Origin of the sequence: Plantibacter sp. T3, assembly GCF_902506515.1 — a bacterium.
GTDB lineage: Bacteria > Actinomycetota > Actinomycetes > Actinomycetales > Microbacteriaceae > Plantibacter > Plantibacter auratus.
The window spans coordinates 1,921,422-2,034,378 of the sequence record NZ_LR733286.1 but is presented as its reverse complement, the minus strand read 5'-3'; the positions used below and the strand labels follow the sequence as shown (position 1 = coordinate 2,034,378).

General features: G+C 69.1%; 108 protein-coding genes and 4 tRNA genes (2 of these 112 only partly in view). 46 read left to right on the top strand and 66 right to left on the bottom strand.

From position 1 onward, the window contains the following. The 8 genes from GV015_RS09790 to GV015_RS09755 all read right to left on the bottom strand — a co-directional run. Nucleotides 1–203, bottom strand: the 5' end (the start) of a protein-coding gene (locus GV015_RS09790) for an ABC transporter permease (RefSeq protein WP_079705429.1). It extends 508 nt beyond the left edge of the window; the window shows 203 of its 711 coding nt (coding positions 1–203); its start codon is at nt 201–203; its stop codon lies off the left edge, out of view. Next, a complete protein-coding gene (locus tag GV015_RS09785) occupies nt 200–1,069 on the bottom strand; it encodes an ABC transporter ATP-binding protein (RefSeq protein ID WP_137242033.1) in 870 nt (289 codons plus the stop codon). The genes GV015_RS09790 and GV015_RS09785 overlap by 4 nt, the downstream gene beginning before the upstream one ends. Nucleotides 1,070–1,286: 217 nt before the next feature. Next, nucleotides 1,287–2,786: an aromatic amino acid lyase gene (locus tag GV015_RS09780; RefSeq protein ID WP_159878117.1), complete on the bottom strand. Its 1,500-nt coding sequence runs from the start codon at nt 2,784–2,786 to the stop codon at nt 1,287–1,289. Nucleotides 2,787–2,985: 199 nt separating this feature from the next. Then, nucleotides 2,986–3,741 carry an ABC transporter permease gene (locus GV015_RS09775; RefSeq protein ID WP_137242035.1) on the bottom strand — a complete coding sequence of 252 codons (756 nt, stop codon included), beginning with the start codon at nt 3,739–3,741 and terminating at the stop codon, nt 2,986–2,988. Continuing rightward, nucleotides 3,741–4,652, bottom strand: a complete 912-nt coding sequence (locus GV015_RS09770; protein ID WP_159878116.1) for an ABC transporter ATP-binding protein — start codon at nt 4,650–4,652, stop codon at nt 3,741–3,743. The genes GV015_RS09775 and GV015_RS09770 overlap by 1 nt, the downstream gene beginning before the upstream one ends. Next, complete coding sequence (locus GV015_RS09765) at nt 4,649–4,960, bottom strand: transcriptional regulator (RefSeq protein WP_079705424.1); 312 nt, start codon at nt 4,958–4,960, stop codon at nt 4,649–4,651. The genes GV015_RS09770 and GV015_RS09765 overlap by 4 nt, the downstream gene beginning before the upstream one ends. 3 nt (nt 4,961–4,963) lie before the next feature. Continuing rightward, nucleotides 4,964–5,626, bottom strand: coding sequence for a hypothetical protein (locus GV015_RS09760; RefSeq protein ID WP_124768930.1), 663 nt, complete (start codon nt 5,624–5,626; stop codon nt 4,964–4,966). Between the two features lie 329 nt (nt 5,627–5,955). Then, the gene (locus GV015_RS09755; RefSeq protein ID WP_159878115.1) at nt 5,956–7,227 is read right to left on the bottom strand and encodes an HNH endonuclease signature motif containing protein; all 1,272 of its coding nucleotides are present in this window, start codon (nt 7,225–7,227) and stop codon (nt 5,956–5,958) included. 248 nt (nt 7,228–7,475) lie between these two features. Here GV015_RS09755 and hrpA point away from each other — a divergent pair, with 248 nt between their 5' ends. After that, nucleotides 7,476–11,351 (top strand): ATP-dependent RNA helicase HrpA, encoded by a 3,876-nt coding sequence (hrpA, locus tag GV015_RS09750; RefSeq protein ID WP_159878114.1) that lies wholly within the window; start codon nt 7,476–7,478, stop codon nt 11,349–11,351. Nucleotides 11,352–11,417: 66 nt separating this feature from the next. On the opposite strand, the gene GV015_RS09745 is transcribed toward hrpA, so the two are convergent. Beyond that, on the bottom strand, nt 11,418–12,269 hold the full coding sequence (locus tag GV015_RS09745) for a sulfurtransferase (RefSeq protein WP_159878113.1): 852 nt from the start codon (nt 12,267–12,269) through the stop codon (nt 11,418–11,420). 208 nt (nt 12,270–12,477) lie between these two features. Between GV015_RS09745 and GV015_RS09740 the strand changes: the two genes are divergently transcribed. From GV015_RS09740 to GV015_RS09730, 3 genes are all read left to right on the top strand, one after another. After that, complete coding sequence (locus GV015_RS09740; RefSeq protein WP_371416583.1) at nt 12,478–13,101, top strand: flavin reductase; 624 nt, start codon at nt 12,478–12,480, stop codon at nt 13,099–13,101. Nucleotides 13,102–13,196: 95 nt separating this feature from the next. Next, nucleotides 13,197–13,577: a DoxX family membrane protein gene (locus tag GV015_RS09735; protein ID WP_079705419.1), complete on the top strand. Its 381-nt coding sequence runs from the start codon at nt 13,197–13,199 to the stop codon at nt 13,575–13,577. 128 nt (nt 13,578–13,705) lie between these two features. Continuing rightward, nucleotides 13,706–13,921: a hypothetical protein gene (locus tag GV015_RS09730; RefSeq protein WP_079705418.1), complete on the top strand. Its 216-nt coding sequence runs from the start codon at nt 13,706–13,708 to the stop codon at nt 13,919–13,921. Nucleotides 13,922–14,009: 88 nt separating this feature from the next. On the opposite strand, the gene nrdF is transcribed toward GV015_RS09730, so the two are convergent. From nrdF to nrdH, 4 genes are all read right to left on the bottom strand, one after another. After that, nucleotides 14,010–14,984 carry a class 1b ribonucleoside-diphosphate reductase subunit beta gene (gene nrdF, locus GV015_RS09725; protein ID WP_056007612.1) on the bottom strand — a complete coding sequence of 325 codons (975 nt, stop codon included), beginning with the start codon at nt 14,982–14,984 and terminating at the stop codon, nt 14,010–14,012. A 222-nt stretch (nt 14,985–15,206) separates the two neighbouring features. Then, nucleotides 15,207–17,312: a class 1b ribonucleoside-diphosphate reductase subunit alpha gene (nrdE, locus tag GV015_RS09720; protein ID WP_079706251.1), complete on the bottom strand. Its 2,106-nt coding sequence runs from the start codon at nt 17,310–17,312 to the stop codon at nt 15,207–15,209. 23 nt (nt 17,313–17,335) lie between these two features. Next, nucleotides 17,336–17,749, bottom strand: a complete 414-nt coding sequence (gene nrdI / locus GV015_RS09715; RefSeq protein ID WP_064296523.1) for a class Ib ribonucleoside-diphosphate reductase assembly flavoprotein NrdI — start codon at nt 17,747–17,749, stop codon at nt 17,336–17,338. 84 nt (nt 17,750–17,833) lie between these two features. After that, entirely contained in the window at nt 17,834–18,067 is a 234-nt protein-coding gene (nrdH, locus tag GV015_RS09710) for a glutaredoxin-like protein NrdH (RefSeq protein ID WP_056007615.1), read from the bottom strand. Between the two features lie 353 nt (nt 18,068–18,420). On the opposite strand from nrdH, the gene GV015_RS09705 reads away from it, so the two are divergent. Beyond that, nucleotides 18,421–19,629 (top strand): MFS transporter, encoded by a 1,209-nt coding sequence (locus GV015_RS09705; protein ID WP_086474343.1) that lies wholly within the window; start codon nt 18,421–18,423, stop codon nt 19,627–19,629. Nucleotides 19,630–19,640: 11 nt separating this feature from the next. On the opposite strand, the gene GV015_RS09700 is transcribed toward GV015_RS09705, so the two are convergent. Then, on the bottom strand, nt 19,641–20,207 hold the full coding sequence (locus GV015_RS09700; RefSeq protein WP_159878112.1) for an NADPH-dependent FMN reductase: 567 nt from the start codon (nt 20,205–20,207) through the stop codon (nt 19,641–19,643). 48 nt (nt 20,208–20,255) lie between these two features. Here GV015_RS09700 and GV015_RS09695 point away from each other — a divergent pair, with 48 nt between their 5' ends. The 4 genes from GV015_RS09695 (at nt 20,256) to GV015_RS09680 (ending at nt 24,219) form a co-directional block, all read left to right on the top strand. Further along, nucleotides 20,256–21,107 (top strand): aldo/keto reductase, encoded by an 852-nt coding sequence (locus tag GV015_RS09695; RefSeq protein WP_159878111.1) that lies wholly within the window; start codon nt 20,256–20,258, stop codon nt 21,105–21,107. Nucleotides 21,108–21,129: 22 nt separating this feature from the next. Beyond that, on the top strand, nt 21,130–21,978 hold the full coding sequence (locus tag GV015_RS09690; RefSeq protein WP_159878110.1) for an alpha/beta fold hydrolase: 849 nt from the start codon (nt 21,130–21,132) through the stop codon (nt 21,976–21,978). 139 nt (nt 21,979–22,117) lie between these two features. Next, nucleotides 22,118–23,032 (top strand): DUF4349 domain-containing protein, encoded by a 915-nt coding sequence (locus tag GV015_RS09685; RefSeq protein ID WP_159878109.1) that lies wholly within the window; start codon nt 22,118–22,120, stop codon nt 23,030–23,032. Further along, complete coding sequence (locus GV015_RS09680) at nt 23,029–24,219, top strand: acyl-CoA dehydrogenase family protein (RefSeq protein ID WP_159878108.1); 1,191 nt, start codon at nt 23,029–23,031, stop codon at nt 24,217–24,219. Before GV015_RS09685 ends, GV015_RS09680 begins: the two co-directional genes overlap by 4 nt. 50 nt (nt 24,220–24,269) lie before the next feature. Here GV015_RS09680 and GV015_RS09675 read toward each other — a convergent pair whose 3' ends face one another. Then, nucleotides 24,270–24,548 carry a metal-sensitive transcriptional regulator gene (locus GV015_RS09675; RefSeq protein ID WP_064296530.1) on the bottom strand — a complete coding sequence of 93 codons (279 nt, stop codon included), beginning with the start codon at nt 24,546–24,548 and terminating at the stop codon, nt 24,270–24,272. Nucleotides 24,549–24,631: 83 nt separating this feature from the next. Between GV015_RS09675 and GV015_RS09670 the strand changes: the two genes are divergently transcribed. Beyond that, a complete protein-coding gene (locus GV015_RS09670; protein ID WP_159878106.1) occupies nt 24,632–25,909 on the top strand; it encodes a DUF445 domain-containing protein in 1,278 nt (425 codons plus the stop codon). A 12-nt stretch (nt 25,910–25,921) separates the two neighbouring features. Here GV015_RS09670 and GV015_RS09665 read toward each other — a convergent pair whose 3' ends face one another. After that, nucleotides 25,922–27,028, bottom strand: a complete 1,107-nt coding sequence (locus tag GV015_RS09665) for a hypothetical protein (RefSeq protein ID WP_159878104.1) — start codon at nt 27,026–27,028, stop codon at nt 25,922–25,924. A gap of 130 nt (nt 27,029–27,158) precedes the next feature. Between GV015_RS09665 and GV015_RS09660 the strand changes: the two genes are divergently transcribed. From GV015_RS09660 to GV015_RS09650, 3 genes are all read left to right on the top strand, one after another. Next, complete coding sequence (locus GV015_RS09660; RefSeq protein ID WP_236555391.1) at nt 27,159–28,505, top strand: MFS transporter; 1,347 nt, start codon at nt 27,159–27,161, stop codon at nt 28,503–28,505. A 72-nt stretch (nt 28,506–28,577) separates the two neighbouring features. Next, nucleotides 28,578–29,543, top strand: a complete 966-nt coding sequence (locus GV015_RS09655; protein ID WP_371416554.1) for an aldose 1-epimerase family protein — start codon at nt 28,578–28,580, stop codon at nt 29,541–29,543. Between the two features lie 25 nt (nt 29,544–29,568). Then, on the top strand, nt 29,569–29,820 hold the full coding sequence (locus GV015_RS09650) for a response regulator (RefSeq protein WP_079001938.1): 252 nt from the start codon (nt 29,569–29,571) through the stop codon (nt 29,818–29,820). A gap of 62 nt (nt 29,821–29,882) precedes the next feature. Here the strand turns inward: GV015_RS09650 and GV015_RS09645 are convergent, their stop codons facing one another. Continuing rightward, complete coding sequence (locus GV015_RS09645; RefSeq protein ID WP_159878098.1) at nt 29,883–31,343, bottom strand: serine hydrolase; 1,461 nt, start codon at nt 31,341–31,343, stop codon at nt 29,883–29,885. Nucleotides 31,344–31,572: 229 nt separating this feature from the next. Between GV015_RS09645 and GV015_RS09640 the strand changes: the two genes are divergently transcribed. Next, complete coding sequence (locus GV015_RS09640) at nt 31,573–33,036, top strand: MFS transporter (protein ID WP_137242052.1); 1,464 nt, start codon at nt 31,573–31,575, stop codon at nt 33,034–33,036. A 13-nt stretch (nt 33,037–33,049) separates the two neighbouring features. Here the strand turns inward: GV015_RS09640 and GV015_RS09635 are convergent, their stop codons facing one another. The 8 genes from GV015_RS09635 to galU all read right to left on the bottom strand — a co-directional run bounded on the left by GV015_RS09635 (nt 33,050) and on the right by galU (nt 40,801). Further along, nucleotides 33,050–33,712, bottom strand: a complete 663-nt coding sequence (locus GV015_RS09635; RefSeq protein WP_197977484.1) for a MurR/RpiR family transcriptional regulator — start codon at nt 33,710–33,712, stop codon at nt 33,050–33,052. Nucleotides 33,713–33,897: 185 nt separating this feature from the next. Then, nucleotides 33,898–35,073 (bottom strand): mechanosensitive ion channel family protein, encoded by a 1,176-nt coding sequence (locus GV015_RS09630; protein ID WP_079706250.1) that lies wholly within the window; start codon nt 35,071–35,073, stop codon nt 33,898–33,900. A gap of 745 nt (nt 35,074–35,818) precedes the next feature. Then, nucleotides 35,819–36,994, bottom strand: coding sequence for a N(5)-(carboxyethyl)ornithine synthase (locus GV015_RS09625; RefSeq protein ID WP_159878096.1), 1,176 nt, complete (start codon nt 36,992–36,994; stop codon nt 35,819–35,821). A 125-nt stretch (nt 36,995–37,119) separates the two neighbouring features. Beyond that, nucleotides 37,120–37,196 (bottom strand) — tRNA-Ala (locus GV015_RS09620). 51 nt (nt 37,197–37,247) lie between these two features. After that, nucleotides 37,248–37,901, bottom strand: coding sequence for a hypothetical protein (locus tag GV015_RS09615; protein ID WP_159878094.1), 654 nt, complete (start codon nt 37,899–37,901; stop codon nt 37,248–37,250). Between the two features lie 107 nt (nt 37,902–38,008). Next, nucleotides 38,009–39,034, bottom strand: a complete 1,026-nt coding sequence (locus GV015_RS09610) for a hypothetical protein (protein ID WP_159878092.1) — start codon at nt 39,032–39,034, stop codon at nt 38,009–38,011. Between the two features lie 84 nt (nt 39,035–39,118). Beyond that, entirely contained in the window at nt 39,119–39,772 is a 654-nt protein-coding gene (locus GV015_RS09605; protein ID WP_086474356.1) for a GNAT family N-acetyltransferase, read from the bottom strand. Between the two features lie 135 nt (nt 39,773–39,907). After that, nucleotides 39,908–40,801 (bottom strand): UTP--glucose-1-phosphate uridylyltransferase GalU, encoded by an 894-nt coding sequence (gene galU / locus GV015_RS09600; RefSeq protein ID WP_124768911.1) that lies wholly within the window; start codon nt 40,799–40,801, stop codon nt 39,908–39,910. A 153-nt stretch (nt 40,802–40,954) separates the two neighbouring features. On the opposite strand from galU, the gene GV015_RS09595 reads away from it, so the two are divergent. Genes GV015_RS09595 through mscL form a run of 3 tightly spaced genes read left to right on the top strand, consistent with a single transcriptional unit; the run spans nt 40,955 to nt 42,426 of the window. Continuing rightward, the gene (locus GV015_RS09595; RefSeq protein WP_085511023.1) at nt 40,955–41,554 is read left to right on the top strand and encodes a 5-formyltetrahydrofolate cyclo-ligase; all 600 of its coding nucleotides are present in this window, start codon (nt 40,955–40,957) and stop codon (nt 41,552–41,554) included. Nucleotides 41,555–41,586: 32 nt separating this feature from the next. Next, nucleotides 41,587–41,928, top strand: coding sequence for an FmdB family zinc ribbon protein (locus GV015_RS09590; RefSeq protein WP_124768910.1), 342 nt, complete (start codon nt 41,587–41,589; stop codon nt 41,926–41,928). Nucleotides 41,929–41,979: 51 nt separating this feature from the next. Next, complete coding sequence (gene mscL, locus GV015_RS09585; RefSeq protein ID WP_124768909.1) at nt 41,980–42,426, top strand: large conductance mechanosensitive channel protein MscL; 447 nt, start codon at nt 41,980–41,982, stop codon at nt 42,424–42,426. Nucleotides 42,427–42,462: 36 nt separating this feature from the next. Here the strand turns inward: mscL and GV015_RS09580 are convergent, their stop codons facing one another. From GV015_RS09580 to GV015_RS09570, 3 genes are all read right to left on the bottom strand, one after another. Next, nucleotides 42,463–42,678, bottom strand: a complete 216-nt coding sequence (locus GV015_RS09580) for a hypothetical protein (protein WP_159878090.1) — start codon at nt 42,676–42,678, stop codon at nt 42,463–42,465. 16 nt (nt 42,679–42,694) lie between these two features. Then, nucleotides 42,695–46,396, bottom strand: coding sequence for an AAA family ATPase (locus GV015_RS09575; protein WP_236555390.1), 3,702 nt, complete (start codon nt 46,394–46,396; stop codon nt 42,695–42,697). Between the two features lie 135 nt (nt 46,397–46,531). After that, a complete protein-coding gene (locus GV015_RS09570) occupies nt 46,532–47,746 on the bottom strand; it encodes an ROK family transcriptional regulator (RefSeq protein ID WP_124768906.1) in 1,215 nt (404 codons plus the stop codon). 116 nt (nt 47,747–47,862) lie between these two features. Between GV015_RS09570 and GV015_RS09565 the strand changes: the two genes are divergently transcribed. Then, nucleotides 47,863–49,065, top strand: coding sequence for a glycosyltransferase family 1 protein (locus GV015_RS09565; protein ID WP_159878086.1), 1,203 nt, complete (start codon nt 47,863–47,865; stop codon nt 49,063–49,065). On the opposite strand, the gene GV015_RS09560 is transcribed toward GV015_RS09565, so the two are convergent. Further along, nucleotides 49,028–50,062, bottom strand: coding sequence for a Gfo/Idh/MocA family protein (locus GV015_RS09560; protein WP_159878084.1), 1,035 nt, complete (start codon nt 50,060–50,062; stop codon nt 49,028–49,030). The two genes, GV015_RS09565 and GV015_RS09560, sit on opposite strands and share 38 nt — an antisense overlap. A 164-nt stretch (nt 50,063–50,226) precedes the next feature. Between GV015_RS09560 and GV015_RS09555 the strand changes: the two genes are divergently transcribed. Beyond that, a complete protein-coding gene (locus GV015_RS09555; protein WP_159878082.1) occupies nt 50,227–50,724 on the top strand; it encodes a LysM peptidoglycan-binding domain-containing protein in 498 nt (165 codons plus the stop codon). 19 nt (nt 50,725–50,743) lie between these two features. Here the strand turns inward: GV015_RS09555 and GV015_RS09550 are convergent, their stop codons facing one another. Then, nucleotides 50,744–52,168, bottom strand: coding sequence for a CitMHS family transporter (locus GV015_RS09550; RefSeq protein ID WP_124768902.1), 1,425 nt, complete (start codon nt 52,166–52,168; stop codon nt 50,744–50,746). Between the two features lie 228 nt (nt 52,169–52,396). On the opposite strand from GV015_RS09550, the gene GV015_RS09545 reads away from it, so the two are divergent. Both GV015_RS09545 and GV015_RS09540 read left to right on the top strand, forming a co-directional pair. Beyond that, a complete protein-coding gene (locus GV015_RS09545; protein ID WP_159878080.1) occupies nt 52,397–54,136 on the top strand; it encodes an ATP-binding protein in 1,740 nt (579 codons plus the stop codon). After that, a complete protein-coding gene (locus GV015_RS09540; RefSeq protein ID WP_159878078.1) occupies nt 54,136–54,807 on the top strand; it encodes a response regulator in 672 nt (223 codons plus the stop codon). The genes GV015_RS09545 and GV015_RS09540 overlap by 1 nt, the downstream gene beginning before the upstream one ends. Before the next feature lie 216 nt (nt 54,808–55,023). Here GV015_RS09540 and GV015_RS09535 read toward each other — a convergent pair whose 3' ends face one another. The 6 genes from GV015_RS09535 to GV015_RS09510 all read right to left on the bottom strand — a co-directional run bounded on the left by GV015_RS09535 (nt 55,024) and on the right by GV015_RS09510 (nt 59,924). After that, complete coding sequence (locus GV015_RS09535) at nt 55,024–55,677, bottom strand: ScbR family autoregulator-binding transcription factor (protein ID WP_079705384.1); 654 nt, start codon at nt 55,675–55,677, stop codon at nt 55,024–55,026. 182 nt (nt 55,678–55,859) lie between these two features. Then, nucleotides 55,860–56,702 (bottom strand): LysR family transcriptional regulator, encoded by an 843-nt coding sequence (locus GV015_RS09530; protein WP_079705383.1) that lies wholly within the window; start codon nt 56,700–56,702, stop codon nt 55,860–55,862. Between the two features lie 78 nt (nt 56,703–56,780). After that, a tRNA-Arg gene (locus GV015_RS09525) sits at nt 56,781–56,852 on the bottom strand. A gap of 25 nt (nt 56,853–56,877) precedes the next feature. Next, complete coding sequence (locus GV015_RS09520; RefSeq protein WP_079001921.1) at nt 56,878–57,375, bottom strand: HNH endonuclease; 498 nt, start codon at nt 57,373–57,375, stop codon at nt 56,878–56,880. 428 nt (nt 57,376–57,803) lie between these two features. Beyond that, complete coding sequence (locus GV015_RS09515) at nt 57,804–58,973, bottom strand: CHAP domain-containing protein (protein ID WP_159878076.1); 1,170 nt, start codon at nt 58,971–58,973, stop codon at nt 57,804–57,806. Nucleotides 58,974–59,222: 249 nt separating this feature from the next. Beyond that, complete coding sequence (locus GV015_RS09510) at nt 59,223–59,924, bottom strand: metal-dependent transcriptional regulator (protein WP_079705381.1); 702 nt, start codon at nt 59,922–59,924, stop codon at nt 59,223–59,225. A gap of 144 nt (nt 59,925–60,068) precedes the next feature. Between GV015_RS09510 and serC the strand changes: the two genes are divergently transcribed. Further along, nucleotides 60,069–61,181, top strand: a complete 1,113-nt coding sequence (gene serC, locus GV015_RS09505; RefSeq protein WP_159878074.1) for a phosphoserine transaminase — start codon at nt 60,069–60,071, stop codon at nt 61,179–61,181. An 86-nt stretch (nt 61,182–61,267) separates the two neighbouring features. Here the strand turns inward: serC and GV015_RS09500 are convergent, their stop codons facing one another. Together GV015_RS09500 and GV015_RS09495 are read right to left on the bottom strand one after the other, a co-directional pair. Further along, on the bottom strand, nt 61,268–61,951 hold the full coding sequence (locus GV015_RS09500) for a DUF3027 domain-containing protein (protein WP_159878072.1): 684 nt from the start codon (nt 61,949–61,951) through the stop codon (nt 61,268–61,270). Next, nucleotides 61,944–62,327 (bottom strand): cold-shock protein, encoded by a 384-nt coding sequence (locus tag GV015_RS09495; RefSeq protein ID WP_079705376.1) that lies wholly within the window; start codon nt 62,325–62,327, stop codon nt 61,944–61,946. The genes GV015_RS09500 and GV015_RS09495 overlap by 8 nt, the downstream gene beginning before the upstream one ends. Nucleotides 62,328–62,463: 136 nt before the next feature. Between GV015_RS09495 and GV015_RS09490 the strand changes: the two genes are divergently transcribed. The 6 genes from GV015_RS09490 to GV015_RS09465 all read left to right on the top strand — a co-directional run bounded on the left by GV015_RS09490 (nt 62,464) and on the right by GV015_RS09465 (nt 69,129). Further along, complete coding sequence (locus tag GV015_RS09490) at nt 62,464–62,739, top strand: multidrug ABC transporter ATPase (protein ID WP_124768896.1); 276 nt, start codon at nt 62,464–62,466, stop codon at nt 62,737–62,739. 5 nt (nt 62,740–62,744) lie between these two features. Continuing rightward, the gene (locus GV015_RS09485) at nt 62,745–64,580 is read left to right on the top strand and encodes a helicase-associated domain-containing protein (RefSeq protein WP_159878070.1); all 1,836 of its coding nucleotides are present in this window, start codon (nt 62,745–62,747) and stop codon (nt 64,578–64,580) included. Nucleotides 64,581–64,630: 50 nt separating this feature from the next. Continuing rightward, nucleotides 64,631–66,274 (top strand): DNA repair helicase XPB, encoded by a 1,644-nt coding sequence (locus GV015_RS09480; RefSeq protein WP_159878068.1) that lies wholly within the window; start codon nt 64,631–64,633, stop codon nt 66,272–66,274. A 46-nt stretch (nt 66,275–66,320) separates the two neighbouring features. Next, on the top strand, nt 66,321–67,010 hold the full coding sequence (locus tag GV015_RS09475) for a response regulator transcription factor (protein WP_056007716.1): 690 nt from the start codon (nt 66,321–66,323) through the stop codon (nt 67,008–67,010). A 10-nt stretch (nt 67,011–67,020) separates the two neighbouring features. After that, complete coding sequence (locus GV015_RS09470) at nt 67,021–68,685, top strand: HAMP domain-containing sensor histidine kinase (protein ID WP_079705372.1); 1,665 nt, start codon at nt 67,021–67,023, stop codon at nt 68,683–68,685. Between the two features lie 153 nt (nt 68,686–68,838). Then, nucleotides 68,839–69,129, top strand: coding sequence for a WXG100 family type VII secretion target (locus tag GV015_RS09465; RefSeq protein ID WP_064296564.1), 291 nt, complete (start codon nt 68,839–68,841; stop codon nt 69,127–69,129). 69 nt (nt 69,130–69,198) lie between these two features. Here the strand turns inward: GV015_RS09465 and GV015_RS09460 are convergent, their stop codons facing one another. The 5 genes from GV015_RS09460 to GV015_RS09440 all read right to left on the bottom strand — a co-directional run bounded on the left by GV015_RS09460 (nt 69,199) and on the right by GV015_RS09440 (nt 73,772). After that, nucleotides 69,199–70,377 (bottom strand): hypothetical protein, encoded by a 1,179-nt coding sequence (locus tag GV015_RS09460; RefSeq protein WP_159878066.1) that lies wholly within the window; start codon nt 70,375–70,377, stop codon nt 69,199–69,201. Nucleotides 70,378–70,556: 179 nt separating this feature from the next. After that, nucleotides 70,557–72,176, bottom strand: a complete 1,620-nt coding sequence (gene groL, locus GV015_RS09455; RefSeq protein WP_064296567.1) for a chaperonin GroEL — start codon at nt 72,174–72,176, stop codon at nt 70,557–70,559. A 204-nt stretch (nt 72,177–72,380) separates the two neighbouring features. Then, nucleotides 72,381–72,584, bottom strand: a complete 204-nt coding sequence (locus tag GV015_RS09450; RefSeq protein WP_079705369.1) for a cold-shock protein — start codon at nt 72,582–72,584, stop codon at nt 72,381–72,383. Nucleotides 72,585–72,869: 285 nt separating this feature from the next. Then, entirely contained in the window at nt 72,870–73,442 is a 573-nt protein-coding gene (locus GV015_RS09445) for a LytR C-terminal domain-containing protein (RefSeq protein WP_079705367.1), read from the bottom strand. Nucleotides 73,443–73,463: 21 nt separating this feature from the next. Next, a complete protein-coding gene (locus tag GV015_RS09440) occupies nt 73,464–73,772 on the bottom strand; it encodes a DUF3263 domain-containing protein (protein ID WP_079705365.1) in 309 nt (102 codons plus the stop codon). 217 nt (nt 73,773–73,989) lie between these two features. Here GV015_RS09440 and msrB point away from each other — a divergent pair, with 217 nt between their 5' ends. Both msrB and GV015_RS09430 read left to right on the top strand, forming a co-directional pair. Beyond that, nucleotides 73,990–74,409: a peptide-methionine (R)-S-oxide reductase MsrB gene (gene msrB, locus GV015_RS09435; RefSeq protein ID WP_079705364.1), complete on the top strand. Its 420-nt coding sequence runs from the start codon at nt 73,990–73,992 to the stop codon at nt 74,407–74,409. Next, nucleotides 74,406–74,954 carry a nitroreductase family protein gene (locus tag GV015_RS09430; protein WP_079705362.1) on the top strand — a complete coding sequence of 183 codons (549 nt, stop codon included), beginning with the start codon at nt 74,406–74,408 and terminating at the stop codon, nt 74,952–74,954. The genes msrB and GV015_RS09430 overlap by 4 nt, the downstream gene beginning before the upstream one ends. A gap of 42 nt (nt 74,955–74,996) precedes the next feature. On the opposite strand, the gene GV015_RS09425 is transcribed toward GV015_RS09430, so the two are convergent. From GV015_RS09425 to GV015_RS09415, 3 genes are all read right to left on the bottom strand, one after another. After that, nucleotides 74,997–75,953 (bottom strand): DMT family transporter, encoded by a 957-nt coding sequence (locus GV015_RS09425; protein WP_159878064.1) that lies wholly within the window; start codon nt 75,951–75,953, stop codon nt 74,997–74,999. 61 nt (nt 75,954–76,014) lie between these two features. Continuing rightward, nucleotides 76,015–76,090 (bottom strand) — tRNA-Thr (locus GV015_RS09420). 46 nt (nt 76,091–76,136) lie between these two features. Continuing rightward, nucleotides 76,137–77,105, bottom strand: a complete 969-nt coding sequence (locus tag GV015_RS09415) for a thioredoxin domain-containing protein (protein ID WP_079705360.1) — start codon at nt 77,103–77,105, stop codon at nt 76,137–76,139. A gap of 256 nt (nt 77,106–77,361) precedes the next feature. Between GV015_RS09415 and GV015_RS09410 the strand changes: the two genes are divergently transcribed. Beyond that, nucleotides 77,362–78,471, top strand: coding sequence for an ABC transporter ATP-binding protein (locus GV015_RS09410; RefSeq protein ID WP_079705359.1), 1,110 nt, complete (start codon nt 77,362–77,364; stop codon nt 78,469–78,471). A 104-nt stretch (nt 78,472–78,575) separates the two neighbouring features. Next, nucleotides 78,576–79,856: a DUF4032 domain-containing protein gene (locus GV015_RS09405; RefSeq protein WP_137242091.1), complete on the top strand. Its 1,281-nt coding sequence runs from the start codon at nt 78,576–78,578 to the stop codon at nt 79,854–79,856. A gap of 96 nt (nt 79,857–79,952) precedes the next feature. Here the strand turns inward: GV015_RS09405 and rlmB are convergent, their stop codons facing one another. Together rlmB and cysS are read right to left on the bottom strand one after the other, a co-directional pair. Continuing rightward, complete coding sequence (gene rlmB / locus GV015_RS09400) at nt 79,953–80,963, bottom strand: 23S rRNA (guanosine(2251)-2'-O)-methyltransferase RlmB (RefSeq protein WP_159878062.1); 1,011 nt, start codon at nt 80,961–80,963, stop codon at nt 79,953–79,955. Continuing rightward, nucleotides 80,953–82,407 (bottom strand): cysteine--tRNA ligase, encoded by a 1,455-nt coding sequence (gene cysS, locus GV015_RS09395; protein WP_159878060.1) that lies wholly within the window; start codon nt 82,405–82,407, stop codon nt 80,953–80,955. The genes rlmB and cysS overlap by 11 nt, the downstream gene beginning before the upstream one ends. Nucleotides 82,408–82,447: 40 nt before the next feature. Between cysS and GV015_RS09390 the strand changes: the two genes are divergently transcribed. Next, a complete protein-coding gene (locus GV015_RS09390) occupies nt 82,448–83,560 on the top strand; it encodes a winged helix DNA-binding domain-containing protein (RefSeq protein ID WP_159878058.1) in 1,113 nt (370 codons plus the stop codon). 11 nt (nt 83,561–83,571) lie between these two features. On the opposite strand, the gene ispD is transcribed toward GV015_RS09390, so the two are convergent. Beyond that, entirely contained in the window at nt 83,572–84,816 is a 1,245-nt protein-coding gene (gene ispD, locus GV015_RS09385) for a 2-C-methyl-D-erythritol 4-phosphate cytidylyltransferase (RefSeq protein WP_159878057.1), read from the bottom strand. Nucleotides 84,817–84,862: 46 nt separating this feature from the next. After that, nucleotides 84,863–85,345, bottom strand: a complete 483-nt coding sequence (locus GV015_RS09380) for a CarD family transcriptional regulator (RefSeq protein WP_064296368.1) — start codon at nt 85,343–85,345, stop codon at nt 84,863–84,865. Nucleotides 85,346–85,556: 211 nt separating this feature from the next. Here GV015_RS09380 and GV015_RS09375 point away from each other — a divergent pair, with 211 nt between their 5' ends. Further along, the gene (locus GV015_RS09375; protein WP_192005412.1) at nt 85,557–86,090 is read left to right on the top strand and encodes a hypothetical protein; all 534 of its coding nucleotides are present in this window, start codon (nt 85,557–85,559) and stop codon (nt 86,088–86,090) included. A gap of 76 nt (nt 86,091–86,166) precedes the next feature. Here GV015_RS09375 and GV015_RS09370 read toward each other — a convergent pair whose 3' ends face one another. Then, on the bottom strand, nt 86,167–86,850 hold the full coding sequence (locus GV015_RS09370; protein WP_064296370.1) for a response regulator transcription factor: 684 nt from the start codon (nt 86,848–86,850) through the stop codon (nt 86,167–86,169). Beyond that, complete coding sequence (locus tag GV015_RS09365) at nt 86,847–88,013, bottom strand: cell wall metabolism sensor histidine kinase WalK (protein ID WP_079705355.1); 1,167 nt, start codon at nt 88,011–88,013, stop codon at nt 86,847–86,849. The genes GV015_RS09370 and GV015_RS09365 overlap by 4 nt, the downstream gene beginning before the upstream one ends. A 166-nt stretch (nt 88,014–88,179) precedes the next feature. Here GV015_RS09365 and phoU point away from each other — a divergent pair, with 166 nt between their 5' ends. Next, on the top strand, nt 88,180–88,848 hold the full coding sequence (gene phoU / locus GV015_RS09360; RefSeq protein ID WP_064296372.1) for a phosphate signaling complex protein PhoU: 669 nt from the start codon (nt 88,180–88,182) through the stop codon (nt 88,846–88,848). 76 nt (nt 88,849–88,924) lie between these two features. On the opposite strand, the gene GV015_RS19040 is transcribed toward phoU, so the two are convergent. From GV015_RS19040 to GV015_RS09345, 3 genes are all read right to left on the bottom strand, one after another. Further along, entirely contained in the window at nt 88,925–90,331 is a 1,407-nt protein-coding gene (locus GV015_RS19040) for a chaplin family protein (protein ID WP_201299381.1), read from the bottom strand. Between the two features lie 109 nt (nt 90,332–90,440). After that, complete coding sequence (locus GV015_RS09350) at nt 90,441–91,307, bottom strand: hypothetical protein (protein WP_159878056.1); 867 nt, start codon at nt 91,305–91,307, stop codon at nt 90,441–90,443. Between the two features lie 162 nt (nt 91,308–91,469). After that, entirely contained in the window at nt 91,470–92,219 is a 750-nt protein-coding gene (locus tag GV015_RS09345; protein WP_159878055.1) for a phosphoglyceromutase, read from the bottom strand. Between the two features lie 71 nt (nt 92,220–92,290). Here GV015_RS09345 and GV015_RS09340 point away from each other — a divergent pair, with 71 nt between their 5' ends. Next, complete coding sequence (locus GV015_RS09340; protein ID WP_159878054.1) at nt 92,291–93,115, top strand: class I SAM-dependent methyltransferase; 825 nt, start codon at nt 92,291–92,293, stop codon at nt 93,113–93,115. 19 nt (nt 93,116–93,134) lie between these two features. Here the strand turns inward: GV015_RS09340 and GV015_RS09335 are convergent, their stop codons facing one another. The 4 genes from GV015_RS09335 to GV015_RS09320 all read right to left on the bottom strand — a co-directional run bounded on the left by GV015_RS09335 (nt 93,135) and on the right by GV015_RS09320 (nt 96,561). Then, nucleotides 93,135–94,202, bottom strand: coding sequence for an FUSC family protein (locus GV015_RS09335; RefSeq protein WP_079705350.1), 1,068 nt, complete (start codon nt 94,200–94,202; stop codon nt 93,135–93,137). 62 nt (nt 94,203–94,264) lie between these two features. Continuing rightward, nucleotides 94,265–95,431 carry a folate-binding protein YgfZ gene (locus GV015_RS09330; RefSeq protein ID WP_371416552.1) on the bottom strand — a complete coding sequence of 389 codons (1,167 nt, stop codon included), beginning with the start codon at nt 95,429–95,431 and terminating at the stop codon, nt 94,265–94,267. A gap of 1 nt (nt 95,432) precedes the next feature. Then, nucleotides 95,433–96,137 (bottom strand): FABP family protein, encoded by a 705-nt coding sequence (locus GV015_RS09325; protein WP_079705349.1) that lies wholly within the window; start codon nt 96,135–96,137, stop codon nt 95,433–95,435. 133 nt (nt 96,138–96,270) lie between these two features. Further along, nucleotides 96,271–96,561, bottom strand: coding sequence for a hypothetical protein (locus GV015_RS09320; protein WP_064296602.1), 291 nt, complete (start codon nt 96,559–96,561; stop codon nt 96,271–96,273). 110 nt (nt 96,562–96,671) lie between these two features. Between GV015_RS09320 and GV015_RS09315 the strand changes: the two genes are divergently transcribed. The 8 genes from GV015_RS09315 (at nt 96,672) to pstB (ending at nt 105,775) form a co-directional block, all read left to right on the top strand. Next, on the top strand, nt 96,672–97,361 hold the full coding sequence (locus GV015_RS09315) for a response regulator transcription factor (protein ID WP_175116223.1): 690 nt from the start codon (nt 96,672–96,674) through the stop codon (nt 97,359–97,361). Further along, the gene (gene mshD, locus GV015_RS09310) at nt 97,333–98,238 is read left to right on the top strand and encodes a mycothiol synthase (RefSeq protein ID WP_159878053.1); all 906 of its coding nucleotides are present in this window, start codon (nt 97,333–97,335) and stop codon (nt 98,236–98,238) included. Before GV015_RS09315 ends, mshD begins: the two co-directional genes overlap by 29 nt. 90 nt (nt 98,239–98,328) lie before the next feature. Next, on the top strand, nt 98,329–100,524 hold the full coding sequence (locus GV015_RS09305) for an RNA degradosome polyphosphate kinase (RefSeq protein ID WP_079705346.1): 2,196 nt from the start codon (nt 98,329–98,331) through the stop codon (nt 100,522–100,524). A gap of 52 nt (nt 100,525–100,576) precedes the next feature. After that, nucleotides 100,577–101,515, top strand: coding sequence for an NUDIX domain-containing protein (locus tag GV015_RS09300; protein ID WP_159878052.1), 939 nt, complete (start codon nt 100,577–100,579; stop codon nt 101,513–101,515). 193 nt (nt 101,516–101,708) lie between these two features. Beyond that, nucleotides 101,709–102,800, top strand: a complete 1,092-nt coding sequence (gene pstS, locus GV015_RS09295) for a phosphate ABC transporter substrate-binding protein PstS (RefSeq protein ID WP_236555389.1) — start codon at nt 101,709–101,711, stop codon at nt 102,798–102,800. Nucleotides 102,801–102,930: 130 nt separating this feature from the next. Next, a complete protein-coding gene (gene pstC / locus GV015_RS09290) occupies nt 102,931–103,875 on the top strand; it encodes a phosphate ABC transporter permease subunit PstC (protein ID WP_079705344.1) in 945 nt (314 codons plus the stop codon). Beyond that, nucleotides 103,875–104,975 (top strand): phosphate ABC transporter permease PstA, encoded by a 1,101-nt coding sequence (gene pstA, locus GV015_RS09285; protein ID WP_086474391.1) that lies wholly within the window; start codon nt 103,875–103,877, stop codon nt 104,973–104,975. The genes pstC and pstA overlap by 1 nt, the downstream gene beginning before the upstream one ends. Before the next feature lie 20 nt (nt 104,976–104,995). Further along, on the top strand, nt 104,996–105,775 hold the full coding sequence (gene pstB / locus GV015_RS09280; RefSeq protein ID WP_056007815.1) for a phosphate ABC transporter ATP-binding protein PstB: 780 nt from the start codon (nt 104,996–104,998) through the stop codon (nt 105,773–105,775). 129 nt (nt 105,776–105,904) lie between these two features. Here pstB and GV015_RS09275 read toward each other — a convergent pair whose 3' ends face one another. The 3 genes from GV015_RS09275 to GV015_RS09265 all read right to left on the bottom strand — a co-directional run bounded on the left by GV015_RS09275 (nt 105,905) and on the right by GV015_RS09265 (nt 108,318). Continuing rightward, nucleotides 105,905–106,753, bottom strand: a complete 849-nt coding sequence (locus GV015_RS09275) for an anti-sigma factor domain-containing protein (RefSeq protein ID WP_159878050.1) — start codon at nt 106,751–106,753, stop codon at nt 105,905–105,907. Then, nucleotides 106,750–107,340: an ECF RNA polymerase sigma factor SigK gene (gene sigK / locus GV015_RS09270; RefSeq protein WP_229940357.1), complete on the bottom strand. Its 591-nt coding sequence runs from the start codon at nt 107,338–107,340 to the stop codon at nt 106,750–106,752. The genes GV015_RS09275 and sigK overlap by 4 nt, the downstream gene beginning before the upstream one ends. A gap of 348 nt (nt 107,341–107,688) precedes the next feature. Further along, complete coding sequence (locus GV015_RS09265; RefSeq protein ID WP_079705340.1) at nt 107,689–108,318, bottom strand: DNA-directed RNA polymerase subunit beta; 630 nt, start codon at nt 108,316–108,318, stop codon at nt 107,689–107,691. Between the two features lie 129 nt (nt 108,319–108,447). On the opposite strand from GV015_RS09265, the gene GV015_RS09260 reads away from it, so the two are divergent. Continuing rightward, nucleotides 108,448–108,523 (top strand) — tRNA-Lys (locus GV015_RS09260). Between the two features lie 70 nt (nt 108,524–108,593). Here GV015_RS09260 and GV015_RS09255 read toward each other — a convergent pair. The 3 genes from GV015_RS09255 to GV015_RS09245 form a co-directional block, all read right to left on the bottom strand. Then, nucleotides 108,594–109,286 carry a ScbR family autoregulator-binding transcription factor gene (locus GV015_RS09255; protein ID WP_159878049.1) on the bottom strand — a complete coding sequence of 231 codons (693 nt, stop codon included), beginning with the start codon at nt 109,284–109,286 and terminating at the stop codon, nt 108,594–108,596. Nucleotides 109,287–109,587: 301 nt separating this feature from the next. After that, nucleotides 109,588–110,391 carry a hypothetical protein gene (locus GV015_RS09250; RefSeq protein WP_159878048.1) on the bottom strand — a complete coding sequence of 268 codons (804 nt, stop codon included), beginning with the start codon at nt 110,389–110,391 and terminating at the stop codon, nt 109,588–109,590. A 4-nt stretch (nt 110,392–110,395) separates the two neighbouring features. Beyond that, the gene (locus GV015_RS09245) at nt 110,396–111,007 is read right to left on the bottom strand and encodes a TetR/AcrR family transcriptional regulator (protein ID WP_079705324.1); all 612 of its coding nucleotides are present in this window, start codon (nt 111,005–111,007) and stop codon (nt 110,396–110,398) included. A gap of 106 nt (nt 111,008–111,113) precedes the next feature. On the opposite strand from GV015_RS09245, the gene GV015_RS09240 reads away from it, so the two are divergent. Continuing rightward, nucleotides 111,114–112,610 (top strand): MFS transporter, encoded by a 1,497-nt coding sequence (locus tag GV015_RS09240; RefSeq protein WP_159878047.1) that lies wholly within the window; start codon nt 111,114–111,116, stop codon nt 112,608–112,610. Between the two features lie 81 nt (nt 112,611–112,691). Here GV015_RS09240 and GV015_RS09235 read toward each other — a convergent pair whose 3' ends face one another. Further along, nucleotides 112,692–112,957, bottom strand: the 3' portion of a protein-coding gene (locus GV015_RS09235; protein WP_159878045.1) for a DUF2200 domain-containing protein. 91 nt of this gene lie beyond the right edge of the window; 266 of the gene's 357 nt are visible here — the last part of the coding sequence; the start codon falls outside the window, past its right edge; it ends in the stop codon at nt 112,692–112,694.

The window sequence follows — 112,957 nt, the reverse complement described above, 5'->3', positions numbered from 1 at the left end:
AGGACGAACAGCGGCAAGGACGGGATCGCGTAGAGGATGCCGCTCAGTGTGAGCAGCACGCCACGCGACCACCGGTACCGGTGTGCGAGCCAGCCGAGGGGGAGGGAGATGAGGAACCCCAGGATGATCGGGGGCAGGCTCAGCTGGACATGGGTGAGGGTGAGGTCCCAGATCATGTCCCAGTTCGCGATGACCCAGCTCATGTGGATGCGCCGTCCTTCCGGACGTCGAGGCCGGGGCGGTCGCCTGCGCCGGGCCCGGCTCCGAGGACGCCGGCGGGGCGGCCCGACTCGTCGACGACCACGTCGCGTCCGTCGACGCGCTCGACGTGGAGCGTCCGCTGGCCACGATCGGCGCCGATGAACTGGGCGACGAAGTCGTCGGCAGGGTTGGCGACGATCTCGGCCGGCGTGCCGACCTGGGCGATGTGGCCGCCCTTCTGCAGGATGACGACCTGGTCGCCGAGGAGGAAGGCCTCGTCGATGTCGTGGGTGACGAACACGATCGTCTTCGCGATGTCGCGCTGCAGTCGGAGCAGCTCCCGCTGGAGCTCGGCACGCACGAGCGGGTCGACGGCGCCGAACGGCTCGTCCATCAGCAGGATGTTCGGGTCGATCGCGAGGCCTCGTGCCACGCCGACGCGCTGCTGCTGGCCGCCGGACAACTGACTCGGGTACCGGTCGGCGAGCGCGCGGTCGAGTCCGACGGTGTCGAGGAGGGTGAGGGCGTCCGCCCGGGCCTGCTTCTTGTTGACGCCGGTGAGCATGGGCACCGTGGCCACGTTGTCGATCACGGTGCGGTGCGGGAGGAGACCGGAGTTCTGCATGACGTAGCCGATGCGGCGACGGAGACGGACCGGGTCGACGGCGGAGACGACCTCGTCGTCGATGACGATGCGTCCCTCGCTCGGATCGACCATGCGGTTGATCATCCGTAGGAGCGTGGTCTTGCCGCAGCCTGAGGACCCGACGAAGACCGTGGTGGACCGCGACGGGATCGTGAGGGAGAAGTCGTCGACCGCGAGGGTGCCGTCGTCGAAGCGCTTGGAGACGTGTTCGAAGGAGATCATGCTGGACCGATGCCTCTTCTCTGCACGGCTGTTCGTGACAGGTCGTCTTCCAAGGGTCGTCGCCGCCGCGGTCGGTGGCTCGCTGAACGTCTCTCGGTCGGTGGTCCGAACCTACCGGAGGGCACTGACATCGCCCACCCCCTCGACACGTGTCGAAATACATGGCATGCGACGACGTGGGTGCGCCCGCGCACGTTCGCCGGCCGGCCGCCGTCGCTCAGGATCGGTCGACGCCCAACGCGGCGAGCGCCGCCGTGACGAGCTGCTGACCGTGCAGCTCCTGCTCGATCGCCGACCGGAGGCCGGCGTGGGCGACGGAGAACCCGACCGACCATCCGTCGTGCTCCGCCGGGCCGAGCGCGTCCGCCGCGACGACCGCCTCGACCGCCAGCACGTCCGCGAGGAGGGCGGTCGAGCGTTCCAGCAGTCGCAGCGAGGTCCCGGCGAAGGAGGCCGGGTCGTCCGAGTCCTCGTCCGGCACGCCGGCGGTGACGACCGGGGTCGCGAGCACGCGCAGTTCAGCGACGAGGTCCGCCGCCGACTGACCGAGCCGACCCGGTACGAGCCCGTGCCCGGTCCCCCGCGGGTCGACCCCGCCTCCGGCGATGCGTCCGAGCCGTCGCTCGGCGGCAGCAGCGGTGTGCGCGATGGCCGCGCGCAGCCCGTCGAAGGCGCGGGCGAGCCGGGCGCCATGCAGCAACCCGCCGGTCCTCAGGACACCCGATGCCTGATCGACGAGTGGATCCTCCGAGGCCGTTCCGAGCGTCGCTTCCACGAGCTGGACGGCCGCCGTGACCTCGTCCGCGAGGGCACCGTTGATCTGCGGGGTCGCGCGGAGCCGCAGTCCGTCCAGGTCCCGTCCGCCGCGCGCACCCCGCGGGCCGACCGGCGTCGCCAACAACTCGGAGATCCGCTCGCCGCTGGCCCGGGTACCCGCCGACGGGCTACCGGCGAGGACCCTCGCGTCGAACGCCGGTCCTCGCCCGCCGAGCCCGGACCGCGCAGCGGCCCGCGACGAGAGCGCGCTCGTGGTGTCCGCCAGTCGGCTGAGCGCGCCGAGCCGGTGGAGTGCGAGCGCACCGACGCCGAGGGAGTAGGCGTTGTGGTGGACGAACGCCAAGCCCTCGTGCACAGCGAGGTCGAGCGGTGCGAGCCCGACCCGCGACAGAGCGACCTGGGCGGAGAGCCGCTCACCCGCGAGGACCGCCTCCCCCTGCCCGATCACGAGCGTCGCGACGGACGCCAGGTGGGTCTCGTCGCCGTCGCCGAGGGAGCCGACGGACGGGATCACCGGGGTCACCCCACGGTTGAGGAGCTCCGCGACGAACACGGCCGTCTCGAGGCGGATCCCGGATGCGCCACGGGTCCATCCGGCGAGCCGGGCGGCGACCACCGCCCGAGCACGGTCCACCGAGAGCGGCAGTCCGATGCCGCCACGGCGGTCATGGACGACACGCTCCTCCACCGCCGAGGCATCGAGCGTCGCGGTGCGCGGAGCAGCTCGTCCCCCGGCGGGACCAGGGATCCGTGGACCCTGGGACCGAGGGCCCGGCGCACCGACTCCGATCGGCGTCGTCTGCCGGTCGACGACGGCCCGGCCGGCGCCGATGCGGTCGAGCGCCGGGGTGTCGAGGACGACGATGGCGTCGTCGCGGGACACGGCCACGAGGTCGTCGACCGAGATCGGGCCGATGCCGAACACGACCGGGGCTCCCATCAGTGCGCGCCCGTCGATCGGTCGGCGGCGTTCGTCTGGTCTGCGCTGTTGGACACGGTTCGCTCCATCCGCTCGTCATGGGCCGTGGTCCGGCCGGGATGGACGTCAGCGTACGAGCGCCTGGCGGCCGGTGCACGGTGTGTGTCGACGTGTGACAGCACACGGGGACGGTCGGTGCTCGGCGAGGTGTCCGTCGACCTCAGCGGTAGCGGCGGCCCTCGTCGCGGCGGTAGAGAGCGAGGACCACGACGGTCAGGACGAGGGTCCAGGCCAGGACGCCGACCCACGACCACCACGGCAACTCGCCACCCTGGACCGCCCAGACGACGAGCTCCCGGGTCTGGCGGCTCGGGAGGAACATCGACAGCCGGTCGAGCCACGGGGCGAAGAGGAACGGTGGGATGAACAGTCCGCCGGCGAAGGCCAGTGAGAACATGACCACCTGCACCACCGCGATCGCGGCCTTGCTGGGGAGGGCGTACCCGATCGCGGTGCCCAGGAGCATGAACGGCAGGGCACCCACCAGGAGCGCCACGATGCCACCGAGCAGCCCTGTCGGAGTCGTGGTGGCGGCGGTCAGGAGCGCACCGAGCACGACGACCGGTATGACGGCCGCGAACCCGAGGAGACCGACCGAGCACAGGTGCGAGAGGACACGGGCGACACCCGTCACCGGAAGGGTGCGGAGGTACGGATCCCACGCCTGCTCCCTCGCCTGGGCGATGGTCAGGCCGAAGCCGAACAGGGAGTTGGCGAGCACCGCGAAGACGATGAGGGAGATGACGGCCTGGGTCGCGATGACGGGATCGCCGGCGACCTGCGCCTGCGGGACGACGAAGAACAGCAGCGAGAGCGCGGGGAAGACGAGCGAGCCGATCAGCGCGATCGGGACGCGCACGGTCTCGAGCAGGGAGTACCGCGCGTGCAGGGCGGTGAGCTGGAGTGTGGTGGCCATCAGGCGGCGCTCCGTTCGACGTCCGCCCGGGCGTCCGCGGTGAGGGTCAGGAACGCTTCCTCGAGGGTCGCGCCGCGCACGGCGAGATCGGTGAACGGGACCTCGGACCGGACGAGATCGCGCACGAATGCATCGGCGTCGCGGACGTCCAGTTCGACGGCGTCACCGTCACGACTCGCCTGGACGATTCCGGCGAGCCGCTCCACCGCTCCGGGGTCGGTGGTCCGGAGCCGCACCCGGTGGATGCCGACGAGCCCGAGCACGTCGCGCAGTGGGGCATCGGTGATGACCCGTCCATCCCCCAGCACCACGACGCGCTCGGCGAGCGCTTCGATCTCCTCGAGGTAGTGACTGGTGAGGACGATCGTCGCCCCGAGCTCGTGTTGCCGGCGGATCGCGTCCCAGAGGGTCCGGCGGGCGTCGACGTCGAGGCCCGTCGTCGGCTCGTCGAGGAGCACGAGACGCGGTCTGCCGACGAACGCGAGTGCGACCGCGAGGCGGCGCTGCTGGCCGCCCGAGAGCGAGCCCGTCTGGCGTCGGAGGAGGTCGCCGAAACCGAACTGCTCCGCCAGGGCGGCCGTCGGCACGCGGTCTGCGAAGTGCCGTCCGACGAAGTCGACGACCTCTCCCACCCGGAGCGTGGGCGGCAGTGCCGTCTCCTGCGGTGTCGATCCGAGCCTGGTGCGGTTGACCGCTTGGGCGGGATCGCCGCCGAAGAGCGTCACCGTGCCGGTCGTCGGACGTCGGGTGCCCTGCAGCAGGGACAGCACGGTGGACTTGCCGGCGCCGTTGGGCCCGAGGAGCCCGACGAGCGAACCCGGCTCGATACTGAGGTCGACGTCGTGCAGCGCGGTCACGTCGCCGTAGCGTCGTGTCACGCCCTCGAGGGTGGCCAGTGATGTGATCGTCATGATGTCCCCGTTCCCGACGCGCCGCCGAGCATCGCTCGGAGGCCGGTCATGTAGTCCTCGAACGCGCGGCGCCCGAGCGTGGTGAGTTCCAGGTAGGTGACCGGGGTGCGTCCCCGGTGGGTCTTCGTGACGAGGACGTAGGCGCCGTCCTCGAGTTTCCGCAGGTGTGTGGACAGGTTCCCGGCGGTCATGTCGAGCATCTCCTGCAGGCGGGGGAACGACATGCTGCTGTCCGCATCGATCGCCGCGAGCGTCGACATGATGCGCAGGCGGGCCTGGGCATGGATGAGGGGGTCGAGTTCCTCCATCGGTCACGCCGCCGATCGGTGGGCACGCCGACGGCGGGTCGCCTCGAGGAAGGTCGCGTACACGAGGAACCCACCTCCGCCGGCGATGGCCATGATGAGCGCGTTGCCAGGCGAGCCGAAGAACGGCGCGGCCATGCCGACCACGATGATCCAGATGCCCATGCCGTACATGAGGCGGTCGCGCCAGACTGCTCCACCTGCGAGGTACAGCAGACCGACCACGAGGCTGTAGATGGCCGGGTAGAAGATGGCGGCGAGTGCGGGCGCCATCCCGGCAGCGAACAGAGCGCCGCCGAACACCGCCGCTGCCGTGCACCCGATCGCCCAGGCGATGCCGTACATGGTCCCCTGCACCTGCTGTGCTCCCTGGATCCCGCGAGACACGCGGGAGCCGATGATCGACGACGAGACGATGCCGCCAACCATCAGGATCCCGAAGAGCCACCCGGCGACCGCCGGCGGGGTGGTGAACCAGGGGTTCTCGTCGCTCGCGGACCAGAGCGCGAGGAACCCGACGGTCCACGCGACACCCCAGATGTACACGATCGCGATGGTGGGCCTCGTGAAGATGTCGTCGACACGGCTCGCCTGTCGCTCCTGCAGAGCGAGCATGGCGGCCGGGTCGAGCGCATCCGAGCCGTCGGTGGGTTCCATCGGTGAAGTCATATCTACTTTGTAACGCAAACCACTCTGCGAAGCAACCCTGTTTGCCATACAGCGTTCAGACCTGCCCGCTTCACGCCGAGGTGCCACAGCCCGACTGCCCTTCGACAGGCTCAGGGACCGGGTTCATCCGGCCGCCCCTCTCCCACCCACCCTTCGACAAGCTCAGGGACCGAATCACCTTCAGTGAACCTCTCCCGGTCACTGAGCCTGTCGAAGTGCGGCACAGCTCGGGGACCGAAGCGGTGCGACAGACTTCTCCCGCTCACTGAGCTTGTCGAAGTGCCCACGAGGACCCACCCCCCTTCGACAGGCTCAGGGACCGGAACTGGTCAGAACGGTGCGGGATCGGGTTCGGTCCGATGGTGTTTCCCGTCAGATGTCGTCCACTTGAGAACCCCGCCCGGTTTGTGGTCGAGGTTCCATCCGGGCAGATGCTTCATCCGGTGATGATGTCGGCAGAGGCAGGCGAGATTGCCGACATCCGTGGTGCCGCCGTCTTCCCAGGCGACGGAATGATCGAGGTCGCAGGCCCTGGCTCGTCTGCCGCAACCGGGTGCGCGACAGGTGCCGTCTCGCAGGCGGACCGCGCGTTGCAGGTCGGCTGGGACCCGGTACTGGTTGCGTCCGACGGAGAGGACCGCGCCGGTTTCGGGTTGGACGAGGATCCGGGTGAAGCTGGGTGCGTTCACCGCGATACGGGCTGCGGTCTCCGGATCGATGGGGCCGTAGCCGTCGAGGGTGGCCGGGGCGTCGGAGACGCCGGCCATGCTCAGCGCCGGAGCCGTGATCTGCACCGTTGGCTTGATGTGCTCCTGCACTTCGATCGGGTGCGGGAGGACCGGGTTCGACATGACATCTTCCGGGGTCACGCCGGTGAGCGCGAGCGCCGCCAAGGCGTCCGCCTGCAGCTGGGCGCAGGTGCGAGTGTCGCCACCTGCGCGCGACTCCGCCGCCCCGGCCTCGACGCGCTCCATGATGCCCTGGGCGATCGGTGCCGTGGTGAAGAGGTGCACCCATGCCATACCGTCGGCGGCCGGTTCGAACTCAACGCGGCGGTCTGCCTCAGAGCGGGTTGCGCGCGCGGTGATCGATTCGGGGTGCAGGCGCTCCCGGAGCACGCGGGCGCTCGTGCGGAGGCCAGCGACAGTGGTGCGCTCGGCGACGACGAGAACCTCGTCCAGGAACACCGCCCACCCAGCGGTCGGGACGTCGCAAAGCTGGTCGGTGATCACCTGCGCATGCCGCGCCGAGATCCGGCCTGCCTCCAGTGATTCGAGCACGGCCGGTGCGTCGTTCACGAGACGCTCGGCGTCGTTGGTCGCCCGCTGGATCGTCCGCTCCGGTATCCGGGTCGCCATCGCGAGAGCCGCACAGGTCGACCGACGGGACAGCGCCTGACGCTCGGCCGGCGGGAAGATCGCCGGGACCGTGACGTCCGCGAACGCGTCCGCATAGGCGGCGGAGCGGGCCAGCAGACGCGCCTTCCGTGCGTCCAAGACGGCCTGCTGCCGGTGGATCTCAGTCCACTCGTCCGAGAACTCCGCCAGCTGCGCTGCGTATTCGTCGCCGACGCGGATCGCGGCTGGCGTGGTCTCGGTCATGGAACAAGTCCACCATGGACCACTGACATTCCAGATGCCGAGTCGGTTCGGTTATGGGAGTGTCCTCGTATGCCCTTCGACAGGCTCAGGGACCGGGGGAACAGCGCCGGATTCGTGAGGTTCGTCGTATCCCCTTCGACAGGCTCGGGGACCGAAGGAGGTTGCTCAGGGACCGGAGGAAGGGTTCGCCGGATCGGGAGGCCCGGAGCGGCAGCACACCGCGTCCAGCCCGATACGATGGAGGGCTGATGTCCGACCTCCGAATCTCCTACCCGCCCGAGCTGCCGGTCAGTGCCGCCCGCGCGGACATCGCGCGTGCCATCAGCGAGCACCAGGTCGTCATCGTCGCGGGAGCGACCGGTTCCGGCAAGACCACTCAGCTACCGAAGATCTGCCTCGAGCTCGGTCGCGAATCCATCGGGCACACGCAGCCCCGACGACTGGCCGCGCGCACGATCGCCGAACGCATCTCGGAGGAACTCGGCCAGGAGCTCGGTGGCGTCGTCGGCTACCAGGTCCGCTTCACCGATCAGGCGTCGAAGGCGACGAAGATCAAGCTGATGACCGACGGCATCCTGCTGAACGAGATCCACCGCGACCGGATGCTGCGCAAGTACGACACGATCATCATCGACGAGGCACACGAGCGCAGCCTCAACATCGACTTCCTGCTCGGCTACCTCAAGCAGCTCCTCCCCCAGCGCCCCGACCTCAAGGTCATCATCACGTCCGCGACGATCGACCCGGAGAGCTTCTCGAAGCACTTCGACGGAGCGCCCATCGTCGAGGTCTCCGGCCGCACGTACCCGGTCGAGATCCGCTACCGGCCGCTCGTGGCCGACGAGCCCACCGACGACGACGAGGACGCCCCGGAGTCCGAAGCCGCCGACCGCGACTACCTCGAAGGCATCAACGCCGCCCTCGACGAGCTGGCGCGCGAGTCGATGGGCGACGTCCTCGTCTTCCTGTCCGGTGAGACGGAGATCCGCGACGCAGCCGACGCCATCCGCGGCCGCAACCTGCCCGGCACCGAGGTGCTGCCGCTCTACGGCCGGCTCTCCTCCGCCGACCAGCACCGCGTGTTCCAGCCATCGACCGTGGCAGGCCTCCGCCGGCGCATCATCCTCGCGACGAACGTGGCCGAGACGAGCCTGACGGTGCCCGGCATCAAGTACGTGATCGACGCCGGAACCGCCCGCATCTCGCGCTACAGCGTGCGCTCCAAGGTGCAGCGGCTCCCCATCGAGGCGATCTCGCAGGCGTCGGCGAACCAGCGTTCGGGTCGGTCCGGCCGTACGAGCGACGGCATCGCCATCCGCCTCTACTCGGAGGACGACTTCGCGAAGCGCCCGGAGTTCACCGAACCGGAGATCCTCCGCACGAACCTCGCCGCGGTGATCCTCCAGATGATCTCCCTCGGCCTCGGCGACATCGCCGCCTTCCCCTTCCTCCAACCGCCGGACGCCCGCGGTATCAAGGACGGCGTCGATCTGCTGTCCGAACTCGGCGCGATCGAGACGCGCACCTTCGCCGACGGCTCACCTCGCGGCGGCGGTCCACGTCTCACGCGGGTTGGGCGCGACCTCAGCCGCCTGCCGATCGATCCGCGGTTCGCGCGCATGGTCGTGGAGTCGAAGCAGCACGGGGTGTCGCGGGAGGTGCTCGCGATCGTCGCGGCGCTCACCATCCAGGACCCACGCGAACGACCGCTCGAGCACCGGCAGAAGGCCGACGAACTGCACCGCCGGTTCGTCGACCCCACGAGCGACTTCCTCGCCCTCCTGAACCTCTGGAACTACCTCGAGGAGAAACAGGACGAACTGTCGTCGAGCGCGTTCCGTCGGCTCTGCAAGAACGAGTTCCTCAACTACCTCCGCGTCCGCGAGTGGCACGACGTCTACCGCCAGCTGCGCCAGCTCGCGAAGCCCCTCGGCCTGACGATCAACGAGCCGGCGGTGAACCCCGACGGCATCCACAAGTCGCTCCTCGCGGGGCTCCTCTCCCACATCGGGCTGAAGGATCAGACCGTCGCTCCGGTCGTGAAGGGCCGGAACGCTCCACCGGCGACGAAGACCGCGAAGAAGGGCGACTACATCGGCGCCCGCCAGACGCGCTTCGTCCTCTTCCCCGGGTCCGCGCTCGCGAAGAAGCAGCCGAACGCCGTGATGAGCGCGGAGCTCGTGGAGACGAGTCGGCTGTTCGCCCGGACCAACGCCTCGATCGACCCGGCGTGGGCGGAGCAGATCGCCGGCGACCTCTGCAAGCGGTCGTACAGCGAGCCGCACTGGGAGAAGAACCAGGGCTCCGCCGTCGCCTTCGAGAAGGTGACCCTCTTCGGCGTGCCGATCGTGCCGCGCCGCCGGGTGCAGTTCGGTCGCATCGACCAGGAACAGGCCCGTGAACTGTTCCTGCGACACGCGCTCGTCGACGGCGAGTGGACCCACGACATCGGTCGCGACAAGCTGTTCGACTTCCACCGCGCGAACCGACGACTGCGCAAGGAGCTGAGTGAGCTCGAGGAGCGGACGCGACGCCGCGACATCCTCTTCGACGACGAAGCCGTCTTCGACTTCTACGACGCCCGCGTCCCTGCCGAGATCTCGACGACGCGGGGCTTCGAGTCCTGGTGGCGCAAGACGCGCGTCGACCAGCCCGAGCTGCTCACGATGCGCCAGGAGGACCTCCTCCCCGAGGACTCTCCGGCGGTGGATGAGGACCGCTTCCCCGCCGAGTGGGTGCAGGCCGACCAGCGGTTGAAGCTCAGCTACCGTTTCGAGCCCGGAAGCGACGACGACGGCGTGACGGTCATCGTCCCGCTCGCCCTGCTCGACCGGCTCTCGCCCGCGGGCTTCGACTGGCAGGTCCCCGGTCTCCGTCGGGACCTCATCACGGCGATGATCAAAGCGCTCCCGAAAGCCCTGCGTCGGAACATCGTGCCTGCGGCCGACTGGGCGGCGAAGCTACTCGCCGAGCTCCCCGCCGACGTCCCGGCGGTCGCCCCCGGCAGTCCGGCCGCCGAGGACTCGTTCGCCACCCGTCTCGCGAACGCGATCAAGCGGCTCTCCTACATGGACATCACCGCCTCGGACTTCGAGATGGAACGCGTCCCCGAGCACCTGCTCGTGACCTTCCGGGTCATCGACGAGCGCGGCCGGACGCTCGCCAGCGGCAAGGACCTCGTCGAGCTGCAGCAGCGCCTCAAGCAGCGAACGCGGGCGAGCGTCGCCAAGGTCGCGGCTGCCAGAGCGCCCAACGCCATCGAGCGCTCCGGGTTCACCAGGTGGGACTTCGACGACCTCCCCCGCTTCATCGACATCCGCCAGGAGGACGGCGTGATCCGCGGCTACCCCGCGATCGTCGACGACGGCACGAGCGTGTCGATCCGGATCATGAGCACGGAGGCCGACCAGGCCCGCGCCATGCCCGCGGGGGTGCGCCGTCTCCTCCTGCTCGCGATCCCGTCCCCGACGGCGTATGTGCAGCAGCACCTCAAGGCCAACGAGAAGCTCGCGCTCGCGACGAGCCCCTACCGGTCGACGCCGGCGTTGTTCGAGGACTGCCTCGCCGCCTGCATCGACGATGTTCTGTTCCGTGTGGTGCCCGACGGACAGGTGTTCTCCCGACTGCAGTACGAGACGCTGCGCGACCGCGTGTCCGCCTCGGTCATGGACCGGATGTTCCAGACGGTCGCCATCGTCGCCCGCATCCTGCAGGCCGCGCGCGACACGGAGAAGGCCATGAAGGCGGCGACGAGCATGACGCTGCTCGCGGCGCTCACCGACATGCGGGGCCAGCTCGACGGGCTCGTCTTCCCCGGCTTCGTCTCCCGGACGGGCTCCGCACGGCTCGAACATCTGCCCCGCTACCTCGTCGGCATCCGCTACCGTGCCGAGCGGCTGACGGACAACCCGAACCGCGACCGCGTGTGGATGACGGAGGCGCAGACGGCGTCGGCACGGTTCGAGGCCGCCGGCGGCACGATCCCACTGCCCGCCGAGGCTCCGGAGCACCTCGTGAAGGCCCGGTGGATGCTCGAGGAGCTTCGGATCAGCCTGTTCGCCCAGCAGCTGGGCACGGCCGAGTCGGTGTCGTTGCAGCGCCTGCAGAAGGTCCTCGCGGGCTAGCGATCCCCGGTCCCTGAGCTTGTCGAAGGGCGCATCTCGACGAGCTCGTTGTCCGGAGTCGGCGATTCAGGCGTCCGGTCCCGTCGCCACCGGACGCTCCGGGTGGTTCGCCCACTCGCTCCACGACCCCGGGTACAGCACCGGTTCGAAGCCGGCCAGGGTGAGTGCGACCGCGTTGTGCCCCGCGGTCACCCCGCTGCCGCAGTAGGTCGCGACCGTCGCGTCCGCAGGCACGCCCGCGGCGAGGAACTGCTCGCGGAGGGTCTCAGGCGACAGGAATCGGCCGTCGGCGCCGACGTTGGCGGTCGTCGGCGTGCTGAGCGCTCCGGGGATGTGACCGGCCCGAGGGTCGATCGGTTCGACCTCGCCCCGGTACCGTTCGCCCGCGCGCGCGTCGAGCAGCACCCGTCCCTCGCCTGCCCACGTCGCGGCGGTGTCGATGTCGATGGTCGGCAGGACACCCGTCGTCAGCGTGACCGTCCCGGGTTCCGGGACGACCTGGCCGCGCTCCACGGGCAATCCGGCGTCCGTCCACGCCCGGAACGCGCCGTCGAGGATGCGGACGTCCGCGATGCCGGCGTTCCGCAGCACCCACCAGGCGCGTGCCGCCGACAGGCTCTTGAGATCGTCGTAGACCACGACGACGTCGCCGTCGTCGATGCCCCACGATCGCGCGGACGCCTGGAGCGCCTCGCGATCGGGCAGGGGGTGACGGCCTCGGACGGCCGGTTCTCCGGTCGGCACGTGGTCGGCCAGCTCATGGTCGAGGTCGACGTACACCGCGCCGGGCAGGTGCCCCTCGAGATAGGCGGGCCGTCCGTCCGGCGCGTCGAGTCGCCACCGCACGTCGAGGACGCGCACCGGCGTCTCGGAGGCGATCAAGGCGGCGAGGTCGTCCGGGGCGATGAGGATGGGCATGCGTCCAGCGTACGCACGCGAGGTCGACGGGACCTGCGCCCGACCACTCGGTCGCCGTCACACCGGGTAACAGAGTTGCAGCTCCGGCCGGATGAGCGAAACGTAGCCTGTGCAGCGTCCACCGAATCGGCGTTGCAGCAGTCGTCCACAGTCGTTCGAAGGATCCCCCGTGAGCTCAGTCCACCCGGCAGCCGCCTCCGTGACCACCTTGCCGTCTCCCGTCGACGGTGGCGAGGTCGCCCCCGGTTTCGCCTCCCTGTCCCCCGACGACTTCAAAGCGGCGTTCCGTCAGCACCCGGCCGGCGTCTCGGTCATCACCGCGGACGACGGCAGCGGGCCGGTGGGACTCACCGCCACCTCGGTCTTCTCCGTCAGTGCGGAACCGCCGCTCCTCGTCTTCTCCGTGTCGTCGCTGTCCTCGAGCGCGCCGACCATCACCGCGTCCGACACGGTCGTGGTCCACCTTCTGGGTTCCGAGCAGCTGCACATCGCGAAGCTCTGCGCGACGAGTGGGATCGACCGTTTCGCCGACACCTCCATCTGGGACCGCCTGCCGACGGGCGAGCCGTACTTCACGGGCAACGGCGTCTGGATCCGCGGACGCATCGTGAACCGCATGGAGGCGGGCACCTCGACGGTCATCGCGGTGCACGCACTGGAGTCGAGTGTCTCGCAGCCACAACCGGTCGAGGAGCCGGTCCGTGCCGAGCCTGCCGCCGAGGCGCCCGCTCCCGCCGCCCCGACGTTCAGCCCCAGCTTCGACGGCGCGCCGCTCGTCTACCACAACCGCACCTGGCACCGTCTCGACGCGAACTCGCAGATCGACGGCTGAGCGGCCTGCTGCTGGACATCTGTGCACTCCAACCCGCCGTCGGTCCACCGATCTCCGGATAGCGTGGTGACATCACCATCGTCGAGAGGACCCTCATGGCTGGATCGAAAGCCCGCACCGCCGCACGTCTGCTGCTCGGAGGCGCACTCGTGTTCGCCGGCATCAGCCACCTGACCTTCGCTCGGAAGGACTTCCAGGCGCAGGTGCCGGAATGGGTGCCGATCGACGAGGACACCACCGTGCTCGCCTCGGGCGTCGTCGAGATCGCGCTGGGTGCGGCACTCGCCTCAGGCGTCAAGCGGACGGCTGTCGGCAACCTCGCTGCGGCGTTCTTCACGGCGATCTTCCCGGGCAACCTCTCCCAATGGCTCAACCGCCGCGACGCCTTCGGCCTCGACACGGACAGCCGTCGGTTCACCCGGCTCTTCTTCCAGCCCGTGCTCATCGCCTGGGCCCTCTGGTCCACCCGCCGCTGAGCACCCGCCGTCGCTGAGTCGTCCGAATCTGCGCGTTTCCTCGTCGGATTCGAACATCCTCGGGCGAGTCAGCGACGCACGGCGGATCGCCAGGTAGGGTCGAGGACACCAGAGCCACAGGGAGAACGATGCTGACGACCGATGCGACCATGGACGAGCTGCTCGTCGCCGAATCCGTCGAGACGCCGAGCGCCGGACGCAACGGTGTCGTGAGTCTCGTCTCACTCGTCGTCATCCTCACGATCGTGGTCACCGCGATCGCGGCGCTCTTCCTCCCGGTCGTCCAGGGCGCGACGGCGTTCTTCTACTTCTTCCTGGCCGGCTTCGGCGGCCTCGGCGGCTGACGCCGCTACACGTTGGACGCCTGAGGGCCGGATGGAATCGTGGATTCCATCCGGCCCTCAGGCGTTCAGCGCAGCGACTGCACGGCGACTAGAAGTCCCAGTCCTCGTCTTCCGTGACCACGGCCTTGCCGATCACGTAGGAGGAGCCGGAGCCCGAGAAGAAGTCGTGGTTCTCGTCGGCGTTCGGGGAGAGCGCCGACAGGATCGCCGGGTTCACGTCCGTGACCGTCTTCGGGAACATGGCCTCGTAGCCGAGGTTCATGAGCGCCTTGTTGGCGTTGTAGTGCAGGAACTTCTTCACGTCCTCGGTGAGACCGACCTCGTCGTAGAGGTCCTGCGTGTACTGCACCTCGTTGTCGTAGAGCTCGTAGAGCAGCGAGAACGTGTAGTCCTTGACGTCGTCGCGCTCAGCCTGCGTCAGCTTCTCGAGTCCCTTCTGGAACTTGTAGCCGATGTAGTACCCGTGCACGGCCTCGTCGCGGATGATCAGGCGGATCATGTCGGCCGTGTTGGTGAGCTTCGCGCGGCTCGACCAGTGCATGGGCAGGTAGAAGCCCGAGTAGAAGAGGAACGACTCGAGGAGGGTCGAGGCGGCCTTCCGCTTCAGCGGGTCGTCACCGTGGTAGCGGTCGAGGACGATGGACGCCTTCTTCTGCAGGTTCGGGTTCTCGACCGACCAGCGGAACGCCTCGTCGATCTCCTTCGTGCTGCTGAGCGTGGAGAAGATCGAGGAGTAGCTCTTCGCGTGCACCGACTCCATGAACGCGATGTTCGTGTAGACGGCCTCCTCGTGCGGGGTGATCGCATCGGGGATGAGGGCGACGGCGCCGACGGTGCCCTGGATCGTGTCGAGGAGCGTGAGGCCCGTGAACACGCGCATGGTGAGCTGCTGCTCCTGCGGCGTCAGGGTGTTCCACGACTGGACGTCGTTCGACAGCGGGATCTTCTCGGGCAGCCAGAAGTTGTTGACGAGGCGGTTCCAGACCTCGACGTCCTTCTCATCCTCGATCTTGTTCCAGTTGATCGCCTGGACGCGGTCGACCAGCTTGAGCTTCTCTGACATGAATTGGTGTCCTCTATCGGGAAGTGGGGTTGGCCCTTCGACAGGCTCAGGGACCGGTGATGCTGATGGCCCTCGACGGACCGGTGATACTCGTGGCCCTCGACGGACCGGTGATGCTGATGCCCTTCGACAGGCTCAGGGACCGGGGTCGGGCTCAGTGACCGGGACCGGAATCCCGGTCACTGAGCCTGTCGAAGTGCGGATGACGAAGCGCGAAGCTCCTTAGAGCATGCAGCTGACGCAGCCGTCGACTTCCGTGCCCTCGAGCGCGAGCTGGCGGAGACGGATGTAGTAGATGGTCTTGATGCCCTTCTTCCACGCGTAGATCTGCGCCTTGTTGATGTCGCGCGTGGTGGCGGTGTCCTTGAAGAACAGCGTCAGCGACAGACCCTGGTCGACGTGCTGCGTCGCCGCGGCGTACGTGTCGATGATCTTCTCGGCACCGATCTCGTAGGCGTCCTCGTAGTACTCCAGGTTGTCGTTCGTCATGAACGGAGCCGGGTAGTACACGCGACCGAGCTTGCCTTCCTTGCGGATCTCGATCTTCGACGCGATCGGGTGGATCGACGACGTGGAGTTGTTGATGTAGGAGATCGAACCGGTCGGCGGGACGGCCTGGAGGTTCTGGTTGTAGATGCCGTACTCCTGGATGGACGCCTTGAGGGCCGTCCAGTCCGCCTGCGTCGGGATCTGCACGCCGGCCTGCTCGAAGAGCTCGCGGCCACGAGCCGTCTCGGGCTCCCAGACCTGGTCGATGTACTTGTCGAAGAACTCACCCGACGCGTACTGCGAGTCGGCGAAACCGTCGAAGGTCTCCCCGCGCTCCTTGGCGATGAGGTTCGAGGCACGCAGCGCGTGGAACACCACCGTGTAGAAGTAGATGTTCGTGAAGTCGATGCCCTCGGGGCTGCCGTAGTGCACGCGCTCGCGGGCGAGGTAGCCGTGGAGGTTCATCTGGCCGAGGCCGATGGCGTGCGACTTGTCGTTGCCGTCCTCGATCGAACGCACCGAGGAGATGTGGCTCTGGTCGGACACGGAGGTGAGGCCGCGGATGGCGGTCTCGACCGTGCGACCGAAGTCGGGCGAGTCCATCGTGAGCGCGATGTTCAGCGAGCCGAGGTTGCAGGAGATGTCCTTGCCGATCTCCTTGTACGAGAGGTCCTCGTTGTAGGTGGTCGGCGTGTTGACCTGGAGGATCTCCGAGCAGAGGTTCGACATGTTGATCCGGCCCTTGATGGGGTTCGCCTTGTTCACCGTGTCTTCGAACACGATGTACGGGTAGCCGGACTCGAACTGGATCTCCGCGATGGTCTGGAAGAACTCGCGGGCGTTGATCTTCGTCTTCTTGATGCGGGAGTCGTCGACCATCTCGTGGTACTTCTCGCTCACCGAGATGTCGCCGAAGGGCACACCGTAGACGCGCTCGACGTCGTACGGGGAGAACAGGTACATGTCCTCGCCCTTCTTCGCGAGGTCGAAGGTGATGTCGGGGACGACGACGCCGAGGGACAGCGTCTTGATCCGGATCTTCTCGTCGGCGTTCTCACGCTTGGTGTCGAGGAAGCGCAGGATGTCGGGGTGGTGTGCGTTGAGGTATACCGCGCCGGCGCCCTGACGCGCGCCGAGCTGGTTCGCGTAGCTGAAGGAGTCCTCGAGGAGCTTCATCACGGGGATGATGCCGCTCGACTGGTTCTCGATCTGCTTGATCGGTGCACCGGACTCACGGATGTTCGACAGCGAGAGCGCCACGCCGCCGCCACGCTTCGAGAGCTGGAGCGCGGAGTTGATGCCACGGGCGATCGACTCCATGTTGTCCTCGATGCGGAGGAGGAAGCAGGAGACGAGCTCGCCGCGCTGGGCCTTGCCCGAGTTGAGGAAGGTGGGCGTCGCCGGCTGGAACCGACCCGCGATGATCTCCTCGACGAGCGCGACCGCGAGCTGCTGGTCGCCGTCGGCGAGACCGAGGGCGGTCATGACGACGCGGTCCTCGAACCGCTCGAGGTAGCGCTTGCCGTCGAAGGTCTTCAGCGTGTACGAGGTGTAGTACTTGAACGCGCCGAGGAAGGTCTGGAAGCGGAACTTCTTCGAGTAGGCCAGGTCGTTGAGCTCCTGGATGAAGTCGAACGAGTACTTGTCGAGCACTGCCTGCTCGTAGTACTCCTTCTCGACGAGGTAGTCGAGCCGTTCCTTCAGCGAGTGGAAGAAGACGGTGTTCTGGTTGACGTGCTGGAGGAAGTACTCCCGCGCGGCCTCACGGTCCTTGTCGAACTGGATCTCGCCGTTCGGGCCGTAGAGGTTGAGCATCGCGTTGAGCGAGTGGTAGTCCATCTGGCTCGTCGACGGTGCGTCGATCACTGAAACTGGCGCTGCTGCCAAAATGATTCCAATCCATTGTGGACGGTGGTGACATCGTCCTGGGTTCCGAAGAGTTCGAAGCGGTACAGATGCGGGACCTTGCATTTGCTGGCGATCACGTCGCCGGCAAGGCCATAGGCCTCGCCGAAGTTCGTGTTGCCGGCGGCGATGACCCCGCGGATCAGGGAACGGTTGGCCTCCACGTTGAGGAACCGGATCACCTGTTTGGGCACCGCTCCGTCGCCGTTGCCCCCGCCGTAGGTGGGGGTCACGAGGACGTAGGGTGCCGTGGCGTGCACGGCTTCGTCTTTCGCATACAGCGGGATCTGCAACGAGGGCAGGTCGAGCTTCTGCATGAAGCGATGCGTGTTGCCGGAAATGCTGGAGAAGTAGATCAGCCGTGGTTGCACGGGTGGCCTCCTCGTCGACGTCCGGACGGTCGGATGGTGCGGTGCTGCTGGAGCCGGCTCATGATGACGCCTGCGACCGAGGGCTCAAGCCAGACGTGCGGCGAGCTCTTCGATCTTGTCGGGACGGAAGCCCGACCAGTGGTCTTCCTCGGTGATGACGACCGGTGCCTGCAGGTAGCCGAGGGCCTTGACCTGCTCGAGTGCGTTCTCGTCGACCGAGAGGTCGAGGATGTTGTACTCGATGCCCTTGTTGTCGAGTGCGCGGTACGTCGCGGTGCACTGCACGCAACTGGGCTTCGTGTAGACCGTGATTGCCATAGCTCTTCGTGCCTTCCCCTCAAAATCTGGTGATTCCCACGGCGTCCTGCGCCGGGGTTCCAATACTACATATAGATGGCGGTCTTCAGGTCGACCACAAGGGCTAGTAGTTACAGCCCTGTAGTTTTCCACCGGGTTCTCCACCGTTTCGGGCGAGTTATCCACCGGTTCTCCACTGGGTACAACGCTCGTGGGCGACGCGAAAATCCCGGATTGACGGCCTTTTCTCCCCCGTCTGAGGGATATCTATCCACAGGCGAGATTCTCCTCCGCACCTCCGACATCCGTTGTCGGTTTGGGCGTGTCGCGGGCGTGTCGCGCGTGTCGGAACCGGTCCCTAGACTGGTGTCCTTGTGAGCAGCTACCGTGACCTTCTTCGTACCCCCGGCGTCGCCCGGATCATCGCGGCGCAGCTCACCGCACGCTTCCCGTTCGGGATGCTCTCGCTGGCCTTCCTGCTCCACATCGAGCAGGTCACCGGGTCCTATGGGGCCGCCGGGCTCGTCCTGGCCGCGACGAGCATCGGGCAGGCGATCGCCGGGCCTCTCACGAGTCGGTGGATGGGCGTCTGGGGCATCCGCAAGGTGCTCCTCCTCACCCTCGCGGTCTGTGCCGTCTCCGTCACGACCATCGCCCTCGTCACCATGACCGTCCCCGCCTACATGGCGGTCGGATTCGTCGCCGGGCTGAGCACGCCGCCCGTCCAGCCCGCGGTCCGCACCATCTACCCGAAGCTCGTCACCTCCCAGCAGCTCACCCCGCTGTTCTCCCTCGACGCCTCGGCCCAGGAGATCATCTGGGTGCTCGGGCCCGTCGTGACCACCTTCGTGTCCACCCAGGTCGGCACGGTCTGGGGCATCGCCCTGGCGGCGGTGATCATGGTCGTCGGCTGCCTGTGGTTCATCTCCTCACCGGAGGTCGGGCGCGTCCGCATCCCGAGGAGCCGTCGCAAACTCGGACAGGTGCTCAAGCGCCCGCCGGTCCTCCTCGCCACCGTCGTCGGCTTCCTCCTCATCGGCGCCTGTTCGGCCGTCGAGGCGGGCGTCGTCGCGACCTTCGGGCACGACGGCCTCGAGGCCGGTATCGTCCTTGCGATCTTCTCGGTCGGCTCGCTGGCCGGCGGCCTCGCCCTCGGACACACCCCGATCGGTCCCTACGCGCTGGCGCGCCGCATCTTCATCGTCTTCGCCGGACTCGCCGTCGCGAGCCTCTTCCTCAACGCCTGGTGGCTGTCGGTCACCCTCTTCGTCGCCGGCATCGGCATCGCTCCGGCCCTCGCCGTGCTGTTCGCCATCGTCTCGGCGAGCGTGAAGTTCAGCGACACGGCCGAGGCCTACGGCTGGGTCGGCACCGGCCAGCTCATCGGTGCCGCGATGGGGTCGGCGGCGGCCGGCTTCCTCATCGACGGCTCCGGAGCGGTCGGCGCGTTCTGGGTCGCCGGCGTGTTCGCGCTGTTCGGCTTCGTCATCCCGTGGATCGGTCACCGGTGGCACCCCGACCTCCGCGGCCGCGATGCGAGCCCGATCCCCGACACCGAGCCGATCAACACCCACCCGTCCTGAGCCGCCCCGCTTCAGTCGGCGGCACGCAGCGGCGCGAGGGCCCCGTCGAGTGCGGCCAGTTCGCCCAGCAGCATCGGGAGCATGGTCGTCTGGCGGTCGTTGGGCGTGAACACCCCGTCGGCGATCTGCCGTGAGACGTAAGGGATCTCCACGTTCGCACCGGTACTGACGAGGCCGAGTGCCTGCAGGACAGGTCGAAGCGCGACGACACCGCGGGTTCCGCCCGACAGCCCGCCGTAGCTGACGATCCCGACCGGCTTCCGCGCCCACTCGTGCATGAGGTAGTCGAGCGCGTTCTTGAGGGCGGGCGCGTAGCTGTAGTTGTACTCGGGCGTCACGAACACGAAGGCGTCCGTCCGATCGACCCGCTCGCTCCAGGCGATCGTGTGCGGGTGGACGTAGGCGCGCTTCCGCGGGTGCGCGGGCTCGTCCATGAACGGCAACGCCAGCTCCCGGAGATCGACCGCGTCGACGGTGAACCGCTCGTCCGCCTCGGCCACACCCGCGACCCAGTCGGCGACGGCACCGCCCACCCGCTCCGGACGGACGCTCCCGGTGACGATCATGAGTTGCGGCATGGGCTCCCTTTCGACGGTGACGGTGGCCCTGTCGAGGATACTGGTGCCATGGCAGACAGCACCCCGACCGTCCTCCTCAACGACGGGCACACGATCCCCCAGCTCGGCTTCGGCGTCTACAAGGTCCCGGACCTCGCCAGCACCGAGATCGTGCGGACGGCGCTGGAGGTCGGGTACCGCCATATCGACACCGCCTCGCTGTACGGCAACGAGCGCGGCACCGGCGTCGCGATCCGCGAGTCGGGAATCCCCCGCGACGAGCTCTTCGTCACGACGAAGGTCTGGAACACCGATCAGGGGTACGAGGAGACGCTGCGCGCGTTCGACACGAGCCTCGACCTCCTCGGCCTCGACCACGTCGACCTGTACCTCATCCACTGGCCGGCCCCGCGCCAGGACCGGTACCGCGAGACCTGGCGCGCGCTCGAGCGGTTGCGGGCCGAGGGACGAACCCGCTCCATCGGCGTCTCGAACTTCCACCGCAGCCATCTCGAACGGCTCCTGGAGTCGGCGGAGGTCACCCCGGCCGTCAACCAGATCGAACTCCACCCGTTCCTCCCCCAGCGGGAGTTGCGCGCCGTCAACGCGGCACACGGCATCGCGACCGAGGCCTGGTCACCACTCGCCCGCGGCCGCTTCTTCACGCCCGCCGCGGACGGATCCGACGCCACCTCCGACCTCGGGGCCATCGCGCAGAAGCACGGGCGCACGGTCGCGCAGGTGGTGCTGCGCTGGCACCTGCAGCTCGGCAACATCGTCATCCCCAAGTCGGCCACACCGGCGCGGATCTCGGAGAACTTCGCGGTGTTCGACTTCACCCTCGACACCGACGACCTGGCCGCCATCTCGGCGCTCGAGAACGGCGAGCGCACCGGCACCGACCCGGACCGGCTCGACTGACGCGAGACCGTAGGCTGAACGCATGACCGAGCCCGTCGTCGACACCGCTTCCAGCCTCGCCGCCCGCACGATCACGCCCGTGGAGCTCCCACGTCACCGCTGGGGTCGCCACGACGCGCCGACTCGGGCGCTCGTGGTCCACGGACTCGGCAGCAACGGTCCGAGCACCTGGCGCATCTGCGTAGCCCTGGCCGATCGCGGGTGGCACGTGGAGGCGGTCGACCTCCGCGGCCACGGCGTCGCCCCTCGTGCGTTGGACTACCGGGTCGAGGCCTACGCCGCCGATCTGCTGGCCACCAGGCCGACCCCCGTGCCCGGCGTCGGGCACGCCGCGTGGGACCTCGTCGTCGGGCACTCGCTCGGAGGCGCCGCCACGGCGGTCGCCGCCGCAGCCGATCCCCGATGGGCGGCGGCGGTCGTGCTGCTCGACCCCGCCATCGCGCTCGACGACCACGACGCCGAGATCATCCGGGCCAGCCAGGAGGCCGCCTTCGCCGACAACACGATCGCATCCGTCCGCGCGAAGAACCCCGAGTGGCACCCGCTCGACGTGGAGATCAAGGTCCAGGCGGTGTCCGAGGCGAGCCGGTGGGCGATCGAACAGACGAGCGAACAGAACCATCCGTGGGACGTCCGCCCCGCAGCGGCCGCTCTGCGCAACCCGACCTTCGTGATCGCCTCCGACCCTGAGGTGTACAGCCTCTTCCGCGGCGCGCTCGCCGCCGAGGTCCTCGCCAACCGCCAGGTCAGCCTGACGATCATCCAGGGCGCCGGTCACAACGTGCACCGGGACCGCCCGGCGGAGACCACGAAGGCCATCGGCGATTGGGCCGAGCTGCAACTCGAACAGCGGTCGCGTCGCGAGACCTGATCACGACTCGCTTCCCACGGTCCCTGCACCTCCGCGGTACAGCGGCTCCCTCGGGTGATGCGCGTCGCGAGACCTGATCGTGACCCGCTTCCCAGGGTCCCTGCACCTCCGCGGCGTGGTGGCTCCCTAGGGTGATGCCATGACGCGCTCAGCAGTGACCCGCACCACCACCGTGTTCGTCTCCGCCGTCCTCGTCGGGCTCGTCCTCTCGGGCTGCTCGGCCGGGTCGAGCACCGAGGCCGGCAGCGACTCGCGAGCTGCGATGCCCGCGCCCGGCCAGGTCGCCGACGACGCGCAGGTCGGCGTCGACGGCGCCGCCTCCCCCGACCTCACGCAACAGCAGGTGGTCACGACCGGTTCACTCACCGTCACCGCTGACGACCCGATCAGCACCGCGACGGACGCCACCCGGATCGTCACCGAGGCGGGCGGGCGCGTCGACAGCCGCGACGAGACTCCGGGCACCTCCGACCAGGCCGCGCAGGCGACCCTGACGGTCCGCATCCCCGCCGACGACTTCGACGACGTGCTCGCGCAGCTGCAGGCGCTCGGCACGGTGAACAACCTCTCCGTGTCCGCGGTGGACGTCACGGCACAGGCCGCCGACCTCGACGCGCGGGTCACCGCCCTCCAGGCCTCGGTCGACCGACTGCTCGGACTCATGGCGGCTTCGACCACGACGGCCGACCTCCTCGCCGCCGAGACCAGCCTGTCCCAGCGGCAGGCGGAACTGGACGGGCTCGTCGCCCAGCGCGACGCGCTCGCCGATCAGGTCGACTTCTCCTCCGTGTTCGTGAGCTTCGTGGCCCCAGGCGTGGTCGCGCCGGGTGTGCCCACCGACTTCTGGGGCGGCGTGGTCGCCGGGTGGAACGCGCTCGTCGCCGCCGCCTCGGGACTGGTCGTCGTGGTCGGCGTCCTGGTGCCGTGGCTGCTCCCCCTCGCAGTCGTCGCCGCGGTCGTGGTGCTCCTCGTCAGGTCGGGCCGTCGGCGCGCTGCTCGCCGCTCGCAGACACCTGCCACCTCGGCCGGGCCCGATGCGACAATGGACCGGTGACCGCTCAATCGCAGCACCACCCGTCCGATCGATCGTTCGACCCCGCCTCGATCCTCAGTGACGGGCTCGTCGAGCGCATCCGCGAACGTGCCGCCGTGGCGGACCGTGAGAACGCCTTCTTCGACGAGGACCTCGCGGAGCTGCGAGCGTGCGGCTATCTCCGGGCGTTCGTCCCCGGGGAGTTCGGCGGCCTCGGCCTCGGCCTGAGCGAGGTCACGCTGCTCCAGTCCCGGCTCGCCACCGCCGCCCCGGCGACCGCCCTCGCGATCAACATGCACCTCGTGTGGACGGGGGTCGCGCGACTGCTCTACGCCCGAGGAGACGACTCGCTCCGCTTCGTCCTCGAGGGAGCTGCCGGGGACGAGCTCTACGCGTTCGGGGTCAGCGAAGCGGGCAACGACCTCGTGCTCTTCGGATCCGACACCGAAGCCCGTCCGGGCCCCGACGGTTCCTATCGGTTCCACGGCCGGAAGATCTTCACCTCGCTGTCGCCCGCGTGGACCTGGCTGGGGACGACCGGGCTCGACACGACCTCGGCCGACGGTCCGAAGGTCGTCTACGGCTTCATCGATCGCTCACGCGGCGGTTTCGAGATCCTCGACGACTGGGACACCGTCGGGATGCGCGCCAGCCAGAGCAGGACGACCCTGCTCCAGGGGGCCGAGTCGACGGCGGAGCACATCGTCCGACGCCTCGATCCCGGGCCCAACCCGGACCCCATCGTCTTCGGGATCTTCGCCTGCTTCGAGACCCTCATCGCCGCCGTGTACACGGGCATCGGCGAACGCGCCCTCCGACTCGCGGTCGAGACCGCCCACCGGAAGACGTCGAAGAAGGCCGGAGGTGCGAGCTACGCGGCGGACCCCGACATCCGCCGTCGGATAGCCTCGGCCGCCATTGCGTACGACGGCATGCTGCCACAGCTCGCCGGCATCGCCCGGGACCTCGACGACGGGGTCGACCATGGCGCGCTCTGGTTCCCGAAACTCGTCGGGCTCAAGGTCCGCGCGACGGAGACCGCCCGCGAGGTCGTCGATCAGGCGATCCGGGTCGCCGGCGGCGGCAGCTACTTCGCCGCGAGCGAATTGGGCCGGCTGTACCGCGACGTCCTCGCCGGGATGTTCCATCCCTCCGACGACGAGTCCGCCCACGCCACGGTCGCGAACGCCTGGCTCGGGCCCGCGTGACGGCTCTGCTCGGGCCCGCGTGACGGCTCGGGCCGGCCTGACGGCCCGGCTCAGCCGCGGTTGTTGCTGAGCTCGAAGATCCGCAGGAGCTCGCCGACCGCGGCGTCCTTGCTGTCCCCGCCCTCCTCGAACATCTGCGTGACGTGCGTCAGCAGGTGGTTCTCGACGAGCAGCTTGTTGAGGGACCCCAGCGACTTCTGGATGGCGAGCGACTGCGTGATGATGTCCATGCAGTAGTCCTCGTTCTCGATCATCTTCTCGAGGCCACGCATCTGGCCCTCGAGGATCTTCGTCCGGTGCAGGGCCCGCTTCTTGATGTCTTCGATCACCGGCTCAGGGTACCACCAGGGGGTACGGTGTCCTCCTGCTCCATCGGACCGGAGGACACGGGCGACGAGCCTAGGATGGGCGGATGACGAGCTCCCCCACACTCGAACTCACCGCTGCCGACGCGGACCGCGCGCGAGCCCTGCGCTCGATGAAGCGCCTGGCCACCGGACTGCTCCTCGTCATGGCGGTCATCTTCGCCGTCGCGTTCGCACTCGAGGGACGCTACCCGTGGTTGGCGTACGTCAGGGCCGCTGCGGAAGGCGGCATGGTCGGGGCGCTCGCGGACTGGTTCGCCGTCACCGCCCTCTTCCGGCACCCGCTCGGCATCCCGATCCCCCACACGGCGATCATCCCGAAGCGCAAGGACGAGATCGGCGTCAGCCTCGGCGAGTTCGTGGAGACCAACTTCCTCTCCGAGGAGGTCGTGCGGCAGAAGCTCGCGTCCGTCTCCGTCTCGGAGAAGCTCGGCGGATGGTTGTCCGAGCCCGCGAACGCCGAGCGGGTCACCGCCGAGGGGTCCATCGCGGTGCGGGGTCTGCTGGAGACGCTGTCCGACGACGACGTCCGCGAAGTCATCGAGGCGTTGGCGTCCAAACACCTCATCGACCCGCAGTGGGCCCCGAACATCGGCCGTTGGGTCGAGCACATCGTCGGCGTCGGCGCGCACCACGACGCGGTCGACCTCCTCCTCGACCGCACGGGTGAATGGCTGAGCACGAATCCGAAGGCGTTCGAACGCCTGGTCTCGAGCCGTCTGCCGACCTGGGTGCCGTCCTTCGTCGACAGGCTGGTGGACGACAAGCTCTACCGGGAGGCCGTGTCCTTCGTCCAGGCCGTCCGCGCGGACCCCGACCACCAGCTCCGTCATGCCCTCGACGGCTACCTCGGCGAGCTCGCGGAGCAACTGCAGCACGACGACGCGACCATCACCCGCTTCGAGAACGCCAAGCACGAGGTCATCGACAGTCCTCGTGTCCGGGAGGTCGCCGGTAAGACCTGGGCGGCCGCGAAGAGCGCGTTCCTCGAGGCACTCGACGCCCCCGACAGCGACCTCCGCGTGCGGATCGCCGGCACCATCGCGGACTTCGGCCGGCGACTGTCGACCGACCGGGCGTTCTCCACCCGCGTCGACACCCGCGTCGCGGACGCCCTGTCCTACGTCGTCACCCGCTACCGGCACGACATCGCGAGCATCATCACCGAGACCGTCGAGCGTTGGGACGCCCGGGAGACGACCCAGAAGATCGAGCTGCTCGTGGGACGCGACCTGCAGTTCATCCGCTTGAACGGCACCATCGTCGGCGCGCTCGCCGGCCTCGCGATCTTCACGGTCGCGCAGGCGGTCCTCCGCGCGTTCTGACGACGGGACCGGTCAGCGCTTCGGCAGCAGCTCCACGGAGATGAGGTTCACGACGTCGTTCGCGAGCAGGTCGAGCGACGCCTGATCGCGGCAGGTGAAGGTGAAGACGACGAGGATCCCCATCTTCGTGAGCGACCGGACGCCCCAGTACGTGCGCTCCCCCGAGGGCTGGGTCCACGACAGGACCCGGAACTCGATGAGGCCACCACCGCTGTTGTAGTTCAGTTGTTCCGTCGTGCCGTCCGCTTTGACGTAGTCGGCCCCGACGTACTTCGCCATGTAGGCGTCGCTCGACTTCTCGTCGTCTCCGACCGCGATCTCGTCAGGCGTCAGCGCGATGTTGCCGAGTCCGACGTCGCAGGAGGTCGCCGCGTTCCGGTAGATCTCGACGCCGTTCCGGTCCGGACCGATCGCCGCCCAGGACGAGTCCAGGTCGTTCGTCAGGTAGGCCGTCCATTCAGTGGGAACGTCCTGCCCGGCCGCGAAGTCGAGGTCGGGCGGGATGGAGACGTAGGTCTTCGTCGGCTCCGGCGTCGAGTCCGTCTCCGTGGGCGTCGGAGAAGCTGTCTTCGTCGGGGTGGCCGAGCGGGTGGGGCTCGGGTCCGCGACCGGTGCGCCCCCCTGCGTGAGCACGAGGGCGACGACGGTGATGATCGCCGCCAACACGAGCGGGACACCGACGGCCAGGGCGATGATGAGCCCCGTCCGCTTGCGCTTCGGGGCACCGGGAGGCGGCGGTTGCTGGCCGTACCCGGGAGGGCCTTGCGGTGGCTGCGGCTGGTACGGGTTCTGCTGCGGCTGATACGGCTGCTGCGGCTGGTATGGCTGTCCGCCGGAGGGGTTCCGCTGCCCGCCATACGGGTTCTGCTGGTACGGGTTCTGCTGCTGCGGTCCCTGTCCGTACGGCGGCTGCTGCTGTCCGTGCGGGTTCTGCTGCTGCGGTCCCTGTCCATACGGCGCCTGCTGCTGCTGCTGTCCGTACGGGTTCTGCTGCTGCGGTCCCTGTCCATACGGCGCCTGCGGCTGCTGGCCGGTGGGGTGCTGCGGCTGCTGACCCGTCGGCCATTGCGGCGGGCGGGCGTCAGGCTGCTGCGGGTCGGGAGGCGGTGCATCGGTCACGGGAGTGGCCTTTCGACGGAACGGCGGGCGGAGCGGGTGAACTGCCCGGCCGCACGCCTGCAGTTCGATGCCGTCAGCCTATCTGCGACGGACCGGCGCCGGTGGGCACATCCTGCACCAGAATGGTGACGTGTCCACCGCCCCCACCACACCCCGCACCCGCAGCGAGCGCCTCGACGCGCTCCCGTTCACCAAGGCACACGGGCGACTGCTCGTCGGTTCCGGCGTCGGCTGGGCCCTCGACGCCATGGACGTGGGACTCGTGTCCTTCGTGCTCGCCCAGCTCGCCGTGCAGTGGCAGCTCGGGAACACGGAGCTCTCCTGGATCGCCTCAGCCGGGTTCCTCGGCATGGCCATCGGTGCGACGCTCGGGGGCTTGCTCGCCGACCGCGTCGGACGGCGCCACGTCTTCGCGATCACCCTGCTCGTGTTCGGCATCGCGACTGGCGCGTCGGCCCTCGCCTGGGGACTCGGCGTGCTCATCGTGCTGCGATTCGTCGTCGGCCTCGGACTCGGCGCCGAGCTGCCCGTCGCCTCGACCCTCATGAGTGAGTTCGCCCCGCCACGGATCCGCGGGCGGATCATCGTGTTCCTGGAGGCGTTCTGGGCGATCGGGTGGATCGCCGCCGCCCTCATCGGCTATCTGGTCGTGCCGACGAGCGACGACGGGTGGCGCTGGGCGCTCGCCATCGGCGCGTTGCCCGCGGTCTACGCGGCCATCGTGCGGACGCGACTGCCGGAGTCGGTGCGCTTCCTCGAGTCGCGTGGGCGCCACCGCGAGGCGGAAACCGTCGTCCGCGAGTTCGAGGCCTCGGCCGACGTCGCCCACCCGGAGCCAGCCGTCGACACCACCACCGACACCCCCGTGAGCGCCGGTCTCTCCGCCGGCGAGCGCCTCCGTGGGCTGTGGGTGCCCACGCACCGCCGCGACACCGGTTCGCTCTGGATCGTGTGGTTCTGCGTCAACTTCTCCTACTACGGTGCGTTCATCTGGATCCCGACGATCCTCGTCGCCTCCGGGTTCTCCCTCGTCCGGTCCTTCGGTTTCACCCTGATCATCACCCTCGCCCAGATCCCGGGCTACGCCGTCTCGGCATGGTTGATCGAGGCCTGGGGCCGGAAGCAGACCCTCGCGACCTTCCTGGCGGGCTCCGCGGTGTCGGCGGTCCTGTTCGGCACGGCGACGACCGAACCGACGATCATCGTGTTCGGCATGTGCTTGTCCTTCTGCAACCTCGGAGCCTGGGGCGCCCTGTACGCGACGACCCCGGAACTGTATCCGACAGCGCTCCGTGCGACGGGGGCGGGATGGGCCGCCGGCATCGGCCGCATCGCCTCGATCATCGCCCCGCTGTCGGTTCCGGTGCTCCTCCTCGCAGGACAGGCCCTGCTCTTCTCCGTGTTCGCCGCCTTCTTCGTCGTCGCCGCTGTCGCCGCACTGTTCCTCTCGGACATGCGCGGCCGCTCCCTCGACTGAGCCGCGTCCCACCGCCCGACCCGCACCGCCAGTCGGCCCGGTCGGTCGGCGTCGATGCGACAGAATGGGGCCGTGACCGAATCCACCAGCGCCGTGTCCCCGTCCGCCTCCGTCGACCGACGTCCGATCTCGGGACGTCGTGTCGATCTCGAGCACGGTGCGTACACCGCGTCGATCGCCTCGGTCGGTGCCTCACTGCGGTTCCTGCGACACGACGGCCGGGACCTCGTCGTCCCGTTCGACGCCGAGGAGGTCCGTCCGGCGTTCCGCGGCGCCATGCTCGCCCCGTGGCCCAACCGCGTCGTCGACGGCCGGTACACCTTCGCGGGCGTCGACCACCAGCTCGCACTGACGGAACCCGCTCGCGGTCATGCCCTCCACGGGCTCGCCGCCTGGTCGGAGTGGGACCTCGTGTCGTCGAGCGCGGCGTCGGCGGCGTTCCGCGTGGTCATCGAGGCGCAGGAGGGCTATCCGTTCCGTGTCCAGGTCTCCGCGACCTACACGCTCGACGACGACGGACTCCGCACCGACGTCGAGGCGCTGAACCTCGGTGACGTCGACGCGCCCTACGGCACGGGGCCGCACCCGTACCTCGTCGCGGGTGAGGGCCGCGTCGACGACTGGACGCTGGAGCTGCCCGCTGCCGAGGTGCTCACCGTCACGCCGGACCGGCTCATCCCGGTCTCGCTCGAGCCGGTCGACACGGAGGCGACGGAGCACTTCGACTTCCGGTCACCCCGGGCCATCGGCGACACCTTCGTCGACCACGCGTACACGGCGCTCGATCGCGACGTCGACGGCCGGGTCACGGTGCGCGTGACGACGCCATCCGGCAGCGGCGTCGCCATGCACTGGGGCGATGGTCTGCCCTGGGTCCAGGTGCACACGGCCGATCAACCCGTCGCGGAGCTGAACCGACTGGGGCTCGCCGTCGAACCGATGACCTGTCCCCCCGACGCCTTCTCGACCGGGACCGATCTCGTCGTCCTGGCTCCCAATACACCACACCGGGTGTCCTGGACCATCGCAGCACTCTGACAGTCGTCGGGGCTAGGCTGGCGACATGTCACAGACTCTTGCGAAACTCACCGGCGGCCCGCTCGACAGCGAGATCATCCCGCTCGAAGACGGTCAGGACGGCGAGCTCGTCCTGCCCTACGGCGAAGGCCAGCTCATCTACCGTCCGGTCGGCGAAGCGACGAACACCGGCGACCACGATGGCCCGACGACGACCGACTACGAGTACGTCGAGTCGACGGAGGACATCTCCCCGACGAACCGCAACGGCAACGGCGACGACGACTCGATCGGCTGAACCGAGCCACACCGTTCCACCTGAACGCCGGTAGCTGAGCCTCAGCTGCCGGCGTTCGGCGTTCACTCGCCCTGGTCGTCGACTGTCACCGTGAAGGTCTGGACCCGGAGCGGAAGCACGGGTGTCATCCGGACCTCCAGGCGGAGGCGCCCCTCGGTCCCCTCGACGAACCAGACCAGGTGGTCCGGCGAATCGCAGATCGGAGTCGCGCGCCCTGAAGCCACCTCGGCGATGCCACCGACGGCGGCGACAGCGGCGTCGACCGCCTCGCGTCGCTCGTCCAGTGGCCGGTCGAGGGCGACGTTCTCGGCGAACAGCGAGGCGGCGACGCGGTCGTCCCAGTGCGACAGCAGCCCGGTCGCGGTCATGGACGCCACAAGCGTCTCCGGCCAGGGGCGGATCGCCGGTTCCGGCAGCTCACCGGTGGTCTGGGCGCCGGCGATCGCCAGCCGCAGGGCCTGTTCGGCGGGCTTCGCCACGGCCGCGTAGCCGGCGTTCTCGAAGGCGACGACGCCGAACCCGGATGCCGGGTGCCACCGCATGTGGGCGCTGTAACCGGGGTAGCCGCCCGAGTGCGAGACGAGCGTCCCGAGGTCGGCGTCCTCCTCGACGAAGAGGCCGAAGCCGTAGCCGAGCGCGAGTCTCGGCGGCACGCCGTCGAGGGTGGGCCGCGACGGAGCCAGCCGGTGCAGCTGCTGCATCTCGCGGCGGCTGGCGCTCGACAGTGGTCCGGTCTCGTCCCCGGTCCAGGCGCCGTCGAGCCAGCGCACCCATCCGATCAGGGTGGAGGCCGAGGCGAAGAGCCCGCCGATCGAGGAGAAGACCCCGGGGCCGGAGAACGGGACCTCGACGAATCGGCCGTCTTCATCGACGGCCCGTTCGCGGCGGACACGATGACCGGTCGCCGTGACCGCCCCGTCGCCCTCGGGTCGCTCGAACACGGCGCCGAGCCCGAGCGGCTCCAGCAGGAGCGAGGTCACCGCGTCGATGTAGGAGCCACCGGTCACCCGCTCGATGACCTGCCCGAGCAGCGCGTAGCCGAGGTTCGAGTAGGAGAACGCCGTCCCGGGTGTCGTGACGCATCGGACGCCGCGCACGAGCAGCCGCCGGAACTCGTCCACGCTGATCGACTCCTGGCGGTCACCCCACGGATCGTCCGTTCCGAGCCCACCCGACATCGTCAGAAGCATCCGCACGGTCGGCCGGACGGCGATGCCGTCAGGGAGCACCGGCGCGAACTCCGGCACGAACCCGTCCACTGGCGCGTCCAGGTCGAGGCGACCGGCGTCGCGGAGGATGAGGAGCACGGCCGCGGTGAAGCTCTTCGTGCAGGAGGCGATGCGGAACAGCGTGTCGGCGTCGGGCACCGGACCGCCCACGGTGACCCCGCCGAACCCCTGCTCGAACCGGACCCGCTCGCGGTCGAACACGGCGACGTACGATCCCGGGGCGACGCCGGAGGTGATCCGGTCCTGGAAGACCCGCGTGATGTCCGTCTCGGTGCTGTCCTCGACCAGGTGCATGCCGCCTCCTCCTCGACGGCCCTCGGCAGCCGTCCGCGATCTCGTCGCGCTTCGAGCGTACGACCATTCCGCGCCACCGGGCACCATCGCACGGGGTGCCGGGCGTAGGGTGCTCCTCCGCCAGGACGAAGTCAAGGGGCACCGATCAGCGACGTCCGATGCCCGCCGCGGGAGTAGCGTCATCTCCCGGATCGACCGTCGACGGGACGGCCGTGGAAGGAGTCATTCCATGTCGAACACGTCGACCTCCGGGCAGCCTGCCCCGGTCCGGAGCCTCGTCCCCGCCAGGATGGACCGATTGCCGTGGACCCGGTTCCACTGGATGATCGTCGTCGGTCTCGGCTTCTCGTGGGTGCTGGACGGCCTCGAGATCCAGATCGTCGCCTCCGCCGGGTTCCAGAAGTCGCTGGGGCTGTCGGCGGCGGAGGTCGGCCTCCTCGGGACGATCTACCTCCTCGGCCAGGTGACGGGCGCTCTCGTCTTCGGCCGCATGGCGGACCGCCTCGGCCGCAAGAAGCTCTTCATCCTGACCCTCGCGATCTACCTCGTCGCGAGCGGCATCGCCGGCCTGTCCCCCACGTTCTGGTTCCTCGCCATCTTCCGGTTCTTCGCCGGCATGGGCATCGGCGGCGAATACGCGGCGATCAACTCGGCCATCGACGAGCTCATCCCGTCGAAGTACCGCGGGCACGTCGACATCGCCATCAACGGCACCTACTGGGGTGGCGCCGCCCTCGGATCGGCGGCGAACCTGTTCCTGCTGAACACCGACTACTTCGCCGAGGACGTCGGCTGGCGCATCGGGTTCTTCATCGGGCCGGTCCTCGGTCTCGCCATCATCTTCCTGCGCCGCCACATCCCCGAGAGTCCGCGGTGGCTCATGACGCACGGTCGGGAACAGGAGGCGGAGGCCACGGTCGACGACATCGAGGCCACCGTCCGCAAACAGGGCGGGACAATCGAGCCGGTCGACGAGTCGAAGGCGCTCACGGTCCAGGCCCAGGGCCACATCCCGATCCGGACCATCTTCGGCGTCCTCTTCTCGAAGTACCCGAAGCGCACCTTCGTCGGCCTCGCGATGATGATCACCCAGTCATTCCTGTACAACGCGATCTTCTTCACCTACGCGCTCGTGCTGCAGAACTTCTACGGCACGAGCCCCTCGTCGACGCAGTACTACTTCTTCCCCTTCGCAATCGGCAACCTGCTCGGCCCACTCCTCCTCGGCAGACTGTTCGACACCTGGGGTCGTCGCCAGATGATCTTCCTCACCTACGGGGTCTCGGGGGCGGTGCTGGCCGTGTCGGCGGTGCTCTTCAACGCCGGTGCGCTCGACGCGACGACCCAGACGATCTTCTGGTGCGTCTCGTTCTTCTTCGCCTCCGCCGGTGCGTCAAGCGCCTACCTGACCGTGAGCGAGATCTTCCCGCTCGAGCTCCGCAGCCAGGTGATCGGCTACTTCTTCGCGATCGGACAGATCGCGGGTTCGGTCGCGCCCCTGCTCTACGGGATCCTGATCGGTGACGGCACCGACCGCGGGCCGCTCACCGTGGGCTACTTCGTGGGTGCCGGCGTGATGGTCCTCGGCGGGTTGATCGCCCTCATCTTCGGCGTCGACGCCGCGCGGAAGTCCCTCGAAGACATCACGGAACCCCTGTCGATCGTGCGCGAGGGGAAGGGCTCGGGAAGCTGATCCCGGTCCGCGCTCAGTCCTCGTCGGAGACGTAGACCCCGAGCGTCTCGGCGAGGCGCTCCCGCTCCACCGCCCGACGGCCGGCGCCCTTGGCGCTGGCCGTCGTGAGCGTGGCGAGGATGTGCAGGGTGAGCGCGATCCCGATCGAGGAACTCGGGTGGCCGTCCTCGGCACGGCCGAGCACGATCGTCTCGTCGGCGTACGGGGTCAGCGGGGCGTCCGGCGCGTCCGTGATGAGCACGAGGCTGCCTCCCGCCTCGGCGAACGGGACGACGGAGTCGATCGTGTACTTCCGGTACCGCTGCAGCGACACGGCGATCATGACGTCGCTCGTGCGCACGTCGCTCAGGACGTCGAGCGGCCGCACGATGGTGCCGTCGATGAGCGTGACGTTCGCGAGGCCGTAGCTGAGGTCCGCGGCGAGGAGGGACGCGTAGGTGAACGACTTCGACGCCCCGATGAGGAAGCGTCGCCGGGCGGACACGATGAGAGCCGCCGCGCGTTCGAGGGCACCGTCCGCCTTCGCCGAGGCGAGGGACTCCTCGAACTGCTTGCGTTCTTGCTCGAGGAGTCGGTGCTTCAGCACGGACGCGGAGCGTCGTTCGAGACGCTGCTCCGGGCGTTCGCCGGGGACGGCGGTGTCCTCATCGGTGAGGAAGAGGGTGTCGTCGTTCACGCGCGGTCTCCTTCGCATGCCGTCGCCGGGGTTCGGGCCGGCGCCGTCCGTTCGTGTCGGCAGCAACACCGACGGCCCGCCGGCAGGTCACCCGGCGAGGTTCCCTTGATGGTAGCGACGGGAAGCGCATACAGGATCGCCGGAACGACAACGATTCGGTGCACACGCGTCCAGTCGTGCGACGGTCAGCGTTCGGGCTCGTCGTCCAGGTCGGGCAGGGTGATCGAGGAGGTGAAGAGGCTCGCGCGCTGTTCGGCCTCGGCGCTGCCGCTGAACAGCCCGACGGGCTCGGTGACCGGCCCGCCGCGCTTCGGCACCGGACGAGGCTCCTGCTCGACCATCTGCACGCGGTTGCGCGGGATCGCCGACGGGTTCTGCGCGAGGATCCACTCGACCATCTGCTCGCGCACGAGGCATCGGAGGTCGAAGAGGGTCGGTGCGTCCACCGCGGTGACGAGGATGCGGATGCGCACGTAGCCGCCCACGGCGTCCGTGACCTGCAGGACCTGCGCCCGGCCGTCCCAGAGGTCGGTGCGGTCGAGGATGCGCTCCAGCTCGGTCCGCATGACCGCGGGACTCACCCACCAATCGAGGTCGAACTCGACCGACCCGAGCAGCTCGCTCGTGTTCCGCGTCCAGTTCTGGAAGGGCGTGGAGGTGAAGTAGGTGGACGGGAGCACCATACGGCGATCGTCCCAGATGCCGACGACGACGTAGGTGAGAGTGATCTCCTCGATCCGGCCCCACTCCCCCTCGACGATGACGACGTCGTCGACCCGGATCGCATCGCTGAAGGCGAGCTGGATCCCGGCGAACACGTTCCCGAGGACGGACTGCGCCGCGAGGCCGGCGACGATGCTCACGACACCGGCGGAGGCCAGCACGCTCGCCCCGACGCCCTGGACGCCGGGGAACGTCAGGAGGATCGACGCGACACCGACGATGACGACGACCGCGATCGCCAGACGACGGACGAGCGCGAGCTGCGTCTGCATGCGGCGGGCGACCTTGTTGTTCGGGACGTCGATGCGGTACCGGGCCTGGCCGAGCCCGATGACGAAGGCGAGCAGCGCGGCGACCAGCCACGTCGCTGCGGCGATGACGGCGATCCGGAAGGTCTGGTCGATGAACCCACGGGCGGCCTCATCGGGAAGCGTCGCCGCCACCGCCGGCCACACGGCGACCAGGATCACGAGGGCCCGGAAGGGGTGCCTGGCACTCCCGGCGAGCGCACCCGGCCAGTCGCTCCGCCGCGCCGCCATCCGGAAGGAGACCGACACGATCACGATGACGACGAGCGCTGCGATCAGCGCTATCCCGGCTGCTGCGGCGACACCCCACCAGCTCTGCCAAACGAACATCCATGCCTCCTCGAGCCGGTCGTGCACTGTGTGTTCCTCCGCCGACCGATACCGTACGGCGCAAGCGTCCAGCGTAGGGGCGGGTGCATGCCGCACTCGACCGCTTGCGCGGCCTGCCACGAACCTCTCAGGCCGAGTTCACGTGGCTGGCGCGTCCCACGTGAACCGAGCGAACCTCCCCGTTCACCGAGGTGGCACGGCCCGGGCTGCCCTTCGACAGGCTCAGGGACCGACACATGGCGGGCGAACCTCTTCCGGGTCACTGAGCCCGTCGAAGGGCGGCACAGCTCCGGGACCGCAGCGGTGCGGACAGACGTTTCCCGGTCACTGAGCTTGTCGAAGTGCCCACGAACAGGCCTCATCGTTCCGATTCAGTACGGGTGCACCTCTTCCGGTCACTGAGCCTGTCGAAGGGCGGCACAGCTCGGGGACCGCAGCGGTGCGGACAGACGTTTCCCGGTCACTGAGCTTGTCGAAGTGCCCACGAACAGGCCTCATCGTTCCGATTCAGTACGGGTGCACCTCTTCCGGTCACTGAGCCTGTCGAGGTGCCTACGAATGCCCTTCGACAGGCTCAGGGACCGGAGGAGGCCGCTCAGGGACCGGAGGGCTCCGGGTGGACCATCCCCGGTGGCTGAGCCTGTCGAAGTGCCCACGAGGGGCCTCCCGGGCGCGGTGCCTCCGTCAGCGGTTCAACGACAGGCCCGCCGCGGCCCCACTGCTTGAACGGTCGGCCGAGAACCGATCAGCCCGGCAGGACCTCGTGCGGGTACTCGGCCGACCGGTGCTGGAACTCGGTGACCGCCGGGTTGAGGATGACGCCGTCCTGGATCTCGACGGCCCGCTGGACGGTCAGGCTGTCGACCCAGGCGGCCGGTCCGGCCAGGACGGTGGGCAGGAACGGCAGCAACGCCTCGCTGTTCTCCCAGCTCGACGAGTTCCACAGGAGCGACGGACTGTGGTCGACCGCGTAGTAGTTGATCTCCCCGGGCCCGACGGTGAACATCGGGTCGTCGAATCCGGTCGTGCGCGCCCACTCGAAGGCCATGCCCTCGTCGCAGGAGACGTCCACGATGAGGCTCCCGGGCCGGAACGCGCCGAGATCGTCCTCACGGAGGTAGAGCAGTGGTGCGTTGGGGTCCTGCAGCGTGCAGTTGACGACGATGTCACTCTCGGCCAGGAAGGGCGCGAGTGGCACGCGACCCTCGTCGGTGATGACCTCACTCAGGTACGGGCCGTCGTCGTGGTCGAACTGGATCATGCGGGCGGAGTGGATGGGCGCCGCGACCGCCGCGACCCGGCGGTTGGTGAGCACGCGCACGTCGTGGATCCCATGGGCGTTGAGCGCGGTCACGGCACCTCGGGCGGTCGCGCCGAAGCCGATGACCACGGCGGTCAGGCGACGGCCGTAGCTGCCAGTGGAGCCGCAGAGCTCCAACGCGTGGATCACCGAGCTGTAGCCGGCGAGCTCGTTGTTCTTGTGGAAGACGTGCAACCCGAAGCTGCCGTCGGCGGCCCAGTGGTTCATCGCCTCGAAGGCGATCAGCGTGAGCCGTTTGTCGATCGCGAGCTGCGTCAGCGCGGTGTCCTGGACACAGTGCGGCCAGCCCCAGAGCGTCTGCCCGTCGCGGAGCTCCTGGACGTCCTCGAGCTGCGGTTTCGGCAGGAGGACGACGTCGGCCTGCGCGATGACCTCGGCGCGCGTCGCGAACGAGCGGACGTAGGGCGCGATCTCCTCGTCGGAGACACCGAACCGGGCACCGTAGCCGTACTCCACGACGATCCGAGACCGGAACTCCTCCGGGATGCGCTCGAAGTGCGCCGGGTGGATCGGCACGCGTCGTTCGTCGGGTTTCAGCGAGGTGCCGATCACCCCGAGGACGGCGTCATGCTGCACGGTCGGTTCGGATCCTGCTGGCATGACTGCTCGTCCCGTTCACGGGAACCGAAGCGGCGCCGTGCCCCTGACCGTACAGGACGCGGGAGCTGCCGACACCCGGAAACACGACAACCCCGCACCGTGAGGTGCGGGGTTGTCGTTGCAGCTGGTGGACCCAAGGGGATTCGAACCCCTGACCCCCTCGATGCGAACGAGGTGCGCTACCGGACTGCGCCATGGGCCCAACTACTCGTCCAGGCTAGCAGAACCGGCGAGCCGTTTCGAACCGGCCGCGCTAGTCCTCGTAGGGGTTCGGGCCGTCGTCGACCGGCATGCTGCCGTCCTTCGGATTGGCGGCGATGAGGGCAGCGAGGTCGAGATCGCGGAACCAGCGGAGCCGCTGGCTCCGGGCACGCCGATAGTGCTCGTCGACGACCGGCTCGTCGAGGACCCGGTCGAGCTTCGCCTGGATGGCGCGCTCCAGGTCACCCCACGCACGCTCACGAGCGGATTCCGCGATCGCCGCGACGAACTCCTCGTCCTTGCTCACCCGACGGAGTTCGGCGGCGAGCCCTGAGTACACCTCGCGGCGACGGGACAGGGCGCTCAGGTCACCCGCGCGGTAGTCGTGTTGGTGACGCGCACTCCCCCGACGCTGGAACGCCGTCTGGCGCGCCTCCCGTGCGAGGTCGGCGTACTCCTCCTGCTCGTCCGCCATGCGTCCCAGCTCACGCCGGACGGCCACCTGCGTCGCCTCGGCGTCGTAGGAGGCACCGTCGCGGAGTGCTCGCTCGATGATCCAGTTCGTGACCTCGACCACGGTCCAGGACCGCGCGATGAGGAGGCCTTCCTCGACCGCGTGCTCGACCGGCGGCGGAGCCACCTCAGGGGGCGCGACGTAGGGCTTCATCGGCTTCCGCCGGCTCTTCCGCCACACGCCCATGGTCACCTTTCGCGTTCCAGGGCGTCGACGAGAACCGAGCGACGAACCCCCTCGACGAGTCTATCCGTCGCCGGTGACCGGTTCATGAACGACCGGACGGGCGCGGTCGGGACTCAGCCCGCGGCGCGGCGACGCTGCAGCAGGCTGGAGCCGCCGGCAGCGATCTCGCCCTCGTCGATGACACCCATCGAGGCGAAACGGCTCGGGGCCGGCTGCGGTTCGACGCGCTCGGGCTGCGGAGCGGCGACGGGCTCCGGACGACGGACGATCGTCGGTACGACCGGCGCGAGACGCTCGGCGCGGGAGGCGATGGCCTCCTGCATGGCCGCCTGGCGCAGGCGATCGTAGGCGTCGGCCTTCGCCAGCTCGGCGGCAGCCGAGGAGCCCTCGGAGAGGTGGAGCGGCTTCGGGATGGACGTCGGGGTCCACGTCTGCGCCTGCGACGCCGCCTTGACGGGCTCGTTGTACTCGAAGAGCGCCGACTCGACACGCCTGGTCGTGACAGCGACCGCCGGTACCGGCGCGACGGCACGGTGGGCGATGCGCGACATCCGGGAGAGCGCAGAGAGCGCGAGCAGACCGACGACTGTGGACGAGATACCGAGGACGAGACCGCCACCCGCGAGGAACGCGGTCACGCCGGAGCAGAACCCGATGATGGAGGCGACCAACACGGTGGTCGCGAGCAGTCTGGAGCGACGACGGCTTCGCGCGAGCTTCGCCGCTCGGGCGTTGCGCTGCACGGCACGGGCTGCGGCAGCGGCCGCACGACGAGCATCCTCCGCGGCACGGGCGGCGGCTTCGGCCTGCACGGCCCTGGCCTCCTCCTCGCGGCGGATCCGGTCGGCTTCGGCGAGTTCGACGCGCGCCGCGGCCTCGGCCGTCGCCTTCGTCCTGGCCTCGAGCTGCTTGAGGAGCTTGCGCTGCGCGGCGACCTCACGCGACGTCGCCTCGAGCCGGACGGCCTCCGGGACCTCAGCCGTCTCGGCGAGCACACGGAGCGTCTGCTGCAGCCGGATCGCGTTGCGCTCGCTGGCGGAGAACTGACTGTCACGCACCCACGACGGCACCAGGTACACCAGCCACAGCATCGCTGCGACCAGAATGATCACCCCACCGCTCAGGAATCCGCCGTCCATGTCCCTGACCGTAGCGGGTGCAACGACCGGAGACGGGCAGTCGTCGGGTGTGTCCCCGGATGGAGGGGGAAAACGGCTACCGGGTCAGCGGGTGGGGAACGGCGACGCGGCCGCAAGACGGTCGGCCTCGGGGATCACGCACGCGTCCTTCGGGACCTGACCGTCCAACCACCGGTTCAGGACGCCGCCCGGGACTTCTTCGCGGACGAGGCCGAAACAGAAGTGGTCACGCCAGTCGCCGTCGATGTGGATGAAGCGGCGCCGCAGTCCCTCGTACCGGAACCCGAGCTTCTCGACGACCCGCAGGCTCGGAGCGTTCTCGGGCCGGATGCAGATCTCCAGACGATGGAGCTGCAGGGCGGTGAAGCAGTGGTCGGTGGCCAGGGCGGTCGCGATCGGTGTGGCACCGAGACCCGCGAACCGCTGGGAGACCCAGTAGCCGATCGACGCCGAGGCCAGCGATCCGTAGGTGATGCCGGAGACGTTGAGCTGGCCGGCGAACTCCCCGTCGACCTCGATGACGAACGGGAGGCCTGCGCCCGAGCGTGCGTGGTTCTGCAGCGACCGGATCGCCGCACGGCTGTCGGCCGGGACCGGGCCGTAGGGGCTCGTCGCCTCCCAGCGGCGCAACCAGGCTCGGTTCTCCGCGAGCTCGCGCTCGAGCGGCCTCGCGTCACGGACCTTGATCGGCCGGATGCTCACTCGCCCACTGCTCAGAACGGGTACGACCTGCGCCACCGTGCCACCCCTCTCGCGTTCTGTGGTGAGCCTAGTGGAGCGCTCACCGATGCATCGACACCACGTCGTCGACAGCATCGCGCCCCGAGATCCGCAGCTGCGGACCCGGGGCGCGTCGTGTGTCGTCGGGTGGACTCAGTCCAGGTTCCCGGCGAAGCCCTTGAGCCACGGACGCAGCTCGGGACCGAGGTCCTCGCGGTCGACGGCGAGCTGCACGATCGCCTTGATGTAGTCGAGGCGGTCGCCCGTGTCGTAACGACGGCCGCGGAAGATGACGCCGTAGACGCCGCCCGTGCCTTCGACGTCGGCGGCCATCTCCTGGAGCGCGTCGGTCAGCTGGATCTCGCCACCCTTGCCCGGCTCGGTGCGCTCGAGGATCTCGAACACCTCGGGCTTCAGTACGTAGCGGCCGATGATGGCGAGGTTGGACGGGGCGTCCTCCTTCGCGGGCTTCTCGACGAGCCCGGTCACCCGGACGACGTCGGGGTCGTCGGTGGCCTCGACGGCTGCTGCACCGTACATGTGGATCGAATCGGGGTCGACCTCCATGAGAGCGATGATCGTCGCGTTGCGCTTGTCCTGCTCGTCGAGCATGCGCTCGAGGAGGACGTCGCGGGCGTCGATGAGGTCGTCGCCGAGGAGCACGGCGAAGGGCTCGTGGCCGACGTGGCGCTTGGCCCGCAGGACGGCGTGGCCGAGGCCCTTCGGGTCTCCCTGGCGCAGGAAGTGGATGTCGGCGAGCTCACTCGACTCGTTGACCTTCTCGAGGCGCTGGGTGTCGCCCTTCTTCGCGAGGTTGAGCTCGAGCTCGGTCACGCGGTCGAAGTGGTTGGCGAGGGCGTTCTTGTTGCGGCCGATGATCATGAGCACATCGGCGAGCCCGGCGCTGACGGCCTCCTCGACGACGTACTGGATGGCCGGCTTGTCGACGACGGGGAGCATCTCCTTCGGCAGGGCCTTCGTCGCCGGAAGGAACCGGGTGCCGAGACCTGCTGCGGGGATGACTGCTTTGGTAACACGAGTGGTCATGAGGGAAAACCTATCGTGTGGAGCCGGGGAAGTCGCCGAATACCCCCTCGATCGAGGGTGAAATCCCCTGAACCCCTGGACGAGGCGACGGATGTCGGCTATGAGGTCGGGCAACGAGCCGGGCGCGACGACGAGCCGTTTAGAATGGGTCGCATGACGAGCCCCGCCGAACACGAGAAACGAGCGCTGCGCGCCGAGCTCCGTGAGCGGCGGGAGCTGCTCACCTCCCTGGAGAAGGAGCGGTCGACCACCGGCCTGACGGACAACCTCCGAGCCCTCGTCTCCCGCTTCGGCGCGACCTCCATCGCCTGCTACCTCTCCTCCCCGAGCGAGCCCGACACCCGTCCCTTCCTCCAGTGGGCGCAGGAGGCGGGCATCCGCATCCTGTTCCCCATCACCCGCACCGACGGGCTCCTCGACTGGACGATCGGCGAGGAAGGCATCGAGACGGTGGGCTTCGCCGGCACCCCCGAGGTCGTGGGTACCACCCTCGGTCCCATCGCGATCAACGACGTCGACCTCATCCTCGTCCCCGCGGCCGCCGTCGACGCCCACGGCATGCGCATGGGCTGGGGTCGCGGGTACTTCGACAAGACGCTCGGCTCGATGGAGCGCTGCCCGCCCGTCTACGCCGTGCTGTACGACACCGAGATCCTCGACGAGGTCCCGAGCGAGATCCACGACGAACCCGTCGGCGGTGCCGTGACCCCGAGCCGCATCCTCGACTTCGACCAGGTCAGACCGCGCCGCTGAGCGCGCCGACCCACCACATCCCAGGAGACCCCGTGCCCACCTACGCCTACCGCTGCACCGAGTGCGGCAACGCCTTCGACGTCCAGCAGTCCTTCACCGACGACTCCCTCACCGAGTGCCCGGCGTGCTCCGGCAAGCTGCGCAAGCTGTTCAGCGCGGTCGGTGTCACGTTCAACGGCTCCGGCTTCTACCGCACGGACTCCCGCGCCGGTGCCGGCAAGGGCTCGAGCTCCATCCCGGCCTCCTCGAAGTCCTCGGAGGGGTCGTCGAGCTCGTCCTCCTCGGACACCAAGGGCGGATCCTCCTCCTCGGGCGGCTCCTCCAGCTCCGGCTCCAGCGCCACACCGGCCTCCGCCGGGAGCGCCACGTCCTGAGCCGGTAGCGTAGCCAGGGTCCTGCCCATCCCCGATCCACAGGGAGACCCCATGCTCAAAGGCTTCAAGGAGTTCATCCTCCGCGGCAACGTGATCGACCTGGCCGTGGCCGTCGTGATCGGGGCCGCGTTCACCGCCATCGTCAACTCGCTCGTCGAGAACATCTTCAACCCGCTGCTCGGGGCGCTCTTCCGCGCGGAGAGCCTGAACGACGCGTTCAACGTCTCCATCCCGACGGTCGACGGCGACCCTGCCGTCATCCACTTCGGCGCGTTCATCGGCGCGACCATCCAGTTCCTGTTGGTCGCCGCCGTGGTCTACTTCGTCATCGTGCTGCCGATGAACCACTTCAAGCGCGTCACCACGAAGCCGACGATCGCCGACGAGGCCGCAGCTCCGAGCGAGCTGTCGCTCCTCACCGAGATCCGCGACGTGCTGAAGACGGGCACGAGCGCTCCGCTGCCGCCCGCACGCGACGACACGACCGACGGCCGCTAGTCCGGCTCGTCCAGCAGCACCGACGTCCCGTCCCGCTCACCAGTGGGGCGGGACGTTGCGTTGCAGCTCGTCGTCGTTGCCGCCGCCGCCAGCGGGTTTGACGGTGCCGCCCCAGGCGGCGTCGGTGTCCTCCGCCGCCTTGACGGGATCGGCCGGCAGCTGCGGCGCGGGATCCGTTCCGGGAGCACCGGGGCGGATCGCCCGCCTCGATCCTCGGGGGCGGACGATCCGTGGCTCCTGATCGTCCTGCATGATCAGTGTCCGACCATCAGTGGCGTGGGACCTGCACGGCGATCGGCGCGGTGTCGAGGTGCTCGGTCGTGTTGAGCCCGAGCACACCGGCCACACGCTGCGCGACCGCCTCGGCATCGGCGAAGAGGTCGAAGCTGTGCACGCGGACGTAGTGCCAGCCGAGGCGGCGCAGGACGTCGGGACGGAGTCGCAGCGACTCACGGAGACTCGCGTCGCCCAGTTCCTCGTCGCATTCGACGACCACGGCTCGGCCACCCCACGAGGCGACCAGGGCGAGCTTGCCGCGGTAGCCCATGTCGACCCGCATCCCGAGCGTCTCGAGGCGCGTCGCGAGGTCGACGAGCATCGGCTCGGCCTCGTGCGTCGCCTGATCCTCGGAGGCGCGGCGCGACGTGTCCGTGAGGATGCGTGCGAGCGCGAGGATGCCGTGCTGGATCCGGTTCTGGTCGAGGTCCTCGGGGCGGACACACGAGACGATCACCATGGACCGCCGCGCGCGCGTCATACCGACCGCGAGCAGCCGGTCGCCGCCGGGCTGACCCAGCGCGCCGAAGTCGGACAGGACCCGCCCGTGCGGCGTCAGGCCGTACCCGATCGAGAAGATGACACGGTCGCGGCTCTCGGCCACGGACTGCTCGAGCGTCAGCACGGTGAACGGTTCCGCCCGCTCGCGGAGGAGGAAGTCGGAGAGGTCGGCCCGACGGGAGAACGCTGCGAGGACCGCCTGCTGGACCCGGACCGCGTGCTTGTCGCTCGCGGTCACGACCATCAGGGATTCCTTCGGACGGTTCGAGGCGTGCTCGAGGACGAGTTCCACCACTCGTTCGACCTCGACGTCGACACTCTCCACCGCTCCGGTGACCGGGTCGGGCATGCCGAGCCCGCCGGGCACGTAATCGAGGCTCAGGCTGCCGTGGCCCAGGAACGAACCCGCCCACGGCAGGGAGTCGATCTGGCCACCGTAGAACCGCTCGTTGACGAGTTCTGCGAGGTCTTCGCCTCCCGCGCGGTAGGAGCGCGTGAGCATGAGGGTCGGCAGGACGGAGCTCAGCTGTTCGAGCGCCGACTCACGGTGCAGTTCGGCGATGTCGGCGTGCTGCTCGGGGGTCGCCTCCTGATCCGTCAGACGGATCTCGAAGGGCGACGGACTCTGCGTGACGGGGTCACCGAAGGCGACGACCTGACGCGCACGACGGATGGCGTCCACGTTCTCGGCGAGGAGCGTCGCCCCCGCGTCGACGAGGAAGACGGCGTCGAAGGACGCGCTCTCGGGGATGCGCGGCACCTCGTACGGCGAGACGAGCCAGACCGGCGCGAGGACACGGGACAACGTGGGGGCCGCCTGCTCGAGCTCGGCCGCTCGGAGCGGTCGATCGCGCTTGAGGAGCGAACGGAGCGCCATGCCCTCGGTGGCGTGGTCGACGAGACCGATCTTCCAGGTGTCGGCCAGCAGCGAGGCGAGGAGCTGCCCGGAGGCGGAGGCGTGCGCCTCGTCCACCAGCCGGAAGTCGGACTCCAGACGTTCGACGACGCTCGTGTTCGCGCCGAGCAGACCGCGGTCCTCGGTGAGCACGAGTTCGAGCATCGACTGCCACCAGGCGAGCTCGAGCTCGTCGGCGAGGCGCGTCCGCGGCACGTGTCGCTGTGAGAGGTCGATGATGAGCTCGCCGAGACCCTGCTCGCGCAGGCCGGCGAGGATCGCGGTGCGCTCCTGGAGGTTGTGGAGGACCTCGGACTCGGCGGCGAGCTCGGAGATCGTGCGGACGAGACTCGGGATCGCGAGGCGTCCGAGGCGGTCGGGAGTGTCGGCGATACCGAGCGGCTGGTCGACCAGCTCGAGCTTCGCGGCGACCGTCTGGTACGCCTGCTCGACGTCCGCGATGCCGAGCGGCACCTCGGGCGGCGCGCCGGTCGTCACGTAGCGCTGCCACAGGGTGCGCTGCTGCTGGATCCGACGGAGGGCGGCGTTCATGTCGGGCACGTGTGCGCCGGGCCGCAGGTACTCCTTGGCCAGGGCCTTGAGTCGCCGGCGGCTCGCCGACGACATCGCGGCGGAGTCCTTCCGCGGGCTCGTCGCGACGATCAGGTCGGCGAGCGACCGGTCGAAGACGTCGGGCTGGAAGCGGTCGAGCGTCTCCCGGATGTCCGCGAGGAGTCGCAGGTAGATGCCCAGCTCGTCGATGGACTCGAACGGCCGCATCTGCGTCTGCCCGATGAGGCCGTACGCGCGCTCCAGGAGCTGCGGCAGGTCCTTACGGTGCAGGCGCTTGGCGAGGTCGTGGGTCTCCTGGGCTTCCGCGGTCGTGTCGAACGACGCGCCGTACCAGGGCGAGTCGCCCGGACCGTAGCGGAACTCGCCGAGGGCGGCCGCGCCTTCGAGCGCCTCCGCCGCGCGGGAGCGGCCTGCGGCGAGCCCGACGAGCGTCTGGCGGTCGAGCCGGACCAGGGTTCCCGGAGGGTGCGGCAGCTTGGAGAGCTTCGAGAGTGCTTCGAGCGCTTCGATGACCGAGACCCGCAGGTCCGGGTCCTTCGCCTGCAGCGAGGTGCGGTAGTCGATGAGGACCCGACGCAGCCGGACGAGTGCGTCGTCGACCTCGCCGACCTGCGGCGGGATCGCGCGCTCGTTGCGCGTGATCGCCTGGATGAGGTCGCGGCGGAGGGTCGACGGCGACGCGCATAGACCGGGCAGACCGACCTTGGTCAGGCGGTGGCGGATGCCCTCGAGCGTGGAGCGGCGGGGGCTGACGACGAGGACACGCTTGTGCTGCGACGCGAGCACGCCGATCGCGTTCACGATGGTCTGCGTGCCGCCCGTGCCCGGAAGCGTCGTGACGACGAGCGAGTTGCCGGCACCGATCTGCGCGATGACGTTCTCCTGCTCGACGTCCGCGTCGAGCAGGAGGGTGTCGGTCGACGGCGGGCGGTCGTCCTGGCCCGGCGCGTCGACGGGCGTGAAGCTGCTGCGCACGAGACCGACGGCACCCTCGTCGCCGGCGACGGCGTCGAGGATCGGGTGGTCGAGCTTGGCGGCGTCGTCGAGCAGGGAGTGACCGACGGCGGCGAACGAGGAGACGAGCAGACGCGGCTGGACGGTGAACCACTCGAGCCCGGCGGCGAGCGAGCGGAGGCGGTCGATGACGGGCTGCGGCTTGAAGACCCCGCCCGATTCACTCAGCGCGACGAACTCGTCGGGATCGAGGACGATGCCGAACTGCTCGCGGAGGGCGCGGACGAGTTCCGGGTTCGCGGTCGTGGCGCCGCGCAGCTTGACCTCGTAGTCGCGACCGTACCGGCGGATGGCCAGCGGCCGGAGCAGGACCGGCGCGCTGAAGTCCTCACCCTGATGCGTCCACTGGGCGAGACCGACGGCGAGGTGGACGGCGTCGATGCCGCGGACGGTGGAGAGCTCGATGCCCTTCGTCGTGATGCGGTCGGCGGCGCGCTTCGCACCGCGGAGCGCGATCTCGTCGCGGATGAGGTTCGACAGCAGCGTCGATTTGCCCGAGATGAACTGCGGCAGACCACCGGGATGCGTCGAGCTGAGCTCCACCCGGGTCGTCGGGGCGTCCACGAAGTGGAGCAGCGGCGATGGGCCGCCGACCGTGCTGAGCTGCTGACGCCAGGCGTGCAGCGCCGTGTCGACCACGCCTGCCGATGCCGCCACGGGACCCTCGCGGAGTTGCGCCTCCGCTGCTTCCCGTTCGACTCCGGACGTCACGTCGCCGTCATCCCGTCTCTTCTCTAGCCGCCACACACTTGCACCATACGTGCCCGGTAGTGGAAACACCGGGAAGCGGTGCGGTTTTTCGCCGAGTCCGCCGAGGAAATGTGCGACGCGCGCGTCGTCCGAGGGTCAGGAGACGCCGAGGAGGCCGGAGAGCACCATCACCGCGGTGCCACGCAGGACGATGTCGGCGCCCTGCTCGCTCATCCGGATCTGCACGCCGCCGTGGAACTCGGTCATCGTGCGCGCCCGCACGGTCTCGATCGCCGCGTCGAGGAGCACGCCGGCGAGCAACTCCTCCGGGCCGCTCACCACGATCTCCGACAGGTTCAGCGCACCGACGATCGCGGCGAGCGAGACACCGAGGCGCTCCCCTGCCGCGCGCAGGATCTCCTCGCGACGCTGCTCGACCTCCGCGGCGGGAAGATCGCTCGCCTCGGCCGCCGCGAGGAGCTCGCGCAGGTGCGGCACGGCCAGCCAGGCCTCGAGACACCCCCGCTTCCCGCAGGCGCACAGCGGCCCGCCGTCGGTGCCGACGACCACGTGGCCGATCTCACCGGCGGCGAACCGGCTCCCGAAGAGCGGATGGCCGCCCACGAGCAGCCCCGCCCCGACGCCGTTCCCGACGCTCACGAGCATGAGGTCGCCGTCCGCCCCGCCGAAGCTGTACTCCGCGAGCACCGCGGCGTTGGCGTCGTTCGCGACGAGGACCGGCACCTGGGCAACCTGCTCGATCGCCCCCTGGAGGTCGACGTCGGTCCAGCCGAGGTTCGGGGCGCTGCGGACCGTGCCGGTCATGTCGACGACGCCGGGCGAACCGACCCCGATGCCCAGCACCTCGACCGTCGCCTCCTCGACGAGGTCTGCGGCGAGCGCGACGGCCTTCGCGATCGCGTCCGTCCCCGTGGCGCCGTCGAGCGGCACCTCGAGCATCGTCACGACCTCGCCGTCGAGGGTCAGCACAGCACCTCTGAACACCTCGGTGTCGGAGAGGTCGAGGCCGACGATCTGGAACTCGTCGCGGTTGATGTCGATGAGCGTGGCGGGCTTGCCCGGGCGAGAGGTCTCGCGGAGGCCGACCTCGACGATGAGGTTGTCCGCGATGAGCGAGGCGACGAGGTCGGAGATGCTCACCCGGGTCAGGCCGGTGGCGCGGGCGATGTCGGCCCGACTCATGGCACCGCTGGCGAAGAGGGTCTGGAGGACGAGCGCCCGGTTATGACCACGGGCGTGCTCCGGCAGGACCTTCGCGTTCGGCCGCAGCCGCCGCGCCGGGGTGTACGAGAAGGATTCGATCCGCTCCGACGCGATCCCGCCGCCGCTTCCGAATCCACCAGCACTCATGCGATAAGTAAAGCAGGCTGCGCCTCATCGTGCGGCACCGCGATGTCACCCGATGGTCACCGACACGTCGCCCGCCGGGCACCGCTGCGACCCGTACGACGCGGAGCATCATGGGTGTGAGGATCGCAATCGTGACCGAGTCGTTCCTGCCGCAGATGAACGGCGTCACCCACTCCCTGCTCCGCATCATGGAGCACTTCGCGGACCGAGGGGACGAGGTGCTCGTCATCGCCCCCGGCGCCGGAGCCTCGACGCCACGGCTCCACGAGGGCTTCCGGGTGGACGGCGTCCCGTCGATCCCGCTCCCCCGCTACCGGAACGTGCGGGTCGCCGCCGGCGGAGTCGGCCGGATCACCGAGCTCCTCCGCGGCTTCCGCCCCGACGTGGTGCACCTGGCCTCGCCGTTCGTCCTCGGCTGGCGCGGTGTCCAGGCCGCCGAGCGCCTGGGCGTCCCGACCGTCGCCGTGTACCAGACCGACATCCCGGCCTACGCCGGACGGTACGGGTTCCCAGTCGCCGAAGCGTTGCTGTGGCAGCACGTCGAGCGCCTCCACGGCCGGTCGACGCTCACGCTCGCGCCGTCACGACAGTCGATCGCTCAGCTGGAGGCGCACGCCATCCCGCGGGTCCGCCTGTGGGTGCGCGGCGTCGACGCCGTGCGGTTCTCCCCGGAGCGGCGCAGCGAAGCCTGGCGTCGTTCCGTCGCTCCCGGCGGCGAACGGATCGTCGGCTACGTCGGTCGGCTCGCGGCCGAGAAGCAGGTCGAGGACCTCGCGGTGCTCGGTCGGCTTCCGGGCGTCAAGCTCGTCATCGTCGGCGAGGGGCCACTGCGTGCCTCACTCGAACAGCGGCTGCCGAACGCGGTCTTCACCGGATTCCTGGGCGGCGAGGAGCTGGCGGTCGCGATGGCGGGACTGGACGTGTTCGTCCACCCCGGCGAGTCGGAGACCTTCTGCCAGACCATCCAGGAGGCGATGGCCTCTGGCGTACCCGTCGTCGCGACCGGTCGAGGTGGGCCGGTCGACCTCGTGGACTCCAGCCGCACCGGGTGGCTCTACGAACCCGGCAGGCTCGACCAGCTGCGCGGGTTCGTCCAGGACCTCGTGGGCGACGAGGTGAAGCGGGCGGCGTTCGGTGCCGCGGCTCGGGCAGGCGTCCTGCCGCGCAGCTGGAAGAGCGTCAGCAGCGCGCTGATCGGGCACTACAGTGACGCCATCGAGTTGCACGAGGGCGCTCGGGCACGGCGGAGCGGTCTCGACCCGCGCGTTCAGGTGCCTCGGGTCACTCGCCCGGGTACCGGACGCCGATCTGACGCCTGACCTCGTCGAGGGTCTCCATGATCGCGACCGTCTCGGCGAGCGGCATGATGTCGCCGGACAGCCGGCCCTCGGAGGCGAGGCGTTCGAGCTCCCACGCCTGGAAGTGCATCCCACGGCCGTCCACTTCGGAACGGTAGGTCTCCACGACCTCGCCGTCGGTGCCGAACACCCGGAAGGTCGTCGCCGTGTACCAGACGCGGTCGAACTCGATCCAGCCGTCGGTCCCGACGATTGCCGCGCGGTTCGGGCCGACGGTGTTGCTCGCCGACAGGGTGTTCGCCACCTGGCCGTCCGCGTAGCCGAAGAGGGTCGCGACCTGCATGTCCGCCCCCGTGTCGCGGAGCGCGGCCGTGGCCTGGATCGTCGTCGGGGTCCCGAAGACCGACGACGCGAAGGAGACCGGGTACACGCCGAGGTCGAGCAGCGCGCCGCCGCCCAGCTCGAGGTTGTTCATGCGGTGCTCCGGGTCGTCCGAGAGCAGCTGAGTGTGATCGGCGACGAGGCTGCGCGGCTGCCCGATGACGCCGTCGGCAAGCAGCTCGCGGAGCCGGACCATGTGCGGGAGGAACCGGGTCCACATCGCCTCGAGGACGACCAGACCGCGCTCCGCGGCGAGCGCCACGACTGCCTGCGCCTCGGCGGCGTTGAGGGTGAAGGGCTTCTCGATGAGGACATGCTTCCCGGCGTCGAGCGCCAGCACCGCCTGCTCGGCGTGGAACGGGTGCGGGGTCGCGATGTAGATCACGTCGACCTCGGGGTCGGCGGCGAGCGCCTCGTACCCCACGTGGACGTTCGGGATGTCGAACTCGGCGGCGAACGCGGCTGCGGTCTCGGCGGATCGCGAGGCGACGGCCCGGACGTCGAAGCCGTGCCGTCGGAGGTCGGCGGTGAAGCTCTTCGCGACGCCGGCGGGGCCGAGGATGCCCCATCGCAAGCCGGTGGACTGGCCTGCCGCTGGGGTTCCCGTTCCGGTCCGGTCGATGTCCTGCTCCGTCATGGCTCTCCTTCGATGCGCGTTCCAGCAGCCTACTGGAGGGCCTCCGGCGCTCGGGATTTCGGGGGTAGCCCTGCTCGGACTCGCGGCGCCTCGCCGTAGGCTGAGGGTTCGACCGAGCCCCGCCGACCGTGCTGAGGGCCCGGTCCATCCTGGGGGGATGCGTTGTGGGGCCGAAGGAATCGACCGGACGTCGACGTGCGTTGTCGCACGTCCGGACCCTCGCGATCGGTGTCGTCGGTCTCCTCGCCCTCAGCGGCTGCGTCTCGGAGCCGGCCCCGCCTCCGGTGACGGTCGTCGTCACCCAGCAGCCGGACCCGTCGCCCTCGGTCGCCCCGGTGCCCACCTCCACTGCGCGCGACGCGCTGCCTCCTGAACCGGCGCCGATCGTGCCGAACGCGCCGGCGGAACCGGCGGAACCGATTCCGGAGGGCCCCGCGTTCGACCTCGGGCCGAGGGACGGTGCGCTCGGCCCGGTTGTCTCGGACGCCGATGGCAATCCGATCAGTTACACGGTGGTCGCCGGCGACGTGTTCTTCGACATCGCGCAGCGCTTCGACCTGCCGCAGCAGCAGTTGCTCCGCATGAACCCGTCGATCCCCGGCTTCGGACTCGACATCTACATCGGCGACATCGTCAACCTCGACTGGACGACCACGCGTTGAGCCTCGGCGCCCGCCGGTGTCAGCCGAACGGAATGGTGCCCACGAGCACGCCGACGACGAGCATCACGAGCGAGACGATCGCGGCGCGCCACAGGACCTTCTTGTGGTGGTCGCCGAGGTTCACGCTGGCGAGCGAGACGAGCAGGAGGATGGCCGGCACGAGCGGGCTCTGCAGGTGGACCGGCTGACCAGTGATCGACGCCCGCGCCATCTCGACCGGCTCGATGCCGAAGGTCGAGGCGCTCTCGGCCAGCACCGGCAGGATGCCGAAGTAGAACGCGTCGTTGCTCATGAAGAACGTCATCGGGATGCTGAGCACCCCGGTGATGACCGCGAGGAACGGACCGAGCTCCGTCGGGATGATGTCGACGATCCAATCGGCCATCGCGGTGACCATGCCGGTCCCGTTGAGGACGCCGATCAGCACACCGGCCGCGAGCACCATCGAGACGACGCCGACGATGCTCGGGGCGTGGGCGACGATCTCCTTGGACTGCTGCGCGAGCCGCGGGAAGTTCACCAGGAGGGCGATGGCGGTGCCGACCATGAACACGTAGGGCAACGGCACGAGGTCGAGCACGAGCAGCGTCATGACCGCGACCGTGAGCACGAGGTTGACCCAGATGAGTCGCGGGCGCAGGGTGTCGCGCTCGGGGTCGAGCATCGTGTCGGCCATGGCCGTGTCGTCAGGGCGGACGAGGGTCGCGAGGCGCCCACGGGCACTGGTCGAGAAGGTCGTCGACATGCCGCCGGTGAGCGGGTGGTCGGCGGGCCCGGAACCCGAACCCGGTGCGGCGACGCCGGAGGCGCCGTCGCCGAGGAGGTCGACGCCCGCGAGGCGCTTGCGCTCCCCCAGTCCCAGGAACCAGGCGAAGGCGAACACGAGGACGAGGCCGGCGGCGAGCGACGGCAGCATTGGGACGAAGATCTCGGTCGGCGAGACGCCCAGGGCCGAGGCGGCTCGGACGGTCGGCCCACCCCACGGGACGATGTTGAGCGTGCCGTTCGCGAGCCCGGCGACGCAGGTGAGGACGACCGGGTTCATGCCGAGCCGTAGGTAGATCGGCAGCATCGCGGCGGTCGTCACGATGAAGGTCGTCGACCCGTCGCCGTCGAGTGACACCGCGCCCGCCAGGAGCGCCGTACCGACGACGATCTTCGCCGGGTCATTGCCCAGCGCACGGACGATGAACCGGACGAGCGGGTCGAAGAGCCCGACGTCGATCATGATCCCGAAGTACATGATCGCGAACATCAACAGGGCGGCGGTCGGAGCGAGGCTGCCGATCGCCTCGATGACCATGTCGCCGAGCCCGAGTCCGGCGCCGGCGAACAGCCCGAAGACCGTGGGGACGATGATGAGCGCCACCATCGGGGTGAGGCGCTTCGTCATGATCAGCACCATGAAGGTGAGGATCATCGCGAATCCGAGAATGACCAGCATGTCGACTCCTTCGTCTGCGTGCACCGCGGTGTGCACGACGGGACGCGGCGCGGCGACACGGGCGATGGACCGAGCGCGGCGGGCGTTCCCGGAACCGTACGGGAGCGGCACGGAGCTGTCTCGCTTGTGGGCGTTCGGCTCGGATCTGCGGGTTACACGGCCTTCTGCGCATTCTGCTCATCACGCAGTCGACGCCGCCCATCGCCCCGGCGACGTACGATCGGAGCCATGATCGGCGACGAAGCGGAGCGGCCAGGTCGACGACGGGGCGGGCGCTCCAGCTTCGCGGCGCAGGTGCTCGTGCTGCAGCTGGTCGTCGTCATCGCGGTCGTCGCCGTGTGCACGGGCGTGTTCGCCTGGATGAGCAGCGAGCGCCTCGTGCAGGAGGCCCAGTCCACCGCCCTCGCGATCGCCCAGAGTGTCGCGAGCGATCCCGACGTCCGCACCGCCGTGACGCTCGAGGCACGTACCCCGGGGACGCCGACGGCGGCCGACCTCCGGACCGGCCCCCTGCAGGAGCTCGGCCGTGAGGTCGGCGCACGGACCGGGGCGCTCTTCGTGGTCATCACCGACGAGCGCGGGATCCGTCTCGCGCACCCCGACCCCGACCAGCTCGGGCTCCGGGTGAGCACCAGCGCGGAAGCGGCCTTGGCCGGTACGGAGTCGGTCTCGTGGGAGACCGGCACCCTCGGCCCGTCCGCGCGCGCCAAGGTGCCCGTCTTCGCCGCCGAGTCCTCCGACACCGGTGGGGCCGTGGTCTCGTCCGGCGCCGGCGAGGTCGTCGGCGAGATCAGCGTCGGGTTCGCCCCGCAGCGCGTGTTCGCCGACGTCGTGGGCGAGACCATGCTGGTCGCGGGCGCAGCGCTCCTCGCGCTGACGATCGGCCTGGTCGCTTCGATGCTCATCCGGCGCCGGCTGCGGCGGCTGACCCTCGGCCTCGGACCGGAGGAACTCGCCGCGCTCGTGCAGAACCAGGCTGCCGTCCTCGGCGGGGTCGGCGAAGGCGTCCTCGGTGTCTCGCGGGACGGCGTCGTGACGGTGTGCACCGATCAGGCGGCCAGGCTCCTCGACATCGGGTCGGTCGTCGGGCGCCGGTTCGACGACCTCGACCTGCCCGATCCCCTGGTGGACCTCGTCGTGGACGACGCCGCATCGCCGACCTCGGCCCAGCTCGTCGTCGGGTCCCGCGTCCTGTTCGTCGACGTCCGGCCCGTGTCCCAGGACGGCGTCGACCTCGGGCGGGTGGTCGTCGTCCGCGACCGTACCGACGTCGAGGCGCTCACCCGGCGGCTCGACGCGATCGCGACGATGACGACCGCCCTCCGCGCGCAGCGGCACGAGTTCGCGAACCGGTTGCACGCGATCTCCGGACTCCTCGAGACCGGGCAGGACGCCGAGGCCCGCGACTATCTCGCCAACGTGCTCGACCATGGACCGCTGAAGTACCCGGTGCAACACGCGGACCGACTCACCGAGCCCTACCTCCAGGCCTTCCTCGGCGCGAAGGGCGTCGAAGCCGCGGAACGCGGGGTGCTCGTGACCATCGGCTCCGAGACCCTCGTCACCGGCTCCCTGTGCGATCCTGAGGACGTGACCACCGTCCTCGGCAACCTGCTCGACAATGCGGTGAACGCGGCCGTCGCGGGCCGGATCCGACCGGCCTGGGTGGAGGTCGAGGTCCTCGACCACGGCTCCGAGCTGCACTGCTCCGTGATGGACTCGGGCGACGGCGTCGTGGCGACCGGCCAGGACGACGCTCCACCCGCCTCCCCGACCAGCGACCACGGCGCTCTGGACGACGTCCACGGCCACGGGTTCGGTCTGCCGCTCTCACGCGACATCGCCCGTCGTCGAGGAGGGGACGTCTGGTTGGCGTCTCCCGGCGTCCGCGGCGAACACGGAGCGGTCTTCTGCGCGCGGCTCCCCGGGACGGTCGTACCGGCGCCGTCCATGGCGGGAGACGGATGATGGCGGCCGATCTCACCGTGCTGGTCGTCGACGATGACTTCCACGTCGCCCGCCTACACTGCCGGATCGTCGACGAGGTCGACGGGTTCCGTGCGCTCAGTCCTGTCGGGTCTGCTGCCGAGGCCGCACGGACCATCGCCGCCGAGCCGCCCGACCTCGTGCTCCTCGACGGCTACCTTCCCGATCGGAACGGGCTCGAGCTCCTCGTGGACCTCCCGATCGACACCATCGTCGTCTCCGCAGCGTCGGACGGTGCGTCCGTGCGCCGAGCGCTTCGTGCGGGAGCCCTCGGGTATCTGGTGAAGCCGTTCGCGCCCCAGGTGCTCCAGGACCGGCTCGCCGCCTACGCCCGATTCCGCAACGTCCTCGACGAGGCGGTGAACGCCGACCAGGAGAGGATCGAGCGCGCCCTGCGCATCCTGCACTCCGGCGACGCCGGGGCGACGACCCGGTCGAGATCCGCGACGGAGACAGCAGTCCTCGAAGCGGTGTCGGAGGCGGACGGAGAGCGCTCGGCCGCCGAAGTGGCCGAGCTGGTCGGCGTCTCACGCGCGACGGCGCAACGGTATCTCTCCGCGCTGGCCGCTCGAGGGCTCCTGACGACGCAGCTGCGGTACGGGACCACCGGGCGTCCAGAGCACCGGTACGCGCCGCCACCCATCGGCCGCTGAGGCGTCCACACGCCGTCGGCTGGGCGATCCCCCCACGACATCGCCCAGCCCGGCACGTGAACCAACTCTTCACCGATGGAACGCGGAATGCCCCCGCACACCGTGATCCATCCGTCGTCGCACGACGATCAGCAAAGTGAGTTAATCACCCGATTCAGTTTAGGGTGACCTCACGGCGCATGCGTCAGGGCTACCCCCTAACGTGCACCCGACCGCTCAGGCGTCCTGCGCGTCGAAGGCGGCGTCGAGGACGGCGAGCACCTCGGCCTGGCGATCCGCGACGATGACCGCCGCGATGAGGATCCGCCACATGGTGTCGACCGCGTTGAGGAGGTCGGTCCGGCCGGCCAGCAGGTTCGAGATGAGCTGCGTCCCGGTGAAGAACGCGACGAAGGACCTCGCTAGTTCCGCCGGCTCGAGCGGAGACTGCAGCTCACCGAGCTCGATCGAGGCCTGCACCCGCTCCTCGACGCTCGCGATCCACTGCTCGTGGAACGCGGTCGTCGGAGCCTGGATGACGCCCTGCTCAAGGGACAGCCGCAGGCCGGCGCGGGTGATGGGGTCGGTGAGCAGCTGCTCGGTGATGAGGCGGGAGGCCTGGACCAGCCCACCGAACGGCGAGGGCGCGGTGGTCGGCGCGGTCAACGCAGCGATCGAGCGCGTGCTCTGCTCGTTGATGACGGCGATCGCCAGTTCCTCTTTCGAGGGGAAGTAGAAGTAGAGCGAGCCCTGCGTCGTCCCCGCCTCGCGGGCGATGTCCGACAGGCTCGCCTGTCCGTAGCCGACCCGGTCGAACATGCGGGCGGCACCTTCGACGACGGTCTGGCGTCGTTCATGACCTCGTTGCTGCTGTGGTCGTCGTTCGGGCATGTGCGTTTCCTGCTTCTGTCATCCCCCGATTCAGGGATAAGCGTACCCACTCCGAGCTGAGAAGACGGTGTCGAACGCGGCAGATATTCGGAACAAGTCGACCGACTTGATCGCGAGAAGATCCCGGTCGGGTCGCAAAAGGGCGCATCGAGGGTGTCATCACCGACCGCGACCGAGCGGACTCACTCGCGTCGGGTGACCAGGGCGAACCGTTCGCGGAGCTCAGGTGCGTCGGCGAACGGTCGCCAGCACAGGCCGTCGTCCTCCCGCATCGCAGCTACCGGACGGAGGGCGACGAGTCGCTCACCGAAGCGCAGGGCGTCGAGGAACAGGGTGTCGTTCCCCGCGTCGATCGTCAGCGAGCGCGGGTACCAGCCGCGCGCCGCGAGCGCGCCGGCCAACCAGGCCGAGTACGCCGGGTCCTTGCCGGGCTCGGGACGGAGCAGCTCCTGGTCGGCGAGATCGGACCACTCGATGACGTCCTTCGCCGACAGCGGGTGCGCGGCGCGCATGACGACGCCGAGCGGCAGCGCAGCGATCTCCTCTGCGGCGAGCTCGTCCGGCAGCTCCATCGGCAGACGCACGATGGTGGCGTCGAGACGACCGGTGGTGACGAGGTGCAGCTGCTCGACCGGTTCGATCGCGACGGCGACCGCCGGGACGTCGATGCGGCGACCGGCCTCGGAGACGACCGCGTCCCACGTCGTCGGCGGACGGCCGACCCGGATGTGCCGAGCCGGTGACGCGGGATCCATGTCGGCGACGACGTCGATGAAGGTGCGGACCTTCAACAGGAAGCGCTGCCCCTCACGCGTCGGGCGGTACTCCTCCCCCAGGACGCTGAACAGCTCGACCCCGAGCGCGGCCTCGAGCCGCCGCAGCTGCTGCGCCAGGCTCGGCTGTGCGACCCCGAGCAGGTTCGCCGCGGCACCGAGCGTCCGAGCATCCGCGACGACCACGGCCGACCGCAGCTGACGAAGGGTGATGGCGTCGCGTTCGAGTTGGCGGTGGAGGTCGTGCGTCATGGTTCGAGCCTACGGCGTGCTCGCAGCCCTACCCGACAGGCGAAGCCGTGCTCGCCTGGACGACCGTACCTCCGACTGTGCCCCTGGAGGGACTCGAACCCCCAACCCTTTCCTTAGGACGGAACTGCTCTTCCATTGAGCTACAGAGGCTGACCCGTCGAGTTTAGCCGGTCGCTCAGGCGGCGGGCGCCAGGTACTGCTCCCAGTCGGGCTCCGAGCGCTCGACGCCCCGCACCATCCACTGCGAGCCGTGCGGCGTCCCCGGTGAGACCCGGAGGCTCCAGTTCATCTCCATCGGCGTGCGGTCGCCCTTCACGTTGTTGCAGCGCAGACAGCAGGCCACGAGGTTCTCCCAGCTGTCCACACCCCCGCGCGAGCGCGGCTGCACGTGGTCGATCGTCGTCGCCGCCTTCCCGCAGTAGGCGCAACGGTGGCCGTCACGGCGCAGCACCCCGCGGCGGGTCACGGGCACCCGGCGGGCGTTCGGGATCCGGACGTATCTGGTGAGCAGGATGACCGACGGCCGATCGAACGATCCGCTCGTCGCCACCACGGGATGCGAGGAGTCGATCTCGACGACGGTCGCCTTGTGATGCATCACGAGCACGAGGGCCCGCTTGAACGAGACGATCGCGAGCGGCTCGTAGCCCGCGTTCAACACCAGTGTGCGCATGCACGTTCCCTTCCGAAGGGCCACGACGGCTGCCGCGACCGGTCGACGATCACCACCTGCAGCGTCCGTGACGCGCCGGATCGAGTCGTCTCCGGGGAACAAAAAAGGGCACTGTCATGACGACAGCACCCTCTTGACCCACGGCGGAGCCGCGGCACGCTTGGCTGGAATGCCGCAGCACGTAGAGGCCGCGACCATTCGCGACCACGTGGCGACGTATAGCGTGCATCAGCTCCTGAACCTCTCCGAGTTGCAGAGCACCAGATTAACCCACACCGACCGGATTTCCGCACGTTGCAGGAGAATTCCCCTCCGCGCCACCTCTGCTTCGACCGGCGGACACCGCATGGTCGCGAACGGTGACCCCGCATCGACGACGAATCGCGTCCCTCCGACGGAGGGACGCGATCCAGGTCGAGCGGGTCGGATCAGCCGACGCCCGGCGGGTAGAGGTAGAGCGCCACGGCACTCGCGGCGATGGTGCGCGTGTTGTAGCTGTGACGCGCGGACCCCCAGTTGTACTCCTCCAGGGTGACCGTCCCGTCGGCGTTGACCGACTGCACGTAGGCGACGTGGTTGTAGTTGAACCAGGCGACGGAGCCGGCGATGGCGTTGGTCCCCTTGTTGTACTGCCACGAGTCCGCCCAGCCGTAGGCACTGCTCGGCGGCAGGCCGTTGCCCCAGGTGAAGGCCCAGTTCCCGCTCGGCGTGCCCGCGTCGCGGTTGAGTCGCCAGGCGACGAAGTCCACGCACTCACGGTAGTAGTAGCGCAGTGGCGAGAGCCCGCCGCCCTCGTCGTCGGTCGCCTGGTCGAACCAGGGGTAGTCGTCGCCGGCCTGGCGTGCGCCGACGGTGATCGAGTAGGTGGCGTTGCTGGCAGCTGCCGCGGCGTCGAGCTGCCGCTGGCGCTCGGCGAGCTCGTCCGGCGTCGTCGCACTGTAGAGATCGCGAGAGATCGGCGCGTCGGCCACCTTGTCGGAAGCGACGACGCTCTGGGCGCCGGAGGTCTTCAACTGCTCCGAGGCGGACGTCCCGTACGTGGTCTGCGCGCTGCTGCTCGCCGCATACGCCGGGAGGGCGACGGTGGCGACCAGTGCCGGCACGAGGAAGGCCATGGTGGCGACGCCGCGGACGGATCCGGGTCGGGCTCCGGACGGCTTCGGCTTGCGCACGGCGACCGTCGACGCGGTCCGCTTGACCGGGGGCTTGCTGCGGGCGACGCGGTCCGCGCCGGTGCGGAGCGGAGCGACGGTCGCGAACGAGGTGTCGGTGGCGGACGTCACGGTGAAGGATTGCGGGGTCGTCGGCTCCGGCGCGGCGGGCTTCGTCAGCGGCCGCTCGTCGAGACGGACCTCGCCGGTCGTGACGGCGGCGTCGGCCTCCTCGACCACGGCATCGTCGAGGATGATCTCGGGGTGCTCGACGGGTGCGTCCGGAGCGACGTCGGCGACGAGCGCGTCGTCGGTTGCCGACTGGGACGAGGTGGTCGGGTCCGCCTGCTTCGCGGCCTGCTCCTGGAGTCGGAGCTGCTTCCGGGTGAGGGGGACGTTCGGGGTCGTCTCGGCCTGTTCGGGGCCGCTCTCGCCAGCTGCAGTCAAGTGGATTCCTCCGGCACCCCGCATGAGCGACGACGATCGCGGTGTGGCGATCGGCATGGCGCAGCCCCATCCGACGATTGATGTCGGTTCGTGTGGCCGAGGGACGGGCTAGGGGGTGCCTCGGTCGTCTTCCTGGGGCCAGATCATGGCCTTCAGGACGAGTGACAGCCTACGGGTTACCCCTCAGAAAGTCACGTTTCGATCACGGGAAAACGGGCACATGAGGGAATCCTCATACACGTCTCATGCTCACGCGGCAGGGGTCTCCACGAAGATGTGCGTCGCGAGCTCGTTGGGCAGCTCGAGGCCGCCCTCGACACCGTCGATGGTGACGAGCACGTAGCCGCCCGCTGCCGCGAAGGTTCCCGAGCGACCCGGCATGACGCCGGCCTGCTTCAGCTGCAGGAGGAGTTCGGGGTCGACCTGCGCCGGTTCGCCGAGACGTCGGACCGTCGCCGTGACCGGCTCGGAGCGTCCTTCGACGAGGCCGACGATGTTGATGACGCCCTGCGAGAAGGCGACGGCGGGGCTGTCGCCGAACTCGTCGAGTCCGGGGATCGGGGTGCCGTAGGGCGACTCGGTGGGGTGGTTGAGCATGTCGAGCAGCTTGCGCTCGACCTGCTCACTCATGACGTGTTCCCAGCGACAGGCTTCCTCGTGGACGAACTCCCACTCGAGCCCGATGACGTCGCTCAGGAGGCGCTCAGCCAGGCGGTGCTTCCGCATGACGTGTACCGCCTTGCGTCGGCCCGGTTCGGTGAGCTCGAGGTGCCGGTCGCCCGACACGACGACGAGTCCGTCGCGCTCCATCCGACCGACCGTCTGCGAGACCGTCGGTCCGGAGTGCCCGAGGCGCTCGGAGATCCGCGCACGAAGCGGGATGATGTTCTCCTCCTCGAGCTCCAGAATGGTGCGGAGATACATCTCTGTGGTGTCAATCAAATCGGTCATCGACGCCCTCCCTGCCCGATTGCACGTTCCCGGTAAGCCTAGTGCGCGGCGGCGACGTTCCCGCGCCAAGCCACTCCGCCCCGCGTGGACGCATCCGGGCACCGTGGCACGACGCCATGAGGCCCTCGCCTCTAGAATCGCCGTATGCCGGAGATCACGATTCCCACGTCCCTTCTGCCCGCCGATGGTCGATTCGGCTGCGGCCCCTCCAAGATCCGACCTGAGCAGATCGCAGCGCTCTCCGCGGCCGGCCTGTCCCTCCTCGGCACCTCCCACCGTCAGGCTCCCGTCAAGCAGCTCGTCGGCCGCGTGCGCGCCGGCCTGGCCGACTTGTTCCGCGCCCCCGAGGGCTACGAGATCATCGTCGGCAACGGCGGCTCCACCGCGTTCTGGGACGCGGCCGCCTTCGGCCTCATCGAGGAGCGCAGCCAGCACCTCGTCTTCGGCGAGTTCGGCGGCAAGTTCGCCAAGGCGGCGGGCGCCCCGTGGCTCACCGCTCCGGACGTCCGTGAGGTGCCGGGTGGATCCCGCATCGATCCCGAGGTGGTCGAGGGCGTCGACGTGTACGCCTGGCCGCACAACGAGACCTCGACCGGCGTCATGGCCCCGGTGCGACGCGTGTCCGGCGACACCGGCGCCCTCACAGTGATCGACGCGACGAGCGCCGCGGGTGGTGTGGACTTCGACGCGAGCCAGGCGGACGTCTACTACTTCGCACCGCAGAAGAACTTCGCATCCGACGGCGGCCTGTGGTTCGCGCTCTGCTCCCCCGCGGCGATCGAGCGCATCGAACGGATCGCGGCGAGCGGCCGCTACATCCCGGAGTTCCTGAGCCTGAAGAACGCGGTCGACAACTCCCGGCTCGAGCAGACGCTCAACACTCCCGCGTTGTCGACGCTCGTGCTCCTCGAGGAGCAGATCTCGTGGATCAACGGCAACGGCGGCCTCGCCTGGGCATCGGCACGGACGGCCGAGTCCTCCGGCGCCCTGTACGAGTGGGCCGAGCGCACCTCCTACACGACGCCGTTCGTGACGAACCCCGACCACCGCTCGCAGGTCGTCGTCACGATCGACTTCGACGACGCCATCGACGCCGCGCTGGTCGCGAAGACCCTGCGGGCGAACGGCATCGTCGACACCGAGCCCTACCGCAAGCTCGGCCGCAACCAGCTGCGCGTCGCGACCTTCACGGCGATCGACCCCGCAGACGTCCGTCAGCTCATCGCGAGCATCGAACACGTCGTCGGGGCGCTCTGATCCGTCTCCCCCGCTGAACGCCGAACGGGCGGTCGAACCCTCTCGAGGTTCGGCCGCCCGTTCGTCTGTCTCGCGGTGTGCGAGTGCTACTCGTCCTCGAACCGGTCGTCGTCCTCGTCGGAGTCGTCGTCATCCGAGTCGTCCTCGTCCTCGTCCGAGTCGTCGTCATCCGAGTCGTCCGACGCCGCATCGACGTCGTCCTCGTCGTACTCGAGTTCGATGCCGTCGCGGTCGCGGTCGCGGGGATCCCCGGACAGCGCGACATCGTCGTCGTCGAACTCGTCGGTGTCGTCCGCGTCGTCGAGCGCGTCGTCAGCCGCAGCCGCTGCCGCTGCCTCCTGCGCGGCGCGGTAGTCCGCGAGGCGTTCCGACCACGGCACCCACTGCGGAGCCAGCAACGCGCCGTCGCCGGGCATCAGCTCCGTCTCGAGCACGTTGGGCGCGGTGTCGTCGGCGGTCCGCGAGAGCGTCACCGTCCAGAACCATCCGGGGTAGCCCGCCATCGTGTTCGCGAACAGCAGCGAGACGACGTGATCATCGACCACGACGTGCCCGGCCGGCTCACCGACCGTGCTCGCGGGCGTGATCTCCTGCAGCGCTTCGCGCGCGAGCTCCACGGCGGCGATCAGGGTCTCGTCCGGCACGGGTGCCGGGGTCGACTCGCCATCGGTGCCGTCGTCCGAGCGATGCTCGTCCGACTCGGCTCGTGTGTCCGTGTCGGCCGGGATGTCGCGATCCTCGACGGGCGTCTCCTGATCGGCGTCAGGCATCCAGCTCGTCCGCGACCTTGCGCAGCACGGCAGCGATCTTCGTGCTGTGACTGCTGTTCGGGTACTTGCCGCGGCGCAGGTCGCCGCCGATGCCGTCGAGGAGCTTCACGAGGTCCTCGACGATGATCGCCATGTCGTCGGCCGGCTTGCGCTTCAGCTTGACGAGGCTGGGCGGAGCCTCGAGGACGCGCACGGACAGCGCCTGGGCGCCGCGCTTGCCGTCGGCGATGCCGAACTCGAGCCGCGTCCCCGGCTTCACGCCGGCCGTGCCCGCGGGCAGTGCGGAAGCGTGCAGGAAGACCTCCTGGCCGTCATCGGAGCTGATGAAGCCGAAGCCCTTCTCCTCGTCGTAGAACTTGACCTTGCCGGTGGGCATGGGAACCTCGCTGTGTGTCGTGCGCAGAAAATGCAGCGCCGTGCGGTGATCGCGCAGGAAGCGCGATCGAGAGGACCATCGGTCCTCGGCCCCCAGCCTATTCGGTGCAGCAGCCGCGTGCCTCTATCCTGGGAGCGTGACTGATGAGCAGACGCCGAGCATCTCGCGGCCCGAACGGATCCTGGCCTACATGGTCGTGACGATCGTCGCCGTCTCGATCGCCGCGTTCGTCGCGGTGATGGTCGGCACCGCCACCGGCCTCGAGCAGGGCGACTTCGCCGTCGGCGTCTGGCCGGTCGTGACGATCCTGCCGCTCGTCGGACTCCCCATCGCCTTCCTGATGCTGATCACGCTCATCATCGTGGGTGCCGTACGACGGTCTCGCGAGTCCCGCGGTCAGTCGCCGCGCTGACGACCATGGGCGAGGCCTTCGCGATCGCGCGCCGCCTCCGGGAGCTCCCGGACGACGCGCTCCGCCGGCTGACTCCCGACCGCAGGGCCTCCTCCGCCCGCATCGCGGACTTCTTCGACTTCGCCGAGGCCCTGTTGGACGATGCGAGCGTCGCCCGCCGGATGGCACTGCTCGACCGGGACACCCTCGCAGTGCTCGCCGCCGCGCTGGACGGGACCGAGCGCCACTCGCTCGCGACCACGCTCGGACGCGAGCAGTCGGAGGTGGATGCCGCCCTGGAGCGGCTGGAGCGGGACATCCTCGTGCTGGACGACGGAGCCGGTCCGATCAGGCCGGTGAGCGCGGTGGCCGCGGTGTTCGAGGAGTGGACGGCGAGCGGCAGACCAGGCCGAGCAGAACTCCGACTTCCGGCGGCGGCGCCGACGTCCCACGCGACCCGCCCCTCGCCCGACACGGACGCCCTCGCGAGCGAGCGAGCGGCCGGCGCGGTCGGCATCGTCGGCGAGAGCCTCCATGAACTCGACCGCGAGCCCGCACGCCTGCTCGGCCGTGGAGCCCCGTCCATGCCGGACCTCAAACGGCTCGCAGCCGCGGCGGCGAGCACGCCCGACCAGATCGAGCTCGCCCTGTCCGTGGCGTCGGCTGCCGGGCTCACGGACGCGATCGGCTCCGCCATCCGCCTGAGCGAGGTCGGCGAGGCCTGGCTGGCGTCGGCCACCGCGGAACGCTGGCTCCGTCTCGCGACAGCCTGGCGCGACGCGATCCCGGCCACGATCCGCGATCGCATCCTGACGGCGTACCGGCGCGGTTCCGTCGACCTGGTCGAAGAGCTCAGCTGGTGGTACCCGTTGGCGGAGGATGCCGTCGTGGCGCCGACGCGGGCGGTCGACGCGGTCGCCGAGCTGCTCGGGATCACCGTCGACGGCGCGACCAGCGGATTCGGACGACTCCTCGTCGACGACCACGCGGCCGACGCGGCCTCGACGCTCGCGTCCATGCTCCCCGCCGAGGTGTCGCAGGTCGTCCTCCAGGACGACCTGACGGTCATCGCGCTCGGTCCCCCGACGGCGGAACTCGACGTGCGACTCCGGGCCCTCGCGGAGCCGGAGGGGCGCGCTCAGGCGTCGAGGTACCGCATCACGACCGCGAGCGTCACCCGGGCCCTCGCCGACGGAGACACGGCCGAGGACCTGCTCGCGTACCTCGAGTCGATCTCCCTGACCGGCGTCCCTCAACCCCTGCGGTACCTCGTGTCCGAGGCCGCTTCCCGATTCGGCCTCGTCCGCGTCGGGACGATCCGCGCGTCGGCCGACGCCTCGGCCGACCCTGGACGCAGCAGCTACATCCGCTCCGAGGACGCCGGCCTGATCGCGGCGATCTCGGTCGACCAGAGCCTCGTGGCGCTCGGTCTCCGTCCGAGCGACGAGCACCGGCTCACCAGCCGGATCGAGGCGGCGACGGTCTACTGGGCGCTCCACGACGCGCGCTACCCGGTGGTCGCGGAGGACGACGGCGGCGCACCGCTCCGGATCCGCCGGCAGCCGGTCATGCGCACCAACCTCTCCGCTCCGGCCGCCTCGACGGAACCGGATCTGGTGTCGCGGCTCCGCGCCGACGACAGCGGCGACACGAGCAGCGCATGGTTGGCCAAGCAACTGGAGATCGCCGTCCGCGACCACACGCCGGTCACCGTGCAGCTGCAGCACGGCGAGCGCCGATCCACGTTCACGATCGAACCGGTGAGCCTTGCCGGCGGTCGCCTGCGCGGTCTGGACCGGTCGGCCGACGTCGAACGCACCCTGCCGCTCGCGATGATCACCGAGGTCCGGATCGCCGGCTGAGCGCTCGCTCAGGGGGTTGCGCACCGGATCCGCCGGTAGACTCGACCGTTATGTCTGATGGACCACTGATCGTCCAAAGCGACCGCACCGTGCTGCTCGAGGTCGCCCACCCGCTCGCCGAGGACGCCCGCCACGATCTCTCGGTGTTCGCCGAGCTCGAACGCGCGCCGGAGCACATCCACACCTACCGGATCACCCGTCTCGGACTCTGGAACGCACGGGCCGCCGGGCACGATGCCGACCAGATGATCGAGACGCTGGAGCGGTACTCGAAGTTCGCCATCCCCGCGTCCGTGACGATCGACATGCGCGAGACCGTCAACCGCTACGGCCGGCTCGTGATCGAACGCTCCGAGGAGGGCGAGCTCGTCCTCCGCTCCACGGACCTCCCGATCCTGACCGAGGTGGCCGGCGCCAAGCGGATCGCGCCCCTCCTCATCGGGCACCCGACGCCGGACACCTTCCTCGTCGAGCCGTGGGCACGCGGTGCGCTCAAGCAGGAACTCGTGAAGCTGGGCTGGCCCGCCGAGGACCTCGCCGGGTACACCGCTGGCACGCCGCACCAGATCGACCTGGTCGAGGACGGCTGGCACCTCCGCGACTATCAGCAGCAGGCGGTCGACAACTTCTTCTCCGGCGGTTCCGGCGTCGTGGTGCTCCCCTGTGGTGCGGGCAAGACCCTGGTCGGCGCCGGGGCGATGGCGACGGCGTCCACCAACACCCTGATCCTCGTCACGAACACGGTGTCGGCACGGCAGTGGCGCGACGAGCTGTTGAAGCGCACCTCCCTCACCGCCGAGGAGATCGGCGAGTACTCGGGGCAGGTGAAGGAGGTCAAGCCGGTCACGATCGCGACCTACCAGATCCTCACGGCCAAGCGGAAGGGCGAGTACGCCCACCTCGCACTGCTCGACGCCATGGACTGGGGCCTCGTGGTCTACGACGAGGTGCACCTGCTCCCGGCACCCGTCTTCAAGCTCACCGCCGAGCTGCAGGCGCGGCGTCGCCTCGGCCTGACGGCGACGCTCATCCGGGAGGACGGCCGCGAGGGCGACGTCTTCTCGCTCATCGGCCCGAAGCGGTTCGACGCCCCGTGGAAGGAGATCGAGGCGCAGGGCTTCATCTCCCCCGCCGCGTGCTTCGAGGTGCGCGTCGACCTGCCCCAGGCGGACCGACTCACCTACGCCGCATCCGCCGACGACGAGCGATACCGCCTCGCGGCGACCGCCCCGGCGAAGCTCGACGTCGTCCGGCAGCTCGTCGAACGGCACCGTGGCGAGCAGATCCTCGTCATCGGGCAGTACCTCGATCAGATCGAGGAGCTGGCAGAGACGCTCGGTGCCCCGCAGTTGACGGGCGCAACGCCGGTCGACGAGCGCGAACGGCTCTATCAGGCCTTCCGCGACGGCACCGAGCAGGTGCTCGTCGTCTCGAAGGTCGCGAACTTCTCGGTCGACCTGCCCGAAGCGACCGTCGCCATCCAGGTGTCGGGATCGTTCGGTTCACGACAGGAGGAGGCGCAGCGTCTCGGCCGCCTGTTGCGCCCGAAGTCCACGGGACTCACCGCGAGCTTCTACACGCTGGTGTCGCGCGACACGGTCGATCAGGAGTTCGCGCAGAACCGCCAACGCTTCCTCGCCGAACAGGGCTACAGCTACACGATCCTCGACGCCCACGCCCTGCAGACCGCGTGAACCACGCTCTCAGAAAAGTCTCAAGAAACGTGCAGATAATGGTGTCATGACCGGACCCCGCATCCTCATCGTCGACGACGAACCGAACATCCGCGACCTCCTCACCACCAGCCTGCGATTCGCCGGCTTCGCCGTCCGTGCCGTGGGCAACGGCGCAGCCGCCATCTCAGCGGTCCTCGAGGAGGAGCCCGACCTCATCATCCTCGACGTGATGCTGCCGGACATGAACGGCTTCGGCGTCACCAAGCGCCTCCGCAGCGCCGGCTACACGGCGCCCATCCTCTTCCTCACCGCGAAGGACGACACCGAGGACAAGATCACGGGCCTCACGGTGGGCGGCGACGACTACGTCACCAAGCCGTTCAGCCTCGACGAGATCGTGGCACGCATCAAGGCCATCCTTCGCCGGACCATGCAGGCCGACGAGGATGCGGTGATCCGCACCGGCGAGCTGACGATGGACCAGGACACCCACGAGGTCCTCGTCGGCGACACCCCGATCGACCTCAGCCCGACCGAGTTCAAGCTCCTCCGCTACCTCATGCTCAACCCGAACCGTGTCCTGTCGAAGGCCCAGATCCTCGACCACGTCTGGGAGTACGACTTCAACGGCGACGCCGGCATCGTCGAGAGCTACATCTCCTACCTGCGCCGGAAGCTCGACCAGTTCTCCAGCGAGCCGCTCATCCAGACCAAGCGCGGATTCGGCTACATGCTCAAGGCCGGAAAGGCGTAGCCCCCACCCGATGGCCGATTCCCTGTCCACCTGGTGGAGCAGCGTCTCACTCCGGACGAAGATCACCGGGGTGACGGTGCTCGTCCTCGCCTTCGGCCTGCTCGTCGCGGGCATGGGGACGACCCCGCTCCTCAAAGAGGTACTCACCCAGCAGGCGAACGACAGTCTGGTCACTGCCGCCAAGGGCAAGATCGTCGGTGAGATCTCCGAGGACGGACAACTCCAGCTCGACGCCCCCTCGACGCTGTTCGTCGCCGTGTACGACACGAACGGCGAACTCCGCGCCTCGTCCGGGTGGGACGACAGCATCGCTCCCGAACACCCGGCGCACCTCAGCGCGAACGACGTCGCCGCGAGCGGGACCCAGATCTACACGACCACCAACGCGAGTGGCACGATCGTGTACCACGCGGTCTCCGTCCCGGTCACCCTCGACGGGTTCCGCACGGGAGCGGCATGGGTCGCCATCTCGATGCAGGGCACCGACAACACCATCGCGACCTACCTCACGATCTTCTTCGTCCTCGGCGTGCTCATCATCGTGGTCGGAGCACTCCTCACCCGGTGGCTGGTGACCGGCACGTTCGAACCGCTCCGCCAGGTGGAACGGACGGCCGCCGCATTCGCCGACGGTGACTTCAGCCAGCGACTCGCCGGCTCGACACCGAACACCGAGGTGGGGCGACTCAGCCGATCACTCAACACGATGCTGGCTCGCATCGACCGCGCGTACTCGGATCGCGGGAAGACCATCGAGCAGATGCGGAACTTCGTCGGGGATGCGAGCCACGAGCTCCGCACCCCGCTCGTCTCCGTGCGCGGCTACGCCGAGCTCTACCGGATGGGTGCCCTCCAGACGCCGCAGGACGTGGCACAGGCCATGGAGCGCATCGAGAAGGAGGCCATCCGCATGGGTGCGCTCGTCGAGGACCTCCTCCAGCTCGCCCGCCTCGATGAGACGCGACCACTGAACGTCGCGCCCGTCGACCTGCTCCCGATCGCGCGCGACGCCGCGCTCGACACCACCGCCCAGGCCCCCGGGCGCACGGTCCAGGTGGTCCGCGACGAACGCATGGCGCGAGCCGTCGACGACGATGCCTCCGAGACGACGGGCGAATCCCCTACTGCTACCGACACACCCGCACAGACGGGCTCGACCGGGCCGATCTTCGGCGCGACGTTCAACCGCTTCCGGCGTCGGCCGAAGCCCTCCGGCGACGCCACCACGCCCGACACGAAGCCCATCGCCGAACCGCTGACCCTGGCCGTGCCACCGATCGTCCTCGGCGAGGAGAACAAGATCCGGCAGGTCGTCACGAACCTCATCGGAAACGCCCTGCGCTTCACGCCCGCCGACAGCCCGATCGAGCTCGCGGTCGGCACGGACGCCCGCGCAGGGACCGCCAGCATCGCCATCGTCGACCACGGCGAGGGCATCCCGCCACAGATCCGCGAGAAGATCTTCCAGCGTTTCTGGCGTGCCGACAGCTCGCGAACGCGAGAGACGGGCGGCAGCGGCCTCGGACTGGCCATCGTCGCCTCCATCGTCGCGGCGCACGGTGGCACGGTCGACGTGACCGAGACCCCCGGCGGCGGCGCGACGTTCCGCGTCATCCTGCCGCTCGCCCCGTCGGCGGCCACGAGCCCCATCGTCATCGCGGGCCCTCCGGCCTGACCCGCCGGCGGGCTGGCTCGACCCTCCTCCACAGGCTCCGGCCTGCTTCGGAGTGCGCGCACGAAACCTTCCTCGCCGGTTCCGGCCGGTGGCGAGCACCTACCGTCTCGGTAGCGGCGATGACAGGCATCGCCCGGACGAACGGAGTTCCCGATGGCCACTTTCCAGGTCGACAGCGACGCGGTCGAGCGCGCCTCCACGGCAGCACGCGTCACGATCGAGCAGATCCAGAACGAGGTCGCCCGCCTGCACACGCAGCTGGCGGCACTCGACGGCCAATGGACCGGCGCTGCGGCCGCCGCGTTCCACGGTGTCGTCGAGCGTTGGAGGGGCACCCAGCGTCAGGTCGAGGAGAACCTCGGCGAGATCAGCCGGGCACTCGCCGTCGCGGGTACCCAGTACGCCGAGATCGAGCGGGCGAACGCGAGTATGTTCAGCGGCTAAGCGGTTGGCCGCCGACGCGGGTCGACGACCCTGCGCCGGCGGCTCCTCCGAACGCAGCGACGAGCCGGGTCAACGGCCGCTCAGGACCCCGGCCGCGGCAGCCTGAGCATAAGCCGTCGCCTGTGCGCCGAGCTCGGACACCCCGTACACCGGATCGGCCGAGCTCTCGTTGCTGACGTCGATGCGCAGCCACTGTCCGTCGACCGTGAGGTGGACACTGCACGACGAGAAGATCTCCGTGCGGCACTGCAGGAATGCGTCGCGCGATCCCAGGCCGTCGATCGCCAGGAAGCTGATGTCCGCACCGTCCTTCATCCGCGTCTCGACCAGCTGCTCGTAAGCCCACTGCCCATGGGGCAGAGCGGTGAGCAATCCGCGGGCCGAATCGCTGTCAGGGAGCCCGAAGATACAGTCCGGGACGCCGAAGTCGTTGGCGGCCCCTCGGCTGACCGACCCGCCTTTCTTCGGCGCCGACGTGTACGCCAGTTGCTGGCCGAGCAGGTCACTCATCGTCGCCTCGGGCACGAAACCCTCGCACTCGGCCGGCAGGACACCCGCCCCGGCCGTCGTGTCGCCCCAGTCGAAACGGGGCGCGGTCGCCGTCGGCTCCAACGCGACCCTGATCGACTCGACGAACGGCATGACCGCAGTCCGCGCCGCTTCGTCGGACTCGGCGACATTGTCGGCCGGGCCGTCGATGAGGACCTCCACCCAGCTGTCGCCGACGAGGAACTGCATACTGCACACATCGAGCACACGTCCATCACCGGTGAAGCAGGAGAGCGGCGTGGAGTTCTCCCAGGGGCCGGGCTCGCCCGACGTCCAATCTTCGAAGAACGGCTGCCAGACTGCGGACGCTTGCGGGAGCACCATCACCGTCGCCCAGCGCTCGGTCCCGAGCGGAGAGCCGCCCTGCAGCCGGCTGCGGGGCTCCCCGTTCCCCCAGCTGCACTGCAGTCCTCCGAGCGCCACGGGCGCCGTGTTGATCGGTGTCGCGTTGACGTCATCCGTGAACGGGGCCTCGAGTACGACGGAGGGCGCGAGCGCCGAGCTGACGATGTCGGCTGGGACCAGGTCCTGACATCCCATTCCGTACGAGCTGACGGGGGTGGTGGGCCCAGGGGCGGTGGTCGGTGTCGCGGACGACACCGGTGTGGACGTCGTCGTCGGCTTCGGCTCGGCCGGCGTGCACGCGCTCAGCCCCAGAATCAATACGGCGGCGATCGCCGCTCCCCCGATACGTCTCATAGCTCGATCATAGGAACTGGCGCGCGGGCCGATATGCCGTTCCGGTCACGTCTCTACAACGACTGTCGGACCCATGCGGAAACAGGCATACAGATCGAGGGTTCTCCCCGATGCGTCTGGTGTAAACGACGCAGGGCGCCTCCCGAAGGAGACGCCCTGCGCAGGTGTTGCTGTCGGACTTAGAAGTCCATGCCACCGGTCGGGTCGCCGGCCGGAGCCGGGTTCTTCTCCGGCTTGTCGGCGACGACGGCCTCGGTGGTGAGGAACAGACCGGCGATCGACGCTGCGTTGAGCAGCGCGGAGCGCGTGACCTTCACCGGGTCGTTGATGCCGGCAGCGAGCATGTCGACGTACTCACCGGTCGCGGCGTTGAGGCCGTGTCCGACGGGCAGGTTGCGGACCTTGTCGGCGACGACGCCAGGCTCGAGGCCTGCGTTGAGCGCGATCTGCTTGAGTGGAGCGTCGATGGCGACCTTGACGATGTTCGCACCGGTCGCCTCGTCGCCGACGAGCTCGAGCTTCTCGAACGCGGTCTTGCCGGCCTGGATCAGGGCGACGCCACCACCGGCGACGATGCCCTCTTCGACGGCAGCCTTCGCGTTGCGAACGGCGTCCTCGATGCGGTGCTTGCGCTCCTTGAGCTCGACCTCGGTCGCTGCACCGGCCTTGATGACCGCAACACCGCCCGCGAGCTTGGCGAGACGCTCCTGGAGCTTCTCGCGGTCGTAGTCGCTGTCGGTGTTGTCGATCTCCTTGCGGATCTGCGAGACACGACCGGCGATGGCGTCGGCGTCGCCGGCACCCTCGACGATGGTGGTCTCATCCTTGGTGATGACGACCTTGCGAGCACGGCCGAGCAGGTCGAGGGTGACGGTCTCGAGCTTGAGGCCGACCTCCTCGGAGATGACCTGGCCACCGGTGAGGATGGCGATGTCCTGCAGCTGAGCCTTGCGGCGGTCGCCGAAGCCCGGAGCCTTGACGGCGACGGACTTGAAGATGCCACGGATCTTGTTGACGACGAGCGTCGCGAGAGCTTCGCCGTCGACGTCCTCAGCGATGATGAGGAGCTGCTTGCCCGACTGGATGACCTGGTCGACGATCGGCAGGAGGTCCTTGATCGCGGAGATCTTCTGGTTGGCGATGAGGATGTAGGGGTCCTCGAACACCGCTTCCTGGCGGTCGGGGTCGGTCACGAAGTACTGCGACAGGTAGCCCTTGTCGAAGCGCATGCCCTCGGTGAGCTCGAGCTCGGTGCCGAAGGTGTTCGACTCCTCGACGGTGACGACGCCCTCCTTGCCGACCTTGTCGATCGCCTCGGCGATGATCTCGCCGATGGTGGTGTCGCCGGCGGAGATGGAAGCGGTCGCAGCGATCTCCTCCTTGGTCTCCACCTCCTTGGCGTTGGCGATGAGCTCGACCGTGACGGCCTCGACGGCCTTCTCGATGCCGCGCTTGAGGCTGATGGGGTCGGCGCCTGCGGCGACGTTGCGGAGGCCCTCGCGGACGAGCGCCTGTGCCAGCACGGTCGCCGTGGTGGTGCCGTCGCCGGCGACGTCATCGGTCTTCTTGGCGACCTCCTTGACGAGCTCCGCGCCGATCTTCTCGTACGGGTCGTCGAGTTCGATCTCCTTGGCGATGGACACGCCGTCGTTGGTGATCGTGGGGGCGCCCCACTTCTTCTCGAGGACAACGTTGCGACCGCGCGGCCCAAGGGTGACCTTGACCGTGTCAGCAAGAATGTTCAGTCCACGCTCGAGGCCGCGACGGGCCTCCTCGTCGAAAGCAATGATCTTAGCCATGTGTGTTTTTCGTCCCTCCCGGACGTCATGAACGTTGTTAGCACTCAATGAGTACGAGTGCTAAGTCGATTCTGGCACTCAGGGGGTGGGAGTGCAAGTGAGCACCGGCGCCCTGAGCGAACTCCCGGGAACAGCCCCGGAATGACGAACGACGCCGCCCACCGAAGTGGACGGCGTCGCAGGAATCGCGTACCTGATCAGCGGCTACGCCAGGCGCACACCCTCGGCCTGAGGCCCCTTTGCTCCAGTGCCGACCTCGAAGACGACCGCCTGGCCCTCTTCCAAGGACTTGTAGCCGCTCATGTCGATCGCCGAGTAGTGGACGAAGACATCCTGTCCGCCGTCGTCGACCGTGATGAAGCCGAAGCCCTTCTCAGCGTTGAACCACTTGACGGTTCCGTTCGCCATTTCATACTCCCATTGCTGCGTGCTCGCAGGCATCGACTGTTGCCGAACCCGGACCTGCCATCCGGGATCGGGACCCCGGTGACCACCCTGCGCCGAAGCGGACCCGGGGGCGAGTCGAGACGGGACGGGATGAGCGGCCAGTTCCAGATACTAATCCGGAGCACCGCGCGGATTCACCCTCAAGTCGACAAACGGGGCGGAGTGATACGACAACTCAACATGGAGGAAACACTCCGGAAACACGGCGTGCCTGCGACCTGCTCGATCGACCTGCCCCAGCTGCGCTCAGGCGGCCGGCTGGTAGTCCGCGCCGACCACGACGACGATGCGGAGGACCGGTGCCTCGCCCTCCTCGACGGGGATCGCGTACGTGTCCGTGATCTGGATCGGGATGCCGCCGAGCGCGTTCGCGATGGCGCGGGCGACGCCCTCCTGCGACGGATCCTGGTAGTAGACGCCGCTCGCCGTGACGTCCTCCGTGCTGGCGTCGCTCGTCGGGATCTGCTGCGTGAAGCCGGCGGCCGTGATCGCTGCCGCCGCCGATGCGGCCAGGCCGGCGGTGGGTGTGCCGTTCAGGACGAGGATGCTGGCCGCGGGGTCGACGACGGGGGCCACCTCGGTCGGGGTGGGGGTCGGCGTTGGCGTGGCGCTCGGGCTCTGCGAGCCGCCGAAGAAGTCGATCCGGTCGTTCAGCCCGAAGAGGGCGAAGGTGCCGACCCCCACGAGGACGAGCGTGGCGACGACGGCGACGAGGAAGGCGATCCAGCCGCGTCCCTTGGGAGCAGGGGCACGGTGCGCGCCGACGCGCTTGAGGTCGGGGACCTCGTCGAAGCGGTCGGGCGGGAAGGATTCAGCCATGGTGTGGTCTCCGAGAGCTGCTCAGCCGTCGGTGCGGGGAGCCGAGGCTCCTCGCGCCGAGAGTCGGGCGTCGCGGGTGCGCTGCAGCCGCTTGATCAGCATGGGGTCGTGGGCGAGGGCGGACGGCGAGTCGATGAGCGCGCCGAGCAGTTGATAGTACCGGGCCGGGGACAGGGCGAAGCGGTCGCGGATGGCGGCCTCCTTGGCCCCGACGTGCTGCATCCAGTGGGACTCGAACTCGAGGATCTCGAGCTCGCGCTGGTCGAGGCCTCCCGTCGGCGTCGACGCGTCGTCATCGGCAGGCGTGCGCGACGCTGGCTGCATGCTCATCTCCTGCCGATCGGTGCCGATGCGGCGACCGTGGAGTCATGCTCCACTCCGCCGCCGTCCAAGTCTATTCAGCCGATGGCCGCTGAGCCGCATCCACCCCGGCGAGGGCCGACGTTCACCGGGAAGGATCAGGCTCGGTGCAGTGTTATGGAATACGTCGGGAGCCGCATGCACGAGGCAGCCCCGCACGTAGGATGACCGAGACGAATGGAGCAGCATGACGTACGACGTGTCGAAGACCGATGAGCAGTGGCGCGAGGAACTCACGCCGGAGCAGTATCAGGTCCTCCGCGGAGCGGCGACCGAGCGGGCCTGGACCGGTGAGCTCCTCGACGAGTCGCGCGCGGGCCTCTACACCTGTGCCGCCTGCAACGCCGAACTCTTCAAGAGCGGTACCAAGTTCGATTCCGGCTGCGGATGGCCGAGCTTCTACGAGTCCGTGAACCCCGAGGCGGTGCAGCTCATCGAGGACCGCACCCTCGGCATGGTGCGCACCGAGGTCCGGTGCGCCAACTGCGGCTCGCACCTCGGCCACGTGTTCGACGACGGCTTCGGCACGCCCACCGGCGACCGCTACTGCATGAACTCGATCGCGCTCAACTTCGCCGCGGCCGACACCACCGAGCCGACGGAGTGACCGAACCGGTCGAGCGCCCCGTCCTCGCCGCCGTCGCCGGGCGGCGTTCGTGGTCCAAGGTCACCGACGTCGCTCCGAGTGACGCGGAACTCCTCGAGGTCCTCGCGGCGGCTGGTCGGGTGGCCGACCACAGCGCCCTGCGTCCGTGGCGGGTCATCACCCTCCGCGGCGACGACCGCGTGAAGCTCGGCCGGGCGCTCGCGAAGGCGGAGGGCGACTCGAAGCCCTCGACGAAGCCGCTCCGCGCGCCCCTGTTGCTCGCCGTCGTCGTGAGCGTGAAGAAGTCGAAGGTGCCCGCCTGGGAGCAGGAGGCGGTCGCGGCCGGAGTGGCCCACATGGTCAGTCTCCTGCTCGACGACGCCGGTTGGGGCGTGTTCTGGCGCACCGGCGGCGCGACTCGCGCCAAAGCGGTCCGGAAGGCACACGGCCTGAAGAAGGGCGAGGATCTCCTCGGCTGGCTGTACGTCGGAGGGAAGCCGGGTAACGCTCGCACAGGGCGCCGCAAGACGATCAACGCGAAGGCGCACCTCAGCTCCATGCCCTGAGGACGGAGTCGCTCACGGCATCCGACGGCTCGACGGCTCGACTCAGTCGGCGGACGACGATGCCGTGGGACGACGCCTGAACCGCGCCGATGCGATCGCCACGGCGGCGAACGCGAGGAGTGTCCCGATGACCGTCGCAACATGCACGCCGCCGTCGTCGGTGGGCAGGAGCACGTCGAGGGCGAGCGCACTCAGGGTCTGACCGGCCACCGTGCCGAGCCCGAGGATGAGCACGCCCGTGTGCTGCACGAGGAACGCCGCCACGGCGATGAACACGCATCCGATCGGGCCGCCGAGGTAGAGCCACCACTCCCCCGGGAGCGGTCCGGGCGGCGCGACGATGACCGCGTGCAGCACGGCGGCGATGACCAGCACGACCGTCCCCACGACGAAGTTGATGAACGTGGCGGCGAGCGTGCTCTGTGCCCGCATCTTCACGCGGCCGTTGACCGCCTGCTGCCAGCCGATCCCGATCCCGGCGAGCAGCGGCAGGACCAGCAGGCCGAGTGGGATGCTCCCGCCGAGCTCGCCCGAGACCGCGACGCCGACTGCGATGAGGGCGACGACCGCCCCGAGGACGCGCTGGACGCTGAACCCGACGACGCCTCCCGGGCCGAAGCCGATCCGGTCGAGCACGAGTCCGCTCGCCGTCTGGCCGGCGACGACCGCGACCGTGAAGAGGGCGACGCCGAGCGTGGCGGCGGTGAGCCCCTGCGAGAGCACGAGGAACGCGCCGGCACACCCACCGAGCACCGTCCACCAGGGCATCTCCCTGCGTCGGACGGCACCGCCCACCGTGGAGAGACCGCGACGACCGGTACGGGACAGCGCCAGTCCGACGGTGAGGATGATCAAGCCGCCGCCGAACGAGATCGCAGCTGCGGTGAACCCATCGCCGAGTCGCGCGCCGAGCTCGCCGTTCAACCGGGCCTGCACCGCGATGAAGGCACCGCTGACGACGGCGATGAGGAGCGCGAGCGGCGCTGGGACACGGGTCACGGGAGGATTCCTTCCAATGAGGAACCGCCCACTCAGCGAGGCTGAGCGGGCGGTTCTCGGCTGGAGCCGACGACGGGACTTGAACCCGTAACCTACGCTTTACAAGAGCGTTGCGCTACCAATTGCGCCACGTCGGCCGACAGGGGCTGGCCCCGGTCCCATCCATCCTACGATGACGGCGGATCAGCCGTTGGTCACGGGCGACTCGCTGGCTCCCGGCGTCGGCGTGCCGGTGGAGTAGCTCTCGCTCGAGACGGCGAGGACGAAGGCCGCGAACTGCTCGGCGTCGGTGAGCGAACCGGTGTACTGCTTGCCGTTCACCAGGATGGTCGGCGTCCCCTCGACCTTGGCGACGTCGGTGCCGGGCAGCGGGCCGCTGCGCGCACGGTCGGTCGAGTCCTTCACCCACGACTTGTAGGTGCCGTCGTCGATGCAGGCGTTGATCTTCTTCTCGCCGCCGGAGATGACGCCCTTGGCGATCGACTTCAGCTCGGCGTCGGTCAGGCCCTCGGTGTTCTCCTTGGGCTGGTTCTCGAACAGTGCGGTGTTGAAGGAGAAGAAGTCGTTCGGCGAGTACTCCGCGACACAGGCCGCCGCGTTCGAGGCGCGCAGCGAGTACTGCGTCCCGAGCGAGAGGTTGCTCAGCGTTGCGAGGGGGTGGACCGTGTAGGTCGCGGCGCCGGCCTCGAGCCAACCCTTGACCTGCTCGGCGTTCGTGGTCTCGAACTGACCGCAGTAGGGGCAGAGGAAGTCCTGGTAGACGGCGATCTCGACGCCGTCGGCGGCCGGGGTCTCGGAGGCTGCCGGCGTCTCGGCCGGAGCGGGCTCCGCGGGGGCGGCCGGATCGGTCGCGCTCGGCGTCGGTGTGGACGCACCGGCCGGGGCCCCGACCAGCTGCAACCCGGCGGAGACGGTGAAGCCGTCGTTCTTGGCCGCGGTCGGGACCGGTCCGGCGGGCTTGATCGACGTCACGATGATGACCGCCACCACCGCCACGATCGCGAGCGCACCGAGCACGATGCCACCCTGGAGCAGCACCCGGTTGCGGCGGTCGCGGCGCTTCTGCTGCTCGCGCAGCACCCGCGCCTTCTCGCGTGCCGCGTCGCGTCGTTCGTTCTTGGTCGGTCGGTTCTGCGATCCAGCGCCAGACATTGATCCTCGTTTCGGGGGGCTCGCGCTGCGGAGACGAGGCAGCGCCAAACAGAGTAATCGTAGACCTGCCGCCTGGGAGAGGCCCAAACCAGGCCGGGAGCCGGCTGTGCGTCCACCGAGAGATCCACTGGCCGCTGGACCTTCCATTCACAGATGGTCGTGGCATACTGGAACGGCGAACCGGCCATCGACGACGGGTTCGCGTCCATTCACAACGGATCGTCCGGCACGTACCTGCCGGTGAAGGAGAACAACCATGGCGTCTGTGACGTTCGACAACGCAACCCGTTTCTACCCGGGTGGCACCCGCCCCGCGGTCGACAAGCTGAACCTCGAGGTCGCCGACGGCGAATTCCTCGTCCTCGTCGGCCCGTCCGGCTGCGGCAAGTCCACCTCCCTCCGCATGCTCGCCGGTCTCGAAGAGGTCAACGACGGCCACATCTTCATCGGCGACCGCGACGTCACCGACGTGCCGCCGAAGGACCGCGACATCGCGATGGTTTTCCAGAACTACGCGCTCTACCCGCACATGACCGTCGCCGAGAACATGGGCTTCGCGCTCAAGATCGCCGGTGTCGGCAAGGAAGAGCGTGCCACCCGCGTGCTCGAAGCCGCCAAGCTCCTCGACCTCGAGGACTACCTGACCCGCAAGCCGAAGGCGCTCTCCGGTGGTCAGCGTCAGCGCGTCGCGATGGGTCGAGCCATCGTCCGTCAGCCCCAGGTCTTCCTCATGGACGAGCCGCTGTCGAACCTCGACGCCAAGCTCCGCGTCCAGACCCGCACCCAGATCGCGTCGCTGCAGCGTCGTCTCGGCGTCACCACCGTCTACGTCACCCACGACCAGACCGAGGCGCTCACCATGGGCGACCGCATCGCGGTCCTCAAGGACGGCATCCTGCAGCAGGTCGGCACCCCGCGCGACCTCTACGAGAAGCCGAACAACGTCTTCGTCGCCGGCTTCATCGGCAGCCCGGCCATGAACCTGTTCGAGGGCGAGATCGCCGACGGCGGCATCAAGCTCGGCGGATTCATCATCCCGGTCGAGCGCGAGATCACCGACGCCGCTCCGTCGAAGAACGTCACGGTCGGCGTGCGCCCCGAGGACATCACCGTGTCCAGCAACTCGGGCTCCGGCATCGAGGTGACCGTCGACCTCGTCGAGGAGCTCGGCGCCGACGGCTACCTCTACGGCCACACCGACGTCTCCGGCAAGCGCACCGACATCGTCGCCCGCGTCGACGGTCGCAACCACGCGCACATCGGCGACACGGTGTTCCTCGCGCCGACGCCGCACCACGTGCACGCGTTCGACTCGGCATCGGGTGAGCGTCTGGGCAACAAGCCGGTCGTGTCCTCCTCGATCTAGTTTCCCGCCGACGATGGTCGAGCGGTCGGTCTCCGATCGCTCGGCCATCGTCGTTTTCGCTTGTCCAGTCTCAGTACGACGATCCCCGAGGAGCGCTCCGCACCATGTCCGGCGCATTGAACATCACCGCTGCCACCGTCGACCCGGCGCTGCTCGATCTCCCCTGGGAGCTCCCCCTCGAGAACTGGCCGAATGAGGCCATCGCCTCGCTCCCGAAGGGCATCTCGCGCCACCTGGTCCGGTTCGCGAACCTGTCCGGCTACGTCATCGCCGTCAAGGAGACGACCGCGGAGATGGCGAAGGGCGAGTACGACATGCTGCGCACCCTGCAGCGGCTCGACATCCCCTGCGTCGACCCGCTCGCGGTCATCACGAACCGGAGCGATCGCAAGGGCCGTGAGCTGCCGAGCGTGCTCGTGACGCGGCACCTGAAGTTCTCACTCCCCTACCGTGCGCTCTTCCAGGGCACCCTCCGACCCGACACCGCGACCCGCCTCGTCGACGCGCTCGCCGTCCTCCTCGTCCGCCTCCACATCGTCGGCTTCTTCTGGGGTGACGTGTCGCTGTCGAACACGCTCTTCCGGCGTGACGCGGGAGCTTTCGCCGCCTACCTCGTCGACGCCGAGACGGGCAAGCTCTACGAGGGCGGGCTGTCGAACGGGCAGCGTGAGAACGACCTCGAGATCGCCCGGGTGAACATCGCCGGCGAGCTCCTCGATCTCGAGGCCGGCGGACGCGCCGACGCCGAACTCGACCCCGTCACCGTGAGCAACGGCATCGTCGCCGCCTACCGGTCCCTCTGGAAGGAGCTCACGGGCTCCGAGTCCTTCGACGCGTCCGAGCGCTGGCGCATCACCGAGCGCGTCCACCGTCTGAACGAACTCGGCTTCGACATCGAGGAACTCGCGATCAAGACGACCGACGAGGGCTCGACCGTGCGGATCCAGCCGAAGGTCGTCGACGCCGGGCATCACCAGCGCCGCCTCCTGCGGCTCACCGGCCTCGACGCGGGCGAGAACCAGGCGAGGCGCCTGCTCAACGATCTCGACGCCTACTCGGCCTCGTTCGGGAAGGACGGGTTCGACGAGGAGATGGCGGCGCACGAGTGGCTCATCCGCGTGTTCGAGCCGGTGGTGAAGGCGATCCCGCGCGAACTCCGCGGCAAGCTCGAGCCCGCCGAGATCTTCCACCAACTCCTGGAGCACCGCTGGTTCCTCGCGCAGAACGAGGGTCGCGACATCCCGCTGGCGGAAGCCGTCGGTTCCTACGTGAACACCGTCCTGCGGCACCGCCGCGACGAGGCGACCATGATCGTGCCGCCGACCGAGGCGATCAGCGTCCCCGCCGCCATGACCGGACCGGTCGACTGGCGAGACCTCGTCTGACCACGTCCGTCTCCTCGACTGACGACAGACAGGCCCTCGGAACGGAGATCCGTTCCGAGGGCCTGTCCTCGTTCGCGCGGCGCGAGCGCCGGTCGCCTACTCGGCGTTCCGGCGACGCGCGATCTCGTACAGCGTCACGCTGGCCGCGATCCCGGCGTTGAGCGATTCGGTCGAGGCCGAGATCGGGATCGACACGACCGCGTCGCAGGTCTCGGTGACGAGGCGGGACAGGCCCTTGCCCTCGCTGCCGACGACCACGAGGATCGGCTGGTCGGCGAGTTCGAGCCCGGGAAGGGAGACGTCGCCGTCGCCGTCGAGACCGATCACGAAGACGCCGCGCTCCTTGAACGCTTTGAGCGTCTGGGTGAGGTTGGCGGCCAGCGCGACCGGCGTCCGAGCCGCCGCTCCTGCCGAGGTCTTCCACGCGGAGGCGGTGAGGCCCACGCTCCGGCGCTGCGGCAGGATCACGCCGTGACCACCGAAGGCTGCGGTCGATCGGATGATCGCACCCAGGTTCCGGGGGTCGGTGATGCCGTCGAGGGCGATGAACAGCGGGTTCTCGCCACGGGCGATGACCTGGTCGAGCAACTCCATGGGGTGCGCGTACTCGTAAGGCGGCACCTTGATGGCGAGGCCCTGGTGCACGCCGTCGAACCCGGCCATGCGGTCGAGCTCCGGACGCATGACCTCGAGCACCGGGATCCCGCGTCGGGTGGCGATGCTGAGCGCCTCCTTCACCCGGTCGTCCATCTCGATGCGGGTCGCGACGTACAGCGTGGTGGCTGGAATCTTCGCGCGGAGCGCTTCGAGGACGGAGTTGCGGCCGGTGACGACCTCGGACTCGTCGCTCGACTTCTGCTTGGTCCGGCCGTTCGTGGACGGGCGTCCGTTCTGGCCGGCCGCCTGCCTCGGCTTGCCGGTGCCGCCGGAGGCCGCGTAGCGCTCCTGCGCGGCCTTCCGCTTGCCGGCCGGGTGCCAGGCGCGGTCCTCGGCCTTGGGGGTCGGTCCACGACCCTCGAGCGCCTTGCGGCCGAGGCCGCCGGTGCCCTTGGTGGGACCCTTCTTCGCTTTCTTCGGCCCGGTCGGGCGGGAAGGCTTACTTGCCACTGATACTCCAATGTGCTCCGGACGGGGTGTCTTCGATGGTGATCCCAGCCGCTGTGAGTTCGTCGCGGATCCGGTCGGCCGCTGCGAAGTCCTTGGCGACCCTGGCGTCCGCGCGATCGACGAGCAGACGCTCGACGAGTGCGGACAGGGATCGGTGAGTGACGGGGTCGGTGCCCGACGACCACGAAGGGTCGGTCGGGTCGATGCCGAGCACCCGGGTCATGTCGAGGACGGCGACCGCACGCTCGCGGGCTGTCGCCAGGTCGTCGCCGCCATCGAGGGCGGCGTTGCCGACGCGCACGGCGTCATGCAACACGGCGAGCGCGCGGGGGATGTTCAGGTCGTCGTCCATCGCCTCGACGAAGGCGGCCGGGAGCGTCGCTCGACTGGCGGCCGTGGTCGTCTCGGTGAGCAGGTCGGCGCGGGCGGCACGATCGAGGAAGCCCTCGATGCGTCCGAGTGCGGCTTCGGCCTCGGCGAGTGCGCCCGGATGGAACTCGAGTGTCGATCGGTACTGCGCTGCACCGAGGTAGTAGCGGACCACGAGCGGCCGAGCTGCTGCCAAGAGGTCGGCTGCGTAGACGGAGTTGCCGAGGGACTTCGACATCTTCTGCCCGCCCGTGACGGCGACCAGCCCGTTGTGCAACCAGTACCGGGCGAAGGGGTCGCCGGCTGCGCTCGACTGGGCGAGCTCGTTCTCGTGGTGGGGGAAGCGGAGGTCGAGTCCGCCGCCGTGGATGTCGAACTCCTCGCCGAGGTACTTGGTCGACATCGCCGAGCACTCGATGTGCCAGCCGGGCCGTCCCTCGCCCCACGGAGACATCCAACTCGCCGAGCGCGGCTCCCCAGGCTTGGTGCCCTTCCAGAGCGCGAAGTCGCGGGGATCGCGTTTGCCGCGCGGGTCGGCGTCGGTCGCGGCCTCCATGTGCTCGGCGCTCTGCCGCGTGAGTTCGCCGTAGCGGCTCCATGAGGCGGTGTCGAAGTAGACGTCGCCGGAGTCGTCGGGAGCCGGGTACGCGTGCCCGGCGTCGATGAGCCGCTCGATGAGCTCCTGCATCTCCGGGATGCTCGCCGTGGCTCGTGGCTCGTAGCTCGGTGGCAGGATGCCCAGGGCACGGTAGGCGGCCGTGAACTCGAGTTCGTACCGGTAGGCGAGCGCCCACCACTCCTCGCCGGGCTGGGCGAACCCGCCCTCGACGCCGGCGGCGGCGTTCGCGAGGATCTTGTCGTCGATGTCGGTGACGTTGCGGACGAGCGTGACGCGGACCCCGGAGGCCGTCAACCAGCGTCGCAGCTGGTCGTAGACGAGCGCGCTGCGCAGGTGTCCGATGTGCGGAGAGGACTGCACGGTCGGTCCGCAGACGTACAGCCCCGCCTCGGCTTCACGGAGCGGCACGAAGTCCCGGAGGGACTGCGTTTTCGAATCGTAGAGTCGGAGGGCCACGAGACCAGACTAGCCGCCGTCGTCCGGGCATGATGGTCCCATGACCACGGGACGCGACGACCAGCAGGTTCTCCGCGCGCGACTCGCGGCACAGCTCCTCGCCGGAGCCGATCACCGCTCCCCCACGGGTGTCGTCTCGCGGCTGCTCGCGGTCCAGGCCCAAGACCTCGCTTCGTCGCTGTGGGCGGTCGGCGTGAGGTCGAGCGGGACGACGATGGACGAGGTGCTCGCGGCGCTCGAGGACGGGTCGATCGTCCGGTCCTGGCCGATGCGCGGCACCCTGCATCTCGTCGCCGCCGAGGACCTCGGGTGGCTGCTCGGACTCGGTGTCCCGCGAGTCCGCTCGACGATCGCGGCCAGACACCGTCAGCTCGAGCTCGACGCCGAGACCTTCTCGCGCTCCCGTGCGCTCACCGAGGGACTGCTCAGCGGGCATCGGCGCGTGACGAGGGATGAGCTGTTGACGGCCCACACCGATGCCGGGATCCCGATCGACGGACAACGGGGCTCCCACCTCATCATGGAACTCGCGATGTCGGGCGTGGTCTGCTGGGGACCTCCAGCAGGAAGACAGCAGGCACTCGTCCTGACTGAGGAGTGGATCCGTGCACCGCGGGTGCTCGAGGCGGACGAGGCGCTCGGCGAGTTCGTCGTCCGGTATCTCACCGGCCACGGCCCGTCGACGATCGCCGACCTCACCTGGTGGTCCAAGCTCACCGTCGCACAGGCGAAACGCGGCGTCGAGGTGGCCGCCGGACGGCTGGTCTCCGAGTCGCGCGACGGTGTCACCCGCTGGTCGGCGTCCGAGGGCATCGAGCCGTCACCTGCTCCACGGCGACCACGGGTGCTCGCGCTTCCCGGATTCGACGAACTGCTCCTCGGCTACCGCGACCGCGAGCTGACGCTCCCGGCGGCGTTCGCAGACCGAATCGTCCCCGGCGCGAACGGCATCTTCCTCCCGATGATCGCCGTCGACGGACGCGTCGTCGGCACCTGGCGCCGACGGACGAGCGCGACCGGCGTCATCGTCACCCCGACGCCGTTCCAACCGCTGTCGCAGCGGGTGCAGGCGGGGTTCCGACGAGCCGCCGGCGAATACGGCCGGTTCCTCGGGCTCGGTGCGTCGGTCGACGAGGGCACGTCCGCCGACTGAGGACCGACCCGTCAGCGGCGCTCGATGAGGGCGGTGGCGATGGCTGTGACACCCTCGCCACGGCCGGTGAACCCAAGCGCATCCGTGGTCGTCGCCGCGATGCTGACCGGCCCGTGGACGAGCGCGCTCAACACGCCCTCCGCCTCCGTCCGACGGGGCGCGAACCGCGGGCGGTTGCCGACGAGCTGCACCGCGACGTTGACGACGACGAAGCCCGCGGCGTGCACCCGTTCGACAGCTGCCCGCAGGAAGACCTCACCGCTCGCCCCGGCGAAGCGGGGGTCATCGGTGCCGAACATGGAGCCGATGTCGCCGAGGCCGGCAGCGGACAGCAGGGCGTCGACGATGGCATGGGCGACCGCATCCCCGTCGCTGTGTCCGGCCAGCGGCCGTTCCCCCGGCCAGCTGAGGCCCGCGAGGCTCAGCTCGCCGTCGTCGGCGAAGGCGTGGACGTCGACGCCGATGCCGGTCCTGATCGAGGAGGTCGGCCGTGCGCCCACCTCGCGCTCTCGGCCTCGGTCCGCCAGGAGTCGCTCAGCACGCTGGGCGTCCCACGGGGTCGTGATCTTGAACGCCGCCTCCGATCCCGCGACCGTGAGGACGGGATGTCCGGCGTCCGCGTAGAGCGCCGCATCGTCGGTGGCCGCCGCGAGACGGTCCTCGGCGACGCGAAAGGCCGCGATGAGGGCATCACACGGGAACGCCTGCGGTGTCTGGACGGCTCTGAGGGCGGCCCGATCAACGTTCTGCTCGACGAGGTCGCTCGCGTCGACGCGCTTGATCGTGTCGGTCACCGGGAGCCCCGGCACGACCCCCCACCCCGTTCGCGCGGCGGCGTCGATCACCCGTTCGAACTGTTCGGTCGGGGTGAGTGCTCGTGCGGCGTCGTGGACGAGCACCGTGCGGACTCCCGGCCACAGGGCGGCGAGTCCGGCGAGGACGGAGGACTGTCTCGTGTCGCCTCCGACGACGACGCGGAGGTGGTCGGCCGCCTTCCCCGCCGCGCGACGACCGATCGTCTCCGCCTCACCGACGCGATCCGCTGGAACCACGACGACGACCTGGACCGCGTCCCTCAGGCGGAAGACCGGGGCGAGCGCGTGTTCGAGTACGGTACTGCCGGCGAGCGACACGAACGCCTTCGGGATCCCGGCACCGAGGCGCGTCCCACTGCCCGCCGCCACGACGATCACGCCGACAGCCGGGCCGTCCAGGGACGGGTCGGCAACGGCACCCGGTTCGTCGATCGCAGTCATGCCACGAGCCTACTTCTCGGGCGCCCCGCCCGAACGGACGGTCGGCTCAGGAGGCGAGGACCTCGTCGAGGACGGACGACGCCTGCTCCTCGTCGGTCTGCTCCGCCAACGCCAGTTCGGAGACCAGGATCTGGCGGGCCTTCGCGAGCATCCGCTTCTCTCCCGCTGAGAGGCCTCGGTCCTGGTCGCGACGCCACAGGTCGCGGACCACCTCGGAGACCTTGATGACATCGCCCGAGGCCAGCTTCTCGAGGTTCGCCTTGTAGCGGCGGGACCAGTTCGTCGGCTCCTCGGTGAACGGCGCACGGAGCACGTCGAACACGCGGTCGACACCCTCGCGTCCGATGACGTCGCGCACCCCGACCAGGTCGACGTTCTCGGCCGGGACCTCGATCATGAGGTCGCCCTGGGTGACGCGGAGCTTGAGGTAGAGCTTCTCCTCGCCCTTGATGATCCGGGTCTTCACCTCGGTGATGGTCGCGGCGCCATGGTGCGGGTAGACGACGGTCTCGCCAACTTCGAAGATCATGGGTCTCGGTCCCTTCAGCGTCTCCCAGAATACCACGGGACCCCTGATCAGAGCCGGGTACCGGGTGACCCGCGGACCGGGTGGCGCACCGGCCGATCACGGGTCGACGACCCGGCCACACCCCTTCGCAGCCGTGGGCTAGACTCGAATCCGGATCCCGGGACACCTGTCATTCGTCTGCGCCCGGGGCCACCACATCTTGGAGGGTTCTGTGAAGGCGCGTCTCATCGCTTCCATCGTCGTCGCGGGTGCTGTCGCACTCGGCATGAGCGGTTGCAACCTCATCGCGCCGCAGGCGACCCTGAAGCACTACGACGCCTCGGACGGCGTCGGTGTCACCGTCGGCTCCGTGGCCGTCCGCAACGCCATCGTCGTCTCCGACGACGGCGAGACCGGCAACCTCGTCTTCAGCGTCGCGAACCGCGACGACCGCGCCCACACGGTGCTGATCGAGATCGAGGGCAAGGACGAGCAGTTCCAGGTCCTCGCGGAGCCCGGCCTGACGACGTTCGACGGCTCGGGAGCCAACGACCCGCTGCGCATCGAGTCCCTCGGCACGCAGCCCGGAGCCGTCCTGGACGTCTTCTTCCAGTACGGCGACGAGACGGGCGCCACGGCGAGCGTGCCGGTCCTCACCGGCCAGCTGCTCGAGTACTCCACGCTCGTCCCGACGCCGCTGCCGACGGATGAGCCCACCGAGACGCCGACGCCGCTCGCGACGCCCACCACGGAGCCGACCGAATAACGCTCCGTCGCCCAACACGACCGAACGCCCCGCACCTCTTCAGAGTTGCGGGGCGTTCGTCCGTCCTGGACCTGCGTCAGGCCTCGAAGCGGTAGCCGAGCCCACGCACGGTGACGAGCATCACCGGTTCCGAGGGGTTCGCCTCGATCCGGGAACGGATGCGCTTGATGTGGACGTCGAGCGTCTTGGTGTCGCCGTAGTAGTCGCTCCCCCACACCCGGTCGATCAGCTGACCACGGGTGAGGACCCGGCCGGCGTTCCGCAGGAGCAGCTCGAGCAGCTCGTACTCCTTGAGCGGCATCGGGATCGGCGCCCCGTTGACCTCGACGACATGACGCTCGGTGTCCATCCGAACCGTGCCGGCCTCGAGCAGCACCTCCTCCTGCGCCTGGTCCGCCTCGACACGGCGTCGCAGCACCGCCCTGATCCGCGCGAGCAGCTCGCGGGTCGAGTAGGGCTTCGTGACGTAGTCGTCGGCGCCCAGCTCGAGCCCGACGACGATGTCGACCTCGGAATCCTTCGCGGTCAGCATGATGATCGGCGTGCTCGAGACCGCGCGGATCTGACGGCAGACCTCCGTCCCGGGGATGCCGGGGAGCATGAGGTCGAGCAACACGAGGTCCGCGCCGCGAGCCGTGAAGGCCTGGACCGCCGAGGGGCCGTCCTCCGCCACCTCGACCTCGTACCCCTCCCGTTCGAGCAGGTAGCTCAATGGTTCGCTCAGGGACGCTTCGTCTTCGACGAGCAGGATGCGGGTCACGGGGTACTCCTTGCCGTGCCGGTGGAGAGGTCCTCCGGCGGGGTCGTTGCTCTGGGAAGGCGGATGGTGAACGTCGAGCCACGGCCCAGCTGCGACCAGACCTTCACTTCGCCGCCGTGGTTCTGGACGGTGTGCTTGACGATGCTGAGGCCGAGGCCGGTGCCGCCCGTGTGGCGGGACCGCGCCTGGTCGACGCGGAAGAACCGTTCGAAGACCCGATCGCGGTCCTCTTCGGCGATCCCGACGCCCTGATCGGTGACGGCGATCTCGACGACGTCGTCGACCGCCCGGACGCCGACACCCACGTGTGCGCCGGTGGGCGAGTAGTGGATGGCGTTCGAGATGAGGTTGTGCACGGCGACGACGAGCATGGCCTCGTCACCGTACACCTCGAGGTTCTTGCCGCCTTTGAGGGAGAGCCCCACCCCGGTCGCCTCGGCCGGCACGCGGTTCTGGTCCACCGCCGCGGCGATGACCCGATCGAGGCGGACGAGTTCGGGCTGATGGAGGGCGTCGGCCGCCTGCAACCGCGAGAGGTCGATGATCTCCGCCGTCATCCGGGTGAGTCGCTGCGACTCGGTCGAGAGCCGGCTGGCGAACCGCTTCACCCGTTCCGGGTCGTCGGCCGCCGTGTCGAGTGCTTCCGAGAGGAGCCCGATGGCGCCGATCGGCGTCTTCAACTCGTGGCTGATGTTCGCGATGAAGTCCCGGCGGACCTCGTCGAGTCGACGCGCCTCCGTGTGGTCCTCGGCGAGCAGCAGGATGAACCGCGACCCGAGCGGCGCCGCCCGCACGCGCAGGTGCCGGGTTGCCTCACCGAAGCGCCCGAGTGCGAGTTCCAGGTCGCTCGTGACGGCCTCGCCGGTGCGGCGGACCTCGAGCGCGAGGTCGATGAACTCCTGGTTGTCGAGCACGCGGTCGCGCACCAGCCCGAGCGCGAACGCCCCAGGAGAGGCCTTCAGCACGTTGTTGGACGGATCGACGACGATGCCCGCGCTGTCGAGGGCTTCGAGCACCTGGTCGACCCCGTCGGGCACGACCGGGTTGACGACCGTCGCGGCGCGCTCGCCCCGTCTGAGGGCGAGGGTGATGAGGGCGACGAAACCGCCCCCGACGATGAGGCCGAGTGCCAGGGCGATCAGCACCAACCACATGGTGTCCATGGGTACTACGTTACTCAGTCCGCCGAACGCCGAACTCGCGAATACCCCGCCACTTCGACGACTGTTCACGCTTGGTGCCCCAACTGTTAACCTTGGTTCGGCATCATCGGCGGAGCGGGCATCTGCCTGCCCACCGCCAGGTCACGGAAGGACGGCACCCAGAGCCATGCGCGAGGTATTCCAGCAGTCACTGCGAGAGGTCCAGGATCGCCTGGTCGAGATCGCCGAACTCGTCACGATCTCCATCGAGAAGGCGACTCAGTCCTTCGGCAACTCGGACGTCGCGGTCGCTGAAGAGGTCATCGCCAACGACAACCGCATCGACCAGCTCGCGATCGAACTCGACGAGCTCGCCATCGACATCCTCGCCCGCCAGCAGCCGGTCGCGCGCGACCTCCGCATCGTCGTGAGCGCGCTGCGCATCAGCGCGTCGCTCGAGCGGATGGGTGACATGGCCGAGCACATCGCCCAGCTGTCGCGGTACCGCTTCCCCGACAAGGCCGTGCCCAAGGGCCTGCGGACCACCTTCGCCGAGATGGGGCGACTCGACGTCTCGATCGCTCGCAAGCTGACGGAGCTGCTGCGCACCCAGGACCCGCGCATCGCCGACGAGATCCGCAACGACGACGACGACGTCGACGAGCTGCACGCCAGCGTCTTCGAGAAGGTCCTCGGCGACACCTGGAAGGGTGAGCCCGTCGCGACCGTCGACGCCACCCTGGCCTCGCGGTACCACGAGCGCTTCGCCGACCACGCCGTCTCCATCGCCAAGAAGGTCCAGTACCTCGCGACGGGCGACTGGATCCCCGAGGCGACCACGCCGGTGCACCACTGACCAGCTGATCCCGGACACCCCGACGAGCGGTGTCGACCCGAGACCGGGTCGGCACCGCTCGTCTGTTCGTGCGGGACTAGCTCATCCGACGACGGGTGATCGCGCCGCCTGCCAGGAGCAGGAGGCCGAGGACCGTGGCGAGACCGGCGAGCGGCAGGAGCTGACCCGCGGCGCTGCCGGTGTCGGCGAGCGTCGGCTCAGCTGAACGCGCGGCCGAGGCCGTCGTGTTCGAGCCGGTCGAGGACGCCGCCGTCGCGGTGGTGATCACCGTGGCGGGGACCGTCGGCACGACGGGGGTCACCGGGGTGGTGGGGTCCGTCGGGTCGATCGGGTCCGTGGGGTCCGTCGGGTCGACCGGGGTGGTGGGATCGGTCGTCCCGGGACCACCGGTCTCGCTGTCCCCGATCACGGAGATCGCGTTGCCGCCGATCGTGACCGGCAGCTCCAGGCCGAGGTCGATCTGGTTCCCACCGCCGAGGCTGTCGTCACCATCCGTGGTCGACGTGCCGCCGCCGGACGATGCCGGAGCGGAGGCGGAGGTGCCCGTCGACGCGGAGTCGCCGATCACGCTGACGGCGTTGCCCACCACGGAGATCGGGAGCCCGACGTCGCCGAGGACCTGGTTGCCACCGGCGACACTGTCGTCACCGGTCGTGGTCGACGGCGCTGCCGGAACAGCCGCACCACCCGAGGTGGCAGGCGCACCCGCCTCCTCACTGCTCGAATCACCGAACAGCGAGATGGCGTTCCCACCGACCGTGACCGGAACGGTCACCACCGGCGCCACCTGGTTGCCACCGGCGACACTGTCGTCACCGGTCGTGGTCGACGGCGCTGCCGGGACAGCCGCACCACCCGACGTTGCAGGCGCACCCGCCTCCTCACTGCTCGAATCACCGAACAGCGAGATGGCGTTCCCACCGACCGTGACCGGAACGGTCACCACCGGCGCCACCTGGTTGCCACCGGCGACACTGTCGTCACCGGACGTGGAGGCCTCGTCGGTGACCGGCGAGGCGGGCTCCCCCGCGGCCGGTGCGGACGTCGCACCCGACTGCTCGGCATCGCCGATGATCGAGATCGCGTTGTCCTCGACCGTCACCGGGATGGAGACGGGCAACTGGACCTGGTTCCCACCCGCGACACTGTCGTCACCACTGGTGGCGGCGGCGGCTGGCTCGGGCTCGGGTACCGGCGCAGGTGCCGGCTCCGGTGCTGGCTCCGGTGCGGGTGCCGGCTCAGGTGCGGGTGCCGGCTCAGGCGCCGGTACCGCCTCGGGTGCGGACGTCGCCGTTGAATCGCCGACGACGCTCACCGCGGTGTCGACGATCTCGACGGGGGCCTCGAGGACCACGTCGACGAGGGTTCCGCCGAGGATGCTGTCGTCCCCGGACGTGTCGGCGTTGGCCGCCGTAGCGCCGAGGAACGTGAGTCCCGCGACGAACAGGCCGCAGTAGAGGCCTTTCTTGACATACGAATTCATGATTCCTGCTCCTTGCAGAGTGACTGATGTGCTCCCGTGGTCGGGAGGCTTCGGACCGTTGAACCGCCCAGGGGCGGGTCTCCGCCGCGAACGGCAGAGTGGTCCGGGGTCAGTCAGGAGAGGTATCGGAGGGGAACGTGGGTGAAGCCGGGAGGTCTTCGTCTCGCGCAGGTCCGCGACGGTCGTCGCCGGGCGCAGGGAGGATGACGGAGATCGACTGTTCGGCCGCCGCGGCGCCACCGACGGCCCCACCGGAGCCGGAGGACCCGGAACCACTCGGTGTGACGGCCCAACGGCCGTCGGCGTCCGGCAGCAGCGGAAGGTTCGCAGGGGTGGCGGGGAGGCTGGACGATCCGACGGCGGCGGCGGGCACGGCCGTGGTGAAGGACGTGTCTTCGCGATCCTGGCCGCCCGACACGATCGTCGAGTCGCTCTGCTGGCCGGACGGCGGTCCGAGGACCGTCGTCGGGAGGATCGCGCCAACGGCGGTCGAGTCAGTGGCCGACACGTCCGCTGCCGGGCCCTGCGGAAGCGCTGGGACGACCGGATCGATGATCGGCGTACTGGGGACCGGGACCGCGGCGACGACGTCGGCGACGCCGGTCAACGTCTGGTCGACCGTTTGCACGACCGGATCGACGATCGCGGCGACGGGTGCTGCGCCGACGGTCTCCTCGACCACGTCGTTCACCACCGGTACCGCTGCGACGGTCTCGTCAACGACGTCGACCACCGGTTCGAGCACGGTGGTGTCGACGACGTCGACGACCTCGGCTACCGCGTTGACGGGCTGTTCGAGCGAGCCGACGACCTCGGTCACCGCGCCCAGGAGCGACGGATCGGTGGCACCGTCGTCAGCATGCGCGGAGGAAGGCGACCCGAAGAGGGCTATCGCCGTGAACGCCGCGGCGGTGAAGCCACCGAGCGCCAGGGCGCGCCACAGGGGGAAACGGGTGCCGTCGGTCGACTGCTCCATGCGTATCCCCCCAATCGGGTTACAGTGCAGTCACTGTACGCCCAACCCCGAAGCGGTTCAACCCCTTTTTTTCGACATGGAAAACCCCGGCCAGGAGCACTTTCGGCGACGATGTCGCCACGCCGCGCTCCCGACCGGGGTGGTGGTTTGGTGGGGTTTCCGCTACTTCTTCCCCTGCGCCGCGACGGCGGCGGCGCCTGCTGCTGCGGCCTCGGGATCGAGGTACCGGGCCGGGGCGACCGGACGGAAGTCCGCGTCGAGCTCGTAGACGAGCGGGATGCCGGTGGGGATGTTCAGCTCGGCGATCTCGTCGTCCGAGATGTCGTCGAGGTGCTTCACGAGTGCGCGGAGCGAGTTGCCGTGCGCCGTCACGAGGACGGTCTTGCCGGCAGCCAGGTCGCCCGTGATGTCGGACTCCCAGTAGGGCAACATCCGGTCGATGACGTCCTTCAGGCACTCGGTGCGGGGCAGTTCGCCGTCGATCCCGACATACCGGGGATCATCGGCCTGCGACCACTCGTTGTCGTCGTCGATCGGCGGCGGCGGCACGTCGAAGGAACGACGCCAGGTCTGGAACTGCTCCGGACCGTACTCGGCGAGCGTCTGCGCCTTGTCCTTGCCCTGCAGCGCGCCGTAGTGACGCTCGTTGAGGCGCCAGCTTCGCTTGACCGGGATCCACATGCGGTCGGCGGTCTCGAGGGCGAGGTTCGCCGTCTGGATCGCGCGGGAGAGCACCGAGGTGTACAGCACGTCCGGGGTGATGCCGGAGTCGGCGAGCAGTTCACCCGCACGCTTGGCCTCGGTGACGCCGAGTTCGCTGAGTCGGACGTCGACCCAACCGGTGAACAGGTTCTTCTGATTCCAGTCGCTGTTGCCGTGGCGCAGCAGGACGAGGGTGTAAGTCTCAGGCATGTCCCCAGCATACCGACGGCGCATGACCGCGAGGTGGAAGATGACCCCGCTCCGTGAGGGAGAATGGGTCCATGCCCGTCGGATCGATCACCCGCGGGACGACGGGTACGAACCGGCTCCGGCGGGTGGACCGCTGGATCGCGACCCACCCCTCACTCAGACGGACGACGAACCCGCTGGTGGTGGACCTCGGCTACGGCGCGAGCGGCGTCACGGCGTTGGAACTGCACGACCGACTACTCGCCGTCCGGCCCGACGTACGGGTCATCGGATTCGAGATCGAGCCGGGGCGCGTCCGCACCGCCGACGCGCAGCTGCAGCAGGTGCGCGCGGGCAGGACCCGGTTCACGCCGACGGCTGCGGTCTCCTTCGCACGCGGAGGGTTCGAGGTGCCGACCGGCGACGACCGTCCCACGGTGATCCGGGCGTTCAACGTGCTCCGGCAGTACGACGAAGCCGAGGTCACGGGAGCCTGGCGCCTCATGGCGTCGCGGCTGCGGCCCGGCGGTGTGCTCGTCGAGGGGACGTGCGACGAGATCGGACGGGTGTCCAGCTGGATCGCGGTCGACGACCAGGGGCGTGCGGAGTCGTTCTCGATCAGTCTGCGGCTCGCCGACCTCGAGCTGCCGTCCATCGTCGCCGAGCGATTGCCGAAGGCGCTGATCCACCACAACGTGCCGGGCGAGCGTGTCCATGCGCTCATGACGGACCTCGACCGCGCCTGGCGTATGCATGCGCCCCTGGCGGTCTACAGCCCGGTCCAGCGCTGGTTGGCGACCGTCCGGACGCTCCGAGACAGCGGGTGGCCGGTGCTGGCCGGCCGCAGCCGCTGGCGCCTCGGTGAGCTGACGCTGCCGTGGTCGGCTGTGGCCCCGAATCCCTCCTCGACGGACTGAGTGTCGGGGAAGGCTGCCGTCAGAGCGAGGGTAGCGCCGCCTGCGCCGCCTGCGTCGGCAGCCCCGTCGCGGTGAGCAGGTCGACGAGGTACGGCCGGAGCACGAGCACGAGCGCCTGCTCGGAGACCGAGGCGTCGGGGAGGACGGCGACCGGCTCGAGGTGCTTCGCGATCTCCAGCAGAGACTGCCTCGCGACCGGCTGCTGGGCGATGTCGCCGATCGACTGCGACAGGATGCCGAGCGCGACGGAGGTGCGCGCGAGCAGGTCCGCGAGCTCGGGGCGGCTCGTGGCGTCGCGCGACACGTAGTCGATGCGCCGGGCGATCACCCGGAGGTTGCGGGTCGCGAGGTCCATGCCGTCGAGCATGGTCCGCTGCCGTTCGAGGTCGAACACCGCCTTGCGGAGGAACGGCGAGATGCGCGCGATGGCGAGCCCTGAGTCGAGGGTTCCGCGCCACGCGTCCAGGGCCGGCTGGGTGGCCCTCGCCCGTGCGAGCGCGCGGTCAGCCTCCTCGAGGTCGCCGAGACGGAGGGCGGCGACGAGCGAGGCGAGGGTCCGGACGTGTTCGTCGATGAGCCGCTGGCCGTCCCGGCGAGCGCTCCGGCGTGGGTCGCGCGGGATGAGCGCGGTCGCGAGCAGGGCGAAGACCCCGCCGATCAGACCGTCGAGGGTGCGCACGAACGGGCCGCCGTCGGGCACGGGCAGGAGCATGACGAGGACGGACTGCACCGCCGCCGCGATCGCGAACGACGCCGCCGGCGACAGGAACCGGGCGACGAGCAGCGTGAGCACGAGCGCGACCGCGAGCTGCCACGTCCCCTGCCCGAAGCCGAGGAGCAGGATCTCGGCCAGCGCGATCCCGACGCTCATCCCCACGGCCGTCTCGAGGACCCGGATCGGACGGGCGTCGCGAACGAACCCGAGACTCGAGATCGTCACCGTCAAGGCGAGGAGTGGCACGGCGTGCCCGAGCACGTAGTGGGCGAACGCGTACGCGCCGATCGCCGTGGCGCTGACCTGCAGCACCGCCGGCACGGATCCGACGAGACGATGCCAGGCGTCGCCGAGCGCGATGCGGCGACGCACCGCAGCGGTCCATCGGTCGACCCGTACGCCCGGGTCCGAGGCGTCGTCCTTCCCCACCGAGGTCAGCGCCGGACGGCGCCGAGTCGCGGCAGCCGCGGCACGTTCGCCGTGGCCCCGGCATCCGCCGGCACGACGATCTCCTGCGATGCCGCGACATCGATGCCGTCGGCTTCCACCGTCAGCACGGCCGCCGGATCCGCGGAGCGCTTGACGATCGCCAAGGCCACCGGGCCCAACTCGTGATGGATCCCGCTCGAGGTGATGCGTCCGACGGGTTTCCGGGTCGCGTCGTCGCCGACGCCGACGAGCACCACGTTCGAACCGGCCGGCGGCAGGACCGCATCGGAGCCGTCGAGGAGGAGCATGACGAGGCGACGCGGCGGATGCCCGAGGTTGTGCACCTTGGCGACCGTCTCCTGACCGCGATAGCAGCCCTTGTTCAAGTGGACGGCCGAGCGCAGCCAGTCGAGCTCGTGCGGGATGCTCCGCTCGTCGACCTCGGACTGCAACCGCGGGCGCCAGGCGGCGATCCGCAGGGCCTCGGCGGCCAGCGAACCCGCGGCGGAGAACGTCCCCGCACGGACCTGCTGCACGAGCGACTCGAGCTGCTCGCGCGCGACGATCGTCTCGGTCCATGTCCACGCTGCACCCGGGTGCTCGCCCGTGGCGTACTGATGCCCGCCGACCGCGACCTCGGACCACGGATCGTGCCAGACGAGCGGCATGCCGTTCGGCTGTGCAGCGTCGACCGCGAGACCCGCCGCCGCACCGATCACGGCGTACTGCTCGGTCGCGACGGCCACCTCGACGCGCAGCATGAACCGCATCCGGTCGAGCCAGGCGTGGAGGCGCGCAGCATCGTCGGCTTCGGTGACGAGCCACGTGGTCGTGCCGTCGTCGAGCAGCTTGACCGCGTGCTCGATCCGGCCGCTCTGGTCGAGGAAGAGGGTCTCCGTCGAGATGCCGGCCGATAGCGAGCGCAGCTCCTGGCTCGTGATGGAGTTGAGCCAGCTCAGCCGATCGGGGCCGGTGACCGTCACGATGCCACGGTTCGACAGGTCGACGATCGCCTTACCGTTGGCGATGAGGCGCTGTTCGATGTTCGGGCTGCCGTAATGGGAGGGGACGCCGTGGTCGACGGCATCCGCCTGTTCGACGGCACCCGGCAGCGTGAGGAAGGGCGAACCCGGAATCGGGTCCGGTGTGACCGCTCCGTTGGGAATGGTCACGTCAGTCGGCTTTGGCCAGGCGCGCCGAGGCGTGCGTCCGGAGGTCCTGTCCCAGGGCGGCGATGTCCCAGGCCCAGAGCAGGTGGTTCTCGACGAGACCGTACAGGCGGGTCGCGGCGGCGTACTCCTTGGCTCCAGCGGTCCGGACGACGGCGTCGGTCGCGAGGTCGATCCGCGGGCCGTCGATCTGGCCGAGGTAGAGCTCGCTCACACCGTTCGGGTGGACGATCGAGACCTGCAGGGGGAAGGCGCCGGTCGACGTGCGCAGGGTCTCGACCGATTGCGCGGTGCCGAACGGGCGGGGGCCTTGCCCTGGGAGCATGCCCGGGCCCGGGTCGCCCTCGATCAGCGGGCGTTCGAGGCGCCAGTAGCCCGTCTCGGTGACGAGCGGCTCGGGCACACCGGACTCGTCCGCCGAGGCTCCGTCAGGCGCGACGTCCGCAGCGGTGTCGTCCGACAGGGCGTCCTCGTCCGTGGACGAGGCCCCCTCGGCGTCGCGCGGGGGCTGCTCGGGCAGGAGCCAGGTATAGGAGTTGTAGTTCAAGTACGGCAGGCCGTCGTGGCTGAAGCTCACGCGCTGACCGAACTCGCGGGTCACGGTCTCGTCGCCGACCTGATAGTCGATGACGCCGGTGCCCTCCCAGACGCCGATGAGCCACGACAGCGGGACCAGTTCGCTCGGCAGGCCGCTCGGGATCTCGATCATCGAGGGACCCGGACTAGCGCTGACCGCGGTACAGGTTCTTCAGCACGACCACCGCGGTGAACGCGATGGCGAGGCTGGCGAGGACGAGCAAGCCGATGAAGAAGATTTCGAGAGCGAGCAGCATGGGGAAAGTCTACCCCGAGGCCAGGGCGATGAGGCCATACACGGCACCGCCGATGGCGAGGATGAGGACGGCGCCGGTGACGCTCGTCGACATCCGATCGACGAATCCCACCTTCTGGCGCGTCAACAGCTGTGCCGAGAACGCGGCCAGGGTGCAGAGGCCGAGCGTGGCCGACAGCCCGAAGAAGGTCTCCCCCGGGCTCCAGAGCAAGCCGGACACGACGACGCCGACGAGCGCGAGCGCCCAGATGGAGACGACACTGATCCAGCGCAGCCGGGGGGAGAGAGTGGTTTCGCTCACGGACCCATTGTCACAGAGCGGACGCCATCGGACCACCAGCGGGCGCCCGGTGCGACGTGGGGTGCGGTCGTTCGCCTAATATGGTTCCAAACTCAGTCGGGAGGATGCGCGTGGCGCAAATTTTGGTCTTGACCTCCATGGTCGGCACCGAGGTCCTCCCATCCCTCGGGCTCCTGAGCCACCGCACCCGGCAGATCCCAGCCGACCCCGCACAACTCGTGAACGCTCCGAGTTCGGACCTCGTGCTCGTCGACGCCCGCCAGGACCTCGCGAGCGCCAAGTCGCTCTGCAAGATCCTCGGTGCGTCCGGGCTGTCGGTCCCACTCCTCCTCATCCTGACCGAGGGCGGCCTCACGGCTGTCAGCGCCGACTGGGGCGTGAACGATGTCATCCTCGAATCCGCCGGACCGGCCGAGGTCGACGCGCGGATCCGGCTCGCGATCGGCCGCGCCTCGCAGGAGCACTCGGCGAGCAAGATCCAGGCGTCGGGCGTCGTCATCGACGAGGCCAGTTACTCCGCGAAGGTCCACGGCAAGCCGCTGGACCTCACCTTCAAGGAGTTCGAGCTGCTCCGCTTCTTCGCGACCCACCCCTCCCGCGTGTTCACGCGCGAGCAGCTGCTGAGCGAGGTGTGGGGCTACGACTACTTCGGTGGCACGCGAACCGTCGACGTCCACGTCCGCCGGTTGCGCGCCAAGCTCGGCGACCTCGAGCAGCTCATCGGCACCGTGCGCAACGTCGGCTACCGCTTCAACGTCTACGAGGACGATCATGCCCCGGCTGACGCTGTCGGTTCGTAACGTCGACGACGCCCGCACCAGGGATGCGCTCGAGCGCGTCGTGCGCACGGCGTCGCTCGTCGACGGCCAGCCGCCGTTCAGCGACCAGTCGCTCATCGACGCCGCGTCCGGCGCCCGAACACTGATCCTCGCCGTCGAACCACAGGACCCGCCGGTCGACCCCGACGACTTCGCCGTCGTGGGCGCGGCCATCCTCGGCCATGGCGAACTCGAGTTCGTCGTCGAGCCCGAGTGGCGGGGTCACGGCTACGGTCGCGCCGCACTGCGCGGCGTCCTCGCCAACTGTCCTCCGCAGGTGCGCATCTGGGCACACGGCGACCACCCCGCCTCCCGGGTGCTCGCACAGGAGTTCGGCTTCTCGCCGGTCAGGACGCTGCTGCAGCTCCGCCTGACCAAGGCGCCGACGAGCCGCGCACGACCGGCCACCACTGGGCACGCGGATGTCACGGTCGGCACGTTCCGGCCGGGAGTCGACGAGGAGGAGTGGCTCGAGGTCAACGCGCTCGCCTTCGCCGACCACCCCGAGCAGGGACGCATGACCCTCGACGATCTCCGCGCCCGGGAGGCCGAGTCCTGGTTCGACGCCGACGACTTCCTACTCGCACGAGGCTCCGACGGCGACCTCCTCGGGTTCATCTGGTTGAAGGTCGAGGACACGGTCGGCGAGGTCTACGCGGTTGGCGTGCACCCTGCGGCCAGTGGCCGAGGGCTCGGGCGACTCCTGATGGAGGCCGGCCTGGCCCGACTGCGGGATCGACGCGTCGAGGCGGTCACGCTCTACGTCGAAGCCGACAACCTCCCTGCGGTGTCGCTGTACCGCTCACTCGGATTCACCGACCACACCATCGACGTGCAGTACGCGAGAACCGACGCCTGATCCCCTCCACAGCGGTGTGGCGCTGCGGCATTTACACAGTGTTCACCGCAGTCGTCGCGACCACCCCCGCCACGGTGTCATGATGAAGACATGCCAGCAGACCCAACCGTGCTCGATGTCGGCCTCGATGGAGACGAAGAGGACTTCGACCCCGCCTTCGAGCGGAACGATCCCGCGCTGCCCGAACACCGCTACCTCGACCGCGAACTCAGCTGGCTCGCCTTCAACCAGCGTGTGCTCGAGCTCGCCGAAGACCCGGCGCTACCCGTCCTCGAACGCGCCAACTTCCTCGCGATCTTCGCCTCGAACCTCGACGAGTTCTTCATGGTGCGGGTCGCCGGCCTGAAGCGCCGCATCCTCACGGGCCTGGCGGTCCCGACGAACGTCGGCAACGCTCCGGCCGACGTCCTGTCCGAGATCTCGCAGCAGGCGCACGTCCTGCAGGAACGGCACGCGCGCGCCTGGCACGACCTCGTCCGCCCCGACCTCGCCGAACGCGGCGTCACGGTCGTCACCTGGGACTCACTCGACGCAGCCGACCGCGAGTACCTCAGCGAGTACTTCAGCAACCAGGTCTTCCCGGTGCTCATGCCGCTCGCTGTCGACCCGGCGCACCCGTTCCCCTACATCTCCGGCCTCTCGTTGAACCTCGCGGTCCGAGTGCGGAACACCCGCACCGGGCGCGAGGAGTTCGCCCGACTCAAGGTCCCCCAGATGATGCCGCGCTTCGTCCGCGTCGGTCCGGCGGAGCGCCGTTCCGCGTCGCTGGACACCGCTCCCAGCGTTCGCTACATCGCCCTCGAGGAGGTCATCGCCAACCACCTCGGCCACCTCTTCCCCGGCATGGAGATCGTCGACCACCACGTCTTCCGCGTCACGCGCAACGAGGACATGGTGATCGAGGAGGACGAGACCGAGAACCTCATCCAGGCCCTCGAGAAGGAGCTGCTGCGCCGCCGGTTCGGGCCGCCCATCCGGCTCGAGATCACCGACGACATGGACGATGTCACCCTCGGACTCCTCGTCCGCGAACTCGACATCACCGAGCAGGAGGTCTACCGCCTGCCCTCGCCGCTCGACCTCGGTGGCCTCTTCAGCCTCGCCGGCATCGACCGCCCGGATCTCCAGTACCCGAAACGCGTCCCGACCACGGCGCTGCAGTTCCAGCCCGACGAGCCCAACGGCAAGCCCGACCTCTTCCGGTCGATCGCCCGTGAGGACGTCCTGGTCCACCACCCCTACGAGTCCTTCGCCACGAGCGTGCAGGCGTTCATCGAGCAGGCCGCCGCCGACCCGCACGTGCTCGCGATCAAGCAGACCCTCTACCGGACCTCGGGCGACAGCCCCATCGTCGAAGCACTCATCGACGCGGCCGAGGCCGGCAAGCAGGTCCTCGCGCTGGTCGAGATCAAGGCCCGGTTCGACGAGCAGAACAACATCTCCTGGGCCAGGAAGCTCGAGAAGGCCGGCGTCCACGTCGTCTACGGGCTCGTCGGGTTGAAGACGCACTGCAAGCTCGCGCTCGTCGTGCGGCAGGAGCGCGGCGTGCTACGCCACTACAGCCACATCGGCACGGGTAACTACAACCCGAAGACGAGCCGCATCTACGAGGACCTCGGTCTGTTCACGGCCGACGACCAGGTCGGCAAAGACCTCACCCGCCTCTTCAACGAGCTGTCCGGGTACGCGATCGAGAAGAAGTTCAAGCGACTCCTGGTCGCGCCGCGCCACCTGCGCAAGGGCCTCCTCAAGCACATCGAGCAAGAGCGCACGAACGCCGAGGAGGGCAAGCCCTCCGGGATCCGCATCAAGGTCAACTCGATGGTGGACGAGTCGATCATCGACGCGCTCTACCGGGCCAGCCAGGCGGGGGTCCCGGTCGACCTGTGGGTTCGCGGGATCTGCGCGCTGAAGCCAGGCCAGCCGGGGATGAGCGAGACGATCCGCGTGCGCTCCATCCTCGGGCGGTACCTCGAACACTCGCGCATCTTCTCGTTCCACAACGACGGCGACCCGCACGTGTTCATCGGCAGCGCCGACATGATGCACCGCAACCTCGACCGCCGCGTCGAGGCGCTCGTCAGGCTCACCGACCCGAAGCACCTCGAGGCGACCGCCGCGATGTTCGAGCAGGCTCTCGACGAGCAGACGTCGTCCTGGTGGCTCGACGCCGACGGCGTCTGGACGCGCCACGCGGTCGACGCTGACGGACGACCGCTCACGGATCTGCAAGACTCCCTGATGCTCGAGACCGCGGCGCGCCGCCGGCCGAGGAACCGTCGCTGACGACTTCGCACCGCGACCCACCCGAGCACCACGACACGACGAGGCAGTGACTATGACGACGACGGCAATCTATGCAGCCGGTGCCGTGTGCTGGCGTCTCATCGACGGCAAGGTCCACCTCCTCGTCATCCACCGGACGGTCTACGGCGACGTCACCATCCCCAAGGGCAAGGTCGATCCCGGAGAGACGCTCGCGCAGACGGCCGTGCGGGAGATCAAGGAGGAGACCGGCCTGAGCGTCCACCTCGGTGTGCCGCTCGGTGTCTCCACGTACCCCTTGTCGAGCGGACGCGAGAAGATCGTCCACTACTGGTCGGCCGAGGTCACCGACCAGGCCGTCCGCGAGAGCACGTTCATCCCCAACGGCGAGGTCGCCGCCCTGGAGTGGGTCACCATCAAGCGGGCACGGAGCTACCTCAGCTACGAGCGCGACGTGGAGATCCTCGACGCCTTCGCCGCGCTGGTCGACGAGGGCGTCACAGCGACCTTCGCCCTCATCGCGATGCGCCATGGGAAGGCCACGTCCCCCTCCGAATGGTCCGGCGAGGACGCGACCAGGCCACTGGCGCCGCGCGGCGTCAAGCAGGCCGCGGGGAACGTCCCGACCCTGCTCGCCTTCGGTCCTCGCAAGATCGTGACGAGCACGGCCGTGCGCTGCGTCAGCACCGTCAGCCCGATCGCCGCGGCCGCGGGCATCGAGCCGAAACGCTCCGAGCTCATCAGCCAGGACGCCTACGAGCGGGGCGAATCGGATGTCCGCCGGGTCGTCGGCCGCCGCGTCAGGGCGCTCAAGACGGCCATCCTCTGCAGCCACGGACCGGTCCTCCCCGAGATCCTGCACGAGATCGCGCTCGCCACCGGGTCCACCCGAGGCTCCTACCTCGGGAGCGCCGCCGCACTCGAGACCGGGGCGTTCTCCATCGTGCACCTCTCCCGGACCAACCCGAGCTCCGGCATCATCGCCATCGAGACGCACGAACCCCGCGTCTGACCCATCCGCGCGAACCCCCTGAACAGGGGGCGTTCGTCGCGCATTCGCGGCATCGCCACGTCGGCCGCCATGAAGCCGTCGATATCCGTTCACCCGTTGTTTACCATCACGGGGGATGCTCGTCATGCCACGTGGTTAGCGTCACTGACGAGCCAGCACCGGCTCGCACCCACACCAATGAATGGACATCCCTGTGAAGTTCTCACGTTTCGGCCGCGTCGCGGTCGTAGCAGCAGTCGCAGCCGTCGCACTGACCTCCTGTGCGGCCAACGAAGGCGGCGCCACCGCCACGAGCGCAGCCGCCAGCGACCTCAAGGGCAGCCTGGCCGGTAGCGGCGCATCGTCGCAGGGCAGCGCCCAGGAAGCCTGGGTCGCCGCCTTCCAGACGTCGAACCCGGACGTCACCATCAACTACTCCCCCGACGGCTCCGGCGCCGGCCGCAAGGCGTTCATCGCCGGCGGCGTGCAGTTCGCCGGTTCGGACTCGGCCCTCTCCGACGAAGAGCTCTCGAGCACCTTCGCCGCATGTGCAGCCGACACCAAGGCGATCGACCTCCCGGTCTACATCTCCCCGATCGCGGTCATCTTCAACGTCGAGGGCGTCGACGAGCTCAACCTCGACGCAGCGACCATCGCGAAGATCTTCGCCGGTCAGATCACCAGCTGGGACGACCCGGCGATCGTCGCGCTGAACCCCGAGGCCAAGCTCCCCTCGACCCCCATCACCGCCGTCCACCGCTCGGACGACTCGGGAACGACGAAGAACTTCGCCGACTACCTGAACAAGAACGCTCCGGACGTCTGGACCGCTGAGCCGGCCGACACCTTCCCGTTCCAGTCGGGTGAGGGTGCCAAGGGCACCTCCGGCGTCGTCGACACCGTCAAGGGTGGCACCGGCACCATCGGCTACGCCGACGCGTCGAAGGCCGGCGACCTCGGTGTCGCGAAGATCAAGGTCGGCGAGGAGTTCGTCGAGTACAGCGCCGAGGGTGCTGCCGCCGTCGTCGAGGGCTCGCCGCTCGTCGAAGGCCGCGAGGCGAACGACATCGCGATCAAGCTCGACCGCGAGACCACGGACGCGACCCACTACCCGATCGTCCTCGTGAGCTACCTCATCGCCTGCCAGGAGTACGCCGACCCGAAGGTCGCCGACCTCGTCAAGGCCTACGCCGGCTACATCGCCAGCGACGAGGGCCAGGAAGAGGCTGCGAAGTCGGCCGGTGCTGCGCCGCTCTCCGCCGACCTCGCCAAGAAGGTCCAGGACGCGATCGCGTCCATCAAGTAATCCAACGGTCGAGCGTGCCGGGTCCTGCCCGGCACGCTCGACCTGCGTCACCAGCACTCGCAATACCCGCAGTACCCGCTCCCCGAGTCTGTCGAGGGGCACCACCATCGCATCGAGAGAACGGGAACCCATGGCTGTCGAGGCCCTAGCTGCGAGACCCAAAGCCAAGCAACGAGTCGGCGACCGCGTCTTCTCGACGCTCTCCGTCGTCTCCGGATCGCTCATCCTCGTCATCCTGGCGGCGGTCGCGATCTTCCTCATCGTCCAGGCGTTCCCGGCCCTCACGGCCGACTCCTCGTCGTTCACCGGTGCTCCGACGAGCTTCTGGGCCTACGTCGGCCCGTTCGTCTTCGGCACCATCTGGGCGGCCATCCTCGCCCTCGCGATCGCCGTGCCGCTCTCGCTCGGGATCGCCCTCTTCATCACCCACTACGCGCCGCGCCGACTCGCGGTCGCCCTCGGCTACGTCATCGACCTCCTGGCCGCCGTGCCGTCGGTCGTCTACGGCCTCTGGGGCGCGCTCGTCCTCGCGCCGTTCGTCCAGCCCTTCTTCGCCTGGCTGTCCGAGAACCTCGGCTGGATCCCGCTCTTCGGAGGCACGGTGTCCGGCACCGGTCGCACGATCCTCACCGTCGCCCTCGTGCTCGCGGTCATGATCATCCCGATCATCACGGCCATCTCCCGGGAGATCTTCCTCCAGACCCCGAAGCTCCACGAGGAGGCCGCACTCGCGCTCGGCGCCACGCGCTGGGAGATGATCCAGATGGCGGTCCTGCCGTTCGGACGCCCAGGAATCGTGTCCGCCTCCATGCTCGGCCTCGGACGCGCCCTCGGCGAGACGATGGCCGTCGCGCTCGTGCTCTCCCCCGCCGCCGTCTACTCGTTCTTCCTGCTCACCTCGAGCAACCCGAACACCATCGCGGCGAACATCGCCCTGAACTTCCCCGAGTCCTTCGGCATCGATGTGAACAAGCTCATCGCCACCGGCCTGATCCTGTTCATCATCACCTTCGTGGTGAACTTCATCGCCAGACTCATCGTCAACCGTCGTAAAGAATTCTCGGGAGCGAACTGATGACCGCCACGACCGACCGCCGCCAGGCGTCCATCGCCACGCCGTTCTCCAACTCGCTCACCGCGGGTAAGCTGCCGAAGTTCGCGCCGCTCACGATCCTCGCGGGCAGCCTCATCGTCAGCGGTGTCATCTTCCTGCTGTTGCAGCAGTCGACGGCCGACAAGAGCTACAACGTCCCCGGAGCCGTCGTGCTCGGTGCCGCGCTCTACGCGGTGACGGTCTACGTCTCGTCGCTCATGGTGGAGGGACGCCGGAAGGCCAAGGACCGGCTGCTCACCACCCTGGTCACCGCGGCCTTCGTCGTCGCCCTCCTGCCGCTCGTCTCGGTCGCCATCACGGTAATCTCGGCCGGTGCCGCCCGCTTCGACATCGAGTTCTTCTCCCTGTCGATGCGGAACGTCGTCGGTGAGGGCGGTGGAGCACTGCACGCCATCACCGGCACGCTGCTCATCACGCTGGCCACGTCGGTCATTTCCATCCCGATCGGGATCCTGACGGCGATCTACCTCGTCGAGTACGGTCGCGGCAAGCTCTCCCAGGGCATCACCTTCCTCGTCGACGTGATGACCGGCATCCCGTCCATCGTCGCCGGACTGTTCGCCTTCGCCCTGCTGGCGATCTTCTTCGGCCCGGGTGTCCGGCTCGGCATCGGCGGTGCCATCGCGCTGTCGCTGCTCATGATCCCCGTCGTGGTCCGCTCCAGCGAGGAGATGCTGAAGCTCGTGCCGAACGAGCTGCGTGAGGCCTCCTACGCCCTCGGGGTGCCGAAGTGGCTGACCATCCTGAAGATCGTCCTCCCCACCTCGATCGCCGGCATCATCACCGGCGTGACGCTCGCCGTCGCCCGCGTCATCGGTGAGACCGCGCCCCTCCTGATCATCGCCGGATTCACGCAGAGCATGAACTACAACCTCTTCGACGGCCCGATGATGACCCTCCCCGTCTTCGTGTACACCCAGTACGCGAACCAGGGCACCGACGGGGCCGCCTACGTGGACCGCGCCTGGACCGGCGCACTCGTCCTCATCCTCATCGTCATGGCGCTGAACCTCATCGCCCGACTCATCGCCAAGATCTTCGCCCCCAAGTTCGGCCGCTAGGCCGCGAGCAAAGGAACCCCGTGTCCAAGAGCATCGAAGTCAACGACCTCAACGTCTTCTACGGCAGCTTCATGGCTGTCGAGGGCGTCTCCCTCCAGATCCAGCCCCGCACGGTCACCGCCTTCATCGGCCCCTCCGGCTGCGGCAAGTCCACCTTCCTCCGCACCCTGAACCGCATGCACGAGGTCATCCCCGGCGCACGCGTCGAGGGCGAGGTCCTGATCGACGGCAACAACCTCTACGGCCCGGGCGTCGACCCGGTCCTCGTCCGTCGTCAGGTCGGCATGGTCTTCCAGCGCCCGAACCCGTTCCCGACGATGAGCATCAAGGAGAACGTCCTCGCGGGCGTCAAGCTCAACAACCGCAAGATGTCGAAGTCCGACCAGGACGCGCTCGTCGAGCGCTCGCTTCAGGGCGCCAACCTCTGGAACGAGGTGAAGGACCGCCTCGACAAGCCGGGCTCCGGTCTCTCCGGTGGTCAGCAGCAGCGTCTCTGCATCGCCCGTGCCATCGCCGTCTCCCCCGACGTCGTGCTGATGGACGAGCCGTGCTCGGCCCTCGACCCGATCTCCACGCTCGCCATCGAAGACCTCATCGAGGAACTCAAGCAGGAGTACACGATCGTGATCGTGACGCACAACATGCAGCAGGCGAGCCGCGTCAGCGACAAGACCGCGTTCTTCAACATCGCGGGCACCGGCAAGCCGGGCAAGCTCATCGAGTACGACGACACCACGACGATGTTCTCGAAGCCGTCCGTCCAGGCGACCGAGGACTACGTCTCTGGTCGCTTCGGTTGATCTGACGCCGGCATCACGACAGCCCCGCCCCGGGAATCCCGGGCGGGGCTGTCGTCGTCTGCAGCGGCTCCGCGAGTCTGTCGAGGCGAAGGGCCTGCCGACACACCCTCTCGGGCCGGAGGGAACGGACTACGCCGTCTCGATGACCATGATCGGGTCGGTGGTGGGCTGCTTGGAGCCACCCTGCGGCTCGACCGTCACGCCGACCTTGTCGCCCGCGCTCATGGCACCGTCGAGGACCCGCCAGGTGGTGCCGTTCGCTGCGGAGAAGGTGCCGGCCGAGACCGGGCCTCCCTCGCCGATGTACCAGAGTTCGTAGACCTTGTCTGACGGCAGGGAGCCGAGTCCGTCGACGAGCAGAGCTGACTTGCCGAGCTCGCCCGACCAGACGAGGGTCGCCGTCGCATCGTCCATGGACACCTTCGCGCGCTGGACGTCGGACGCCGCGTTGATCTCCGCGAGCGCGACCGTCTGCGTGAGGGATCCGCCACCGAAGGTGTTCGCGAGTCCGACACCACCGAAGATGAGGCCGACCGCTGCTGCGGCGCCGACCACCATGCCGACGGCGCTGCGACGCCACCGTGAGGCGGCCTTGCGCTCAGCTGCACCGGCCACCGGGGTGGTCGCAGCTGCGGGGGCCGGCGTGGCGGTCGGTGTCGACACCGGCGTCTCGTCGACCTCCGGGACCGCGGTCGGAAGCGCCCGCACCTCGGCGACAGGAGCCTCGACGGGGGCGTCAGCGGGCAGCTGCGGCAGGTTCTGGATCGCAGCCATGAGCGAGTTCTTGAGCGCTGCCGACGGCTGCACGGGAGGTGCTGCGAGGTCGAGCATGGCGACGGTCTCCTCGAATTCCGCCGCTTCCTCGCGGACGGACTCGTGTTCGGCGCGCAGGCGGTCGAACCGCTCCTGCTCGCGCGGGGTCAGGGTGTGCAGCGCGTTTCCGGCTGCCAGGTCTGTTGCATCGTCTCGCTCGGTCATGTACGCACCCCCAACTCGTCTCGAAGTCTGATCATTCCGTCTCGCAACCTGGTCTTCACCGTACCGATCGGCACGCCGAGCAGGTTCGAGATCTCGCTGTGACTGTAGCCGCCGTAGTAGGCGAGCGAAACAGCTTCGCGTTGCAGCTCGCTCAACCGGACGAAGGCCCGCTTGACGCGCTCGTGCTCGATCCGGATCTCGACCGTCTCCTGCACGTTGTCGACACGCTCATCGAAGTCGCGGATGCCGATCTTGAGATCGCGGTCACGTCCGGCCTGTGAGGCCCGCACACGGTCGATCGCACGACGGTGGGCCATGGTGAGCACCCAGGTCGTGGCCGTGCCCTTGCCCGCCTCGAACTTCTGGGCGTTCTGCCAGACCTCGAGGAACACCTCCTGGGTGACCTCTTCGGACTGCGCGTGGTCGACGAGCACACGCTTGACGAGTCCGAGGACCCGCGGCGCGATGTGGTCGTACAGCTCGCTGAACGCGACCTGGTCGCCGCCGGCCACGCGGATGAGCAGCGCGTCGAGCACGTTCGCCAAAGACACCTGCGGTGCAGCGTCGGCTTCCGGTCCCGTGGTCACAAGTCTTAGCTTCTCACGGACGCCGGCCGTTTGCGCGACGCCCACCCGAGGTCGGGTCTGCGTGTACAGTGCGGCGGTCATACACGGAGTTCGGTGCCGACCCGGGATCCGATTGGAAGAATCGACGCGATTCGACACCCCAGTTCCGGTGTCATCACGGAACGGGCGGCAGGCGGCTGAAGACCTCCGCACAAAGTAAGTGCCAGGCCGCAGGAACGCCTCTCGGCGCAAGGCCGCTCGAAGCGGCGATTTTTGGAGCCCGGGGTTACTGCGGCCCGGCTAGAACAGTGTAGCAAGGGATCACCTGTGGACATTCCCAGGCCGAAGGCCTTGACCAAGGCGCCTGGATCAGTCCAGGGAGTCGGTGCGCCACAGTCGGGCGCAGCCGGCGAGCTCCTCGGCGATGGTGCTGAACCGTGCGGCCTTCGTGGTGAGTCTCGCGGCGTCTGCGGGGTCGAGCGCGTCCCGGTCGTTCGCGAGGGAGGTGCAGCCGACCGCGTTGATCCGGCAGAAGGACGCCGCCCGCTCGAGGGCGATCGCGAAGTCGCCGGTGTACAGCCCACGGAGGATCTGGTCGGCGAGGACGATGATCTCCTCCGGCCCGGTCGGCTCGGCCGCGCCGGCGATCACGGGGTCGACGGTGGTGATGAGCTCGGTGCCCCGCTGGAAGCTGAAGCTCGTGCCCACCGGGTCCTGCCTGATGAGCAGGCGCAGTAGGTAGATCCGCCAGAGCGCCCCTGGGAGACTCCGCGGGCTGGCGTGCGACCAGAGTTCAGCGATCGCGTCGATCCCGTGCTCGTCCGTGTACGTCACGAGGCGATCGACCACGGCAGGGTCCGGGTCCGCCCGCACCCGGGTGAGGAGGGCGACGGCCGTCTCGTGCGTGATCCTCGACACGGCTTCCGGGTCGAGACCGCCCTGGATGGCTTCAAGCATCGACGGCGGCAGCTTCGTCGGACGATGGAATCCCTCGGTCATGCCTGCTCCTCCCCGCGACGCGCTTCGCGCACCCGACAACGGTACTCGCCCCGGCGCGCGATCCTCCCCTATGGCCCGGACCTGCGCGTCAACGGGTGCCGTCGAAATCTCGTAGAGTAGAGCGCGTATGGGCCTGTAGCTCAGTTGGCAGAGCATCGGACTTTTAATCCGCGGGTCGTGGGTTCGAGCCCCACCGGGCCCACCACAGACGCGGTACTCGAACGCGTCACGTCGGGATGCACGGTCGTCGCCCGTCCATCGCCCAGCGTGGATCGCTACCTCGACGCGGCAGGTCGCGTCGGGCGCACATCGCCCGCAGCGCCGAAGGCGTCCTCCCGGACCCGCGTCGCCGCTGACCGCCGCGCCTCGGGGACGATGGCGTCGATCGCGAGACGCCACATGCGGTCCACCGACGCTGCGATGTCCGAGCGCCCGACCGTCGCCTGGGCGGTGAGCTGGACACCGGTGAAGAACCCGATCAACGTGCGGGCGAGGTCCGGCGCCGACATCGAACTCACCAGGTCCCCGGCTTGCAGCGCCACATCGAGCTGAGCGGCCGTCCCCGAGATCCAATCCTCGTAGAACGCACCGGCCGGTTGGCTCAGCGAACCCTCATCGAGCGTCAGTCTGATCCCGGCCCGGACCACGGGGTCGTTCTCGAGTTGGTCGACGATGGCGCGCGAAACCCGGATGAGCCGTTCGAGGACCCCGTCGTACTGTTCCGACACCCTTGCCATGAGCGGCATCGACCGGTCGTGCTGCTCGTGGATGACCGCGAGGGCGATCTGCTCCTTCGACTTGAAGTGGAAGTACATGGACCCCTGCGAGATCCCGGATGCTTCCGCGATCATCGACAGACTCGCGTTCCCGTAGCCGATGCGGTCGAAGACGGTCGCGGCTCCCTCGACGATCGCGTCCTGCGTCACCTGTCCGCGTTCCTGCGTGGGCGTTCGTCGCGTCCCCGGCATCCTGGCCTCCTCGGGCAGCCTGTGTTCCGGCCCCGATCCATCGGCGCCGTGTCCGTCGACCGTGGCCGGTCGGGGCCTCAGCCTAGAGGCTCGGAGCTCGCACAGCCGACCTCTTTTTGATAACTGGTACGAACGACTTATTCATGTCACACTGGTGGAGGTGATGCCGCCGCAGTCCACGCCTCAGTGGGCTGCTTATTCGCGACGGGGGTTTGCGACGCTCACCGCCTCGACCGGTGGGTCACGCAGGGATCGGGGGATCCAGCGCTGTGTGATCCACCCGGTCACACGCCCGAAGTGATCAGCGCGCGAGCAGCTCCGGGAGGCCGGCCACCGTCGCTTCATCCGCGAGGCTCGCGTCGACCGAGACGAACGACAGGACCGTGACAGGGACGCCGAGACGCGCGGCTGCTTCGAGCTTGTGGTGACCGTCGAGGACGAAGTGCACGAGACCCGTGTGGGCGTCGGCGCTGTCGAACGGCTGCGTCCGGTCCAGCACGGAGACCGCGAGCACGGTCGCCGCTCCCCCGGCGCGAAGCCGCTCCTCGTACGAGGCCACCCGCTCGCGGTCGTTCCAACCGGGCGGCACCATCGGCACCAGGAACTCGAAGAGGGTCTCGTGCTCGCCGATCGTCCGGGTCGGGCCGCGGTAGTAGCCGGTCGCAGGGTCCTCCGGCGCCCCGAGCGTGGGGTCGATGCCGCGGTGCGCGACCTGTTCCCGCGAGAAGTAGTCGTGATCGTCACCCGGAGCGACCAGGACGGGTTCGATGGACAGCAGGAGCGGCAGGTAGGTCCCCTCTGGCAGGAACGTCGACACGAGGTCGCGTAACGAAGGATCGTCGATCGCGGGCACGCCGTCGTCGAGGTGATCGTGCAGTGCGTCTGCGGCGAGCGCCCGAGCACCCTCGTCCAGACGCCGGAACAGCAGCGCGCAGGTTCCGCACGGGAAGCTCAACTCGAACGCCTCCGCGCCATCGACGATGAGGTGGCGTCCGCCCGGCTCACGGAAGCCGGAGAAGCGCAGTGCGGCGTCGGGCGTCCCGAGGCGGACCGGCGCAGCGTGATCGAGCAGCCCGGTTCGAGATCGGGCGGATCCGTCGGTCATCGAGCTACTTCCGGACGGCCGGGATGATGACGCCGTCGATCACCGACACGAGGAAGTCACGCGTCACCGGCTCCCGCAGCATGAGCACGCGATAGCTCACCATCGCCTGGCTGATCAGCGCAAGCGTCTCCACATCGGCGTCCGCGCGAATCTCACCGCGGTCGATCGCGCGCTGCAACAGGAAGCGGTTGACCGCCATGCGCGGCTCCACGATCGCCGCATGGATGGACTCGGTGAGCTCGGGCGCATCCGAGATCATCGACATCACGCCGGCGAACACTCGCATCTTGCGCTCACCCTCGGCGATGGACGGCGCCTTGATCATCGCGACGAGGTCGCCGCGGAGTGAGCCGGTGTCGGGCAGCTTCGAGAAGTCGGGATCGATCTGCTTCATGCAGGCGACCGCGTCAATCACGAGTTCGGACTTCGACGCCCATCGGCGGTAGAGCGTCGCCTTGCCGGCCTTCGCCCGCGCAGCGACCATGTCGACCGTCATCCCGGCGTAGCCCGTGTCGGCGAGGACGTCGAGCGCGGCGTCGAGGATCTCAGCGTCCCGCGTGTGGTCGCGCTTCCGGCCGAGCTTCGGCGCTGCGGGTGGGGTCTCGAGCTGCGTCATCGCGGCTCACCTCCCTTTCGTCTCCCGGAACAGCATAGTTCAGGAACTCGAACGTTCAGGAACTATTCGGTTCCGAAACTGTCCAGTTCCGTATAGAGTCCTCAGCATGACTTCGAACCTCGCCGCCGGAACCCCGGCAGTCTCCTCACGCCGCTGGTGGACGCTCGTCACCGTCGGCCTCGCGCAACTCATGGTCGTGCTCGACGCCACCGTCGTGAACATCGCGATGCCCGCCGCCCAGGCCGACCTCGGATTCTCCGACGGCGACCGCCAGTGGATCGTCACCGCCTACTCCCTCGCCTTCGGCAGCCTGCTGCTCCTCGGCGGACGCCTGTCCGACCTGATGGGTCGCAAGCGGGCGTTCATCATCGGGCTCGTCGGGTTCGCGATCGCCTCGGCCCTCGGAGGCGCCGCTGACTCGTTCGGCACCCTCGTCGCCGCGCGGGCGTTGCAGGGCGTCTTCGCCGCCCTCCTCGCACCGACCGCGCTCGCGATGCTCACGACCACCTTCACGATCCCGAAGGAGCGCGCCCGCGCGTTCGGCGTCTTCGGTGCGATCGCCGGCGCAGGTGGCGCGGTCGGTCTCCTCCTCGGCGGATTCCTCACGGAGCAGTTCGACTGGCGCTGGAACCTGTACATCAACGTCGTGATCGCCGTGGTCGCCATCGTCGGGGCGGCCCTCTTCATCACCACCCCGAAGACGACCGGCCCCCGCCCCAAGCTCGACGTTCCGGGCACCGTCCTCGTCTCGGGTGCGTTGTTCAGCCTCGTCTACGGCTTCGCCAATGCCGAGACCGACGGGTGGGACTCGCCGCTCAGCTGGGCCTTCCTCGCCGCCGCAGCCGTGCTCCTCGTCGTGTTCGTCCTCTGGCAGCGCCGGGCCGCGCACCCGCTCCTCCCGTTGTCGATCATCCTCGACCGCAACCGCGGTGCCGCGTTCATCTCGGTCATGATCGCCGGAGCCGGGATGTTCGGCATCTTCCTCTTCGTCACCTACTACCTGCAGGCCTCGCTCGGGTACTCACCACAGCAGACGGGCTTCGCCTTCCTCCCGATGATCGCGATGCTCGTGCTCGCCGCACAGCTGGGGACCAACCTCCTCGTCCCCCGCTTCGGGCCGAAGGTCATGGTGCCGTTCGGCATGACGCTCGGTGCGATCGGCATGCTCCTCCTCACCCGACTCGACCTCGACAGCTCCTATGTCGGCAACGTCATGCCCGCGCTCATGGTGCTCGGCTTCGCGATGGGATCGATCATGCCCGCCTCGATGCAGACCGCGACGCTCGGTGTCGACCGGGCGTTCGCCGGGGTCGCGTCGGCGACGGTCAACACGAGCCAGCAAGTCGGAGGGTCGATCGGTGTGGCGCTGCTCAACACCCTCGCGGCGAGCGCCGCCACGGCCTACGTGACCGACAACGCGCCGCCCACCCCCGAGGTGCTGGCGCAGGCTGCGATCCAGAGCTACCAGACCGCCTATTTCTGGGGCGCCGGGTTCTTCGCGGTCGGCGCCGTGACGGCGGCACTGCTGTTCCGCCGACGCAACCAGGGGCTCGCCCTGCACCACGCCCCGGAGGCGTCCGCGGAACCGGTGCTCGCGCACTGATCCAAGCGGGTCCCGAGCACACGGCCGTCGCGCACTCGCGCGGCGGCCGTCTGCGTCATCGGAGGGGCTCGCGTTCGTCCGTCAGGCGGAGGTGCGGAGGATCGACGTCATCTTCTTCCCCTTCGCGACCTCGTCCACGAGCTTGTCGAGCTGACGGATGCGCTGCATCTGGGGATCCTCGATCTCCTCGACGCGGATGCCGCAGATGAGCCCCGTAATGAGCGACGCGTTGGGGTGCATCGCCGGCGCTCCGGCGAAGAAGGTCTCGAAGTCGGTACCGTCGGCGAGCACCCGTTCGATCGCGGCGTCGTCGTAGCCCGTGAGCCAGGTGATGACCTGGTCCACCT

Excerpts from the sequence above, each read along its gene's own strand:
- GV015_RS09785 (WP_137242033.1), bottom strand. The coding sequence starts at position 1,069 with ATGATCTCCTTCGAACACGTCTCCAAGCGCTTCGACGACGGCACCCTC.
- GV015_RS09780 (WP_159878117.1), bottom strand. The coding sequence starts at position 2,786 with ATGGGAGCCCCGGTCGTGTTCGGCATCGGCCCGATCTCGGTCGACGAC.
- GV015_RS09775 (WP_137242035.1), bottom strand. The coding sequence starts at position 3,741 with ATGGCCACCACACTCCAGCTCACCGCCCTGCACGCGCGGTACTCCCTG.
- GV015_RS09770 (WP_159878116.1), bottom strand. The coding sequence starts at position 4,652 with ATGACGATCACATCACTGGCCACCCTCGAGGGCGTGACACGACGCTAC.
- GV015_RS09765 (WP_079705424.1), bottom strand. The coding sequence starts at position 4,960 with ATGGAGGAACTCGACCCCCTCATCCATGCCCAGGCCCGCCTGCGCATC.
- GV015_RS09760 (WP_124768930.1), bottom strand. The coding sequence starts at position 5,626 with ATGACTTCACCGATGGAACCCACCGACGGCTCGGATGCGCTCGACCCG.
- GV015_RS09755 (WP_159878115.1), bottom strand. The coding sequence starts at position 7,227 with ATGACCGAGACCACGCCAGCCGCGATCCGCGTCGGCGACGAATACGCA.
- hrpA (WP_159878114.1), top strand. The coding sequence starts at position 7,476 with ATGTCCGACCTCCGAATCTCCTACCCGCCCGAGCTGCCGGTCAGTGCC.
- GV015_RS09745 (WP_159878113.1), bottom strand. The coding sequence starts at position 12,269 with ATGCCCATCCTCATCGCCCCGGACGACCTCGCCGCCTTGATCGCCTCC.
- GV015_RS09735 (WP_079705419.1), top strand. The coding sequence starts at position 13,197 with ATGGCTGGATCGAAAGCCCGCACCGCCGCACGTCTGCTGCTCGGAGGC.
- GV015_RS09730 (WP_079705418.1), top strand. The coding sequence starts at position 13,706 with ATGCTGACGACCGATGCGACCATGGACGAGCTGCTCGTCGCCGAATCC.
- nrdF (WP_056007612.1), bottom strand. The coding sequence starts at position 14,984 with ATGTCAGAGAAGCTCAAGCTGGTCGACCGCGTCCAGGCGATCAACTGG.
- nrdE (WP_079706251.1), bottom strand. The coding sequence starts at position 17,312 with ATGGACTACCACTCGCTCAACGCGATGCTCAACCTCTACGGCCCGAAC.
- nrdH (WP_056007615.1), bottom strand. The coding sequence starts at position 18,067 with ATGGCAATCACGGTCTACACGAAGCCCAGTTGCGTGCAGTGCACCGCG.
- GV015_RS09700 (WP_159878112.1), bottom strand. The coding sequence starts at position 20,207 with ATGCCGCAACTCATGATCGTCACCGGGAGCGTCCGTCCGGAGCGGGTG.
- GV015_RS09695 (WP_159878111.1), top strand. The coding sequence starts at position 20,256 with ATGGCAGACAGCACCCCGACCGTCCTCCTCAACGACGGGCACACGATC.
- GV015_RS09690 (WP_159878110.1), top strand. The coding sequence starts at position 21,130 with ATGACCGAGCCCGTCGTCGACACCGCTTCCAGCCTCGCCGCCCGCACG.
- GV015_RS09685 (WP_159878109.1), top strand. The coding sequence starts at position 22,118 with ATGACGCGCTCAGCAGTGACCCGCACCACCACCGTGTTCGTCTCCGCC.
- GV015_RS09670 (WP_159878106.1), top strand. The coding sequence starts at position 24,632 with ATGACGAGCTCCCCCACACTCGAACTCACCGCTGCCGACGCGGACCGC.
- GV015_RS09650 (WP_079001938.1), top strand. The coding sequence starts at position 29,569 with ATGTCACAGACTCTTGCGAAACTCACCGGCGGCCCGCTCGACAGCGAG.
- GV015_RS09645 (WP_159878098.1), bottom strand. The coding sequence starts at position 31,343 with ATGCACCTGGTCGAGGACAGCACCGAGACGGACATCACGCGGGTCTTC.
- GV015_RS09640 (WP_137242052.1), top strand. The coding sequence starts at position 31,573 with ATGTCGAACACGTCGACCTCCGGGCAGCCTGCCCCGGTCCGGAGCCTC.
- GV015_RS09630 (WP_079706250.1), bottom strand. The coding sequence starts at position 35,073 with ATGTTCGTTTGGCAGAGCTGGTGGGGTGTCGCCGCAGCAGCCGGGATA.
- GV015_RS09625 (WP_159878096.1), bottom strand. The coding sequence starts at position 36,994 with ATGCCAGCAGGATCCGAACCGACCGTGCAGCATGACGCCGTCCTCGGG.
- GV015_RS09610 (WP_159878092.1), bottom strand. The coding sequence starts at position 39,034 with ATGGACGGCGGATTCCTGAGCGGTGGGGTGATCATTCTGGTCGCAGCG.
- galU (WP_124768911.1), bottom strand. The coding sequence starts at position 40,801 with ATGACCACTCGTGTTACCAAAGCAGTCATCCCCGCAGCAGGTCTCGGC.
- GV015_RS09595 (WP_085511023.1), top strand. The coding sequence starts at position 40,955 with ATGACGAGCCCCGCCGAACACGAGAAACGAGCGCTGCGCGCCGAGCTC.
- mscL (WP_124768909.1), top strand. The coding sequence starts at position 41,980 with ATGCTCAAAGGCTTCAAGGAGTTCATCCTCCGCGGCAACGTGATCGAC.
- GV015_RS09580 (WP_159878090.1), bottom strand. The coding sequence starts at position 42,678 with ATGCAGGACGATCAGGAGCCACGGATCGTCCGCCCCCGAGGATCGAGG.
- GV015_RS09570 (WP_124768906.1), bottom strand. The coding sequence starts at position 47,746 with ATGAGTGCTGGTGGATTCGGAAGCGGCGGCGGGATCGCGTCGGAGCGG.
- GV015_RS09560 (WP_159878084.1), bottom strand. The coding sequence starts at position 50,062 with ATGACGGAGCAGGACATCGACCGGACCGGAACGGGAACCCCAGCGGCA.
- GV015_RS09550 (WP_124768902.1), bottom strand. The coding sequence starts at position 52,168 with ATGCTGGTCATTCTCGGATTCGCGATGATCCTCACCTTCATGGTGCTG.
- GV015_RS09545 (WP_159878080.1), top strand. The coding sequence starts at position 52,397 with ATGATCGGCGACGAAGCGGAGCGGCCAGGTCGACGACGGGGCGGGCGC.
- GV015_RS09540 (WP_159878078.1), top strand. The coding sequence starts at position 54,136 with ATGGCGGCCGATCTCACCGTGCTGGTCGTCGACGATGACTTCCACGTC.
- GV015_RS09535 (WP_079705384.1), bottom strand. The coding sequence starts at position 55,677 with ATGCCCGAACGACGACCACAGCAGCAACGAGGTCATGAACGACGCCAG.
- GV015_RS09530 (WP_079705383.1), bottom strand. The coding sequence starts at position 56,702 with ATGACGCACGACCTCCACCGCCAACTCGAACGCGACGCCATCACCCTT.
- GV015_RS09520 (WP_079001921.1), bottom strand. The coding sequence starts at position 57,375 with ATGCGCACACTGGTGTTGAACGCGGGCTACGAGCCGCTCGCGATCGTC.
- GV015_RS09510 (WP_079705381.1), bottom strand. The coding sequence starts at position 59,924 with ATGACCGATTTGATTGACACCACAGAGATGTATCTCCGCACCATTCTG.
- serC (WP_159878074.1), top strand. The coding sequence starts at position 60,069 with ATGCCGGAGATCACGATTCCCACGTCCCTTCTGCCCGCCGATGGTCGA.
- GV015_RS09500 (WP_159878072.1), bottom strand. The coding sequence starts at position 61,951 with ATGCCTGACGCCGATCAGGAGACGCCCGTCGAGGATCGCGACATCCCG.
- GV015_RS09495 (WP_079705376.1), bottom strand. The coding sequence starts at position 62,327 with ATGCCCACCGGCAAGGTCAAGTTCTACGACGAGGAGAAGGGCTTCGGC.
- GV015_RS09485 (WP_159878070.1), top strand. The coding sequence starts at position 62,745 with ATGGGCGAGGCCTTCGCGATCGCGCGCCGCCTCCGGGAGCTCCCGGAC.
- GV015_RS09480 (WP_159878068.1), top strand. The coding sequence starts at position 64,631 with ATGTCTGATGGACCACTGATCGTCCAAAGCGACCGCACCGTGCTGCTC.
- GV015_RS09475 (WP_056007716.1), top strand. The coding sequence starts at position 66,321 with ATGACCGGACCCCGCATCCTCATCGTCGACGACGAACCGAACATCCGC.
- GV015_RS09470 (WP_079705372.1), top strand. The coding sequence starts at position 67,021 with ATGGCCGATTCCCTGTCCACCTGGTGGAGCAGCGTCTCACTCCGGACG.
- GV015_RS09465 (WP_064296564.1), top strand. The coding sequence starts at position 68,839 with ATGGCCACTTTCCAGGTCGACAGCGACGCGGTCGAGCGCGCCTCCACG.
- GV015_RS09460 (WP_159878066.1), bottom strand. The coding sequence starts at position 70,377 with ATGAGACGTATCGGGGGAGCGGCGATCGCCGCCGTATTGATTCTGGGG.
- groL (WP_064296567.1), bottom strand. The coding sequence starts at position 72,176 with ATGGCTAAGATCATTGCTTTCGACGAGGAGGCCCGTCGCGGCCTCGAG.
- GV015_RS09450 (WP_079705369.1), bottom strand. The coding sequence starts at position 72,584 with ATGGCGAACGGAACCGTCAAGTGGTTCAACGCTGAGAAGGGCTTCGGC.
- GV015_RS09445 (WP_079705367.1), bottom strand. The coding sequence starts at position 73,442 with ATGGCTGAATCCTTCCCGCCCGACCGCTTCGACGAGGTCCCCGACCTC.
- GV015_RS09440 (WP_079705365.1), bottom strand. The coding sequence starts at position 73,772 with ATGAGCATGCAGCCAGCGTCGCGCACGCCTGCCGATGACGACGCGTCG.
- msrB (WP_079705364.1), top strand. The coding sequence starts at position 73,990 with ATGACGTACGACGTGTCGAAGACCGATGAGCAGTGGCGCGAGGAACTC.
- GV015_RS09415 (WP_079705360.1), bottom strand. The coding sequence starts at position 77,105 with ATGTCTGGCGCTGGATCGCAGAACCGACCGACCAAGAACGAACGACGC.
- GV015_RS09410 (WP_079705359.1), top strand. The coding sequence starts at position 77,362 with ATGGCGTCTGTGACGTTCGACAACGCAACCCGTTTCTACCCGGGTGGC.
- GV015_RS09405 (WP_137242091.1), top strand. The coding sequence starts at position 78,576 with ATGTCCGGCGCATTGAACATCACCGCTGCCACCGTCGACCCGGCGCTG.
- GV015_RS09390 (WP_159878058.1), top strand. The coding sequence starts at position 82,448 with ATGACCACGGGACGCGACGACCAGCAGGTTCTCCGCGCGCGACTCGCG.
- ispD (WP_159878057.1), bottom strand. The coding sequence starts at position 84,816 with ATGACTGCGATCGACGAACCGGGTGCCGTTGCCGACCCGTCCCTGGAC.
- GV015_RS09380 (WP_064296368.1), bottom strand. The coding sequence starts at position 85,345 with ATGATCTTCGAAGTTGGCGAGACCGTCGTCTACCCGCACCATGGCGCC.
- GV015_RS09365 (WP_079705355.1), bottom strand. The coding sequence starts at position 88,013 with ATGGACACCATGTGGTTGGTGCTGATCGCCCTGGCACTCGGCCTCATC.
- phoU (WP_064296372.1), top strand. The coding sequence starts at position 88,180 with ATGCGCGAGGTATTCCAGCAGTCACTGCGAGAGGTCCAGGATCGCCTG.
- GV015_RS19040 (WP_201299381.1), bottom strand. The coding sequence starts at position 90,331 with ATGAATTCGTATGTCAAGAAAGGCCTCTACTGCGGCCTGTTCGTCGCG.
- GV015_RS09350 (WP_159878056.1), bottom strand. The coding sequence starts at position 91,307 with ATGGAGCAGTCGACCGACGGCACCCGTTTCCCCCTGTGGCGCGCCCTG.
- GV015_RS09345 (WP_159878055.1), bottom strand. The coding sequence starts at position 92,219 with ATGCCTGAGACTTACACCCTCGTCCTGCTGCGCCACGGCAACAGCGAC.
- GV015_RS09340 (WP_159878054.1), top strand. The coding sequence starts at position 92,291 with ATGCCCGTCGGATCGATCACCCGCGGGACGACGGGTACGAACCGGCTC.
- GV015_RS09325 (WP_079705349.1), bottom strand. The coding sequence starts at position 96,137 with ATGATCGAGATCCCGAGCGGCCTGCCGAGCGAACTGGTCCCGCTGTCG.
- mshD (WP_159878053.1), top strand. The coding sequence starts at position 97,333 with ATGCCCCGGCTGACGCTGTCGGTTCGTAACGTCGACGACGCCCGCACC.
- GV015_RS09305 (WP_079705346.1), top strand. The coding sequence starts at position 98,329 with ATGCCAGCAGACCCAACCGTGCTCGATGTCGGCCTCGATGGAGACGAA.
- GV015_RS09300 (WP_159878052.1), top strand. The coding sequence starts at position 100,577 with ATGACGACGACGGCAATCTATGCAGCCGGTGCCGTGTGCTGGCGTCTC.
- pstC (WP_079705344.1), top strand. The coding sequence starts at position 102,931 with ATGGCTGTCGAGGCCCTAGCTGCGAGACCCAAAGCCAAGCAACGAGTC.
- pstA (WP_086474391.1), top strand. The coding sequence starts at position 103,875 with ATGACCGCCACGACCGACCGCCGCCAGGCGTCCATCGCCACGCCGTTC.
- GV015_RS09275 (WP_159878050.1), bottom strand. The coding sequence starts at position 106,753 with ATGACCGAGCGAGACGATGCAACAGACCTGGCAGCCGGAAACGCGCTG.
- GV015_RS09265 (WP_079705340.1), bottom strand. The coding sequence starts at position 108,318 with ATGACCGAGGGATTCCATCGTCCGACGAAGCTGCCGCCGTCGATGCTT.
- GV015_RS09255 (WP_159878049.1), bottom strand. The coding sequence starts at position 109,286 with ATGCCGGGGACGCGACGAACGCCCACGCAGGAACGCGGACAGGTGACG.
- GV015_RS09250 (WP_159878048.1), bottom strand. The coding sequence starts at position 110,391 with ATGACCGACGGATCCGCCCGATCTCGAACCGGGCTGCTCGATCACGCT.
- GV015_RS09245 (WP_079705324.1), bottom strand. The coding sequence starts at position 111,007 with ATGACGCAGCTCGAGACCCCACCCGCAGCGCCGAAGCTCGGCCGGAAG.
- GV015_RS09240 (WP_159878047.1), top strand. The coding sequence starts at position 111,114 with ATGACTTCGAACCTCGCCGCCGGAACCCCGGCAGTCTCCTCACGCCGC.